General features: G+C 58.7%; 73 protein-coding genes (1 of these 73 only partly in view). 41 read left to right on the top strand and 32 right to left on the bottom strand.

The window, feature by feature from the left end; translation table 11 throughout:
- Nucleotides 1-137: 137 nt before the first annotated feature.
- Both ACK3SC_RS18505 and ACK3SC_RS18500 read left to right on the top strand, forming a co-directional pair.
- Nucleotides 138-758: a hypothetical protein gene (locus tag ACK3SC_RS18505; protein ID WP_416841731.1), complete on the top strand. Its 621-nt coding sequence runs from the start codon at nt 138-140 to the stop codon at nt 756-758.
- Between the two features lie 72 nt (nt 759-830).
- On the top strand, nt 831-1,499 hold the full coding sequence (locus ACK3SC_RS18500) for a hypothetical protein (protein WP_416841723.1): 669 nt from the start codon (nt 831-833) through the stop codon (nt 1,497-1,499).
- A gap of 233 nt (nt 1,500-1,732) precedes the next feature.
- On the opposite strand, the gene ACK3SC_RS18495 is transcribed toward ACK3SC_RS18500, so the two are convergent.
- The 5 genes from ACK3SC_RS18495 to rdfA all read right to left on the bottom strand — a co-directional run bounded on the left by ACK3SC_RS18495 (nt 1,733) and on the right by rdfA (nt 8,012).
- Nucleotides 1,733-3,334 carry a transposase gene (locus ACK3SC_RS18495; RefSeq protein WP_411966127.1) on the bottom strand — a complete coding sequence of 534 codons (1,602 nt, stop codon included), beginning with the start codon at nt 3,332-3,334 and terminating at the stop codon, nt 1,733-1,735.
- Nucleotides 3,335-3,450: 116 nt separating this feature from the next.
- Entirely contained in the window at nt 3,451-4,332 is an 882-nt protein-coding gene (locus ACK3SC_RS18490; protein ID WP_411966128.1) for a hypothetical protein, read from the bottom strand.
- A 423-nt stretch (nt 4,333-4,755) separates the two neighbouring features.
- Nucleotides 4,756-5,433 (bottom strand): hypothetical protein, encoded by a 678-nt coding sequence (locus tag ACK3SC_RS18485; protein WP_411968731.1) that lies wholly within the window; start codon nt 5,431-5,433, stop codon nt 4,756-4,758.
- Nucleotides 5,430-6,200 carry a hypothetical protein gene (locus tag ACK3SC_RS18480; RefSeq protein WP_411966130.1) on the bottom strand — a complete coding sequence of 257 codons (771 nt, stop codon included), beginning with the start codon at nt 6,198-6,200 and terminating at the stop codon, nt 5,430-5,432. The genes ACK3SC_RS18485 and ACK3SC_RS18480 overlap by 4 nt, the downstream gene beginning before the upstream one ends.
- A gap of 1,218 nt (nt 6,201-7,418) precedes the next feature.
- The gene (gene rdfA, locus ACK3SC_RS18475) at nt 7,419-8,012 is read right to left on the bottom strand and encodes a rod-determining factor RdfA (protein WP_416841722.1); all 594 of its coding nucleotides are present in this window, start codon (nt 8,010-8,012) and stop codon (nt 7,419-7,421) included.
- 102 nt (nt 8,013-8,114) lie between these two features.
- Between rdfA and ACK3SC_RS18470 the strand changes: the two genes are divergently transcribed.
- Complete coding sequence (locus ACK3SC_RS18470; RefSeq protein ID WP_416841721.1) at nt 8,115-10,031, top strand: archaea-specific SMC-related protein; 1,917 nt, start codon at nt 8,115-8,117, stop codon at nt 10,029-10,031.
- Between the two features lie 409 nt (nt 10,032-10,440).
- On the opposite strand, the gene ACK3SC_RS18465 is transcribed toward ACK3SC_RS18470, so the two are convergent.
- Nucleotides 10,441-11,256: an IclR family transcriptional regulator gene (locus tag ACK3SC_RS18465; protein ID WP_416841720.1), complete on the bottom strand. Its 816-nt coding sequence runs from the start codon at nt 11,254-11,256 to the stop codon at nt 10,441-10,443.
- 413 nt (nt 11,257-11,669) lie between these two features.
- Complete coding sequence (locus ACK3SC_RS18460) at nt 11,670-12,917, bottom strand: Zn-dependent hydrolase (protein ID WP_416841719.1); 1,248 nt, start codon at nt 12,915-12,917, stop codon at nt 11,670-11,672.
- Nucleotides 12,918-13,144: 227 nt separating this feature from the next.
- Here ACK3SC_RS18460 and ACK3SC_RS18455 point away from each other — a divergent pair, with 227 nt between their 5' ends.
- Genes ACK3SC_RS18455 through ACK3SC_RS18440 form a run of 4 tightly spaced genes read left to right on the top strand, consistent with a single transcriptional unit; the run spans nt 13,145 to nt 18,881 of the window.
- Nucleotides 13,145-14,833: an ABC transporter substrate-binding protein gene (locus tag ACK3SC_RS18455; protein ID WP_416841718.1), complete on the top strand. Its 1,689-nt coding sequence runs from the start codon at nt 13,145-13,147 to the stop codon at nt 14,831-14,833.
- A 39-nt stretch (nt 14,834-14,872) separates the two neighbouring features.
- Entirely contained in the window at nt 14,873-15,832 is a 960-nt protein-coding gene (locus ACK3SC_RS18450; protein ID WP_416841717.1) for an ABC transporter permease, read from the top strand.
- Nucleotides 15,832-16,731: an ABC transporter permease gene (locus ACK3SC_RS18445; RefSeq protein WP_416841716.1), complete on the top strand. Its 900-nt coding sequence runs from the start codon at nt 15,832-15,834 to the stop codon at nt 16,729-16,731. The genes ACK3SC_RS18450 and ACK3SC_RS18445 overlap by 1 nt, the downstream gene beginning before the upstream one ends.
- On the top strand, nt 16,728-18,881 hold the full coding sequence (locus ACK3SC_RS18440; protein WP_416841715.1) for a dipeptide ABC transporter ATP-binding protein: 2,154 nt from the start codon (nt 16,728-16,730) through the stop codon (nt 18,879-18,881). The genes ACK3SC_RS18445 and ACK3SC_RS18440 overlap by 4 nt, the downstream gene beginning before the upstream one ends.
- 45 nt (nt 18,882-18,926) lie before the next feature.
- On the opposite strand, the gene ACK3SC_RS18435 is transcribed toward ACK3SC_RS18440, so the two are convergent.
- The 5 genes from ACK3SC_RS18435 to ACK3SC_RS18415 form a co-directional block, all read right to left on the bottom strand.
- On the bottom strand, nt 18,927-19,616 hold the full coding sequence (locus tag ACK3SC_RS18435) for a DUF1028 domain-containing protein (RefSeq protein WP_416841714.1): 690 nt from the start codon (nt 19,614-19,616) through the stop codon (nt 18,927-18,929).
- A gap of 354 nt (nt 19,617-19,970) precedes the next feature.
- Nucleotides 19,971-20,570, bottom strand: coding sequence for a SprT-like domain-containing protein (locus ACK3SC_RS18430; RefSeq protein ID WP_416841713.1), 600 nt, complete (start codon nt 20,568-20,570; stop codon nt 19,971-19,973).
- A gap of 78 nt (nt 20,571-20,648) precedes the next feature.
- Nucleotides 20,649-21,980, bottom strand: a complete 1,332-nt coding sequence (locus ACK3SC_RS18425) for a phosphoglucosamine mutase (RefSeq protein WP_416841712.1) — start codon at nt 21,978-21,980, stop codon at nt 20,649-20,651.
- Between the two features lie 29 nt (nt 21,981-22,009).
- Entirely contained in the window at nt 22,010-23,776 is a 1,767-nt protein-coding gene (locus tag ACK3SC_RS18420; protein WP_416841711.1) for an ArnT family glycosyltransferase, read from the bottom strand.
- Entirely contained in the window at nt 23,773-25,122 is a 1,350-nt protein-coding gene (locus ACK3SC_RS18415) for an arylsulfotransferase family protein (protein ID WP_416841710.1), read from the bottom strand. The genes ACK3SC_RS18420 and ACK3SC_RS18415 overlap by 4 nt, the downstream gene beginning before the upstream one ends.
- A gap of 141 nt (nt 25,123-25,263) precedes the next feature.
- Here ACK3SC_RS18415 and ACK3SC_RS18410 point away from each other — a divergent pair, with 141 nt between their 5' ends.
- The 6 genes from ACK3SC_RS18410 (at nt 25,264) to ACK3SC_RS18385 (ending at nt 34,527) form a co-directional block, all read left to right on the top strand.
- Nucleotides 25,264-26,700, top strand: coding sequence for a hypothetical protein (locus ACK3SC_RS18410; protein WP_416841709.1), 1,437 nt, complete (start codon nt 25,264-25,266; stop codon nt 26,698-26,700).
- 73 nt (nt 26,701-26,773) lie between these two features.
- Entirely contained in the window at nt 26,774-28,633 is a 1,860-nt protein-coding gene (locus ACK3SC_RS18405) for an ABC transporter substrate-binding protein (RefSeq protein WP_416841708.1), read from the top strand.
- Complete coding sequence (locus ACK3SC_RS18400) at nt 28,630-29,442, top strand: phosphatase PAP2 family protein (RefSeq protein WP_416841707.1); 813 nt, start codon at nt 28,630-28,632, stop codon at nt 29,440-29,442. Before ACK3SC_RS18405 ends, ACK3SC_RS18400 begins: the two co-directional genes overlap by 4 nt.
- Nucleotides 29,443-29,492: 50 nt before the next feature.
- Nucleotides 29,493-30,161, top strand: a complete 669-nt coding sequence (locus tag ACK3SC_RS18395) for a helix-turn-helix domain-containing protein (RefSeq protein ID WP_416841706.1) — start codon at nt 29,493-29,495, stop codon at nt 30,159-30,161.
- A 611-nt stretch (nt 30,162-30,772) separates the two neighbouring features.
- The gene (locus ACK3SC_RS18390; RefSeq protein ID WP_416841705.1) at nt 30,773-31,099 is read left to right on the top strand and encodes a helix-turn-helix transcriptional regulator; all 327 of its coding nucleotides are present in this window, start codon (nt 30,773-30,775) and stop codon (nt 31,097-31,099) included.
- A 203-nt stretch (nt 31,100-31,302) separates the two neighbouring features.
- Nucleotides 31,303-34,527, top strand: a complete 3,225-nt coding sequence (locus tag ACK3SC_RS18385) for a PAS domain S-box protein (RefSeq protein ID WP_416841704.1) — start codon at nt 31,303-31,305, stop codon at nt 34,525-34,527.
- A 124-nt stretch (nt 34,528-34,651) separates the two neighbouring features.
- On the opposite strand, the gene ACK3SC_RS18380 is transcribed toward ACK3SC_RS18385, so the two are convergent.
- Together ACK3SC_RS18380 and ACK3SC_RS18375 are read right to left on the bottom strand one after the other, a co-directional pair.
- Nucleotides 34,652-34,813, bottom strand: a complete 162-nt coding sequence (locus ACK3SC_RS18380) for a hypothetical protein (protein WP_416841703.1) — start codon at nt 34,811-34,813, stop codon at nt 34,652-34,654.
- 272 nt (nt 34,814-35,085) lie between these two features.
- The gene (locus ACK3SC_RS18375; protein ID WP_416841702.1) at nt 35,086-35,697 is read right to left on the bottom strand and encodes a hypothetical protein; all 612 of its coding nucleotides are present in this window, start codon (nt 35,695-35,697) and stop codon (nt 35,086-35,088) included.
- A 256-nt stretch (nt 35,698-35,953) separates the two neighbouring features.
- On the opposite strand from ACK3SC_RS18375, the gene ACK3SC_RS18370 reads away from it, so the two are divergent.
- The 5 genes from ACK3SC_RS18370 (at nt 35,954) to ACK3SC_RS18350 (ending at nt 40,570) form a co-directional block, all read left to right on the top strand.
- Nucleotides 35,954-37,096, top strand: coding sequence for a DegT/DnrJ/EryC1/StrS family aminotransferase (locus tag ACK3SC_RS18370; RefSeq protein WP_416841701.1), 1,143 nt, complete (start codon nt 35,954-35,956; stop codon nt 37,094-37,096).
- The gene (locus ACK3SC_RS18365; RefSeq protein ID WP_416841700.1) at nt 37,089-38,084 is read left to right on the top strand and encodes a Gfo/Idh/MocA family oxidoreductase; all 996 of its coding nucleotides are present in this window, start codon (nt 37,089-37,091) and stop codon (nt 38,082-38,084) included. The genes ACK3SC_RS18370 and ACK3SC_RS18365 overlap by 8 nt, the downstream gene beginning before the upstream one ends.
- A gap of 254 nt (nt 38,085-38,338) precedes the next feature.
- Nucleotides 38,339-38,944: a hypothetical protein gene (locus ACK3SC_RS18360; RefSeq protein ID WP_416841699.1), complete on the top strand. Its 606-nt coding sequence runs from the start codon at nt 38,339-38,341 to the stop codon at nt 38,942-38,944.
- A 187-nt stretch (nt 38,945-39,131) separates the two neighbouring features.
- The gene (locus ACK3SC_RS18355) at nt 39,132-39,260 is read left to right on the top strand and encodes a hypothetical protein (RefSeq protein WP_416841698.1); all 129 of its coding nucleotides are present in this window, start codon (nt 39,132-39,134) and stop codon (nt 39,258-39,260) included.
- 53 nt (nt 39,261-39,313) lie between these two features.
- A complete protein-coding gene (locus ACK3SC_RS18350) occupies nt 39,314-40,570 on the top strand; it encodes a MarR family transcriptional regulator (protein WP_416841697.1) in 1,257 nt (418 codons plus the stop codon).
- A 4-nt stretch (nt 40,571-40,574) separates the two neighbouring features.
- Here ACK3SC_RS18350 and ACK3SC_RS18345 read toward each other — a convergent pair whose 3' ends face one another.
- On the bottom strand, nt 40,575-41,489 hold the full coding sequence (locus ACK3SC_RS18345; RefSeq protein ID WP_416841696.1) for a glycosyltransferase family 2 protein: 915 nt from the start codon (nt 41,487-41,489) through the stop codon (nt 40,575-40,577).
- 115 nt (nt 41,490-41,604) lie between these two features.
- Between ACK3SC_RS18345 and ACK3SC_RS18340 the strand changes: the two genes are divergently transcribed.
- A complete protein-coding gene (locus ACK3SC_RS18340) occupies nt 41,605-42,573 on the top strand; it encodes an AAA family ATPase (RefSeq protein WP_416841695.1) in 969 nt (322 codons plus the stop codon).
- Here the strand turns inward: ACK3SC_RS18340 and ACK3SC_RS18335 are convergent.
- Genes ACK3SC_RS18335 through ACK3SC_RS18320 form a run of 4 tightly spaced genes read right to left on the bottom strand, consistent with a single transcriptional unit; the run spans nt 42,551 to nt 45,871 of the window.
- Nucleotides 42,551-43,234 carry a hypothetical protein gene (locus tag ACK3SC_RS18335; RefSeq protein WP_416841694.1) on the bottom strand — a complete coding sequence of 228 codons (684 nt, stop codon included), beginning with the start codon at nt 43,232-43,234 and terminating at the stop codon, nt 42,551-42,553. The two genes, ACK3SC_RS18340 and ACK3SC_RS18335, sit on opposite strands and share 23 nt — an antisense overlap.
- The gene (locus ACK3SC_RS18330) at nt 43,231-44,490 is read right to left on the bottom strand and encodes a DUF58 domain-containing protein (protein ID WP_416841693.1); all 1,260 of its coding nucleotides are present in this window, start codon (nt 44,488-44,490) and stop codon (nt 43,231-43,233) included. The genes ACK3SC_RS18335 and ACK3SC_RS18330 overlap by 4 nt, the downstream gene beginning before the upstream one ends.
- Complete coding sequence (locus tag ACK3SC_RS18325; RefSeq protein WP_416841692.1) at nt 44,490-45,071, bottom strand: hypothetical protein; 582 nt, start codon at nt 45,069-45,071, stop codon at nt 44,490-44,492. The genes ACK3SC_RS18330 and ACK3SC_RS18325 overlap by 1 nt, the downstream gene beginning before the upstream one ends.
- Nucleotides 45,068-45,871: a DUF4129 domain-containing protein gene (locus ACK3SC_RS18320; RefSeq protein ID WP_416841691.1), complete on the bottom strand. Its 804-nt coding sequence runs from the start codon at nt 45,869-45,871 to the stop codon at nt 45,068-45,070. The genes ACK3SC_RS18325 and ACK3SC_RS18320 overlap by 4 nt, the downstream gene beginning before the upstream one ends.
- 116 nt (nt 45,872-45,987) lie before the next feature.
- Between ACK3SC_RS18320 and ACK3SC_RS18315 the strand changes: the two genes are divergently transcribed.
- Nucleotides 45,988-46,980 carry a hypothetical protein gene (locus tag ACK3SC_RS18315; RefSeq protein WP_416841690.1) on the top strand — a complete coding sequence of 331 codons (993 nt, stop codon included), beginning with the start codon at nt 45,988-45,990 and terminating at the stop codon, nt 46,978-46,980.
- 130 nt (nt 46,981-47,110) lie between these two features.
- A complete protein-coding gene (locus ACK3SC_RS18310; protein WP_416841689.1) occupies nt 47,111-49,552 on the top strand; it encodes a polysaccharide biosynthesis C-terminal domain-containing protein in 2,442 nt (813 codons plus the stop codon).
- A 70-nt stretch (nt 49,553-49,622) separates the two neighbouring features.
- Here ACK3SC_RS18310 and ACK3SC_RS18305 read toward each other — a convergent pair whose 3' ends face one another.
- The 3 genes from ACK3SC_RS18305 to ACK3SC_RS18295 all read right to left on the bottom strand — a co-directional run bounded on the left by ACK3SC_RS18305 (nt 49,623) and on the right by ACK3SC_RS18295 (nt 53,678).
- Entirely contained in the window at nt 49,623-50,843 is a 1,221-nt protein-coding gene (locus ACK3SC_RS18305; RefSeq protein ID WP_416841688.1) for a glycosyltransferase, read from the bottom strand.
- 62 nt (nt 50,844-50,905) lie between these two features.
- Complete coding sequence (locus ACK3SC_RS18300; protein WP_416841687.1) at nt 50,906-52,549, bottom strand: right-handed parallel beta-helix repeat-containing protein; 1,644 nt, start codon at nt 52,547-52,549, stop codon at nt 50,906-50,908.
- 103 nt (nt 52,550-52,652) lie between these two features.
- A complete protein-coding gene (locus ACK3SC_RS18295; RefSeq protein ID WP_416841686.1) occupies nt 52,653-53,678 on the bottom strand; it encodes a glycosyltransferase family 2 protein in 1,026 nt (341 codons plus the stop codon).
- 163 nt (nt 53,679-53,841) lie between these two features.
- Between ACK3SC_RS18295 and ACK3SC_RS18290 the strand changes: the two genes are divergently transcribed.
- Nucleotides 53,842-54,510 (top strand): helix-turn-helix domain-containing protein, encoded by a 669-nt coding sequence (locus ACK3SC_RS18290; RefSeq protein ID WP_416841685.1) that lies wholly within the window; start codon nt 53,842-53,844, stop codon nt 54,508-54,510.
- A gap of 10 nt (nt 54,511-54,520) precedes the next feature.
- On the opposite strand, the gene ACK3SC_RS18285 is transcribed toward ACK3SC_RS18290, so the two are convergent.
- From ACK3SC_RS18285 to ACK3SC_RS18275, 3 genes are all read right to left on the bottom strand, one after another.
- The gene (locus tag ACK3SC_RS18285) at nt 54,521-56,035 is read right to left on the bottom strand and encodes a hypothetical protein (RefSeq protein WP_416841684.1); all 1,515 of its coding nucleotides are present in this window, start codon (nt 56,033-56,035) and stop codon (nt 54,521-54,523) included.
- 154 nt (nt 56,036-56,189) lie between these two features.
- Nucleotides 56,190-56,759 (bottom strand): metal-dependent hydrolase, encoded by a 570-nt coding sequence (locus ACK3SC_RS18280; protein ID WP_416841683.1) that lies wholly within the window; start codon nt 56,757-56,759, stop codon nt 56,190-56,192.
- On the bottom strand, nt 56,759-57,832 hold the full coding sequence (locus ACK3SC_RS18275; protein ID WP_416841682.1) for a DUF1616 domain-containing protein: 1,074 nt from the start codon (nt 57,830-57,832) through the stop codon (nt 56,759-56,761). The genes ACK3SC_RS18280 and ACK3SC_RS18275 overlap by 1 nt, the downstream gene beginning before the upstream one ends.
- A gap of 303 nt (nt 57,833-58,135) precedes the next feature.
- On the opposite strand from ACK3SC_RS18275, the gene ACK3SC_RS18270 reads away from it, so the two are divergent.
- The 7 genes from ACK3SC_RS18270 (at nt 58,136) to ACK3SC_RS18240 (ending at nt 65,941) form a co-directional block, all read left to right on the top strand.
- Nucleotides 58,136-58,264, top strand: a complete 129-nt coding sequence (locus tag ACK3SC_RS18270) for a hypothetical protein (RefSeq protein WP_416841681.1) — start codon at nt 58,136-58,138, stop codon at nt 58,262-58,264.
- Complete coding sequence (locus tag ACK3SC_RS18265; RefSeq protein ID WP_416841680.1) at nt 58,261-58,842, top strand: acyltransferase; 582 nt, start codon at nt 58,261-58,263, stop codon at nt 58,840-58,842. Before ACK3SC_RS18270 ends, ACK3SC_RS18265 begins: the two co-directional genes overlap by 4 nt.
- Nucleotides 58,839-60,227: a nucleotide sugar dehydrogenase gene (locus ACK3SC_RS18260; protein WP_416841679.1), complete on the top strand. Its 1,389-nt coding sequence runs from the start codon at nt 58,839-58,841 to the stop codon at nt 60,225-60,227. Before ACK3SC_RS18265 ends, ACK3SC_RS18260 begins: the two co-directional genes overlap by 4 nt.
- Complete coding sequence (locus ACK3SC_RS18255; RefSeq protein ID WP_416841678.1) at nt 60,220-61,506, top strand: nucleotide sugar dehydrogenase; 1,287 nt, start codon at nt 60,220-60,222, stop codon at nt 61,504-61,506. Before ACK3SC_RS18260 ends, ACK3SC_RS18255 begins: the two co-directional genes overlap by 8 nt.
- Before the next feature lie 10 nt (nt 61,507-61,516).
- Nucleotides 61,517-62,545 carry a DUF354 domain-containing protein gene (locus ACK3SC_RS18250; RefSeq protein ID WP_416841677.1) on the top strand — a complete coding sequence of 343 codons (1,029 nt, stop codon included), beginning with the start codon at nt 61,517-61,519 and terminating at the stop codon, nt 62,543-62,545.
- A gap of 273 nt (nt 62,546-62,818) precedes the next feature.
- Entirely contained in the window at nt 62,819-63,931 is a 1,113-nt protein-coding gene (locus tag ACK3SC_RS18245) for an ATP-grasp domain-containing protein (RefSeq protein WP_416841676.1), read from the top strand.
- 42 nt (nt 63,932-63,973) lie between these two features.
- Complete coding sequence (locus ACK3SC_RS18240; protein WP_416841675.1) at nt 63,974-65,941, top strand: hypothetical protein; 1,968 nt, start codon at nt 63,974-63,976, stop codon at nt 65,939-65,941.
- Between the two features lie 62 nt (nt 65,942-66,003).
- Here ACK3SC_RS18240 and ACK3SC_RS18235 read toward each other — a convergent pair whose 3' ends face one another.
- Nucleotides 66,004-66,933, bottom strand: a complete 930-nt coding sequence (locus tag ACK3SC_RS18235) for a DsbA family protein (protein ID WP_416841674.1) — start codon at nt 66,931-66,933, stop codon at nt 66,004-66,006.
- A 343-nt stretch (nt 66,934-67,276) separates the two neighbouring features.
- On the opposite strand from ACK3SC_RS18235, the gene glmS reads away from it, so the two are divergent.
- Nucleotides 67,277-69,085, top strand: a complete 1,809-nt coding sequence (glmS, locus tag ACK3SC_RS18230; protein ID WP_416841673.1) for a glutamine--fructose-6-phosphate transaminase (isomerizing) — start codon at nt 67,277-67,279, stop codon at nt 69,083-69,085.
- A 28-nt stretch (nt 69,086-69,113) separates the two neighbouring features.
- Complete coding sequence (locus tag ACK3SC_RS18225) at nt 69,114-70,823, top strand: asparagine synthase-related protein (RefSeq protein ID WP_416841672.1); 1,710 nt, start codon at nt 69,114-69,116, stop codon at nt 70,821-70,823.
- Nucleotides 70,824-71,032: 209 nt separating this feature from the next.
- On the opposite strand, the gene glmU is transcribed toward ACK3SC_RS18225, so the two are convergent.
- From glmU to glmM, 3 genes are all read right to left on the bottom strand, one after another.
- A complete protein-coding gene (gene glmU / locus ACK3SC_RS18220; RefSeq protein WP_416841671.1) occupies nt 71,033-72,214 on the bottom strand; it encodes a bifunctional sugar-1-phosphate nucleotidylyltransferase/acetyltransferase in 1,182 nt (393 codons plus the stop codon).
- 103 nt (nt 72,215-72,317) lie between these two features.
- The gene (locus tag ACK3SC_RS18215) at nt 72,318-73,685 is read right to left on the bottom strand and encodes a succinylglutamate desuccinylase/aspartoacylase family protein (protein WP_416841670.1); all 1,368 of its coding nucleotides are present in this window, start codon (nt 73,683-73,685) and stop codon (nt 72,318-72,320) included.
- Nucleotides 73,686-73,884: 199 nt separating this feature from the next.
- Nucleotides 73,885-75,210 carry a phosphoglucosamine mutase gene (gene glmM / locus ACK3SC_RS18210; RefSeq protein WP_416841669.1) on the bottom strand — a complete coding sequence of 442 codons (1,326 nt, stop codon included), beginning with the start codon at nt 75,208-75,210 and terminating at the stop codon, nt 73,885-73,887.
- Between the two features lie 321 nt (nt 75,211-75,531).
- Here glmM and ACK3SC_RS18205 point away from each other — a divergent pair, with 321 nt between their 5' ends.
- From ACK3SC_RS18205 to ACK3SC_RS18185, 5 genes are all read left to right on the top strand, one after another.
- The gene (locus tag ACK3SC_RS18205; RefSeq protein WP_416841668.1) at nt 75,532-75,819 is read left to right on the top strand and encodes a helix-turn-helix transcriptional regulator; all 288 of its coding nucleotides are present in this window, start codon (nt 75,532-75,534) and stop codon (nt 75,817-75,819) included.
- Nucleotides 75,820-75,933: 114 nt separating this feature from the next.
- Nucleotides 75,934-76,977: a rhodanese-like domain-containing protein gene (locus ACK3SC_RS18200; RefSeq protein ID WP_416841667.1), complete on the top strand. Its 1,044-nt coding sequence runs from the start codon at nt 75,934-75,936 to the stop codon at nt 76,975-76,977.
- An 85-nt stretch (nt 76,978-77,062) separates the two neighbouring features.
- The gene (locus ACK3SC_RS18195) at nt 77,063-77,875 is read left to right on the top strand and encodes an enoyl-CoA hydratase/isomerase family protein (RefSeq protein ID WP_416841666.1); all 813 of its coding nucleotides are present in this window, start codon (nt 77,063-77,065) and stop codon (nt 77,873-77,875) included.
- 360 nt (nt 77,876-78,235) lie between these two features.
- On the top strand, nt 78,236-78,475 hold the full coding sequence (locus tag ACK3SC_RS18190) for a hypothetical protein (protein ID WP_416841665.1): 240 nt from the start codon (nt 78,236-78,238) through the stop codon (nt 78,473-78,475).
- Nucleotides 78,476-79,022: 547 nt separating this feature from the next.
- Complete coding sequence (locus tag ACK3SC_RS18185) at nt 79,023-80,363, top strand: hemolysin family protein (protein ID WP_416841664.1); 1,341 nt, start codon at nt 79,023-79,025, stop codon at nt 80,361-80,363.
- 160 nt (nt 80,364-80,523) lie between these two features.
- Here the strand turns inward: ACK3SC_RS18185 and ACK3SC_RS18180 are convergent, their stop codons facing one another.
- Entirely contained in the window at nt 80,524-81,039 is a 516-nt protein-coding gene (locus tag ACK3SC_RS18180) for a hypothetical protein (RefSeq protein ID WP_416841663.1), read from the bottom strand.
- Between the two features lie 566 nt (nt 81,040-81,605).
- Here ACK3SC_RS18180 and ACK3SC_RS18175 point away from each other — a divergent pair.
- Nucleotides 81,606-83,477: an SLC13 family permease gene (locus tag ACK3SC_RS18175; RefSeq protein WP_416841662.1), complete on the top strand. Its 1,872-nt coding sequence runs from the start codon at nt 81,606-81,608 to the stop codon at nt 83,475-83,477.
- A gap of 100 nt (nt 83,478-83,577) precedes the next feature.
- Here the strand turns inward: ACK3SC_RS18175 and ACK3SC_RS18170 are convergent, their stop codons facing one another.
- Nucleotides 83,578-83,757 carry a hypothetical protein gene (locus tag ACK3SC_RS18170; protein ID WP_416841661.1) on the bottom strand — a complete coding sequence of 60 codons (180 nt, stop codon included), beginning with the start codon at nt 83,755-83,757 and terminating at the stop codon, nt 83,578-83,580.
- 388 nt (nt 83,758-84,145) lie between these two features.
- On the opposite strand from ACK3SC_RS18170, the gene ACK3SC_RS18165 reads away from it, so the two are divergent.
- From ACK3SC_RS18165 to ACK3SC_RS18155, 3 genes are all read left to right on the top strand, one after another.
- On the top strand, nt 84,146-84,574 hold the full coding sequence (locus tag ACK3SC_RS18165) for a hypothetical protein (protein ID WP_416841660.1): 429 nt from the start codon (nt 84,146-84,148) through the stop codon (nt 84,572-84,574).
- A gap of 782 nt (nt 84,575-85,356) precedes the next feature.
- A complete protein-coding gene (locus ACK3SC_RS18160) occupies nt 85,357-85,668 on the top strand; it encodes an ArsR family transcriptional regulator (protein ID WP_416841659.1) in 312 nt (103 codons plus the stop codon).
- A 210-nt stretch (nt 85,669-85,878) separates the two neighbouring features.
- Nucleotides 85,879-86,817, top strand: a complete 939-nt coding sequence (locus tag ACK3SC_RS18155) for a DUF1616 domain-containing protein (RefSeq protein ID WP_416841658.1) — start codon at nt 85,879-85,881, stop codon at nt 86,815-86,817.
- A gap of 354 nt (nt 86,818-87,171) precedes the next feature.
- Here ACK3SC_RS18155 and ACK3SC_RS18150 read toward each other — a convergent pair whose 3' ends face one another.
- Complete coding sequence (locus ACK3SC_RS18150; protein WP_416841657.1) at nt 87,172-88,191, bottom strand: lipid II:glycine glycyltransferase FemX; 1,020 nt, start codon at nt 88,189-88,191, stop codon at nt 87,172-87,174.
- A gap of 305 nt (nt 88,192-88,496) precedes the next feature.
- Here ACK3SC_RS18150 and ACK3SC_RS18145 point away from each other — a divergent pair, with 305 nt between their 5' ends.
- Nucleotides 88,497-88,675, top strand: the start of a protein-coding gene (locus ACK3SC_RS18145; protein WP_416841656.1) for a hypothetical protein. Its footprint extends 1,627 nt past the window's final position; the window shows 179 of its 1,806 coding nt (coding positions 1-179); the start codon lies at nt 88,497-88,499; its stop codon lies beyond the right edge, outside the window.

Here is an 88,675-nt window from a genome sequence, read left to right as displayed (position 1 = left end):
TGGCCCACCTGTTTCTCGTCATCGTCGGCGACGTGTCCGTAACCACGTGTATTATCAACTCTCGTTCGGTCTGTCAGGACACGCGACTGTGTGGAATTCGAGAATCGATAGCGAATCCCGCACCGGAGGACCACGACGTGACACGTGACATCGACGACTCGGTCGCTGACGATTCGGGCCTCCCGACGGACGGCGGCCTCGGGTGGCTCCCCGAACGAATCACGCTCCCGAGTGACGAGTGGGTCATCTACCCACCCGGGGAACCGCGTCCCGCAAACTTCGCGCTTCGCTTCGAAAAGACAGTTCCGTCAGTCCTCGTCGGGACTGAATCCGGCGACTCACCAGGTGTCCACGTTCTTCCGCACCCTGGCGGACTCTCACTTTCTGCTCGCTTCGGTGGCATCGTCGATGAGTCGGTCCGGGAGTTGGCGACTCCAGAGACGGTCGAAGAGACACAGCGTGTGGCGTCGTGGGTCCAAGAGTGGGTCGATCGTATCGACGAACGAGCGGAACGTGCTCGTATCTGTTCGGCGTGTGTCCCCGTGCCGAACGCAGGAAGTCGGGTGGCCGACGCACTCTACGACCATTTCGGGAGCGCCGACGCTGTCGCGGCCGTCGTTGTCGAGCGAGACACGAACGCACTCCGTGCTGTCGCCGGCGTCGCCGAACAAACGACGGAACAACTTCTCGTCCACTACGGCACCGATACCGAGTGGGAGTACTACCGGCGACGACACAACGGGGAGACGACACCGTGACCGTCCGAGCGTGAGTCAAACGACGATTTGACTCTTGCGCAGGGTTATTCTCTCAGCCGCGTATGTATTGGTATGTCACTGACACGTCGGACACTCGTTCGCTCTACTGCCCTCCTCTCTGTCGGCCTCGTCGCCGGGTGCCTCGGGGATGGCGGTTCTGACAACGGTGGGTCTGACACTGACGACACGCCAGACCTTCCGGACACGACTGATGGAAGCGACCCCGCTGGCGGGACGCGCCCGACTGGGACTGGCGGGCCGGGTATCGTGCTCTCGAGCGTCGACTCCGCCCCGGACCTCCCAATCGAACCGACCGTCGAAGTGAGCGAAGACGTCGCGACGGACGACCACCCACCACAACTCAGAATCACGCTGACCAACACGAGTGACGAGACGGTCGAAGTCGGTGAAGGACGTGCGATCTTCTTCCAGTACGTCTCGGACGACTCACGCGAACTCATCTTCCTCCCCGCGGGTGAGATGTACCCGGCTGACCCCGGATGCTGGCGACTCGACGAACCGATTGCCGTCACCGAAGAGTACCGAATCGAGTCGTTCGACCCCGGTGAATCACGGTCGAAACTGGTCGACCTCTACGGGGCGGCCAAAGAGGACGGCGAAGAGAGCTGTCTCCCAGTCGGGGAGTTCCGCTTCGAATCGACGTTCACCGTCGGGTCGCTCTCCGGGGGCGACGAAGAACGGACGGATGCTCGCTGGGGCTTCTCGCTCTCGTTAGAGTAACGGGACAGAAGCGATTGATTTCGCTGACACTGATTTTCTGACGGAACACAGTTTCGGAGGATGGGAATTTTTGCGCGGGTTTGTCGAGGAATTCGACCATATTACGAGATAAATCGACTCAAAAACTCGGGCACAGGGGGTAGTTCTCTTTGATTGTCAGAGATTAGTCGAACTATTTCACCAATAGATAGCGTCACCACTCACAAAAGGCGAACCGGATGGTGTCCACCCAACTAGTCAGGTGGAAGCAGCGCCGAAGAGACCAACTCGACGCACTCTCCAGCAGTAATGACTGGTGCGTAGTCCATCTCACCATCAGCACTAGCCTTTAGCAGGAAATCAGTGAGCCGCCAGATATTGTACAAGAGAACTGCGAACACGAAGTAGAACAGCCGAATGCGGTAATCCTTCGAGGAAGTCTTCGCTAAGAAATCATGCTTGATGCTCTTGTACTCGTTTTCAATCTGCCAGCGACTACTGTAACGCCGACAGAACACTTCTGCCTCTTTTGGTGTAACACGAGCATTCGTTGCGAAGACAGTTGTTCCATCAGTCTTCGTCGAGGGAACGTACAAGAACTCCATCGCGTGCGAACCCTGTTCAACATGAACTGACGCTGATTCAACGGCGACCTCCCGACCGTCCTGCTCCATCTGCTCAATCGCCTCCCGCTCTGAGCTGGAGATCCGCTTGGGAATCAGGTAGCCCACGTTAAGATTCGAGAGCGTCTGAAACACTCTCATCGAGTCGAATTCGCGGTCGCACAGCACCATCTCGATAGGAACGTGTTCCTTTGCTTGACGAACTAATCGCCGGACCACACGATGAATTCGATTCGGCGGGTTATCGTCCCACGCTGAACTCTCTCGAACCGGTTCGACAGCTAAGACGAGTGGGACGTTCTGCCCAACAATCGAGAGGGTAGCAAACTTGAACGCTCTCCCCTCACCGTCTTTCGTCCCGCTGACCATTGACATTCCTTCCACATCACCGAAGTAGGGTACTGTGGTAATGTCGAGCGCCACGGTCACTGGCCGCCGAAACGAGACTTCAGATTCGATTACTGAGAGGAGACGGTCAGTAGCGATATTGAACCCATTGAGGAGTGGTTCACCATCGAATTGTTTGACCGCTCGAAGGTGCGTATCACCGTGCGGCCCGTATTCTTTCCCACGTCGGTACTGAAAGCGTGCTGCGCCTTGGGCAGTTCCGCAGCCAACCATGCCCATGAACGTCTGTAACTCGAAGAATCGAGAATCGTCATAGGACGAGTTCTCTGCCCGACCAGAGTCGAACGGATTGAAGCAATGCTCACGAGCAAGGCGAGTCGTACGGAAGATCTCTTTATCATCGAACGTGACTCTCTGTTCTTCTCCATTACCAGACTCCCCTGAGCCACGTTCTTCGAAATCGAGGACTTCGTGCTTAGGACGTACTTCAGCAACAGATGGACCGAAATCGTGGATATTTTTGACGAGTAGATGTGCGCCTCGTTCGACAAACTCACGAGTGGCTGTGTCGAAGCGATTACGCCACGTTCTCGACAAGACCGACACATCAGGAATACGGTCGAGACCACACGCTGAGGCGAGTTCATGGTAGCCGGAGAGTTTCCGATAGCTGTTTCCAGTGATTTCGCGGTAGAAGAAGAGCTTGAGTATTCCCTGAAATGGGTACGATGCCGGATGCCACTCAGGATAGCCGTCTTCAAGCGTCTCAAGCCGAATTTCAAGTTCTTCGAACGCTTCAAGTAGTGACTTGCCGAGCCGGAGATGTTCCCGAAGGTCGAGGCCAACAAGAAAAGCATCGGTCATTCGAGCAGCACGGGTTTCCATACGACCGATATTTTCAACACTCCTCATCAATACCTCGACAAGCGATAGTTCAAGCAGTTATCTAGACAGTGCCACACATCTGTTTATTTAATGCGATTGCCAATTCCAAGATTTTTTCAGACCGAGTCGATTTTCTGCTCGAAGAGGCGGTCACCAGATTCGTTACAAGAGATAACAATAACGTCGTGCGACGAGCAGCACGACTCGACTGTTTCTTCAGTCATAGTCACTGACTCGTCCTCACCTGGACATTTCTCGATGAATAACCGGATCCCATTTAAAACCTGACCCTTATGCATTGGAGACATATCCCCCCATGTGTTAGACCACTTGTATAAGACACGAGCAGCCCCAACATCAGCAAGGAGTGCTCTTTGTGAAGGCCATCGTCCGATCCTCTGCGTGTCTGAAACTATTGTCCAAGCATTTCGATATTCTTTAATGTTAAATTCCTCGACACTTGTCTTAATGTCAAGTATGGATATAACATCAGTTGCGTCCAATTCACTATCCGATAGCTGATCTATTTCGCGATTCCAAGCTTCTTTGAATTCGTCGTCAAGACAGAGGTCCTCCACATCTTCACATGGTTTAATAATCCCTTCAGCTAGGAGATACTGGTCTGGTTCTATTACCTCGGCCGTATCCTTGGCCTCATTAACGGATTTAGAAGGTTCATTGGTCTTAGCACCATCTCTGAGATTTTTCTCATCAATCCCATTCCGAGTCTCCAGTTCTGGTTCCTTACCGAACCAACGTAAGATTTCACGAGGGAGGTAACGTTTAGTCAATGCAGGAGTACCAGGGACAAGGTAACCACGAAAATAGATAAGACCAAGCGACACAGCAAAGGATATATATCCAGCAATATGAGACCAGTGGGCTATCCCCATGGTGAAGAGTCCAGCTAAGAAGAGGTTGAGTATTGTACAAGGCCCACAACGATTTTTTCCCGTATACTCGGGTTCATAAAACATATCAATTAGATTTATCTTCATATGCCCATCATGACATCAGAATAATATATATCTTCTGAAATCGTTTTTATCTAACATATTCGATGACTGCATACGTTTGGTCGCGAATTAAATGATTAGTCAGAAATCTGGTCGAAGTCAACCGCTGAGGCGAGTTCATGATGCTCGGGGAGTTTCTGATAGCTGTCTCCAGTGACTTCGCGATAAAAGAAGGTTTGAGCATTCCGTGAAATGGATAAGATGCTGGATGCCACTTAGAGTATCAGCCTTCAAGCGTATTGACTCGAATTTCGGGTTCTTTGAATGCATCAATTAGTTACTTTCCGAACCGGAGACGTTCTCGGAGGACGAGACCAGAAGGAAAAGCATTATTCATTCGATCGGTACAGAGTAGCATGAAATTCCTAAGAAATAGATTGGAACTAACTATTCAAATTGCATCAATTAATAACAATCGGGGCAACTACTACGTGAGAAATTTGAATCTATGAAACATCTGACCGCAGACCTTGTGCATGAGGTACATTCTTTCAAAATTTCGTCAGGGTTGGCACAATTGTCATAACATCCACTTGTACCAGCAGCAGGACTGTACATGACTGTGGAGTTGCAACTGCTTTTTACTCCAGAATCGTCATGATAGGCGCAATATGCATGCAATGTTTCGTGAGCTGCGACACCTTCAATCTTCACTTGATCAAAGGAGCTCCCCATCTGATTTTCCCAGTCCCAAAAACAATCTGTAAGTGCACTTCTATTATTGTGGTCGGCACCACCAATTATCGCATTCCCGTATGTTCCCGGATCACCACCATAGTAATCAATAAAATGAACAACATCAAAGTTTGAGTACCATGATTTGTTCTTCGCCCATTCATGACACTTATCTCTTCGCGTTCCTAACGTGCAATTGTCACAAAGTTCACTTTGTGGTACTGTATAATTTACTTCATCAGGTAAAATTCCAATACTTAAGCTATAATCTCCATTTGAATTATCAATATCTGAATCCCATACATCGAGGATGAAGTCTTTTATATCTTGTAGTTGAGTTTGTTGATCATGTCCGGATATATTTACGTTCCAGAAATTATACGTTCCAACAAGAGCCATATTGGTCATTGTCCCACCACCTGTTCGTATACGTCAAGATATCCATTATTTTTCACGGATACTTTGGGTGAGACTTGATAAAGTTCTGGAGATTGGGACGACTCCTCTTCGTTGACTGTGATGGTCCGTTCTGGGAGAGTAATCTCTAGTTCCTTTGATGGTGAAAGTACTTCTGTTCCTCCTTTTGAAGTTACTTTAATATCTCCGTCACCGATTATAGATATTCTGATGGCAGGAGTAGAAACTTGATCATTAAGCGGAATGTAGTAAGATACCCCCCGGTCATATTCCTGTTTGGAAGTAATTGAGTTTGGTCCTGCCCCATCTGAGACAGTTGCTGGGAGTGCCTGAAAACCATCCCCGATTACAATTCCCTCATTTTGTTTGAAAGTCTCTTTCCTTTTCTCGATATCTTTCTTCCTCCCCATGGAATACAAGACCATTTGAGCGTTGCTTTCATCAATTCTGTATAATGGAACACCACACGAAAGAGACCGTGGACGCTCGGGTACACCCGTGTATCTTCTCTTAGTCTCGATGAATAAGACATCATTTAGCCAATTTTCCGGCTCAGCTGCTTCACTCGCCTCTGAAAGCATTAGAGAACCTACCCCCATGGCACCAGTCATTTGGAGTACTTTTCTCCGATTCACGTTGACACGATCTTCATTCTCAGTTGAATTCATACCCAATTTGAGTGTCAACCTAACAACTAATAAAAATGTTGGCAGAACACACAATATTTCTTCCCTACCATAATATTTAGTAATTAACATACATCAACTGCTGGCTCTATTCCTTCTTTTAAAAGTGTGAATTCTATATCCCCATAGCAATCATTCACCCGGAACGGAACAGTTGAACGATCACCATTAGGTAATGTTAGAGAAACCTCCACTTCCAAATTCGACTCCGTATTATTTTTAGTGAATCCCGCAATCACTGATCGCCGCGTAGAACCCTCTAACTGGTGTACTTTTCTATAGTATACACGGTCCTGGTTTTGTACTGTCAGTAGTGATTCTATCTTTCCAATATTATTAGATATCACTATTTTGTGCGGGTAAGAATCAGACCCGTTAGCCTGAACCAGATTTGATTCTACTTCTTCAATATCCCAATTTTTTGATCTAGACCCTGTGTATCCGACGCAACCTCCTAATGCAAAAATGGACGTGAAGAGCGATTTGCATACTATCCTCCGGCGACAATTTAAACGATCATCAGTCATGTTTGCATATGTGATATACTGAATATTTAACTTATCCCATATTTTCAGAATTTGAGTTATTTGTTTCTTAATTATGCTCTAGTTTGGTTTGTCTGTAATTTACCTCGTACTTTTCGAGTCCATAACGTTGAAGACGCCCAGAATGGTTAGCTAATTGATGCAGCCTGAAAAAGTCGACAGACTAATCGTATTTCAGTAGTGATGTGTTTGAATAGAAGTCACGCATCAAATCCATCCTCCGAGGTTGTGGACGGAACTGCCCCTCTAATTTTGTATAGCGACATATGATTCATTGCTGATTTGCTCGACAGTGGGTTCAGTTTACTAATTGCACTTGTGTATGAGCCACTCCTGTATAAGCGAAAGTCTTAATGATTTGTTAGAATGTCAGAAGATGGTGTAATCAGCTTGTTTAAACCCACCCACACACCGAGCGAGTGGGTTACTCCCCGGTGAGAAGACCTGGACCAGCAGCGAAACCTGACTCTGTCACTGACCAACGAAGCTGTGCGTATCGCAAGTCGATAAATCAAATATAACACAATACTATCCTACAGTACGAGCAAATAGCACCTAATCACGGCCGGTGGCAGATCACTACACAAATTCCACAATTTTTAAAATTTGTAGCCTCTTCCTCGTAAAGATGGGTTATCTATGCTCAATACCTACAAAGTGTCCAGTTTATGTCTCTCCAGAGTGAGGCTAACATTCTCGCTCCCCACCGTCACGCCCACATCTGTATTGCACGAATTATTGTATACTACTTGCAATCGCACCCGCCACGTTCGACCAGTTCATCGAATCCGTACTGGCTTCCACAGTCCGCACACAGCACCTGGACGTCGACGAGGACATCCGGCGAGCCGATGACGAAATCGTCCCTGTTTTGGACGGAATCCAGCGCACTCTCTGCCACCGCTGCCAGTCGACCACGCAGCCGCTGGACCCGTTCTGTCGGGTCGCTGCGCTTGCGTTCTTTCGAGGCACCACGATAGGACGTGAGATAGGTGTGGACCGCCTGATGCGAGACGAAATCGCGTTGGAGGCCATCGACGTCGATACCGGCCCGTTCGAGTCGTCCACGTGCCCGGGTTCGCTCGGCACCCGTCGCGTCGTTGTTGGCCAGCGCTTCGTAGAACGTCTTGATTTCGCCGTCGAGTAAGTCGAGACCGGCATCTGTTGCCGCCGCTGTGAGCAGTTCGTGGTTGAACACGTCTGCGAGCGTCCGGAGGCTTTCTGCATCTTCGTCGGCAGTCCAGCGTTGCTCTAACTCCTCTCCGAGTCCGTTCAACCCGTACGACTCGATGAGGCGCCCAACCTTCGAATTCGTCGGGTTTGGTCTATTTTCAGGCATGTATGTGAGCCACGAGAACGAGAACCATAACGGTTTCCATTACAACGGTACGAGTGTAATCAAATACAAACAATTATCTGAACCCACTCACTGGTAGCAACCATGACCGTCACTAGTCGCGCCGCAAACGTCTCTGTTGAGGCGCGAAACATCGGAGGAATCGAACACACCAACGTCGAATTCGAACCCGGAATCACGGTTCTCGTCGGCCGAAACGCGACCAACCGGACGTCGTTCTTACAGGCGTTGATGACTGCCCTCGGCAGCGACCGAGCGTCGTTGAAGGCTGACGCCGACGAGGGTGAGGTAACGCTCTCCGTCGGCGACGAGACGTTCACTCGCGTCCTTCGTCGCAAGGGTTCGAGCACCGTCGCGAGCGGCGACCCCTACCTTTCGGACCCGGAACTCGCCGACCTCTTCGCATTCTTGCTGGAGTCGAACGAAGCACGCCGGGCCGTCGAACGTGGTGACGACTTGCGGGAGCTCATCATGCGCCCCGTCGATACGACGGCCATCGAAGCCCAGATTACGCAGTTGGAAGCCGAACGCAGACAGATCGACTCCCAGTTGAAGGAGGAAGACGCACTCGAACGGTCGATTGGAAACCTCGAACAGCGTGAGGCAGAACTGGACAACAAAATCGACGAGGCCCGCGAACGTCTCGAAGCACTCGAAGCCGAAATCGAGTCGGCAGAACGCACCGACAACGGCGAAAACGAGGCGCTCGACCGACTCAACGAGCTTCGTTCGACGCTCGAAAACGTCCGGTTCCGTCTCGAAACCGAGCGACAGAGCCTCGAAGCACTCCGCGACGACGAAGCAGATATCCGAGAGTCGCTCGACGAACTGCCGGACGAGACTGCTGACTCTCCGTCGGAACTCGAATCGAAGCTCTCTGACCGCCGAGAGCGCGTCCGCGAACTCGAGTCCCAGATGAACGAGATTCAGAACATCGTCCGCGTCAACGAGTCGATGCTCGCTGGCGAAAACAGAGACGTGACGGACGCACTTCGCGGTGACGACGACGGGAGCGTCACCGACCAACTGCTCGGTGACGACGACGTCGTCTGTTGGACGTGCGGGTCAGAAGTCTCGCCTGAGACGATCGAGGCGACCGTCAAACACCTCGAAGAGTACCGTGCGTCGCTCGCTGCCGAGCGCCGGGAGGCCCGAAACGAAATCGACGAACTGTCGTCGCGACTCGACACCATCGAAGAGCGACGAACTCGTCGCCGTGAGCTCTCGTCGCGGTTAGAACAGACCGTCGCTGAACGAGAGGAAACGCTCGACCGAATCGAAGACCTCGAAGCGCGACAGGAGGAACTCCGAGAGGAGATTACGACCGTCGAAGCTGAAGCCGAGGATGTTGACGACGAGACGGACGAGCTGGTCGAACTTCACTCGGAGGCGAACCGTGCGGAACTCGAACGCGAACGGCTCGAAGACGAGCGAGAACGGGTTCGTGACAAACTCGACGAAGCGCGTACGAAAAAGGAGGGTCTCGCACAGTACAAGCAGCGACGAGAAGAGATCGGTGAGGAGATTCAAGAGCTTCGCGGGCGCATCGACCGAATAGAGGCCGATGCAGTCGAGAAGTTCAACGACCACATGGAACGCGTCCTCGACATCCTCCAGTACGAAAACATCGAACGCGTCTGGATCGAGCGCATCCGCCGAGAGACGAGCGGACGCGGCACGTCGAACGACCAGAGCGAATTCAACCTCCACATCGTCCGACAGACCGAGACTGGGTCTGTCTACGAGGACACCGTCGACCACCTCTCAGAGAGTGAGCGGGAAGTCATCGGCCTCGTGTTCGGCCTCGCAGGGTATCTCGTCCACGACGTCGCTGAGCAACTTCCGTTCATGCTTCTCGACTCGCTGGAGGCGATCGACTCCGAACGAATCGCTGCACTCGTCGAGTACGTCCACGAACACGCCGAGTACGTAATCGTCGCACTGCTCCCCGAAGACGCCGCCGCGCTCGACGAACAGCACGCGAGAATCACCGAGATCTAACTGCACGGACTGCAGACCGTCTCGGCATTTCGTTCTGATATAGACAATATCTCCGCGAAAGTTGCTGCATCGTACCACAATTGGTAGTGGAACTTCCACTCTCCCCTATTCTCTGCAAATTGCTGAACCAGACACACGTAGATGTGCAAATCTATCGGTCTATTTCGTCTTCCACTGAACCGCGTTCGATAGACTCTCAGTTTCAACTCGTGGCAGAATTGATGCGGCTGCAGCTCTGAAACGATGGATTTCAGCGCTTTCGATTCACTTGATGTCTGGTGAGTGGATAGTTCGCAGCTTGTGAACTAGAACTGTGGGGGACGTGTGTGGTGAACTATTGTTACAAACATACCCGTGTAATGAGGATGTGGTTTGCTAGACGTCGGGAACTTAGCTAAACGTCGGGAACTTAGCTAAACGTCGGGAACTTATCGTCCGATTCTTCCATATTGACGTTCACCTCGATGACGTTCGCGGTGTTGATGACGCTCTCGATGAGGGTCTGGTGGTACTCCGGTTGCTTCATCCGCCGGACGGGTCCAGAGACACTGATAGAACCGAGAACGCGCCCATGGCGGTTTGTCACCGGGGCCCCGATCGCCTGCAATCCTTTGATTTCCTCTTCGTCGTTGAGCGAATAGCCACGTTCACGAACGGCCTCGAGCTCGTCGAAGAGTTCCTCACGGTCCGTGATGGTCGCTTCCGTCTTCGCCGGGAGGCCGTACTGGTCGACGATCCAGTTCACACGCTCTCGTGGGAGGTGTGCGAGAATCGCCTTCCCCGTGGCAGAAAAGTGGAGATAATCCGCCCGCTGAAGTTTGTTCACCTGGTAGTCGCTCCCCACTGCCGTCTCGCCACTTACTTTGTAGAGGTTGATACCGAGGCCGTGTTGCTCCGTCGCCAGATGAGCATATTCGCCAGTCTTCTCCGCGAGTTCTTCTATCTCTGGCTTGCCGATGCGGTAGAGAATGTGCTGGTATCGGACGTACTCTCCCACGAGGAGAAACTGCAGCGAGAGTTGGTACGTGTCGCCGTCTTTCACGACGAACTTCTCTTCTCGAAGCGTGCTCAGGTAGTTGTACGCGACGCTCTTCGAGAGGTCGAGGTGGTCTGCGACCGCTGTTAGTCTCGCGCCGTCTAACTCCTCGAGTGCCCGAACGACGTCGAACGCACGAGACACCGTCTTCAGGGTCCGCGGCGAACCGCCCGTGTGTTCGTTTGCCATGGTCGGTATCCTTTCTCCGATAGTATAGTTGTTTGTATTTCACAAACTTGGGGTGTCTCTCATCCGTTTGAATCCGACCGAACTGGCTGATTACCGTACATTTCACGGAGTCAGTTATTCTCAATCGTATAGAAGAGCGTCTCAATCGCAGAAAAATGGACTATAAAAAATTAGTTCACATTCAGCAAACTCTGACTCGTTGGAACGCTCGCGAACTGGATGCGTCCACTCGACGGGCCGTTGTCTCACGACGTCTCAGGCCAGTAAAAACGGGGTGTTGCATAGGGGTGTCGCACAACAGCGTTGCACAGAAGCGTCGTATAGCAGCGTCGCATAGCGACGTTGCACAGCAGCATCACAGAAGTATCACACAGCAGCGTCGGACAGTGTCGGTGGCGGTCGTATTGACGGCGTTATTCGGTTGCGAGTCGGGCGAGCGCACCAGCCAGAACTTGTGTTGCATCGGCGCAGTCTTCCCAGTCAGTCCACTCTCGGGGGTTGTGCGAGATTCCGTCTCGCGACGGGGCAAAGAGGAGTGCGGCGTCCGTGACTTCCGCGACGTGCATCGTGTCGTGTCCGGCCCCGGAGTGAAGGTCGAGCGTCTCCAGGCCCATCTCGCTCCCTGCTTCGTGAAGTGCACTGCGACATCGCTCACTCATCTCGATTGGCTGGCGGTCCCACGGGTGTTCGAGCGTCGTCTCAACGGGCCGTTCGTCTTCGAGACGAGCCAGACTCTCACGGGCTTCGTCGATGATGTACTCGATAGACCCGTAGTCCACGTCTCGAACGTCGACGGTCAGCGTCGTCTTCCCAGCGATGACGTTCGGAGCGTTCGGTGACACGTCGAGTTTCCCGACCGTCCCGACTGCCGTCTCTGAGACGTGATTCCGTTCGTTCGTTGCTCGTTCGATATCGAGGATGAACTCACTGGTGGCAGCGAGCGCGTCGGACCGGTCGTCCATCAGGGTCGACCCAGCGTGGTCTGCTTCGCCGGTAATTTCGACAGCACACCGAGACAGACCGACGATGGACGTGACGACACCGGCGGGAACATTCGCGTCTTCGAGTCGTTCCGACTGCTCGATGTGCAGTTCGACCCACGAATCCCACGCTGCCGCGTCGATTCGGCCTTCTCCGCGATAGCCGATATCAGCGAGCGCGTCACCGAGTGGAATCCCATCTGTATCTTCGATAGCCAACGCTTCTTCGGTGTCCATCACCTCTGTGGCGACTGCCGACCCAATGAGCCCGCCGCCGAACCGCTGGCCTTCCTCTTCGGTGAAGTTGACGACTTCGACCGGTCGGACAGGTTCGACGCCGGCATCCTGCATCGCCCGAATACTCTCGAGGCCGGCGTACACACCGAGTGGTCCGTCGAAGATGCCGCCTTCTGGAACAGAGTCGAGGTGGCTCCCAGTCGCGACCGGTGCCGCGTCCGGGTCTGCGCTCTCGGGTACCCATCGACCAGCGATGTTCCCGACTTCGTCGATGTGGATAGAGAGGCCCGCATCTCGAAGGCGCTCACAGAAGAACTCTCTCGCCCGGCGGTCCGCCGCACTTCCAGTCAGGACCGTTCGCCCACGGCCCTCGTCCGTGGGGACGGCACCGAACTCCGCGTTCGACTCGATGTCACTGCGGAGTCGCTGCTGATTGACTCGCATAGTGGCCGAGTCGTAACTACCCCTATTTACATATTTTGGAACTGGAAATATGCGCGACATCACTCGACGGTGTGTTCTGCACGAACGGTGTGTTCTGCACGAATTTGCTGGAGGCACACGAGCGTCGAGTTACGTGCAACTTCTCTGAACAATTTTGGTTGAATGAACGTCAGTTACATCTGTTCGACCAAAATTTTTATCACACATTAGTGAATTTGGACCTCTATATGCAAGAGAATGACAAGGGGACCGACTCTCCTGAGAGCAGCGGCGATGGTTCGCTCCGTGGCCGTTTCGACCGTCGGACGTTCCTCGGCGCAGCGGCGACGACTGGTGCCGTAGCACTCGCTGGCTGTACGGGTGGCGGCGACGATGGCGGCGATTCCGGTGGCGACTCTGGTGGGTCGGGTGGCGACTCCGGCGGGGACTCCGGCGGCGACGACACTGAGACGACCGAAGCAAGTGGCGGCAAGCAAGGTGGCACGCTCCAGTGGGGCGGTGCAGTTCCCGTGCAGGGCCTCGACCCCCACATCGACACCTCGGCAGCGTCGAAGCGTGTCCTCGAGAACATCTACGAAGAAGTCGTCGCACTGCAGGACGACTACTCTATCAAGCCACACCTCGCGAAGTCGTTCGAGCAGTCCGACGACAACACGCTCCTGACGTTCGAACTCCGTGAGGGCGTGATGTTCCACAACGGCAAGGAGATGACCGCAGAAGACGTGCTCGCGAGTTACGAGCGCGTTCAGAACGGTGACTTCCTCGCCACTGGCTTCTTCGAGTTCGTCGAAGAACTCCGCGCTCCCGACGACTACACCTTCGAGATTCAACTCACTGAACCGTTCGCTCCCTTCCTCGCGAAGATGGCGACGGCAGAACTCTCGGTCATGCCGGCGGAGAACGCCGCGAAGGACATGGTCGAGACGCCCATCGGGACTGGCCCGTACAAGTTCGAAAACCGCGAAATCGAGACGTCGTTCACGATGGTCCGCAACGAGGACTACTGGGGCGCGTCCGACGAAGACGGCCCGTTCATCGACACGATTGTCAAGAGCGAGATTCCGGACCCGAGCGTCCGTCTCCAGTCGTTCCTCGCCGGCGAGTACGACTTCATCAACGGCATCGCACCGAAGGACGTCTCTCGCGTCGAACAGGCACCGGACGTGCGCTTCGAAAAGCAGTTCCCCAAGTCGCTGGTCTACCTCGGAATGAACTGCGACGTGGCGCCGTTCGACAACAAGGACGCCCGCCTCGCACTCGACTTCGCCATCGACAAGGAGAAAGTTGCAGAAGCGGCCCTCTACGGCACCGGCCAGACGACGGCGTCCCCGGCCGCACCCGGAAGCCCGTGGGTCAACTCTGATATCGATCCGCGTCCGCGTGACCTCGAAAAGGCCCAGGAACACCTCGACGCCGCCGGCATGTCCGACGGCTACAGTGCGACGTTCAAGATTCCGCAGTCGTACCCGACGCAGGTGCAGGCCGCAGAAGTCATCGCCGCCGACGCCGCCGAAGTGGGAATTGACCTCGAAATCCAGCAGATCACGTGGAGTACGTGGCTCTCGGACGTCTACTCGAAGCGTGACTTCCAGGCGACCACGAGTTCCTACCTCGCACTGTGGTACCCTGACGTGTCGTTCTACAAGTTCCTGCACCCCGACGGCGCATTCTTCTTCACCAACTGGGTGAACGAAGACTACAACGCACTGGTCGAAGAAGCACGCACCATCTACGACGAGAACGAGCGCGCCGACCTCTACCACCAGGCGACGCAGATTCTCCACGACGAACGTGCTGGCCACCTCTTCCTCTGGTGGCAACCGAGCCTGTACGGTGCAGCATCGCAGTACAAGGGCGACATCGGTGCGCCCGACGGGTCGACGCTCCAGTTCAACGACAACTGGCTCGACCGCTAACCCCGACTCCACCCACGATTTCATACAAGAATTCACACAATGTCGATGTACAACTACGTCTTTCGGCGCGTTGGCTTCATGGCGGTGACGCTGTTCTTCGTCACGCTCATCGCCTTCGCCGTCACCAACATCCTCCCCGGTGACGTGGCCCTCCTCATTCTGGGCCCCAACGCGACCGAACAGTCGCTCGAAGCGCTCCAATCCCAACTGGGACTCAACCGCCCGCTGTACGTCCAGTACATCGATTGGGTGGTTGGACTTATTCAGGGAGATATGGGCGAATCACTCCGGTTCAATGAACCAGTCGCAGCACTCATCGCAGAGCGTCTGCCACGTTCGCTGATGCTCGCGTTCGCCGCGACGATTATCGCCGTTATCCTCTCGGTGCCGCTCGGCGTCTACGCCGCGATCAACCAGAACGAGGCACCCGACGTGACGGCGTCGATGTTCGCGTTCATCGGTATCTCGATGCCCATCTTCCTCTGGGGCCTGGTGTTCATCCTGGTGTTCGCTGTCTGGCTCAATCTCTTCCCGACCGGTGGGTACGTCTCACCGAGCGAGGACCTCGTCGGTTCTCTCACACGACTCGTCTTGCCGGCGGGCGCGATGGGCTTCGCACTCACCGCTTACATCATGCGAATGACCCGGTCGTCGATGCTCGAAGTGCTGAGCGAGGAGTACATCAACCTCGCACGTGCGAAAGGCATGAGCCAGCGCGTCATCGTTCTCCGGCACGCACTCAAAAACGCAATCATCCCCGTCATCACGGTCATCGCGTTCCAGTTCAGTTACGCGTTCGGCGGGGTCGTCGTACTCGAAGAAGTGTTCTTCTGGCCCGGCATCGGCCGGTTGACGCTCACCGCGATTCAGAGCCGTGACATCCCCCTCATTCAGGGGTGTATCGTCGTGGTTGCACTCATCTACATGTTCTCGAACTTCGCCGCAGACCTGCTGTACGCGTACTTTGACCCACGTATCCGCTACGGAGGTGACGACTGATGGCAACCGAACAGGAGACCGACGAGCGCAAACCCCTCATCTCGCAGTCGCAACGCGAACGGTTCGCTCGCTTCGTCCGGAAGTTCCGGAGTAATACGAAGGCCATGCTCGGGTTCAGCATCGTGGTGATGCTCATCTTGGTGGCCATCTTCGCACCGCTCATCGCACCGTACTCCATCGAAGAGACGAACATCGAAGACCGGTCGCAGGCCCCGTCTGTCGAACACCCGTTCGGCACCGACGACCTGGGCCGTGACATCTTCAGTCGCGTCGTCATGGGCAGTCGAATCTCCCTCCGTGTCGGATTCGGCGCTATCACCGCGGCACTCGCCGTCGGGTCAGTGATTGGCGTCGTCGCTGGATACACCGGGGGGTTGACCGACGAGATACTCATGCGCGTGATGGACGCTGCGATGGCGTTCCCACCAGTGCTTCTCGCACTGACGCTCCTCGTCGTCCTCGGTCCGGAGTTGACGAACGTCATCATCGCGCTGGCGTTCGTCTATACGCCGTACATCGCCCGGGTGTCCCGGAGTGCGGCGCTCGCAGAGCGGAACGAGGCGTACGTCGAGGCTGCCATCGCACGCGGCGAGAACGATTCTCGCATCATCTTCAGCGAGGTGTTCCCGAACTGTACGGCTCCCATGCTCGTTCAGGGGTCGCTCAACATCTCGTTCGCCATCCTCGCAGAGGCGAGTCTGTCGTTCCTCGGACTCGGCGCACAGCCACCGACGCCCTCGTGGGGGCTGATGATCAACACCGGGCGCGGGTTCATGGAGACTGCGCCGTGGATGTTGCTGTTCCCCGCCCTGGCTATCGGTATCGCCGTCATCGGATTCAACATGCTCGGTGACGGCCTTCGCGACGTACTCGACCCGAAGGTGGAGGCGATAGAATGAGTTCACACGCAACGGCGACCGACCGTGAGGCCGACGATGGGCCGCTCCTCGACGTGCGCGGTCTCAAAACCGAGTTCCGCACCGAAGAGGGCCCAATCGTCGCCTCCAACGAGGTGTCGTTCTCGCTCGACCGCGGCGAGACGATGGGTCTCGTCGGTGAGTCGGGCGCGGGCAAGTCCGTCACCGCTCGGTCTATCATGCGCCTCATCGATTCGCCGGGCAGGATAACCGGTGGACAGGTGGTCTTCGACGGCGAGGACCTGCTCCAGAAATCGGATGCCGAGATGCGCGACATCCGTGGCAACCGTATCGCGATGATTCCGCAGGACCCGATGTCGTCGCTCAACCCGGTGATGACCGTCGGTGAGCAGATCATCGAGACGATTCGACGACACCAGGACGTTTCGAAGAGCGAGGCACGCGAACTCGCGATCGCGTCGATGGACGAAGTCGGGATTCCGGACGCCGCAGAGCGCATCGACGACTACCCACACGAGTTCTCCGGCGGGATGCGCCAGCGCGTCCTCGTCGCGATCGGCTTTTCGTGTGAGCCAGACCTCATCATCGCGGACGAACCCACCACCGCGCTCGACGTGACGACGCAGGCGAAGATTCTCGACCTGCTCAACGAGATGCAAGAGCGCGAGGGGACGGCCGTGTTGATGATTACGCACAACCTCGGCGTCGTCGCCCAGACGTGTGACCACGTCGGTGTGATGTACGCTGGGAACCTCGTCGAGACCGCCGAACTCGGTGACCTGTTCGCCCGCCCGAGGCACCCCTACACGCGGGCGCTTATCGACTCCATTCCGGAAGTCGATACGGACTACGACGAACTGCCGACGCTCGACGGCGCGATGCCCGACCTTGGGGACCTCCCGAGTGGGTGTAACTTCGCACCTCGGTGTCCGAACGCGACCGAAGCGTGCCGCAGCGGCGGCGACCCGGCACTCGACAGCGTCGGCGACTCGTCGACGCGAGCGGCGTGTATCCACGCCGAGGACCTGGACCTCTCAGAGAGTACGGCCCCAGAAGCCGGTGGCGGCAGGGCGGACATCGACCGCAGCGGCGACCCGCTGTTCGAAGTCCGCAACCTGAAGAAGTACTTCAGTGCGGGTGAGGGAGTCTTCGGAAACGTCCACCTCTCGTTCGAGAACGGTGGCCTCCCGACCATCGAACGTCGGTACGTCAAAGCCGTCGACGACGTCAGTTTCGACGTCTATCCCGGCGAGACTGTCGGTCTCGTGGGTGAGTCTGGATGTGGTAAGTCCACTGTCGCCCGCACTGCGCTTCGCCTTCTCGAACCGACCGAAGGCGAGGTGTACTTCGAGGGACAGCCGCTCCACGAACTCGGTTCGACCGACGTTCGGAGTCTGCGTCGCGAGATGCAGATGATATTCCAGGACCCACAGAGTTCGCTCAACCCACGGAAGACGGTCGGTCAAATCGTCGGCCGCGCGATGGAGAAACACGATATCGCGACGGGCGAAGAAAAGCGAGAACGCGTCGGCGACCTGCTCGAACGCGTCGGGCTCTCGCGGAAGGCAGCAAGCAAGTATCCGCACGAGTTCTCCGGCGGGCAGCAACAGCGTGTCGCCATCGCACACGCCCTCGCAGTCGAACCGAAACTCATCGTCTGCGACGAACCCGTCTCGGCGCTCGACGTGAGTGTCCAGGCGCAGATTCTCAACCTGCTCAACGAGATACAGAACGACGAGGACATCTCCTACCTCTTTATCTCACACAACATCGGTGTCGTGCGGCACATCTGTGACCGTGTCGCGGTGATGTACCTCGGGAAGATTGCGGAGTTCGGGGACATCGACGACGTGTTCTCGCCACCGTTCCACCCCTACACCGAGAGCCTCCTCTCGGCGGTTCCGCACGCGAACCCGAACCGCGAAACCGACCGCATCCTCCTCGAAGGGAGCGTTCCGAGTCCCATCAATCCGCCGTCTGGGTGTCCGTTCCAGACTCGCTGCCCGAAGAAGATTGGCGACGTCTGTGAGCAGGACCTTCCGGAACTCGAAGCGATGGACGAGTCGGGACACGCCATCTCGTGTCACCTGTCGGAAGCAGAGATGAGCGAACGCGAGTCGTTCATCACACCGTCGAAACGGGCCGAAACCAGTAGCGTGGACTCGGACTGAACGCGCTTCACACATCCGTTTTCGCTCGTTTCAGACCCTCGCTGGTCAGTACTTGACGCCGAAGTCCAGAATCTCGTCTGGATAGGTTTCGAAGAGGTCGTCGGTCTCCGACCGAATCTTTTCCTTTGCACGTCGGGCTTCGGTGAGCAAAGAGCGCAGGTCACCGACCGGGTCGTCCGAGAGGTCGACACGGAGGTTGTGGTAGAACTCCGGGTCGGGTGCGTGGACGAGAATCGCCGCGCTCATCTCGCCTCTGTCGTCGCCGCCGGCGGCCTCACCCGCTTCGAGCGCGGAGACGAGTCGTTCTGCCATGTCGCCCTCGGCTGATTCGTAGGCGTCGGCCGTCGCTTCGACCACGTCGCTCCCGGGGAGCATGTTCCCCGCAACGGTGTAGTCGTCGCCAACGCGGTGGCCGGCCCACTCGACGCACTCGTCGCCGGTAAACGTGAACTCACTGTCCCGACCGACGCCGTGGACTTGCCGATAGGCGGCGTACTCGTCGGCCGCCAACAGGTCGTCGAACGCATCGTCGAGAGACTCGCCCGCGTCGGCGCGCGAGACGGCGTCGCGTCCGTGTTCTGTCTTCGTATACGACTGTGTGACCGCCGCTGCATTGGCACTCACGTACGGACAGGTTGCGCCGACGGCGACGGTTCCCGTGGTCACTGCCGCACCGTAGGTGTTCGTGGTCGGGTCGCGGGCTGCAATCGAGAATGTTCCTGGTGCGTGTCGCATGGATGTGATACTCTTTCACACTGTCGTCCCGACTGGATAAATATACGTCTCATTCGAGTGCGGTCGACTTCAAAATTATTGGGATGTTGATTATATTACAATCGACAGACTGCCCGTGTGTGGTATTTAGGTCTGTGACAATCTTATAACTTAATTGAATATGAAATCGACGTGACTCGTCGTTGGAACGTTCGGTGTCTCTCCCTCGACGATACTGCCGCAAAAATTGTAAAATTTCCACACATTGTGAGTTTGGAGCCAGTCTTTTGGTCCCAGTCTATCACTGTGAGTTCTCTACGCCCACTCCACCTCGCTCACTCCGCTTGCTCACACCACCCCGTTCACTCCACTTGCTCACTCCACTTCGCTCTGCTTGCACGCGAGAGCTGCATCGCAACACGACGAGCGGTACGCCGCCGACTGTCTGACGAGTTTACACGTACGATATCGGTAGGCAACCTCGTCACCGCAGTCGGTACAGGAGAGGACGTACTTCGGGTCGGTGAAGCGAGGGACGTGGATGGGTGCGTCGACTGCGTTCGCTCGGCGTTTGAACTCGGTGCCGTGGTCGGTGGTGCCGAACGCCTGGAACTGTTCGACGTGGACGAGTTCGTGGCGGAGCGTCCCGGCCCACGCTTCTCGACCGAACGAGTCGAAGGCTCGCCACGAGAGCGACATCGTACAACGCGGCACGTCGTCCGAAGTCCCCTCGCCCGTCGCTCGTTCGGACCACTCTCTCGGCTCACCGATGGCTGCATCCTCGAGTTGTGGTGTCTTCACCGCCGCCGCTCGCCGTTTCGAACGAGTGGAGACCTCCCACTCGACACGGGCTAACTCCACGTCGAACCCGTACTCTGAGACGGCACGAACGCAATACGCACGCGACCACCGTATCAACTCGTCGTGGGTCTCGACGGCGTCGTACTCCGGGGACCCGCTGTCGTCGTCTGCCACAGTTCGACCTGTGGTTCGGGAGAGACGGTCATGTGTGTTTTGCTCACGGCGATTCGGAGACGGACCACGCCAGGCTCATCACGGGGCGACCGTGGCCCGCTCTTTGGTGACGAGTTCGTGGACGCGCTCGAACAGCCGTTTTGCACTGCGATTCGACGTTCCTTCGACGGTCACGCGGAGTGCGTGTTCCGTGCGACTCGGTCGGACCACGAACCACGCGCCGTCCAGTTCGACGAAGACGCCATCTTCGGTCTGCACCTCGTCGAACCGTTCGCGCGCTTCGGACGTGATTCGCGACATCTCACGGGCCGTGTTTTCGACCGGATAGGAGTCGAAGTACAGTGGATACGCCTCTACCGCCTGGACCTGTGTGGAGAGCCGTGGCCCGTCGTCGACGATGTGTGCGAGGTGAATGGCCGACAGCGCCGCGTCTGGACACGGTGATTCGTCGGGCCAGTGGTGAACACCGCTCGGTTCGCCACCGAAGACGACGCTGGTCGTCGCCACCGACGTCGTTCCGGAGGCGTGGTCCATCTCGGTTCGGACAGTCGACCCACCCGCTCGTTCGACGACTTCCTCGATTCGTCGACTCGATTCGAGCGGGACCGCGACCTGTGCGTCTCCGTCGGCGTCTTCGACTGCGTTACGCGCGAAGAGCGCTAACAGTGTATCGCCGCCGATGACCGTGCCAGTCTCGTCCACGGCGACGAGGCGGTCGGCGTCGGCATCGTGTGCGACGCCGAAGTCTGCCTCCGAGGTTGCGACGGTCCGACACAACGATGTGCAGACGTCGTCGCCCGTCGAGACTCGCTGACGGGGGAACGTATCGTCCGTCTCGGTGAGGCGGTGGACCTCACACCCGAGTCGTTCGAGGGCGACTGCGACGGTGTCGGTGTCGTGGCCACCGACGTCGACGACGACGTGTGTGTCGGAGACCGACGACCGACCTTCGCAGAGCCATTCGATGTAGTATGCTGTGGCGAGGTCCCACCGGAGCGAGTCACCGACGTCGTCCCACGAGGCGAGTTCGACAGCCGGGCCGTTGACGTTGCGGACGAGACGACGCTGGCGCTCCCACGAGAGTCGCGACCCGTCGCTGTCGAACAGCTTGAATCCAGTGTCGTCCGTCGGGTCGGCGGCAGACGTCGCCACGATACCCACGTCGGCGTCCAGTCGTCGGAGGGCGTTCGAGACGGTCGGACTCGTGACGGCACCGAGTCGATGGACCGTACTCCCACACTCGCGGACCCCCATCGCGACGGCGTCGGCGAGAAGGCGGGCGTTGTCTTTCGGGTCGTGGCCTAACACGACCTGATCGTGTGTGTTGGCGAGGGCGCGACCGGTCTTCAACGCGAGTTCTGCTGTCACGTGTGTGCCGTAGGGACCACGGATGCGGGAGGGTGCGAACATACCATCGCGGTCACCCGCCGAGGGGTTTACTATCGGTCCGATAATCTGCCGCGCCGAATCTTAGACACATCCAAAGCGGTCGTTTCTCTGGCAGGAAATGCTGCCGACGTGACACGGTACACGACGACACCCTCGTTCTGGTAGATTCGCACGTACCCCGGACTCTCTTCCAGCGACGCGTGGAGCTGTGCGGTTCCATTTTCCGCTTCGACTCCCCGGATTGTGTAGTTCCCTTTTGGGACGTAGAGGTAGTCGGGCGTGGCTCCGACAGACGCCATCGACTTCGAGACACAACTGGCGTTCTCACAGCTACTCCCGTTCTTGAACGCGGACAACTGGTCGTAGTACTGTTCTGGACTCTCCCATTCGGCACCCCACGGCCCGACGAGGATAGAACGGTTGGTGTAGTACGGGAACCACTCAGCGGCGTCCGAGAGCACGACGAACGTCGCATTGGGACCGGTGTTCGCTTCGGCCCACTGCATGGCCTCCCTGTCGTCGTCGTCCATGAACGGCGGCAGACTCGGACTGCCGTGGTGTGCCGCCCCGAGCGCACTCCCGGCGTAGAACCCGCCGATGGCCGTCCCGAGGACGATGACGACAGTCGCGACGACTGCCATCGACTGCCTGGCGTCGAGTTTTCCACTCAGTTCGTCGGACACGCGCGGGATGACGACGCCGAACAACACCGTCGCAATCATCATGGCACCGGGGACGAACTGGAACCGTTCTTTCCCGAGCGTGTACGCGAGAACGACCAACCATACCGGCAGGAAGTACTGTTTTCGAGCGACGAGGACGCCGGCAGCGACGAAGCTCGCGACGAAGAATATCGTGACGATAGTGGGGTCGAACGGGTAGACGAACTGGTCGAGGAGTCGGCCGACACCGCCCGCGAGACCGCTGTGACTCCCCGCTGCTCTCGTGAACACCTGCCACCCGTGCCGGGAGGCGACTTTCCACCACCACGGTGCAGACATGACGACTCCACTGATGGCGACCAGTGCCCCACTGAGGAGGCCGCGAACCGACCGGTCGAACGCCGCGTACAACACGAGCCAACTGACACCGAAGAAGACGGTGTACACCGGGTGTGACAGAATCGTGAGCGCGAAACAGACGGCCCCGAAACTAGTCCAGCGCCAGTGCCTGTCCACGAACAGTCGCGTTCCAGCGTAGACGCCACAGAGCGCGAGGAAGAACGCCGACGCGCGGACGATTCCCCCAGCAGAGAGATGCCACTGGAGGACTGGTGGGGTAATGGCGAAGATGAGGGTTGCGACCCCTGCCTGTCGCCGTGTCCGGAGCAAGCGCGAGGCGATTCCGTAGTACGGCACGAGATAGAGGACGGTCACGAGCGCCGGCAGATATCGACTGACGGCCATCCCGGAGATGCCGAGATCGGTGAGAACTGCGACGACGACGAACTGAAGCGGCGGGTACGCCAGCGGAATTCCGTCTGTGTAGTAGGGGACTGTCGCCGGCAGCGCGTAGTCGTGGGCTCGAATCTGCGTTGCGATTTCGAGATAGAGACCGGCCCCGTATGCGGGGTACTGATGCGTCAACAGGTAAACCGTAGAGACGACGACGCCGGCGACGAGGGCGAAGACGAACCAGATGTGGCTGTCGCGACCCAGGTCGGGGACGCCACTCGGTGCGCCCTCCGGCCGGCCTGATTCGACCGGGTCGAGTCCGACGCGGTCCGTGTCGTTGCTCGTCACCCAGGCGGGAGTGCCAACTGTCTCGTTTCGGGCGGTTGAACTCCGAGTGTCCGCGTTCGTCGGTTTCTTCTTCATCGTCGTCTTCGAATCGTGAACGGGTTACTCATCGAGATACTGTACGGGAGCCATCGAAGTTCGAGAACGCCCCACACGAGTGCAACGAGTGCACCGAGGCACGCCGCGGCGAGTGTCGAGATACCCATCCACTGCGGGAGGACGTAGTAGACGGCGTTGACCACCGACCCGGGGAGTATCGACGACGTGGACCCACCGTCGGACTCGACTCCCGCGCTAGCTGTCCGGTTTTCGAGTTGGAGTTCGTGTGCGGGTGGTCCACCACTGCTCTCGTCTCCGGTTCCCAGTCGTTCTGCTTCGTACGGGAACGCGATGGGGACGCTCCAGACGACGTCGCCCGTCTCGTCGAGTTCGAAGACGCGATTGCCGTTCGAGTCGGTGACGAGCGTGTGTCCGTTCGGCAGGCGGTCTGCGTCACGGGGCCACTGGAGGTTGTCGTCCTGCCAGACCCACGACCGGGTCCACGTCTCGTCGCTTCGGCGGTACTCGACGAGTCTGTTGTTCTCGGAGTCCGCCACGAGGACGGCGTCGTCACCGTCGTCGTTCGTGATGTAATCCGGGTTGTGTTGTTCGTAGATGATGTCGTGTGAGCCGTCTCCGAGCGTCCGGGATTCGACGAGTCCGGTCTCTCTGTCGAGATAGACCACCCGGTCGTGATTCCGGAGACTGACCTGAATGAGACCGTTCGAGAGGACCTCCACGTCGTTGAGGTGGGTCCAGTCTTCGGGGTATGGCCCGCCGGACTCAGCCGGGTCGAACGCCGATTGTGCGTCCCACGACCACGTCACGATTTCTGTGGTCGTGTTGACCACGAAGACGCGGTCGGACGCGATGTCGGCGACGACGTACGTATCGTTGCTCATCCTATCGGCGTCGTGCCACCGAGTCGAGTGTTTTCCCGGCGTCACGCGGCTGTAGACCTGTTCGACAGCGCCCGTCGTGAGATTCACTCGCTCGATGCCGTTTTCGGTACAGACTGAGTCACCACCACACGCGTCCGGCGTGAGGTGGTCGGCGTAGAGGTACTCGACAGTCGCGTTCGTCCCCTCGACAGGGTCGACGTCCCAGTATCGCGTGTGTGAGTCGTTGTAGTAAATGACCGCTCCATCCGCGTCGAACGCGACGAGTTCGGCGTTCGCCCGGGGACCATCGGATTCTTTTCCTAACCACGTATTCGAGTCGGTTGCGATGACTGTCGTCCCGTTCGAAGCGGGTACTTGCGCGCCGCCCGCAGCAGCGTCGGTGACTGTGGGCGTCGAACGAGTGGCGTATGCACCACCGACGACACCCGCGCAGACGAGAAGCACGACTGCCGCCGTGACTCGAACGTGTGTTCGCTCGACCATTTCGTCTCAACTCGGTGGGCTTCCCGTCTAACTATCCGGATGCTAAATATCCACAGCACCCATCGCGTAAACTGAACTCGGTAGAGAGCCCACCTTAACAACGGAATAATTAGGGTCGTAGACCCGCTGAAGTACTGTACGATGCAATTCCGCGGTGGGCGGTTCGGGAGGATTTTCGCCGTCGTTATCGTCGCCTTCGTGGTGTTGGTAGCCGCCCAGTCAGCTGGTCTCGTCTCGTTCTCGGGCCACCTGTTAGACGGGGACGTGATAGAACCAGACGGAGTAGAAGAAGCCAGAGACGTTCACCTCGTCCCAGTCGGTGATGGACAAGACCGACTGTGGCCGTTCACCAGCAGGGCGCGGTCGTTCGACACGTTGACGCTTCCTATCAACGTCGTCGTCGAGGGGAACCCTGCACGGGTCCGGTCGCTGCTCCTCTACTCGTACGACGCGAAGTGGGACGAGACGAACGAGTCGTGGCAGTTCTCTCCGGGGGAGCAGGTTCCCGAAGACGGTGTGAACAGGCCGTGGGGGTCGGCGACGGGTGCCGACCGATACACGTACGTCGACACCGGTGAATCCGGCGGAACCTGGATCGACGAGTCGATGCAACTTCACGACGGGACCTACTTCGGCAGTCGAATTCACCTCCGGTTGTACGGTGGTGGCGGACCGGAAGACTCGTGGACCGCGATTCAGGCCCACCGCGACTACTGGGACTGGTTCCGCCTTCGGCACACCGTGACGAGTCTCGACGAACCGCAACACGCCGTCGAACGCGACCTGATGAAGCAACCGACAGTCGTCGAGATCAAACGAGAGCGGTTCGGCAATGGCAACATCATCGACTCCGACGGCTGGGTGTCTGTCGTCAAACTCGCGCCGAGACAACTCGTCTCCGATACGCCGCTCGAATCCCAGCAGTCCGTTGCCGAACAACCCGTTTCAGGACCCACCCCTGCGAGCGTCGAACGCCCGCGGTCTGAATCTCATCTTCGGTCGGGGACGGTGACGGTTGGGCCTGCTCTCTCGACGTTCGTCTTCGTCTTCGTCGGTGTCGGGGGCGTCTTCGCGGCCATCTTCAACCGGGAAAGGGTGGGTGCTGCTATCGAACGGTTGCGGTGGTCTCGACTGGCAGACCCGAGATACCAGCGGACGTTCGTCCTCCTCCTCACACTCGTCGCAATCCCGATTCTCGTCAGGTCGGCGAGTCTCTTCCTCGAAGGGACGATCCCGAACCACCCGAAGGTCATCGCGGGAGTTCTCTATCCGATCTTCGCACTTGCTCCACCGCTCGCTGCGCTTCGAATTCCTCGGGACCTCTCTGCAGAACTGTGGTTCGCCGTTGCGTTCCTCGGCTACGGAATCGGGTTGGTTGCCGACTTCGAACTCATCGGCGTCGGTGTCATCCCGATAGATATCGTCCTCCACAGATTCTTCGTCCTCGTCTCACTCGGACTGCTTGCCGTCGTGGGAATGCGTCGGTCGTCTTCGCGAAAGAGCCACACACTTATGCTTCCAGCGGCAGTAAGTCTGTGGATTAGCCTCCTGTTGTGGCCACTCTTTCTCGGTATCTGACCGGTTTAGGCAGCGTGTAATAACGTCCATCGTCCGTTGAGAGACAGATAGATACCTCGCCCTCCATTCGACGATGTCATCTCCACGACTCCATAGACGGTCGCTTCTAGCGCTGGCCGCTGCCGGCCTGACGAGCGGGTGCATCAGGCAGTTCGAGTCCGCCGTCTCGCGTGACGAAACGCGGCAGCTCTCACTGAAAATCAAGACGGTCCCTGCCGATGCAGACGCGGCGGCGACGAAACTCGCGCGATATCTCTCGACGCGCCTCCAGCAGGTCGGTATCGACGCGACTGTCGTTCCGATGAGTCGCGAGGAACTCCTCCGGTCGGTCCTTTTGAACCACGACTTCGACATGTACGTCTACAGATACCCGCTCCAGCAGGACCCAGACTTTCTCCGACCGCTCTTTCACTCTCGGTTTTCTCCCGACACAGGGTGGAAAAATCCGTTCGGATACGGCGACCTCTCGGTCGATTCACTGCTCGAACGACAGCGGACGGAGACCGGGCCCGTACGAGCGGCGACCCTCGAAGACGTTCAACGGCGACTCGTCGAAAACCAACCACTCACACCAATCTGCGTTCCGACCACGTTCAGAGCGACCCGCCCAGAGCGGGTCGAGTGGCCGTCTGAACCGCCGATTCACAGTGTTCCCGCGTATCTCGCTGCCACCCTTGCCGACCCCGAGTCCGTGCCGTCGACTCCTGCCGAGACGGCGTCGGACGCCGTCCAGAACCAGTCGACACTGACGACGACTGAACGGACGACGGCAACGTCGCCGTCGGAGACGGGTCTCAGGATAACGACGACGGACGCCCGCCCGACGGAGAACCTGAACCCGTTGTCTGCGCCGTTTCGTTCCGATGGAACGGTCATCAGGCTCATTTACGATTCACTCGGACGGGAACTCGACGGGCAGTTTCGCCCGTGGATGGCGGAGTCCTGGTCGTGGCTCGACAGCGACTCCTCGACGCTCGCCGTTCGACTTCGTGACGACCTGACGTGGCACGACGGCCGCGACGTGACCGCTTCAGACGTCGAGTTCACGTTCGAGTTCCTCGACGACACGTCGCTCGGGTCGTTCGACCAACCCGTCCCGTCGCCTCGGTACCGTGGCCGGGCCTCGCTGGTCGAGGAGGTCAGTGTTCGGTCGGCCCGCGAGGTGTACATCCGATTCGACGACGTGGCCGAAACAGTCGCGGAACGCTCGTTGACGGTTCCGATACTTCCGAAACACGTGTGGGAAGCGTACGCCCGCAAGACGAGTATGCCCGTGCCGAACGGTGGACCGGTCACCGAAGCTCTCGTCCGAAACAATCTACGCCCGGTCGGAAGTGGCCCCCTTCGCGTTACTGGGACCTCCCTTCGAGAGTCTGTTTCGATGGAACCGTTCGAATCTCACTTCCTCTCGAGCGACTCCGTCGAGGAACCACTCGAACCGTTCGAGGGTGGATTCTCGTTCGATTCGCTCGAATTCACGGTGGTCCCATCGGACGGTGCAGCAGTCGAACTCCTCAGAGGAGGGACCGTCGACGCGACGGCAAATCCGTTGTCACCCGATGCAGCGGACGTCGCCCGGTCAACGAGTTCCCTCGACGTGTTGGAGAACCAGTCGCGGTGGTGTTACCACGTGGGCTACAACCTCCGTCGAGCCCCGTTGACGAACCCCCGATTCAGACGGGCGGTTGCCCGACTCGTCGACCGCCAGTTCCTCACTTCGTATCTCTTCGATGGCGACGCGACAGACGTCGTCTCGATACTCGGGACGACGGAGTTCGCCCCGCAGGGTGACTCGTGGAAAACGACCGTCGACAGTCTCGAATTCGCCGGCACTCGTGGCACAGGCACACTCGACATCGACCGGGCGCGCTCGATGTTCGAGAACGCAGGATACACGTATTCGTCCGAATCAGAACTTCTGGTGCAAGAATGAACGTCTCTCCACTCGTCTCTGTGCTGGTTCAGGTGCTCGGTGGGGCAGCCATCGGACTCGTCGTCGCCACAGTCGGCGTCGTTGGTCCGACACGGTTGCGGGCGGGGTTCGGAACGCTCCGTGACCGTCTCCGTGAGTCGTCACCGTACCTGGGGTTGCTCGTCTTCGTCCTCCTCGTAAACAAAGTCGCTCGCGACATCGGACCCGATGTCTCGTGGGCACTCGGATGGAACGTGACCGGTCTCATCTACGCGCTGGAAGGCGACTTCGTCCACCACGTCCAGTCACTTCGAACACCGGAGCTCACCGCAGTCCTTTCGACGGTGTACCTCTCTGGTTACGTCTTCTTGCTCACGTTCCCGTTCGTGGCCTACCTCTTTTCGGACGACAGACACCCGTTCGAACTCACCGCAGTTGCGTACGCGGTGAACTACGCTATCGGTCTCACGTGCTATCTCCTGTTTATCTCGTACGGGCCGCGAAACCTCCTGCCCGGGCAAGTCGAATCACTGCTCTACAGTACGTACCCGCAGACTCAGATTCTCACCGGTGAAGTGAACCTGAACACCAACGTCTTTCCGTCGCTTCACACCTCGTTGTCGGTGACAGCGGCCATCGTCGCCATCTCGACGTATCGGACGTATCCCGTGTGGGCGTTCGTCGCCCCAATTATTGCGGCCACTGTCGCCTTCGCCACGATGTACCTCGGGATCCACTGGGCGTCCGATGTCGTCTTCGGCGTCCTTCTCGGTGTCGTGAGCGTCGCGCTCGGTGAGTGGGTCATCGAGCGCCGAACCACGCACGCCTAAATCGGGCTTACTCGCCCGATAATAACGTCCATAGACCGATATGGGACAGTGTGAGCACCATCGCGACACTCCGCGTTCCCACAACGGAATTCGTCCTCGACGAGACACTCTCGGGTCGTTCGAGTATCGAAGCACGACCGCTTCGGTCGGTGCAGTTCGATGGCGCGAGTCTGTCACCAGCGATGTGGATTCGGGGAGACGATTCTCTCGCAATCGACGCGCTCCTCGAAGACGACCCGAGCGTCGCCAACCCCTCGCGTCTCCTTTCGACGGACGACGGCGGTGTCTATCGGACCGGGTTGAACCCCACGACCGACGTAACGATGAGACTCTTCGCAGACACTCGGCTGAATGTCGTCGGCGCACACGGCCAAGGGAGCGAATGGGTATTTCGAGTTCTCACCGACGACCGGAGTTCGCTCGGGTCAGTGGTCGAACAGTGGCAACGGACCGATCTTCAGCACACTGTCGAACGTCTCGAACACACCGAAGATCTCTCGAACCCAGACCGGTTCGGACTCACCGTCCCACAGTACCAGACACTCGTGACTGCGTTTCGAGAAGGATACTACGACATTCCTCGGGAAGCCAATTTAACTGCGATAGCAAACATATTAGGTATCTCCCATCAGGCGGTGTCACAACGCCTGCGTCGGGGCCACGAGCGGTTGATTCAGCGTGCCCTCGTGGAACGCCCTCCACGAGGGTTCCCGTTCTGACCACTTGCATATGCAACCACAAAGACGAGGCGTCTCACACTCGGAGAACAATCCGGAATGGACGCCTAAACTCGGCGACTGACTCGAAAACACCTGCCCACTCGCCACGTCGTGGTCCGATATGACACCACTGGACACATCGTCTGGCTGACCGCGCATCTGTCATCATGTGACTCGCCACTGACCCGGACCCTTCGTCGGCGTTCGAGACAGCTCGCTCCAAACGGCGGCCATTCTCCCCGCCCCTGCCCCACTACGGGAACTGAGGTAATCGCGTGTCTCTTGTTCCATTTATAAGGCAGTCGCGCTGCAGACCATCTACCGAACCAGACCAATACCAAATATCATTGGTAGAAGACACAACACAATGGGAGCCTGATATTAGTTCCATGCCGGACCGAAGTACAGACGACAGTGATCCTTCTTTCCACTCGACTGAGTGGTCAGAAGCCGACGGTGAGTCGAGCTCATCTGTTCGGTCCACACTGTCGTCTCCGTCTTTCTCTAACCTCTGGAGGTCATTCTGTGGCATCGTCTTCTCGCTTTGGACCGCGGTCGGACCCACTGCGGTACAGGCCACAGACACTGTCGCGTCTCCCACAGTCGAGTCGATGAACCCACAGACCAGTCGCAGGAACTCGTCTCTCTTGCGAGATGGAGGGACGCTCGAACCCGACGGCAAACCGGTGGACTCGGCGAGTCGCTCTGACCACCCGCTTCTCGGCGTCGAACCAGAACTGCTCAACCCCGAGCGTCGAATCCTTCAACTCTTGCTCGTCGAAGGTGGGGTACTCGCGCAGTCGGAGATCGTCGAACGAAGCCGCTGGTCAGACTCGACGATTAGTCGAACACTCTGTCGGTTGGAGGCACAGGAACGAGTGGTTCGTCGCCAAGACGGCGGTGGCAAACTCGTCATCCTCCCGCAATCCGATACGTAACTGCGTCCCACAAATCGATACGTAACTGTGACCATTTCACGAATCGGTGTCGTCGCGTTGTTCGGCTTCGACCGAGTGTGTCTGGACGGCCACAAACTAATTAGGCATCTTCACGAGACGATTACACCCCGAATCGAACTGTCTTCGGTGAGGCAGTACACGACACACGAGAAGACACCGATATTGAATTGGGACCTGAAACGATGACAGCTGAGAACCCCGCTCTCCAAGAATCGAGAGAAGAGGCGCTTGGGAGGATGACTGATGCGGTCTTCGCCCTCGACGAAGACTGGCGAGTCACGTATCTGAACGACCACGCGGAAGAATTGCTCGGCGCAGAGTCGTCGGAACTCCTTGGAGAGGCGCTCTGGGACGCGTTTCCGGAAGCCCGCGGGACGACATTTTACCGCGAGTATCGGCGGGCAGTCTCAGAGCAGCACCCCGTCTCTTTCGAGGAGTATTACGACCCGCTGGATGCGTGGTTTTCCGTTCGGGCATTCCCCTCCGAAACCGGACTCACCGTCTACTTTCGCGATGTCACCGAGGAACACGAACGCCGTGTCGAACTCGAACGTGGACAGAAACGTCTCGCTGTCCGTGACCGACTCGACGAGGTACTCACCGACGTCGTGAAGCTCGGAACGACCGTCGCTTCTCTCTCCGAGTTCGAATCCAGCCTCGTCGACCGTCTCCATCGAGTCGATGGTGTCCACGCCGTCAGAATGGACCGCGTCGACGTTAGCGCCGATTCGACTGAACTGGTACACAGCGCTGGCCCACTCGAGTTCGATGCGTCCGCTCCAAATGGACTGGTCGATGCCGTTGAAACTCGGGAGGTTACGCACGTCACGATTTCGGAGACGCCAGTCGAACGGTTCGACTCCGTCTCACGTGCACTCGTGTTCGTCCCTCTCGTCACTGCCGATGAATCTCGTGGTGGACTCACGCTCGCTGTCGGCAGCGTCTTCGATGAACAGGTCGCCCAGTCGGCGTTCGAGCACCTCTCGGATACCGTCGAATTCGTCGTCGAAACTCTCTGCAGTCGTGAAAAGTGGCGGTCCGTCGCTGAGGCGTTCGAACAGATAGACGCCGGCGCGTACGTCGTCGATGCCGATGGAACCATCGTCTGGGCGAACGAATCGTTCGCCGAATACGTCGGTATCGACTCCCTCGAAATCGTCGACAGCGACCACGAACTGTTCGTCGAGCGGAGGCTCGACCCGATATTCGACGGCCGTTGTGACATCACGTCGTATCTCGTCGACTCCGAGATAGCCACCGACCACTCGGAGTCGAGCGACACAGTCGCCCGAATCTCCGCAGGGTACGACCGAGATGAACGAGTCCTCGAACACGACGCACGGCCGCTTCAAGCAGGCCGGTTCGCCGGTGGAACCGTCCACGTCTTCACCGACATCACCGACCAGCAATCGGCAAAAAAGTCGTTAGCGGAGACCGAGTGGGTCCGTTCGTCACTCCTCGATACCTTTCCGGGGATGGCGTATCGATGTCGAAACACCAAGCAGTGGGAGATGGAGTACGTCGCCGGTCGGATAGAATCGCTCACCGGATACACCGCTGACGAGGTTCGAACGTCCATCTCGTGGGGCGAGACGATAGTCGACCCACGGGACAGGGACACAGTCTGGACCGAAATCCAGTCCCAACTCGAAGACGGAGACTCTTTCGAACTGTCTTACCGGATTGTCTGCCGTGACGGAACGACGCGGTGGGTCTGGGAACGTGGGCGACGAGTCGAGACGTCCGACGGAGAACGCCTCGCTGGATTCATACTGGATGTGACAGAGAAGCGTGAGGTAAAAGACCAACTGCGATTAGAAGAAGGGCGATTCCAGTCGCTCGTCGAACACGTCTCGGAGTATGCCATCTTCACGGTGAATCGAGACGGGTGTATCGAGAGTTGGAACGACGGTGCGAAGTGTATCACCGGATTCAGCGTAGACGAAGCGATCGGGATGCGTCTGTCGGCGCTCGTTCCCGACGACCAGGACGACCGGTACCTCTCAGCGTCGAACATGACCGAAGCGGTGATGCGCGGAGAATCGCACGCCGAGGGATGGATACAGACGAACGACGGCGAGTCGTTCTGGGCACGCGTGGTCCTTCGTGCGATTACAGGCGACGACGACGAGGTGCGTGGGTTCGTCGCAGTCGTCCGGGACATGACCGAACAACGACAACGCAGGCGCGAACTCGAACATCAGCGTGACGAACTCGTGACGTTGAATCGAATCAACGCCGTCATTCGCGATATCGACCGCGCACTCGTCCAGGCTCGAAGCCGACAGGAGATTTGTGAGGCCATCTGCGAACGTCTCACCGACGACGACCGGTACGAACTGGCGTGGATCGGCGAGAGCGACCCATCGAGAAACGTCGTCAGACCGATCGAATGGGACGGCACGGAAGGTGAGTACGTCGAGAACCTCGACGTGTCGATAGAAGGTGACCGGGGAGGCGGTCCAGTTGGCCAATCACTGCGAACTGACTCTGTCGCAGTCACCCAGCGAATCAGTGACGACCCAGAGTTCGAACCGTGGCGAGAGCGGGCACTCGAACATGGACTCCACTCGTCTGCGTCCGTCCCAATCGAGTATGGGGGCATCCCTTACGGGACACTCTGTGTCTACAGTCGTGATGCAGAAGCGTTCGACGAACGCGAGACGCAACTCCTCGCCGAACTCGGTGAGATGGTCGGCTACGCGTTCAACGCAGTCGACCGAAAACAGGCGCTCGTCGCAGACTCGATGACCGAGATAACGTTCGAACTATCCGATGGTCTGGAAGGAATCACTGGCCTCACAAGTGTGACTGACGGGCGAATCACCCTCACCAGTACAGTCCGAACCAACGACGAGACGTTCCTCCAGTACCTCCGAACCGAAGGGGTAGACCCCAGCGAGGTCGAAGCGGTTCTCGAAACCAACGAACTCGTTCGGTCGGTCGAAGTACTCTGGAGTGACGGAACGAACGGGTCGCTGTCTGTCACTTCGGACTCGTCACCGTTCACACAGGCGGTCAGTGTGTATGGCGGCCGTCTCGGCGAAGTCGTCGCCGAAGACGGTGTCGTCACCGCAAACGTTCGGTTCCCGAAAGGTGCCAACATCCACGCAGTCACTGACCAACTTCGGTCCGAGTATCCGGGAATAGAAGTGAAAGCTAAGCGAGAAATCCGGCCAGAAAACGAAGCACAGCGACTCGCTGAACTGGTCGCAGACGAGTTGACCGACCGGCAGGCGGAGGTGCTGAAGACAGCGTATCACTCCGGATACTACGAGTGGCCGCGCGATACGAACGGGACGGAACTTTCGGACCGTCTGGACCTATCGGCAGCGACGTTATCCCAGCATCTGCGCGCAGCACACGATACAGTCGTGGGAAGCGTCGTCGAACACCGGCTTCAGTGACGTCAGTCGTCCCCTTCACGGGAGTGCGAACGAGGTGCTCACGAGTCGTCGGACGGGAGACGCTGTCTGAGGAACCGTCCCCGATGCACTCGGGTACAGTGTCCGGTTCCCCGTGCCGGATTGCTCACAGCGCGAGGGTGACCGTGCCACAGAGCATGAACAGGAAGACGAACCGATGTGCCCACTCCATCGACAGGTCGATTCGGGGGGTGTGTCCCAGTCGCGACGTGGCGACTGCGAGTCCGACGAACGCGGCACTCACTGGAGCGAAGTGTCCTGTAAACATCGGTTACACCCCGTGTTCGTGGACTGCCTGTTCCGTGTCGATGCAATCGTTCGAGTCGACGTCACTCATGAACGTTCGTTGGTGTCGTACCCATTTGCTTATTCAGACTGTAAGTATCCCGGGAAAATCGAAGTAAGAGGCACCAAGCGGCAGCCTTGGGTGTCGTTCACGAGGTGAGTCCTCGGCGGACGGGTCGTCATTACAAACCCGTTAAGAAACGTGAAATAGTGTCGCTTCCGACGCCCCACCGGTCGCTCAGCTGTCCGCCGACCTTACCGGCGGTCGAGTGCTCGGTAACCGAAGAAGAGAACGACGACGACGGCAGGGACGAGCGCAGCGGACGTGTCGAACGGGGCAACGTTCGAACCGGCGAGTGCCACGCCGGCGACACCGAAGAGTAATATTCCAAGTTCGGCCACTCGCTGCGCTGGGACCTCACGCTTGTCCGTACTCTTCGTCGCCGTGTCGGACGTGCGGACAGTCGTCGGACCTGAGTGGGAATCTTCGGCGCTGTCTCCCGTCGCTCTGGCATCGCTCGACACCAGGGCGTCGGCGGCGTCGACGGAAAATACACGTCCCGTCTCGCGGTCGAAAACGATTCTATTCGTGGCTTCGAGTTGTGGGAGGTCGAAGTCGAAGAGGATGCTGTGAATCTCTTCGTCGGTGGGAACCATCCCGTCTGTCTCGAATTCGAACCACTCGGCGAGGGCGACAGTGAGTTCACCAACTGTGTACGGTGTCTGTGGTCGTGCGTCGACCAGAGAGACAATTTTGTCTCGCCGCTGTGCTTCAGAGGCCCCGCCAAAACCGGGTCTATCGTCGAGTACTGGGCCCGTTTCGCTGTCGGAATCGTCCGAACCTGCCGGTGCCCATGATGGCGCCATTGACAGTTCGACCTATGGAATCTATAAAAATAAAACCTCGTGGTGGTTCTCCGGGGATGATACGGCAGATTTTGCCCTGTCAACGTCTAAATCCGCTTATCTGGCCTATAATAATGCGGTGATAGTGTTTGTCCTCGAACAGCGGTCGCAAAGCCGCACGATGAGTCATGAGCGGAACACACCGAACCCACGATAGAGACAAACGTTCGACCCACTGCGCTGGGGCCGAACCGACCGAAGAAGAGGAGCTACACCGATGAGTGAGGACATCAACATCGCCGCACCGATACTCGGTGACGAAGAGCTCTCGGGCATCGAATCCGTCGTCGAATCGGGCATGATCGCCGACGGTCCAGAAGTCCGCGAGTTCGAATCGGCGTTCGCGGAGTACTGTGACGCCGAGTACGGCGTTGCGACGTCGAACGGGACGACGGCCCTCCATACGGCACTCGAATCCGTCGGTGTCGGCCCCGGTGATTTAGTCCTCACCACACCGTTTTCGTTCGTCGCGACGGCGAACGCGATTCGGTTCGCCGGTGCCAAACCGGTGTTCGCAGACATCGACCCGGAGACGTTCAATCTCGACCCGGCACACGTAGAGGCGACGCTCGAATCGCTCGAAGACGACGTTCGTGCGATGGTCGTCGTCCACCTCTATGGCTTACCAGCACCGATGGACCGATTGCGTGAAATCGCAGACGAGTACGACATCGCGCTCGTCGAAGACGCCGCGCAGGCCCACGGTGCGACGTTCTTCGACTCGCCAGTCGGGTCGCTCGGGGACGCCGCGTGTTTCTCGTTCTACCCGACGAAGAACATGACGACCGGCGAAGGTGGAATCGTCCTCACCGACGACGAGGACGTCGCTGCGAACGCGGCGAGTTTCATCAACCACGGCCGGGAGTCCGACGGCTACCGGCACGTCTCACTCGGTCACAACTTCCGGATGACGAGTATTGCCGCGGCGATGGGGCGCGCCCAACTCGACCGGTTGCCCGGATTCGTCGAACGCCGTCGAGAGAACGCCGAACGTCTCGACGAACTGCTCGCGGACACGAACGCGGTCACACCGACAGTGCCTGACGGCTACGGCCACTCGTATCACCAGTACACCATTCGCGTCGGCAATCGGGATTCGGTTGCCGAACAGCTCGACGAACACGGCATCGGAAGCGGCGTCTACTATCCACGATGTATCCACGAACAACCTGCCTACGACGTACTCGACGTGAGCGCACCCGTCTCCGAACTCGTCTCCGAACAGGTTCTGTCGATTCCGGTCCATCCGGCACTCGACGACGAGGAGGTCGAACGGGTCGGCACCGTTCTCCGAGACGAGGTGGACATCGAACCACCGAATCGGCCTGTGGAACCGTCGATGGGGGTGTCTGATGACTGACGACGCGATGAAGGCGGGCGTCATCGGCGTCGGGAGCATGGGCCAGAATCACGTCCGTGTGTACGACGAACTCTCAGAGACCGACCTCGTCGGTGTCTTCGACGTCGAAGCCGAACGAGCAGCAGACGTGGCCGAGGAGTACGGAACGACTGCTCGCTCGCTGGAGGACCTGTTCGACGTGGCGGATATCGTCTCCATCGCCGTCCCGACGCAGTTCCACTACGAGAACGCCAAGCGCGCACTGCAGTCGGACGTCCACGTCCTCGTCGAGAAGCCGTTTGTCGCCGACCCCAAGAATGGCCGAGAACTCATCGAACTGGCTGACGACCGGGGTCTCACGCTACAGGTCGGCCACATCGAACGGTTCAACCCCGCGGTCCAGACGCTGCGCACCCTCATCGACGACCTGAACATCTACGCAGTTTCGACCGAACGCGTCGGCCCCCCAATCGACCGCGCAATCGACGATTCGGTCGTGATGGACCTGATGATTCACGACTTGGACATCGTCCTCGATATCGTCGACGGTGACGTCGACTCGTACAACGCAGTGGGCACCCCCGACTGTCGCTACGCCACTGCCAACCTCAGCTTCGATTCGGGCGTAACGGCGTCGTTGACGACGAGCCGGGTCACACAAGAGAAAGTTCGTGGACTCACCATCTCGGCCGAAGACTGCCGGGTCAAGGTCGATTACATCGACCAACGTATCGAGATCCACCGGTCGTCGGTCCCGACACATATCGACGACGAGTCGCTGGTCCGCCACCGCCACGAGAACTTCGTCGAGACACTCACTGTCGGTGAGGTCGAACCCCTGAAGAGTGAACTCGAGTCGTTCGCACACGCTGCGAAGACCGGCACCGAACCCGTCGTCGATGGTGAACAGGGGTTACGCGTCCTGAAGCTGACGAAATCGCTCGATGAGGCGGCACAATCCGACGCCGACATCGACCATCGGGTACAGGTCGACGCCCCCTCACGGTAGTCTTCCGCTCTTCTGGTCGCCCTTCGCGGCTGCAACAATTCGGATTTCGCCGGTTATCGTCGCTTCAACGTCTGACGATTGTTAGATATCCAACAAAGCCAAGGTCTGGCGATTATGGTGCTCGAAACAATCTGAAACAGTGTTGAAAATCACGAAATTTGGCTTAGTGAGGGGGGTAAACCGATTGCAACATTCGGAAAATCCGGAACGAACTCAGCGATTTATTTGGGGTCGAAATAACGCTTCGAGCGAAGATGACTGCCCAAGTAAACAGCCCAAACGATTCGCTGATCGACCAGCAGACGGACGCGGACGAGCAGCCGGACGAACTCGGAAAAGACGAGATATACCATCTCCTTCAGAACGAGCGTCGGCGTAAGGTTCTCGAGTACCTGCGTGGTTGCGAAGGCCCCGTTCAGATGCGAGACATCGCCGAACAGGTCGCCGCGTGGGAACACGATACGACTGTGCAGGCGCTGATGTCCGACCAGCGCCAACGAGTGTACATCGCACTGTATCAGGCACACCTCCCGAAACTGGACGAAGAAGGCGTCATCGACTACAACCAGAGTCGTGGAATCGTCGAGAAGAAACCGCGTGCAGAGAGACTCATCGCTCACCTCGAACAGCCGGACGACGACAGCTCAAACGACGCCAAAGCGGACGACTCCGAGCGCCCGTGGGGAACGTACTATCTCGGCGTCTCCGGGATGAGCGGTCTTCTCATCGGTGCATCGGGACTCGGTCTCCCCGTCGTGGGTTCGGTCCCCCACTTGTTCGTGGCGCTCACTATCATGAGCGTCTACACGGGACTCACGTTCTGGCAGGTTCTCGACGATTTCGACGTGGACGAAGAGTGACGACGCCCGCACGCTAGTTGTCAACTGGAAGTGCAGTTTGCAGAAACGCAGCATCTCCTGAAGACCGACGATAGCGGTTCTTCGGCACCGATTCCGAGATGTCACTACATTCGTAGTCTACCCTCCGTATGCCGTGACATTCATATCGATGAAGGAAAATAATGTATATGACAAACTGTTCGCTCAAATGAATAAAGACGCCCTCCCTGCACTCAACCACGGCCAGTGTGCGTACCCATTCCGTAACACCGGTAACGACGTTGCCCTCCACAGCGCTCCAAATAGATACACGCCGATGACGGAACAGACACCGTAACGATGCTTCAGAGTCGACTCTCCATATTGACGGTTGTTCTCCTCCTCGTCACGATGGGGTTCTCTACACCGGTTGCTGGTGCGACTTCGGCAGAAGGAGAAGCGTTCGTTGAAGCGGAGTTCACGAACACCGTCTCTGTCGAACGGTCGGACGGTTCGGTATACCTCTGGGAATCTGAACCGAATACGATCGAAGTGACGTTCAACGCGACGAACGAATCTAACATCTACAAGCTCTGCGTGAACAACGAACAGGGTGAGAGGGTCGACTGTAAAGACGCGACCGCCGCCCCCGGTAACAAGACGGTGACGTTCGAGTTCGAGAACCTCACCGCGTTCGAGGGGTCCAGCAACGCGACGGTGATCCTCTGGAACAACTACCCCGGCCAGTCCGCGAAGATGGGAAGCGACAGCGTCAACATCACGACGATTTCTAAAACTGGCGACATCGACGGTGACAAGCTCGAGAACGCCAACGAACTGCGGAACAATACGTCGATGTTCCTCATGGACACCGACAGCGACAGCCTCGAAGACGGTGCCGAGGTGAAAAACTATGGCACCTCTCCGACCGCTGCCGACACCGACCACGACAACGTGGCGGATGCCGCAGAGCTGTCGAACTCGCTGTCACCGGTCGATCCGGACACAGATGGCGACGGTATCCCCGACGGTGTCGAGATGAAGTTGGACCTGGCGCCGAAGGACCCGACGGCAGACACGGACGGCGACGGGTTGACGGACGCGTACGAGTGGGAACACGGCAGTAGTCCCATCGTCGCCGACACCGACGGTGACGGGTTGAACGACAAGCTGGAGACGAAACTGGGAACGGATCCAGACGACTCGAGTGAGATGCCGATGCTTATGGCCGCGGGTGGAACGCTCTTCGGCGTCGCCATCGTCGGGGGACGATGGTTCATCAACACCAGGGAGTACGAGCTCGACGATACGGTACTGGCCTGGTTCTCACTCTCCAAACCCGCAGCCGACGCGGGAGAAGGAGACGACGACGGACGTACCGCCGAGACAGACCGTCTCACCGAATTCGACCGAGACGAATTACTGAGTTCGTCGCAGCCGACGTTGACCGACGAGGACAAAGTAATCCAACTGCTCCGCGAGGACGACGGGTGGGTCTATCAGAGTGACATCGTCGAGAACACCAACTGGTCGAAGTCGAAGGTGAGCAGACTGCTCTCCCGGATGGCCGACGAGGGGAAGATCGAGAAAATCAGTGTCGGACGGCAGAACGTCGTCGCCGAAGATGGCTCGATGCCCGAGGGGTTCGGCTCTCCATTCGACGAGTAGTCGCTTACGCGTCGAGACGGTTCTGGACGCCTTTGAGTACGTTGAACGCGAGCCCCGGGAGTTGAGACAGCCCAGGTGTCGAACCGGCGCGGAGGAACGTTACTCCAGTATCGAACCGGCCTTCCTGCAGGTACAGTGCTCCCAGCGCAGAGAGGTGGACACCGGTCACGTTGTATCCTCGCGTCTCCAGTTCGACGACGTCGTCGGAGAACACCCGCAAGAAGTGTGCGTTCGCCCGTCGTACTGCGTCGGCGCTTGGCCCCCCCGAGGGATAGCGAAGTAAGAGCGGTTCGTCCACGTACGCGAGTTTCCCTTGCTTGAGAACCCGAATGAGGAACTCGGTGTCCTGATAGCGTTCGAACGACTCGTCGAAGCCATCGATTCGGTCGACGACGTCTGACTCGACGACGAGCGTCGAACCGGCGCTGGTGTGGAGATTCTCCATGAGTATCTCCGTGACGAGTTTTTCACCGCCTTCAGCCCCTTCTCTCGACTGATGCCCGCCGACGTACGATTTGACGCGCTCCCACAGGAGGTTCGACGCGTCGTCGTCGACGATGGTCGTCCCGCAGTAGGCGGCGACCCACTCGTCTGAGCGCCGTTCGATGGTCTCGACCTGCTGTTCCAGTTTCGTCGATGCCCACTCGTCGTCGGAGTCGAGGAGGGCGATGTACTCGCCAGACGACTCCTCGATTCCGGTGTTCCGTGCGGCACTGCCCCCCTGGTTCGTCTCGTGACAGAGATAGGTGACTCGCGGGTCGTCGTACGAGGTGACGACTGCCTCCGTGTCGTCGGTGGAAGCGTCGTCGACGACGATTACTTCGACGTCTGACAGCGTCTGGCCGAGGGCGCTGTCGATTGCACGTGGCAGGACGTCCGCTCGATTGTACGTGGGAATGATGACGCTAACTGTCGGCATCGAGTATCGACTGCCACTCGTCTCCGTGAACCCTTTATTATCGATTTGGTAACGAGACTGGCTGTCACGTGCTTATCCGTCGGATAATAATAGCCGAGTGGGCAGACGAGGGCGTATGGACATCGACGAATTACACAGGCAGAGTACCCGCGTTCTCGACGAAATATCCCGCTCCGTCGTCGTCGACCGGAGCGTTCTCAGACGAGTTCTCACAGGCGTTCTCTCGCAGGGTCACGTCCTCCTCGAAGACGTTCCCGGAACCGGGAAGACACTGACTGCGCAGAGTTTTGCGACTGCACTCGGTCTCTCGTTCAGTCGCATCCAGTTCACTCCCGACCTCTTGCCTGCCGACGTTACCGGGACGTACGTCTTCGACGAACGTGACCGAACCTTCGAGTTCAGCGAGGGGCCACTGTTCGCGAACGTCGTCCTCGCGGACGAAATCAACCGTGCGTCGCCGAAGACGCAGGCGGCCCTCCTCGAAGCGATGGCCGAAGGGCAGGTGACCGTCGACGGCGAGACGCACGCACTTCCGGACCCGTTCTTCGTCATCGCCACGCAGAATCCGGTCGAACGGGGCGAAGGGACCTTCCCGCTTCCGGAAGCGCAGAAAGACCGGTTCCTCATCAAAGACAGCCTCGGGTATCCCGACGAAGAAGGAGAGTTAGAACTCCTCGACAGGCGTGACGCACGTGACGAACCGACGCCAACGGTCTCGAGCGTCCTCTCGAGGGACCTGGTCCGAGAGATGCAACGAGTCCCTGAGACGGTTCGGGTGAACGACGAGATAAAACAGTACATCGTCGACATCGTCCGCCAGACTCGCACCGACGAACGCGTCTCGGTCGGCGTCTCTCCCCGTGGGTGCCAGCGACTGTTCGAAGTGGTCCGGGCCACCGCCGCAGTGCAGGGGCGGAGTTTCGTCATCCCTGACGACGTGAAAGCAGTCGCCCACGCGACGGTGGCACATCGCATCGTCCCGACCGCCGAGGCGACCGTGAACAATGTTGAACGAAAACAGATCGTCGACGAAGTACTCGCAGAGGTTTCGGTTCCGACGGTCAGTCGTGGAGCGCGAGCGTAAGGAACACCAGGGCGACCAGGAGAAACACGACCGAGTGAAGTGGAAGCCCCGGCGTTCCGAGGTCACGGACGACCAGACCGGACACGACGGCGATACCGCCGACGACCGCGGTCACACCGAGGTGGGCAGACTCGACTGGCCACGTCTTCGACTCACGCCCGAGTTGCTCACCGACGTTTATCGAGTTCTCCGCAGCGTCCCACGAGAGTACCAGCGCCGCACACGACAGGAGCAATGGAATCGTTCCTGCGTCCTGAAAGAGCCCGCCGCCGACGATACAGAGGAGGATTGCTGCGTTCCCGAGTTTCACCAAGAGACGCGACCCTGTGCCGCGAAGGGGGAGTGTCCCGAGACCGAGACACCCGAGTCCAACGATTCCGAGACCCACCTCGACCATCCCGGGGACTCTCGTGACACTCGTCGCGGCAAGCCCGACGCCAGCGATGGAGACGATACCGCCGATTCCGAGCGCCGCAGTTCCGAACAGTCGGTTGGTCTCTCGGAAGCGGTGTGCACCCTCCCGGGTCACTGCGATACCGACCACCATGACGAACATCCCGACCGTCGCAGCGGGTTCGATGAGCGACACCGCGACGCTCGCGGCGAGTAACGAGACGAGCGCGCTGAGTCGGACCGGCCGACGAGTGACTGCTTCGCTCACGCGTTGACCCTCCGTTGGGCCTCGATTGCGAGCGCCAGGGAGCCGTCGAGCGACCATTCGATGACCGGGATTCCGACCTGTCGAAGCGCGTGCAGTCGATTCTGTCGTTCGACGGTGGCTAACCGTTCTCCCGGTGTCTCCTCGGCGGTGACGTCGGGCGAGACGACGGTCACGGAATGTCCGTGCGTGTCGAATCGACGTGCAATCTCGACGGCGTCGTCGTCACAGACCGGTGAGACGAAGACGACCTGCGTCTGTGCGCCGAGTCGTTCGAGATACCGCGTTACCTGTGTCTCGACTGCAGACTCCTCACCGGTCGGCCTCGAAGCAAACGCTGGGTGTGTCGTCAGGCACTCTCGAACCCTGATTCGGTGTTCGCGCCCGGCGTCAGGGGCGACGAAACACGAATCGGCCGACAGGGCAGCGAGTCCGACGTGGTTTCGCCCCCGGAGGAACGACGCCGTCAGTTGTGTCGCTGCCGAGACACCGGCGTCGACTGCGTGCGTTCCCGTCGGGGGACTTCGGTAGGCTACTGCCCGCGTGTCGACGAGGACGAGGATGGAGACTGCCTGTTCCTCGCGAAACTCGACCGTGGTGAGGTCGCCAGTCGATGCGTATCTGTTCCAGTCGATTTGGCTCACTGGGTCGCCACGTCGATACGCTCTGGTCTGTTGGAATTCGATTCCAGTTCCGATGCCGTTGGCGGTGACGTTGCCGACGGTGTCGAGTGTCTGGGGTCGAACTGGGCCGTTCGAGATGTCGGTCGTACAGTCCAGTTCCGTGTCGTCGTCGGACTGGAGTTCGAGTTCGACCTCGCGGTCACCGCTCGGGTCTCTGACGACTGCTGTTGCGGGTTCGAAGGTATGGTGTCCGTGTTTGGCTTCGACGGTGTACGTGAAGGTCTCTGAGTCTCCGGGCCGAAGAACCATCCCCTGTCGTGCAGGACCGTCTGTGACGGCGAGTGCCGGGGGGACGCCGTCGACGAGACGACAATCGAACAGCGATTCGGACCCTTCGTTCGTGACCGAGACTGTCACGTCAACCTCGTCGCCGTCGGCGGGGGTCGTGGTCGAGAGTCGTCGTTCGAGTGCGAGCGACGGTTCCGAGAGCGGGACGGAACGATGGTAGGTGGCGAAGACGATACCGACAGTCGAGACCAAGAGGAGTTCTTGTCGTTTCGCCAGAAGCCCCCCTGCTGCGACGACGAGTGAGACGGCCACGATACCACGCCAGCGGTTGGTCTGGTTTGGTTCCATTATCGGCTCTCTCCGTGTTCGATTGCGTGAATCGCGTCGGCTGTACGATGTGCCCGATACTCGGCCGGAGTCTGTCGTCGCGGGAGTGCTGCAACGGCGGTGTTCAGGGTTGACTGCTGTGGCCTTCCAAGGAACGCGGCGGCCGTTTCGTCGTCGGTCCACGCGCCACGTCTGACGAGTCGCTGCGCCTGACTTCGGCCACAGTCTTCGGTGCGCATCAGCACCTCGACGGCAGCCGTTCGCAGTCGATTCTTGATCGTCGTCCGCGTTCGTTCACCGACGATTGGTGTTCGAAATCGCCACCCCTGAATCGTCTCGTCGAACGACTGCCCGGCCGGTGGGGTGTCGATTGGCGTCTCTGTATCTGGCGTCTCCGTCTGGTCGAGTTGACTCTCCCGCCCCGAGACGAGGACCGGGACGGCGGCGACGAGGGCGAGTACCGAAAGTCCTGTCACGAGGATGTAGTCGCCGCCCGAACCTGAGAACGCGTCGGTGATGCCGGTTCCGACGCCCTGAACCAGTGTTCCGACGACGAGACAGCCCAGTCCTGCGACCCCAAGGAGTATCTGTCGGGCGTTCACGAGTCCCCACCTCTGTCGAGACGGCGTACTCTGTCGAGGTACTGTCGGGCCCGTTGGCGTCGGTCTTCGGTGACCGGTGCACCGCCGTAGGTGACCTCCTCGAAGAGTTCTGTGAGCGACCAGACTGTGTTGGCGTCTGCACCGTTCCGCCGGGCGAGCGCTGCTCGTTCTCGTGGTGTGAGTGGCCCCTCGCCGTCGAGCTTCAGTCGCTGGACCATCTCGTACCACGCCTCAGCGACTTCGTTCTGCGGCGTCGCCGGTGGACGGCTGTCGTCCGAATCGTACTCGTCGGCCGTCGAACTCCTGAGACGGCCGAAAACCGGACTGACTCGTGTGGCAATCTCGTCTCTGTAACGAACTGAAACCGCGAGTGCGACGAGTGCGACGAGTGCGACGAGGTACGTGACGAGTGTCGATAGGAACGCCAGGAGCGCGTCGAGTAACTGCTCTAGCGTGTTCTTGGGGTCTTCCGATCCCGACCCAGACGACTGTTCGGTCTTGGACGAACTCGACGAGGAGCTGTCGTCTCCGTCGCCGTTACTCTTCGAACTCGGTTCTACCTCGTCGGAACTGCCTTGGTTCGTCTCTTCAGGGGTCGCCTGTGGGTCGTCGGTCATCGATTGATACTCTCGTTTGATATCGCTGGCCTGTCCTTTGTCGATGGGAAGTGAGGCGTAGTCGAGGTCGATCGCCTCGCTCGGTGACGAGTCGACTGCAGATTCGAGCGACCCTGCGGCCGACCCGACGACGAAGAGACACACGAGTGCCAGCGCGAGCGTCAGGGCTCTATCCTTGTTCATCGAACCGACCTCCTCGGATGCGTACGTGACACTTTAGTGGCACTCTCGTGTTCATCTACCCTTATTATCCGGCCGGTAAATCTGAACTAACTACTCGATAATAACGGAGGGGCAGTGTGTTGTCCAGAGCGACAGAGATGGAACTACCATCGAGAACACTGAAACGAGCGAGTATCGCACTTCTCGTCGCCCTCCTGATGACGACGGCCGGTTGTTCGTCGTTCACTGGCGGCGACACGAGTACACCGACAGAGGCGGTCACGACAGAGACGACCGCGCAGACGACACAGACGACAGAGACGACCACACAGACGACGACACAACAGGAGACCACGACGGAAGAAGACTCCAACAGTTCCGGGAACAACTCCACGTCGAACGAGACTGGGGCGTCGAGTATCGACGCCGCGTACACCGGGGAGATGGCCGTGATGGTCGCTGGTGACCGCATCGACATCGCCGAGAAACTCGACGAAGAAGACGCAGTGGCCGTGACCGACACCGACACGTGGTACACCAACGAGAGCACGACGCTCGCGGAGGCACTCGCAGATACCGGTGTCGAGGCGTCCGAGTCGACGCTGTCGTACGACGGCGAAACCTACGACGAGTCCACTGACGGCACGAAAATCATTTACCGTGTCGACAGTCACGAAGTCGACCCCGACGAGTACACACTCGAATCTGACGACCAGATTTGGGTCATGGTCATCACCGACGATTCGAACGTCACGACGCCGGGCGAGTACATCCCACCGGAGCAACTGCACGTCCACGGGACGATCGACTTCACCGTCGACGGTGAGCAGCTCGACTTCAGTCGTGACAAATACCAGCAAGCAGGGCACAACGACCACTTCCACTTCGAAGGCGGACACGCGAATCCTTGGCACGCTCACTCCGCGCACGTCACGCTCGCGTACGCCATGTCTACTCTCGACGGCATCAACATGACCGACGACTCCGTCACGTACAACGGAACGACGTATCCGTACGACGGCGAGAACGGAACGGTCACGGTCACCGTGAACGGCGACCCCGTCGAGCCGACCGAGTACTACCTGAAAGACGGTGACTCGGTCAGCATCGAGATCGAGTCCTCGAACTGACTCTCCCTCCCTGCGTATTTATGTACACGAACCACCGGACAGCAACGAGCCCACATCTATACTGCCGGACACACCGGCGTCGAGGAGCGACGAGTACACACGTCGAGCGTCCCACGAGGGGGCTGTCACGATGAAGCGGAACATGGTGACGGCGTTCCTCTCCATCTTCGGCGGGCGAATCTTCATCGTGCTGTCCTCGGTGGTCTTGACCCCGATTCTCATCACGACGCTCGGATTCGAACTGTACGGGCGCTACAGTACACTCACTGCCGTATTCGGCATCTCGACGATATTGATGAGTTCCGGTATCAACAGTGGTGCCCGGAAGTTCCTCGCCGAAGACCGGTCGATACAGAACTGGAAGGCCAACGTCTTCGGCTACTACTTCCGACTCGGGACCATCCTCGCGGTGTTGACCGCGATCGCGTTCGCCGCCGCTGCCAGATTCGGTCTGGTCACCCGGTTCCTCGGCCAGGAGTACGTCATCGGATTCTATGGGTTGGCCGGGCTTACCATCGCAACGCAGTTCCGTGAGTACTCTCGCCGGTCCCTGATGGGCCTCAAGCAAGAACATCTCTCGGAACCGCTCCGCGTGTTCAACAAAGTGGGGTCGAGACTCGCACTCATCGGCATCGCCTATCTCGGATTCGAGATTGGCGGTCTGTTGGTCGGCCTCATCGTCGTCAACAGCCTCGTTGCCCTCCTGGCACTGTGGTGGCTTCGTCAAAACATCTCGCTCCGAGGGATTTTCAGTACGACACCCCAGGAGTTCCCGACGTGGGAACTGTTCAGTTTCAACCACCTCTCGGTGGTCTACATGCTGTTTCTCACGTCGATGTACCACGTCGACGTGCTGATGCTCGCGTCGTTCGTCACGGAGACGCAGGTCGGGTATTACAAGTCCGCGCTGGTCATCAGCCAGTTCCTCTGGGTCATCCCTCGGTCCATCCAGTCGATGCTCGTCCAGTCAGTCTCGGACCTGTGGGCAGACGGTCGCATCGACCAAATCAACGAGATTGCGTCGCGAGTCACCCGGTACGGGATGCTCGTCGTCGTCCTGCTCTCGCTTGGATTGGGAGCGCTCGCGAAAGATTTCGTCCCGTTGTACCTCGGTGACGGAGCGATGCCGGTCGTCACACCGTTGCTCATCCTCCTTCCCGGGACCATCGGGTTCGCAGTCGTCAGGCCGATTCTCGCCATCAGTCACGCGAAGGCGGATATGAAACCACTCATCGCGGCGACCGGTGCGGCGGCGGCGCTGAACATCGCGTTGAACGCGGTACTCATCCCTCAGTACGGAATTCTCGGGGCGGCCATCGCGACGACCACCGGGTACTCGTCGCTCCCCCTCTTCAACCTCTTCAGTGCGCGCTACCTCGGATACAAACCGTTCGCGGACGCGCGCCTCGGCCGCGTGGTTGCGACGGGATTCATCGCGGGTGTCCCGATATTCATCCTCTCGATGACGCTCGAGAACAGTCTCGTCGCGTTGGCAGTCGTCCCCCCGATTGGCTTCCTCGTCTACGTGACAGTGGCGTTCATCGTGGGTGCCGTCGACGTCGACGAAGCACTGGACGTGTTAGAGTCACTTCCCAATCCCATCGGGCGACGTGCGACCGACATTCGGATGCGACGCGGTGGTCTCGGTGGGTCGGGTGGGCCGTCGTGGGGTAACGAGTCGTGGGCCGAGCGCCACAAAGGCTCCCTCCAGCACATCCTCCTCGCGTTGGGGGTTGTCCTCTCCGTCTCGGGAGTTGCACTCGCCGTTGGAGTTCCGGGCGTCGACGTCGGTCCGTCCATCGACGGTGATTCGCCGGTTCCAGAGGTGAACACCACTGCCCCCGTCACGGACACACCGATGCCGACGACGGATTCTCCGACGCCAACGTCGTCACCCACCTCGACGAGCGAGACGCAGACCACGGATTCGCCGTCGAACACGACGACCAGTTCGGCGAATTCGACCACGACACCGGGGACAAACACGACCTCGACGACTGAATCGGGTGGCGACGACGACACGCCGACTGAGACGACAACATCGACGCCGACTGAGACGACGACGGCGACATCGACGACCGAATCTCCGACGGATACGACCACGACCACTACGTCGACTCCGACGGATACGACCACGACGACGGACACGACGACCACGTCCACGACGACGGACACTACAACTACGTCTACGACAACGACGACGGACACTACAACTACGTCCACGACAACGACAACGGACACCACGACCACGTCTACAACAACGACGACGGACACCACGACCACGTCGTCAACGACGACGACTGAGAACACGACGACGACTGAGGATACCACGACGGACACGACGACAACAGAGAACACGACGACCACCACGTCGTCGACGAATACGACTGACACCACCACGACGACTGACACCACCACGAGTACGAACGACTCGTCGACACTGCTGATGGCTCGCCCAATGACGGCGACTGACTGGCTTTTCTCACAGTGGTCACCGACCGGTGGGTCGATGTGGTTCCAGTCGATTCTGTTCGTCGGCGTCGTTGCACTCGCTGTGCGTACTGCGAACTAACTCACGACCCGACTCGTTTTCGAAAAGCAGATTACACCTATCCGAGTCGTCGCGAGACCGACACGGTGGCTTACTGTCTCGCGCTCTCAGTCTCTCGTTCGTGTTCGTCGAGAACTTCGACGTAGCAGTCGGCAATCTCTTCGCAGACGTTCTCCCACGTCAGTTCGTTGGCGTACGCTTCGATGGCGTCGGCGTCCCATTCACGGTGCAGGGCGTCGAGGATGGCGTCGGCGAGTTCGTCGTGTGACTCGGGGCCTTCCACGAGGAGGCCGTAGTCGTCGCTCGTGACGACTTCTTCACTGCCACCGTTCTCGGTGGCGACCACCGGTGTCCCGCAGGCCATCGCCTCCAGTTGCACGACGCCGAAACTCTCGCTGTAACTCGGGAGGACGAACAGGTCGGCGGCGTTCATCCAGTCGTTCAGCGTCTCCGAGTCGACGTAGCCAAGGAGGTCGGTCTGGTGGTCGATGTCGAGTTCCTCGGCGAGTGATTCGAGTTCGTCGCGCATACCTCCCTGCCCGCCGATGACGAGCCGAGCGTCGGGTTCACCGTCGTGGACTGTCGTCATCGCGCGCATCAAGTGTTGGAAGCCTTTTCGTGGCTTCAACGTCCCGAGCGCGAACACAACGGGTCTTTCGGCGTCGATACCGAGTCGGTCCCGGGCCGCTGCGGTCGGGATTCGTTCGAACGTGTCGGTGTCGTACCCGTTGGGGATGTGGACGACGTCGTCGTTGTACGCTTCGAGTTTCGAGCGGTCGCGTCGGTTGACGCGGATGAGACGGTCGGCCGACGACCACGCTTCGTGCAGTCGCTCGTTGTCGGATTGGAGTTGGGTTTCGAACCAGTTTCGGTTCGCGTGGACGGTGAGCACGTAGGGGATGTCGAGTTCGTCTTTCAGTCGTGCACCGACGTATCCCGACGTCCACGACATGTGACAGTGAATCAGGTCGAACGAGACAGGGTGGGACTCCAGTTGTTGCTTTACCTTCCGGACGTGCTGTTGTCCGAGCAGATGCTCTCGCTGGATGTCGAGGGGAAGATAGAGAAGTGGTGTCTCGATGACGTGGACGTTCTCTGGAACGTCCGTTTGTGCGATTTTCGCGTCTTTTCCGAACCCTTCGCCACCGTCTATCGGGAGTCGCGAGGCGACGTCCGCGAACCAGTTGTACCTGACACAGACAGTGATGGAGTCGAAGTACTCCGCGAGGACGTCTACCTGCGACTTGACGAAGTGTTTGTATCCATGTGAAACGACGAGGAGGTCTTTGTCGGCCAGTCGGTCGTGGTCCATACGTTACCTCACAGTGCTCACTCCCGGCCCAAGATTATCGGGTGGGTAAGGGTGCCGTCGTCTCAGGCGGGTGGCATCTCGGTGTTGTCGACGACGAACCCTTCGGCCCCGTTGTCGATGTACCCACCGTAGAGCGTGGAGTCCATGACGACGACGTCGGTTCCGTCGGCGTACAGTTTGAGTGCCTGGCGACCGCTGTACGACCTCGCAGTGATTTCGTCGAACCGAGTCCGACTCCCCGAGTTGATGAAGGGGTGGTGAGTGGAGGTGTACGTACCACCGACGAACAGGTTGTCGTCTCCGATAACCTCGACACAGCGACGGAATTCGCCGCCGGGTTGATCGATTGTCAGATTTTCGAAGCGGCAGTTGGCGCGTTCGATGCGAATCGCTTCACGCTGGGCATATCCCGGCGCTGGCCCCGTGATCGTGACGTTTTTGACGAGAACAGTCGCGTCTTCGGGACTGTTCCGACCCTGGAGGTAGATGCCGAAGTTCGACCCGTAGATGTCGATCGTCGTGTCGAGTATCTCTACTCGCCCGGCGTCGTCCGTCACCTGGATGCCACGGCCACATCCGCCGTCGTCGTTGAGGACGATAGTACACCCCTGAATCGTCGCCGTTTCGACGTTGTCGAGGACCCGGATGGCGTTCTCCGCCGGGCCGGTCACCTCGACAGTCGTATTTTCGACGCGGAGGTTCGCACCGTCGTCGAGTCGAATCCCGCGTTGGCTGATTCCGGGCACTAACTCGTCGATGACGACCCTTGCACCGGAGATACTGCTTCCGTATCCCTTGAGGCGAAGCGAAGAGACGGTGCTGTTCTTGTAGAGCCCGCCTTCGACGTGGACGACGCCTTTCGCACCCGAGACGTAGAGACCGTTGTCGGGGAAGCGTCCGAGTTCGCAGTCGACGATACGGATGGTTCCTGCGCTGTTCGGGTCGATGAGCATCCCAGTCGGGCCGAGGGTGATGTCTCCGATGGTGTCTTCGGTGTAGGCCCCACCATCGGGCGCTTTAAATCGTTCGACGAGACCGGTTCCGTTTGCTGCGGTCACGCTGAAGAGCGCTGGGCCGAGTGTTCCGGTATCGTGCTCGCCATCGACCGTGATATCACGCACTTCGAGTCCGTCGGTGACGTAGGCCTCGATAGCGCGAATCCCTGTCTGTGGGGTGGTAAAATCGAACGTGAACCCCTCGAAGAGGAGGTCACGCCCCGGCGAGTAGATGACGCCGAGTCGGAAGAACCGTGCTGGGCCGTTGAACTCGCCAGCAGTGACGGAGTTGCGTTCGATTGCGTCGATTCGGCCGTGGGAGATGGTCGCTTCCGGGCCGTAGAACCCGAGATTCGTGAATCCGGTCTTCCTGAGTTGACGGTTCATCAGATAGCGCCCTGCCGGGAAGACGAGGAGGGTGTCGTCCCCGACGAGCTTCGTGAGTACGTCGTCGATTGGGGTCACTCCGTTCGGGTCTGCACCCGCCTCCACGACGTTCACGATGTTGGGGAACCGGTCGACGTAGGCCTGCGGGATATCAACTGGCATCGCTCCTGCCTTCGCGTTGTCGACGCTGGACAGCAGGATTCCACCGGCAGTGAGAGTTCCGATGGTACCGAGTAAGTACGAACGTCTGCTGACCCGTGGGGCAATCGATTCACGGGTCTGTGTGCTGTCGTCAGTGTTCGGTCGTGGACTTCGTTGTGTCATGAAGAAGGAGACGCACCACACTGACCAACGTGACTCTCTTCACATGTCCACCTATTATATACTCCGTGTGTGGGCCCCCCACATGCCACCCGAAGCGCGCTGGTTATTCGCCAGGGACCTGCGTGTCGTACGTATCGTCGTCGACCTGAATCTCGAGTGCTTCGTTGTCGTCGTGGTCGAAGACGGTCCCGAGGAGGAGGAAGGTGAGTCCGAAGAGGAGACCGATAGCCCAGCTTCCAAGTCCGGATGGACCGTCGCTGTCTCTCGTGAGACCTGTTGCGACGAGGCCCAAGACGGCGATACCCGAGACAGTCGTCCCGAGGAGGTAGAATGCTGCTAACGGGTGGAAGTCACGGAGCATGTACTTGTTTTTGACGCGCCAGAAGTAGTTCTGAAGCAACATCCCGGAGACGCGTGGGATGTACTCACCGTAGTCGATGTGACTCTTCCAGTCGTCGTCGTAGAGATACTCGGCAGAACACGCGACGTCCGCAACTCGGAGATTTTCGGTGTTGAGCTTGACGAGGAGGTCGTTACAGTAGCCGTAGTACTCGTACATATTCTCGATGTCGGCTTCTTTCAACGCCTCGTACGAGATGGCTGTGTAGCCGTTCTGTGGGTCCATCGTCTTCCAGTACCCACTCGAAACCTTCGTCAGATACGAGAGAATCGAGTTGCCGACGAGTCGGAAACTCGGCATGGCCGCCAGATCCTCGCGCTTCATGAACCGATTCCCTTTCGAATAGTCGGCGTCACCCTCTGCAATCGGGTCGAGATACTTCGCGAGTTCATTCGGGTCCATCTGGCCGTCGCCACCGAGAACGGCCGTGATGTCGACTTCGTCTTCGAGTGCCCGGAGGTATCCCGTCTTGAGAGCGCCGCCGACTCCCTTATTCGTCTCGTGCTGTATCGGGACGACGACCTCGTCGTAATCCGGCGAGTCGGGAGCGTGTGCAGCGTTGAACGATTCGGCGTGCGAAACGATTTCGTCCCACGTTCCGTCGGTTGACCCGTCGTCGATGACGTACGCCACGTCGACGAACGAAGGCAGTGTGTCGATGACCTCACCGACGTATCCCTCTTCGTTGTACGCTGGTACGACGACGGCGATTGAGTTGTCTTTGTACATTGTAGCGTGAGCGGTACCGCTGAGTGCGCACCTCAGGGTCGTTATTATGGGTATCGTAGTGGAGTGCTCCGAATTTCGGACTGGGACTTTGGCCATTCGAAACGATTGTACTGCAACCTTACCATCTACATAATAACCCATTCGGGGGACACGAATACAGTCGATGACCGTGGGACGTGGAACAGCGTCACGACCGATTTATCTGGAGATTCGCTTCGAGGACCCACAGTTAGTACTCTCGTCTTTCACCGCGACTCATTCGGCCCCTGTAGAACTGGAGTTCCAACCGACCGAAGGACTTGGGTGGGACTGTGCGTTCGTCGTTGTCGAGGGAAGCAATCCCGAGGCGCTGTTGGACGCGCTCAAGTCTGATCCGACGGTCACGGACGCGGCGTACCTCGGGTCGATTGGTGACGACAACCGGTACAGGGTTCACTTCGAGAGCGGGGTTCCGCTCGTTCCACCCTCGACGACCGAGATGGGTGTGCGTGTCATCTCCGTTCAGCACGAAGACGGTGCGTGGAACGTTCAGATGCACCTCCCTGCCCACTCGACGCTCCATCGGGTACAGTCACACTACCACGACCACGACATCACGTTTCGTGTGAAGCGACTCCACGTCGCCCGAGATACCGACGTCGGCGCGGAGACGATGCTCCTTCCGGGTCACCGTGAGGTACTGCTGGTCGCCTATCGGAACGGATACTTCAACGTTCCGCGGAAAATCTCTCAGGGAGAACTCGCGAAGAGACTGGGCATCTCGAAGTCGGGGGTTTCACAACGGATTCGCCGGGCTGTCGGACGACTCGTCAAGGCGACACTGTCTCCGTAATGGGGTTCGATTAGAGGAACCAGTTCCCGTCGTAGAAGACGTTCACGTCACCGGATTCCCAGACGCCGTTGTAGATTGCAGAGTCGGTGAGTTCGACGTCGTCCGACCCGTCGAGTATCTTCATTCCTTCGTACCCCTCTTTCGACTGCGAGGTGATGCCGTGGAACCGGGTTCCGTCGGCATCGTTGACGATTGGAATGTGTGTCGCGTCGTGGTCACTCCACAGGAACGTACATCCGTCACCGATTACCTTGATTCCACGGCGATAGCTCCCACCCGTCTGCTCGATGTCGAACCGGTCGAACGTACAGTTACCCCGCTCGGCCCGGACGGCGTGGCGGCCGTGTGACCCGTCGCCACTCCCGCTGACACTCGACTTCAGCACGTACACAGGGTCGGCGTCCGCACTGCTCGACCCCTCGATGTAGAGCGCTTGACCGGGGGTATTGAACTCGATATCGGTGCCGATGATGTCGACTTTCCCCGCGCCAGATGAGACTGACACCGCTCTGGTCGGAACGTCGCCGTTGACGACGATCCGGGAGTTCTGAATTCGCGCCCATTCGACTTCGTTTTGGACGCTGATTGCACGGCCGTTTGGTTTCTCCAGTCGAATCTCGGTGTTCTCTATCCAGTTGTATTTCCCGCCATCCAGTCGAATCGCACGCTGATTGACGTCGTCATCACGACTGTCGTCGATGATGACTGTCGCGTCGTGAATCGAACTGTAGTCTCCCGAGAGTCGAATATTCGAGATGTTACTGTTCTTGAAGAGCCCGCCTTCGACGACGACCCGACCCCCATCTGTGGAACAGTAGAGACCGTTGTCGGGCCACGGTCCGACCTCGCAGTTGCGAACCCAGAGTTTCCCATCGTGGAACGGTGAGACGATGATTCCCGTCGGCCCCACCGAGATATCACCCGGTGTGTTCTCGGAGAACTCCCCACCGTCGGGGACCCGAACGTTCTCTATCGCGCCGATTCCTGAGGAGTCAGTGATGTCGAAGAGGAACGGGCCGTACTTTCCGCTGTCGTGTCGGCCGACGACTCCGAGGTCCTGAACGAGGAGGTCGTCTCTCACCTGTGCTTGAATCACGCGAAGTCCCGTGTTGTCCTCCGTGAAGTCGAAGTCGAGTCCCTCGACTCTGAGGTCTTCGCCCGGTTGGTCGGCGGTCCCCAGTTTGAACAACCACTTTCCGTCGTAATCCGCGGCAGGGACGATTGTCGCGTCGTCGGCGCTCAGTTCGAACCCATGGAAATCGACGTGCCGAAAGACGTCGTCCATCAGATACTCGCCCGGTGGGAAATACAGCGTCGTCCCGTCATCTATCGGAATATCGTCCAATACTGGATTGATAGAATCGTTGCCAGTCGGGTCTGCCCCCGCTTCGGTTACGTCGTACCAGTCCCGGTCTGCCGATGCTGCCCCCGCGACGGAAAGCGTCGCGAGCGTTCCTCCCACTCCCTTCAGTACTTGCCGACGTGATACCATCCTGTTGTCTCCGTCAACGCTCGTTTCGCGCATTGGGAGAGAGTCCCCGTTTCTGTCTAATGAGCTTTTTTGGAGATTTTCGTATTATTGATTTGAAAATACACAACCGTTAATCGAATAAATTATCGTTTCAGAAAAATAGTATGAATGTTCGAAGTTTTCAGTTGACACGTTCGTCGTCGGGAACTCAACGGTCAGCGCCGACGACGCGGCGTGCCCATCGGATTCCCGGTGTCCCGTCGAGTGCCCACAGTACCGTCACTGACGAGAGGACTGCGACGTATCCCACGACGAGGACGACGTTCTCGGGGTTCGAAATCTTGACGACGAACTCACCGAGATACTTCGTGGTCCGTTCGACGAACCCCAGGTTGGTTTCGTACGGGTCGTAGGTGACCAGTGGCCAGAGGAGTCGCCCGGGAGTGGGGCCGTTGGCACGGAGTGCGAGAGCGTCACCGACGAGATGTGACGCGTAGGCGACGAAGAGCGCACTCCCGAGTCGCGCTCTGTCGCGTGTCCACGCAAGGCCCGCGACGAGTGTCACTATCGGTGCGCCGACGAGCAAGGAATGTGCCGGACCGTACCCTGTCGCGGTGAGGCCGAGCGTCCACGAGAGAGTCTTGTCGAGTAGGTCCGGTGCCTGGGTCGCCAGCACGACCGTCAGCGCTTCTCCGTCACCGATCGGACGATGCCAGACGAGACGATTCAGCACCGAGTACCAGACGTAGCCGAAGAGCAAGTGCTCCCACGGCAGCATCAGGTGCCAGGCCCTCCAGACGATATCTGTACTGATTGTGTACCATCTCCGCCGACGGAGACGACTAACTGGACCGTTCTGTACGCGTTCGAGCGGTCGGGGTCGTCGGGAACCGCGCCTTTGTAGACGTGGAAGACGAGTCTGAGTGAGTCTCCCGACATCGTCGGCGTCACGTCGCGCTGAATGTACGCCGTCTCGTTGTCTTCGACGGTCTGTTCGGTCCGCCAGAGTTCGCGTTCCTCGACGACTGTCGACCCGTTTGCTGTCCTGTCCAACCGCTGGAGCTCGGTGACGACCGTGTAGGACGCCGTCTCGTGTTCGTGGTTCTCGACTGCCAGCGTCACCGGTGTCGGCTCACCCTGTGTGAGTTGTTGCGGATATCCGCTGGCTTCGTACCCGGACCCGTTTTCGGTCACGAGATAGACTTCGGTGAAATCCGACTCCGGTGAGTGGGTCTCTACCATCGCGAAGCCGACACTGCTGAGGAACGCGACGACGCTCACCACCAGGAGGAGGTTGACGAGAACCGACACCGAGGCCCCCTGAGAGTCGCGGGAGAGAGGCGAGTTGAGCGTCCCCGCGGCAGTTGCCGCGCTCCCGAAGATGACCGCGAGCGGTGGGAATCCTTCGCGTGCCTCTCCCGGGAGCAACGCGCGTCGAACGACGGCGATACCAGTCAAGACCATGGTCACCCCGAACGCACCGAGGCCGACGACTTCCGCAGCGAAGCCCATTCCGAGGAAGTTCGTCACCAGTCCGATGGCACCGGTAATCGCGAGGCTCGCCGTGGCTGCGAGAATTATCCTGACGGAGTAGAAGAGCCCTGCTGTGTGTGGTGTCGGACTCGTCACTGTCTGTTCTCTTCCCATCCTGTCTGACTCGACGTCTGACCGTCGCTCCGGGAAGATTGCTGCTAACAGTGCGTACCCGGGGTACAGGACGATAAGCGGGACGACGAGCAGACTACGAACGACAGACCCGGGAACGTCGAGGAGAATCACCGCGAGCGCGGCGACTGCCCCTACGACGACCAGGAGTAAGTCGAGTGTCCAGTGGCGATGAGACGCGTTCATCGCTCGCGGGTTGAAGGTCCGTGCTCAAAAACACGCACGACCGTTTACACTCGAAAATGGGCGAAAATCGGTATTACGGGCCGGGTAAGGTGCGTTTCTGAATCCCGGTACGACCGGTTCAGCGGTCGATATTTCGATATCTCCACGAATTCTGTGGCCAGTCTCTCTCGCCGCCCGACCTATAGACTCCCAAATCGACCACGGTCGAACGGCGTCGTTGGCTTATCTGGCCGATAATAATGGCCGTCTCGTGTGACCTGTTTTTCGAATCGTGGACCGCGATGGTCCGCGGAGTGAGCAACCATGCGCACCAAGACCAAACTCGCCGCGATACTCGTCGCACTGTTCGTACTCGTCACGAAGCTTCGCTCGGGCGGAAAAACGCCGTCTTCGGACGAGAACGAGACGTCTTCCCAGCCGACGTCAGCATGAATAACTACGTTACAGGGACACGGTGTGAGATCGACGACGACGTTACTATCGGCTACCCCGCTGGTGACGACCCTCGACAGACGGTCATCGGTGACGACGCCAGAATCCGCTCGGGAACTGTCATCTACAGCGACGTGGACATCGGTGATTCGTTCGTCACCGGCCACGACGCGCTCGTTCGAGAGGCAACCCGAATCGGTGACGACGTCGTCGTCGGGACCAAGACCGTCGTCGACGGAACGTCGGTCATCGGCTCCAACGTGAGTCTCCAGAGTCGCGTCTACGTCCCCACGAACACGCACATCGGAGACAACGTCTTCGTCGGCCCCGGTGCCGTCTTGACGAACGACCCGTATCCGGTCCGACAGGACGTCGAGATGGCCGGTCCAACCCTCGAAGACGGCGCGTCAGTCGGTGGGAACGCCACAATCCTCCCCGACGTGACCGTTGGCGAGGATGCATTCGTCGCCGCCGGTGCCATCGTCACCGAAGACGTCCCGCCCAAGACGCTCGCTGTCGGAACGCCTGCCGAACATCGCCCCCTTCCACCGAAACTTCAGGCAGAGAACTCGCTATGAACTCCCAAGCACCCCGCTCGAACCTCTACGGTTCGACACAGTCAGATGCAGAACAGATTGCCGCACTCACAAGCGGCGAGATCCGGGTCGGTGTCTACGGACTCGGCAAGATGGGCCTTCCCCTCGCTGCCGTCTACGCCGAGACCACCGGCAACGTGACCGGTGCAGACATCGACACGGGTGTCGTCCGTGAAATCAACGCTGGACGAAGCCACATCGTCGGTGAACCCGGCCTCGACGAACTCGTCGAAACACTCGTCGAGGACGGCGCACTCGTTGCGAATACCGAACCCCGCGAAGTCGCCGCCGAAGCGGGTATCCACGTGGTCATCGTCCCGACGCTCGTCGACGAAGACGGTCGCCCGGACCTCTCGGTCATCGAAGCGGTGACGGAGGACATCGGACGGGGGCTCGACGAAGGTGACCTCGTCATCTTCGAGTCGACGCTGCCGCCCCGTTCCTGTCGCGACGTCCTCTTGCCGAAACTCGAAGCGGAGAGCGGTCTCTCACTCGGGGAGTTCGGACTCGCGTTCTGCCCCGAACGAACCTCGTCGGGACGCGCGCTCGAAGACATTCGCGGTGCCTATCCGAAAGTCGTCGGCGGTGCCGACGCAGAGAGTACGCGTGCCGCCGCGCTCGTCTACGACCAGATATCCTCGAACGAGGTTATCACTGTCTCCGACACGACGACTGCAGAGGCCGTGAAAGTGTTCGAGGGCGTCTACCGCGACGTCAACATCGCCCTCGCGAACGAACTCGCCACCCACGCCGACGAGTTCGAAATCGACGTGACCGAAGCAATCGACGTGGCCAACACCCAGCCGTTCTGTGAGATACACACACCGGGTGCTGGCGTCGGCGGTCACTGCATCCCGTACTACCCACAGTTCCTCATCGAGGAGTTCGAGTCAGATTCTCCGCTGATGCAGACCGCTCGGGCCGTGAACGACGGGATGCCGCACGTCACCGCCCAGTCTGCACTCGACGAACTTGCGGCACAGGGTGTCGACCCCGATGACGCCACCATCCTCGTCCTCGGACTGACCTACCGTGCGGGTGTCAAAGAGATTCGGAAGACACCGGCCCTCCCCGTCATCGAGCATCTGGACGAGGCGGGTGTCGACGTGTTCGCGACCGACCCCATACTCGACGACACAAGTGTCTTCGAGGAGGCGGGTGCGACCATCGTCCGTGGCGTGACTGGCGACGACCTCTCTGTCGATGCCGTCGTCCTCGTGACTGCGCACGAATCGTTCGAACACATCGACATCTCCGAACTCGGTGTCGACGCTCGCCCGGTCGTCTTCGTCGACGGTCGGCAAGCTGCGACGGAGTATCGTGACGACGAGAACGTCATCTACGAGGGAATCGGACTCCATGACTGAGACAGTCTGTGTCGTCGGTCTGGGCTACGTCGGCCTGCCGTTGGCTATCGAGTTCGACAGCGCCGGGAAGTCGGTCATCGGCTACGACGTCGACCCGGACAAGGTGGCCGCGCTCTCGAACGGAACCGACCCGACCGGTGACGTGACTGACGAGGGTGTCTCGGCGTCCGACGTGTTGTTCACGACGGACCCGATGTACATCGAAGACGCCGACTTCGTCATCGTGACGGTTCCGACGCCGGTCGACAGTATGGAGAATCCAGACCTCCAGTTCGTCGAGTCGGCGGCCGAGACGATCGGCGAGCACGTCTCACCGGGAACGACTGTCGTCCTCGAATCGACGGTCTACCCCGGTGCGACGGAGTCCATCCTCGTGCCCGCTCTGGAAGCTGCGTCCGGATTCGCCGTCGGCGACGACATCTTCGTGGGCTACTCGCCCGAACGCGCGTCGCCCGGTGACACCGGACGCGGCGTCCGCGACGTGGTCAAAGTCGTCGGTGCGAACACCGACGAGGTTCGAGAGCGACTCGCAGACCTCTACGGAAGCATCGTCGACGCAGGAATTCACCGCGCCCCAGACATCGAGACGGCGGAGGCGTCGAAAGTCATCGAGAACGTCCAGCGCGACATGAACATCGCGCTGGTCAACGAACTGGCCATCGCGTGCGACCACATGGGTCTGACGACGAAGGACGTTCTCGAAGCGGCGGGGACGAAGTGGAACTTCCACGACGGGTACGCGCCGGGATTCGTCGGTGGACACTGCATCCCCGTCGACCCATTCTATCTCACCTACCGCTCGAAACGTGAGGGCTTCTCTCCGAAACTCGTGCTTCAGGCCCGCGAAATCAACGAATACGTCCCCGTTCACGCCGCGCGAAAGACGGTCAAGACCATCAACGAATCGGGACGTGTCCTCCAGGACACGCGCTTGCTGGTCCTCGGACTGGCGTACAAACCCGGTGTCGGTGACATCCGGAGTTCGGAAGTCGGAACGATGATAGAGAAACTCGAAGAGTTCGATATCGACTGCGTTGGGTACGACCCCCACGCAGACCCCGAGGACTCACGGGAGGTGTTCGACATCGACGTCGTCGAGGAGGCCGACTTTACGGACTACGACGGTGTCGTCGTCGCCACGGCCCACGAGGAGTTCGCTTCGTACGACCTCTCCGAGATGTCTTCAGCACTCGGTTCCGACCCGGTTCTGGTCGACGTGGCGGACGTGTTCGACACGCACGAGGCAACTGAACACGGGTTCCAGTACGCGCAGTTGTGAGACCGTGACCATGGACATCCTCATCACGATTCAACACCCCGCACACGTCCACTTCTTCAAACACGCGATCGACGAGTTCGAAGACCGTGGCCACGAGGTTCACGTGCGCGCCCTCGACAAGGACGTCGCACTGTCGCTGCTCGATACCTACGACATCGAGTACGAAGTCGTCGGGTCTCGTGGTGGGTCACTCGCCAGTGTCGCGGTGTCCACGCTCGCAATCGAGTACCGTCTCTACCGCGAGGCGAGAGAGATCGACCCCGACGTCGTCACCGCAATCGGTGGCTTCGAAGCCGCCCACGTCGCCCAACTCGTCGGCGCGAAGTGTGTCGTCTTCACCGACACGGAACACGCCACGCTGTCGAACGCGCTGACGTTTCCGTTCGCCGACGAGGTTGCGACGCCCGATTGCTATCGAGACGACGCAGGACCCGACCAGTTCAGATACCCGAGTTACCACGAACTCGCGTATCTTCACCCCGACCGCTTCGACCCGGACCCGTCTGCTCTCGACGGCTTACCGGTCGATGCCGACGACACCTACGCCGTCCTTCGGTTGGTCAGCTGGGGTGCCGCCCACGATGTCGGTGACGAAGGGTTGGACGATTTAGCCGAGTTGGTCGAGCGTCTGGAAGACGCCGGTGCGACGGTTCTCGTGTCGGCCGAAGACGACGCACTGCCACCGAGTCTCGACGGGTACGGTATCGAACTCGACCCGCACCTCATCCACCACGTTCTCGCGTTCGCCGACCTCTTCGTCGGCGAGAGCGGGACGATGGCCTCCGAGAGCGCCGTCCTCGGGACACCGTCTGTGTACGTTCACAGCGCCACCCCCGGGTTGATGCGTGACCTCGCTTCGTTCGACCTCCTGTTCGGTTTTCACGGTGACCAACGGAACGAACGCGCCGCGAATCGAGCAGTCGACATCCTCCAGTCGGCGGACGACGACTGGGCCGAACGTCGCCAGTCGCTGCTCGAACACAAAACTGACGCGACGGACGTTATCGTCCGGCGGGTCATCGCCGCGGCCGACCCCTAGGCGCTTTCTGTCTCTCAGTCGGAGGCCACAGACAGACTCTGTCGTGGTCGCCGTGTGTCAGTGTCGTGTTGAATAGCGCGGTATCGCTTCGTTCGATACTGTTCTGTCTCTCTCACTGTGTACACGCATGCTGGTTTCTCAGTCTCCGGCACACCATCCTGTTCACGTCTCTCTCGATTTCAGAACATCTGCCTCACTATTGTGCCGAATTTCGGCGTCTCAACCCGTTTATCTGCTTTATAATAAGGTCCCTGTGGACCACGTACTCTCTCGATGACACTGCTGGAGACGGTTCGACCTTCAAACCGCGACGGGGACGTAACCGTGATGGTGACTGGTGTCGGTACCCCCGGTGCTTCCTGTATCATCCGGTCCCTCCGACAGACCGATGCGTTCGACGCTCGCATCGTCGGTGTCGACGATGACCCGAATGCACACGGGTTTAGCCTCGTCGACGCTGCAGATTCCGTTCCCCCAAGTGACAGCGACCGTTTCATCCACGAGGTGAAAGCGGTTGCCCGACGCGAGGGTGTCGACGTGATTTTCCCCCTCCTGACTGAGGAAATTCAGTCGCTCTCGGTAGCGAAACAGTCCTTCGAGGACGACGGCATTCGAGTGATGGTTTCGAATCCGCGTGCGTTGTCGCTTACGACCGACAACGGGCGACTCTACGACGAACTCGTCAAACAGGGACATCCCGTCACTCCGGAGTTCTACGTGGCATCGACCCGAGACGAGTTCGTAGAGGCGGTTCGGGCACTCGGCTATCCCGAATCTCGGGTCTGTTTCAAACGACCGGTCGGTTCCGAGATGCGCGGGCTCCGCGTCCTCGACCCGGAATTCGACCGCTTTTCGGCACTGATGGAGCGAAAACCCGGTAACACGACCACACTCGAAGACGTCCTTCCCGTACTGGAAGAGACGACCGAGTTTCCGGACCTCCTCGTCATGGAGTACCTTCCCGGAGAAGAGTACAGTGTGGACGCACTCGCTCGGGAGGACGGCGACCCAATCCTCGTCTCCCGGTCTTTCACAGACACGCACGACGGTCGTTCGTCCACGAGCATGGTAGAGAAAGAACCGGCACTCATCAAATCCGCTCGTGAACTCTGTGAGATATTCGACCTGGAGTACAACCTCAACTTCCAGTTCAAGTACGGGTCAGACTGGACACCGAAACTCATCGAGGTGAACCCGCACGTCTCCCGTTCGGTCGCTGCGTGTGTCGGTGCTGGGGCGAATATGCCTGCACTCGGCGTCCAGTACGCACTCGGCCGTGACCTCCCCGACGTGGACATCGAATGGGGTGTCCACATGACGCGATGCTGGCAAGAAGTGCTCTACACTCCGGGTAAGGAACCCACGAGCTTCTCACGATGTTGCTGAGTCGCCAGTGAACCACCGCAGTGACTACACAACTTTCGACATATGAATCCGATAGCATCCGTTTACGGTCGCTTCCGACGAATAGAGCTCGACGTACTCACCGCAATCGTCGGTCTGATACTCGCGATTGGACTGTTACCGCTTCGACTGTTGTCGTCGCAGATCTTCATCGTGACGCTCCCCCCGATTCTCGGGGTTGGCTGTCTGCTGTATCTCGCGGCGGCGCGCGGAACGGGAACGACAGACGGTCTCCCGTCGTTGTCACCGACATCGACCAGACTCCTGTCTGTCGGTGTCTTCTTCGGGCTCGCTGCGATGGTCGTCTCCGCGGCGGTCCAGGGCGAACGGTCCCTCCTCTTCATGGATATCGGCGGTGTCGTCGGTGTCCTCCTCCTCGGCCAGATACTCCTCTCTCCGAACAGTGAGTTACGGCCCGGAGTGTTCCTTACACAGGTCGTGGTTTACTCGTTCGTGGTGCGATTCGCCGCGCTCTACACGACGCCGGGATACATCGGAATCGACGTCTGGTCACACACAACCTTCGTCCAGCAGATACTGGACGCGAACTCGTTGTCGGCTATCAACGACATCAAGTACTACGCCTCGCCGCTGTTCCATCTCCTCACGGCGGCGTCGACGAATCTGCTGAACCTGTCGCTTCGAAACGGACTGTATCTCTCGCTCGGTGTCGTGATGCCGCTGGTGCCGTTGTTCGTCTATGGGACGGCGCGACTGCTCGTTCCGCTTCGCTGGTCGCTCGTCGCAGCGACGCTCTACGCGATGGGTGACCAGGTCATCCGATGGGGACTCCACCTCATCCCGACCAGTATGGGGCTTTTGTTCTTCCTCGCGTGTCTGTACAGTCTCGTCCGAATCACCCACGCGAGCGAACGGTGGCGCGACTTCGGCTTGCTCGTCCTGTTCAGCACGGCGGTCATCCTCACCCACCAGGTGTCGTCGTTCATCATGCTGGTGTTACTCTTCTCGGGATTCGTCGCGCAGGTCCTCCTCCACTTCGATTTCTTCACCGAGGAACCGGACCCGCTGTCGTTCAGTGGCGGCGGGTCGAATCCGGTGAACCTCGCTGGACTCGTGGCGTTCAACGTCGGCCTCATCGTGTTCACGTGGTCGCTGACGCCGTACAAGGGCGACACGTTCCTCGAGACGGTACTCAACTACCTCTACATCAACCTGTTCAACGCCGGGTTCCTGAGCGGTGTCAGCGGGAGCGGCGGTTCCGCCGGTGCGTCCGGGGCGACGGGTTCCGCTGGACAGACGCTCCTCTCACAGCTGTCCACGTACGTCACTGAAGCGGGGTTCCTCCTGCTCATCTTCGCTGGCATCATCGGCTGTTTGACCGTCCTCAAACGGTCGCGCGCGACGCAGACGACGTACACCTTCGTCGGTGCCATCCTCGTGATGCTGTTCATCGTCCTCGGCCTCCCACTGTTCGGCATCGAGAGCTTCGTCCCCGGTCGCTGGATAGGATTCCTCTACGCGCTCCTCGCTCTCGTCGGTGTCATCGGGTTCCGTAACCTGTCGAACAGGACTACGTTCAAAGTCGTCGGCGTCGTCTTGCTCCTGTTCACGCTTGTCTATCCGAACGTCATGATAATGTCGAACGACGGTGCGATGGACAGTCCGGTGTTCTCGGACCAACACGAGCGACTCTCGTACACCGAACAGGAACTCGCCGCCGTCGAGACGTTCGGGGCCGCCCGCCCCGCCGGTGAAGGCGGCGAACTCTACACCGACCTTCCGTACGGGACGGTGTGGGAACGGACTGATGCCTATCCGGCCGAACCGTTACCCGCGGAAGACGGGCGGACGGTGCCCCAGGGCATCAACGCGTATCGGGCGTACCAGTCCGAAAGCGCGTCGTACTTCGAGAACAGTCAGACGCAGACGGTCAGTAATCTCGACCCGTCGAAGACTGAGGTCTGTCCACCGACGACCAACTACGTCTACTCGAACGGCCAGGTGACTATCTGTACGCTTCCGGGTGTCTGACTGACGCTACTCTCGCGGCTGCTTTTTCATCGAGTACGAAGAACAGCGAAACCGACGGTCGATTAGTCGTCAGACCGTGTATTCTCGTCAGACCGTCCGTTTTCGTCTGACTGACCGGGACCGGTCGCGTCGTTGGAACCGGTCTCCAACTCGTCACCTGAGGTCGACTCGCCGGTTGCTGCCCGTTCGAACTGCCGCCGGGTCGCTTCGGGTTGGACTGTCGGCGCAGTCACCTCGCCATCGAAGACGACGCGCGGAACGGTGGTGATTCGCATCTCGGTCGCCGCCTCAGCGGACTGACGAACGCTCTGCGCGTAGCTCCGTGAACGGAGCGCCTGTTGGACCTGTTCGACTCCCTCGACGTCCGCCCGCTCTGCGAACCGAGTGAGGTTCTCGGCCGTCGCCCACTCGAATCGCTCTTGCGGTTGGTTGGCGAAGACGTGGGCGAAGTACGTCCAGAAGGCATCCGGGTCGATGTCCCAGACTGCGAGTCCCGCTTCTGCTGCCCTCGGTGCGTCCGCCCCGAGATACGGGTCTCCGTTCATGTACGCGACGTTCCGGTACTCGATGGACACGTCTCCTGTCACGACGAAGTCGTCGACCAGTCTACCGAGTTGCTGTCTGACGAACGCCTGTGTGTACGGGCACTTCCAGTTCCCGAAGATGGTGAGCGTCGTGTCTGCAGTCCCGAGCGTCGGGTACCGCGGATCCGGCGACGCGTCCGGGACCGGTTGGGACGGAAGGTCGAACTTCGGTTCCGATATCGTTTTCGGGCGATTTTCGACGGACTCCTGTGTCTCCGATTCGGTCGTCGTCGCGTTCGACGCCGTCGTTGTCGTCGTCTGTGTTTCGGGGGCGTCGGTTCGCGTCGCCGTTTGCTCTGCCCCTGAGTTCGCCTGCTCGACGACGCTCGCGCAACCGCTGAGTGCTGAGACGATACTGACTCCTGAGAGCGCAAGCAGTTGTCGTCTGCTCACTGGTCGATCAACCATACGAAACATCCGGAGTGTGAGGGCCATTATTATCGGCCATGTAAGCACCCCGATAGCTGGCTCTCACTTCCGAATCCGTGCATCCTTCGGGGTGGGAACGTGTGGTCGGCCAATCCGATTTTCGAGGTACCTAACGGGGATGTAACTTCGTCTGGGCGCAGCCTCGTTCCTTAGCGCGTCTATAGTAATGGGCCTTTCATCGAATGGGTTTTGCAGGGACAGTCTCCGGAACTCGGTCCCCAGTAAACCATGACACGCATTCGACACTCGACGCAAGCGAACCCGAACGTATCGCACGCGACGGATACCAGTTCACCCTCCCCTCGCGCAGAGGTGTTCTGATATGTGCGGCATCATCGCGCATATCGGTGAGGACAGCGCCCTTAGCCCCCTCATCACTGGACTGGAGAAGCTCGAATATCGCGGGTACGACTCCGCTGGCGTCGCCGTGAAGAACGGGTCGGGTCTCGACGTGTGGAAGTGTTCCGGACGGGTGTCCGACCTCAAGAACTCTATCGACGACGTCGAGACCAAAGCGAACCTCGGTATCGGACACACGCGATGGAGTACGCATGGTCCGCCGACCGACACGAACGCCCACCCCCACACCGACGTGTCAGAACGTGTTGCAGTCGTCCACAACGGTATCGTCGAAAACTACGAGCGGATAAAGGAGATACTGATCGGCGAGGGGTACGAGTTCACGAGCGACACCGACACGGAAGTCATCCCGAACCTCGTCTCGTACTACCTCGATCGAGGGAACGAACCGGTCGCCGCCTTCCAGCACACTATCGAAGACCTCGAAGGGAGTTACGCCATCGCGGCCGTCATCGATGGGAACGACTCCATCTACGCCGCTCGGCAGGGCTCGCCGCTCGTCCTCGGCGTCGGTGACGACGAGTACTACCTCGCGAGCGACGTGCCGGCGTTCCTCGACCATACGGACGAAGTCGTCTACCTCGAAGACGGTGACATGGTCGAAGTCATGACCGACGGTGTCACCATCGTCGACGAGAACGACCAGCTCGTCCAGCGAGAGATCGAACAGGTCGACTGGCAACCTGACGAGACGGGCAAGGGCCAGTACGACCACTTCATGATCAAGGAGATTCACACCCAACCGACGTCGCTCCAGAAGACTATCGAGGGGCGTCTCGACCCCGACGAAGGGACGACAGACCTCGACGTCGATATGGACCTCTCGGACATCGACTCGGTCCACCTCGTCGGCTGTGGAACCTCGTACCACGCGGCCCTGTTCGGTGCGAGTCTGTTGAACCGGTGTGACGTCTCGGCGCGTGCGATTCGTGCCAGTGAGTACGACCTCAACACTGGAACGCCGTCGGAGAACGCCCTCTTCATCGCGGTCACCCAGAGCGGTGAGACGGCCGACACACTCGGCGCGCTTCGTCGGGCAAACGATGCTGGTGTCGACACCATCGCTGTGACGAACGTCGTCCAATCGACTGCTGCACGTGAAGCAGACGAACCACTGTACATCCGTGCTGGACCCGAAATCGGTGTCGCGGCGACGAAGACGTTCTCGTCACAGGCCGTGATGCTCACGTTGCTCGGACAGCACATCTCCAGTGTCAACGCGGACGCGTCTCGCGTGGACAACCTCGACCAACTCGTCTCGGACTTACAGGAGCTCCCCGACGCCGTCGAACAGACGCTCCAGACCAGCGACGCCGCACGACTGGCCAAGAAGTACCTCGACAACGATTCGTACTTCTTCATCGGCCGCGGCCTCGGGTGTTCGGTCGCGAAGGAGGGCGCACTCAAGTTCAAAGAGATTACGTACGAACACGCCGAGGGGTTCGCCTCTGGCGAACTCAAGCACGGACCGCTCGCGCTCGTCACCGAGGAGACGCCGGTGTTCGCAATCTGCGCTGACGACTGCGAGAAGACGGTGACGAACGCCAAGGAAGCACAGACGCGAGGTGCGCCCATCGTCGCCGTCTCACCGCCGAGTCACGCGATTGCAGACACGGCCGACGAACATCTCTACGTCCCCGAGATGCATCCTGTCTGTTCGAATCTCCTCGCGAACGTCCAGTTACAGTTGTTGTCGTACCACTGTGCGACCGAGTTGGACCGCGCAATCGACAAACCGCGTAACCTCGCGAAGAGCGTGACTGTCGAATGAAAACGAGACTCATCTGTACCTTCGAACAATGAACAAAGAACTGTTTGGTGTCATCGAAGACGACGGCGCGTTCGACGCGTTGGCCTCCCGGTCGAGCTTCGACTGGGTGGCCGACACCGAGCGTTCGACGGTCGCAATCCGCGACCCAGCACTCGGGTTCTCGGGCCGGTCGGATACCTACCGCGACGAACGCGGACACTGTATCCTCTGGGGAGAGATTCTCGCACCGGATTCCGTCTCGAAATCCCCCGCCGAATACACACTCGACCGATACGAGGAAGTCGGGAACGAAGCGTTCTCCGAACTCAACGGTTCGTATCTCGCCTTCGTCGAATTCGACGGTGAGGCCATCGTCGCGACCGACCCCGCTCGAACGTGGCAGTGTTTCTACGCAGACCTGCCCGAAGGGCGCGTCTTCGGGACGAATCCGAAGCGCGTCGTCTCCGCCGTCCCAGACACGGAAGTCGACACGCGTGGGTTGCTCGAATACGTTCACATGGGTGTGGTCGTTGACGACCGGACGGTGTTTAACCGAGTCAAGACGGTTCCCTTCGACGGCTACATCACGGCCGACGACACCGGGACACTCTCCAGATTCGTCTACGACCACGCCGACCCCGACGAGTTCGACTACGTCGACGAACTCGCAGACCGTCTCGAACGCGCCATCGCCCGTCGGACGATCTACCCCGGGAAACACGGACTCCTCTTGAGTGGTGGATACGACTCTCGCGCAATCGTCGCTCAACACCCCGGAATAGACGTGTGTTTCACACTCGGGACGACGGACCACCCCGAGGTGGAAACCGCGCGGAATATCGCAACACAGTACGGTGCCGACCACCAGACGCTCGTCCCCGGTGACGACTACCTCAACGTCGAAGCGGACGTCATCGAGTACTCGATGGGGACACGTGAGTCGGTTCACGTCCACCACGCTGGGTGCGACGACGACATGAACGTCGACACGATATTCCACGGACTGTTCTTCGATACATTCTTCCGTGGGCACTTTCTGCCGCGGAACGTCGTCGACATCTTCGGGAACAAGTTTCCGCTTCAGGGGCTCGACCCGGACCCGAACCCACCAGAGGTGCTGTCGTCGAAGTTCGGGTACCACCCGGCGTGCGACCACGTGTTCCCCGAGTGCTACGACCAGTTCGATACGAGCATGGATTTCATCGACGACGTGGTCTCCGAGCAACTCGACAAGTGGTCGGACCGCTACGACAACGTCTACGACAGCATCGCGCTGTTCGGTATTCAGAACCAACCGACGCTCCCGTTCCACTTCGAGTTGTCCGACAACTACATCGAATCGTTCGTCGCGGCAGACGCCGAACTCATCGACTGGCACCTGAAGACACCGCCAGAGAAGCGGAACACGACGGTGATGAAGCAGGCGCTGCGGCAACTCAATCCCGACATCTTCCGGCACCGGCCTCCCGACCGACCGCACCACACGTTCCGGAGGAACCAGATCGAGAAATATCTGCGGCGCAAACTCCCCATCGTCGAACCGTTCAGTCAGCCGTGGCCCGACATGGAGGCACAGTACGCGGAGAGCGAACTCGACCACAAGCTCTTCCCCGGATATCCGAGTATCCACGACCTTCCGGTCAGGGTCAAACTCCGAATCAACGACATCACGACGTGGATGAACACAACCGTCGACGACAACCTTCTCACGCCGAACGACGTGTTGTGCCCACCGGCACGCCTCCTCACCGACCTCTAATCTGCTGGCTGATTTCGGGCGTCGCGACCGTGTCGTGATTCGGTTCTGGTGTTTTCACACTGCGTTTCGCGTAGCGTCTCGTCTCCAGTTCGGCGTTTCGAAAATATCAGCGTGTCCGACGACTCGGTTGGTATCCAATCGTATTCGTCCGTCAGTCACTCGTTCGAAGGTTGCTCAAAAGCCGATATCTCAGGTTTGGAAACCGACGCTCAGCGGTCTTTCGTCACTGTCTCTCCGGGGACGGTCCGTGCGTTCTCGGACAGTTTCACCCCTGCGTTGAGAGCGGTGTTGATACCCGTCTTCACGTCGTCGCCGACGACGACACCGAACTTCCGGCGACCGGTCGAGACACGCTCTCCTTTCACCGTCACGGTGACGTCGTCACCGTCGTGTCGGAGGTTGGCGACGTTGGTCCCTGCACCGAAGTTGACGTTTCGGCCGACGACGCTGTCACCGATGTACGAGAGGTGACCGACGCTCGTGTTCGCGAGCAGGACGCTGTTTTTCACCTCGACTGCGTGCCCGACATCGACGTCTCGACCGACGAACGTTCGGCCACGGATGTAGGCGTTCGGCCCGATAGACGCACCCGACGCGATGTACGCAGGCCCTTCGACGACGCTCCCACCACGAACCGTCGCACCCTCCTCGACGACGACGTCGCCTTGGATCGTCGCGTTCTCGCTCACGTCGCCGTCGATACGGCGGTCGAACGCACCGAGTTTCCACTCGTTGGCTTCGAGGAGCTCCCACGGGCGACCGACGTCCATCCAGCGGTCGAGCGTGACCGGCGAGACGTTGAACTCGGAGATGACTTTGTCGAGAACGTCCGTGAGTTCGCGTTCGCCACGTTCGCTCAGTGGAACGTCGAGCATGTCGCGCGCCGCTTCGGGGAGGACGTACGCACCGGCGTTCACGAGGTCGTTTTGTGGTGCGTCGGGCTTCTCCGTAATCTCAGACACCGCACCGTCTTCGACGTTCAGCACGCCGTAGTTCGACGGGTTCGGGACGCGAACCGAGGCGATGCTCGGAGCCACGTCGAACAATCGAGAGATTCCCTCGGGGTCGTAGAGGTTGTCGCCGTAGAGCACCGCGAACGGTCCATCGATATGGTCTTTCGAGGCACGGACGGCGTCGGCAGTGCCCTGTTGTTCGTCCTGGACGACGTATGAGACGGGCGTGTCGCGGTAGGACGTACCGAAGTAGCCTCGGACCTGCTGTTCGCCGTATCCGACGACGAACACGAGTTCGTCGACACCGGCGTCGACCGCTGCTTCAGCCGTGTGTGCTGCGATTGGCTTCCCGGCGACGGGGAGCATCGGCTTGGGGACGCCGTTCGACAGCGGTTGCATTCGCGTGCCTTTCCCTGCTGCGAGTACGATAGCCTGCATAGCCTCGACTACTCGAACGACGGGCGTTATTATACGCAAAGTAAGCGGGTGCCGAAAACGGAACAACGAGATGGGAGAGTTTAGGACTGCCGTAGGTGGGTTCTCACCCGAGCAGGAGGTGGTGCTGCCAGAGCAAGTCGCGCACGGCCGCGAGTTCCCACGTCACCGTGTCTTCTAAGTGCGTGTCTTTTCGAGTCGTCTCGACGATGTATCCGGGGAGCCGGAGGTCACCGTACACTTTGTGGACGAGGAGCGGTCTCGACCCACCGAGAGAGTTGCCGACGTCGAAGTCGTAGTACGACGGATACTCCGAGAGGCCGATGTACTGCTCGTTGACGAGCGAGCACGCGATTACAGCGTTCTCCGGGGTCGCGTAGGTGGGGAAGATTGCCTGTCCGACCTTTCCGTCGTACTTGTAGATGCCGCTCGAACTGTGCAGGTCGACGACCACGTCCGGGTCGTGTGAGACGAGCTCGTCCCAGATTGCGCGTGCGAGTTGACTGGTCGGTTCCTCTCCGGTTGGGAAGTCCCGGTTCAGGTCACCGTCTCCGGTGTGGCGCGCGCCTGCCTCGATGGCAGGCAGGTTCGCGTACGGAAGCACGACGAGTTTACCGCCGGTCGGTCGGAGCGTCGTCAGGTGTTTCGCCGTGGTGTATCCTTCGGGTTCTTCACCGTGCATCCCGCCGACGACGAACGCAGTGGGTCCAGGCTCTCCCGAGTCGATGACGTACACAGGGGTTTCGTACTTCGTCCCCGGGAGCAGCGAGTGCGTCCGAACCTGTCCGGTGTTGACTCTGTCGACGCGAGTCTGGGTCCACCCGAGGATGTCGGAGTAGTTTCCGTGCTTGTGGTCACGGAGGAGTCGGACTCGTGGCACGTCCTGGATGCCGTATCGGACTGCCTCTTCGGTCGCAGACCGAACGAGTGCGTCGTACCGGTCGGCGTAGGCGCGGTTGGCGATTTTCGTGATGTTCCGAACGCCGGCGAGGTCCATGTACGCCTCGAGTCGAGAGTGGGTGTACGTCTTCGTCGTGAAGTTCCAGAACATGAACTCGAAGAACGTCCAGAAGTTCTCCGGTTCGATTTCCCACACGCCGTGGGCGGCGCGAGCAGCACGCGCTTCGCCCTCGTCGTCGCCGACGAGGTAGTCGTCGAGAGCGTCGGGTCGGTACGAGAGGAACCGCAGTTCGACGTTGAGTTGGCCGGTGAGGACGTACTCGCGGACGATATCTTCGAGGTTGTGCTGGACGAAGTACTGCGACTCGGCCGAGAGGAAGTTGACGTAGACGACGAGGGTGGGGTTGGAATCGTCCGTTCCCATCGTCGGGTAGAGGCGGTCGCGGAGGTAGGGTGCAGTCCCGACTACACCGGGGCTAAACCCTGCGGTGGCGGTTTGCACGCCGACCGTACCGAGCAGCGCGAGTCCACCTGTGGCAGTCAGGAAATTTCGACGAGTGAGTTGAGGTATCATCGATGTACAGGACGCACCAACCTGGCGAGTAATTCTGTCTTCATATGGGCAGTCTTCAAATACTGTTGTCAATAGTCAACATCCGTCATGGGTCGTCCCGCAGATAGGGGAATTTCTGCCAATGTCTGCAAAAAGTCGATGTGCGTCAGAAATAGCCGAGGTGTCGAGGTAGCCTTCTACTGGTCCGAGAGGTGCCTCGTCATGCAGTCACTGTGGTCGTGACTTCCTCGACGAGTGCCATCGCCTCGTCGAACAACTGGTCGACGTCCGATTCGGTACGCGCCTCTGCGGTGACGCGAACGAGTGGTTGCGTCCCACTGGCCCGGACGAGGAACCATCCGTCGTCGGTTGCGATACGGACTCCATCGCGGTGGTCGATGTCGTCGTACTCGTCGCGGACTCGTTTCTCGACCTGCTCGAGGACACGCGTCTTGTCGTCCGTCTCGACGTTCTCCCGACGAAGTGGATAGGTGTCGATTTCGTCGACGAGGTCGGATAACGGCCCACGGCTCGTGACGAGTTCGACCAGCTTACACGCTGCGAGCGGTCCGTCGGGACAGGGTGTCTCGTCGCCCCATATCCACGCACCCGAGGGTTCACCGCCGAAGACGACGCCCGCTTCGGCACATTTCTCTGCGACGAAGACGTCGCCGACACGAGTTCGAACGACGTCGGCGCCGACGGTCGCGACAGCATCGTCGACGGCGAGACTCGTGTTCACCGGCACCGCAATCCGATCTCCCGTTGACGCAGCGTCGCGTCCGAACAACGCGAGGAGGATGTCTCCATCGACGAAGTTCCCGTCACCGTCGACTGCCATCATCCGATCGGCGTCACCGTCGTGGGCGATTCCGAGGTCCGCGTCCGTTTGCGCAACGTACGTCTGAAGCCCCCGGCACGTCTCTTCTGTCGGTTCGGATGGCCGACCGGGGAACCGTCCGTCTCGTTGGCCGTTGAGCGTCGTGACCGTACACCCGAGGTCGGTGAGGACTTCCGCCGTGACTTCCCCTGTCCCGTTCCCGACGTCTACCACGACAGTGCAGGAGTCTGGCAGGTCGACAGATGCCCGAAGCGCGGACCGATGTCGGTCGTCGACGTCCCGGTGCCGCTCACCCCCGACAGCGTCCCACGATGCGAGTTCGTAGTCGTCTTCTCGAACGCGGCGGGCGATTGCTTCGCGTCTATCCGCCCCGAACGCTCGTCCCGACTCAGTCCACAGTTTCACGCCGTTGTCGGTCGGTGGGTTGTGAGAGGCGGTCACCACGGCGCTCGCGTCGGCGTCGAACCACTCCGAAGCGCGTGCGATGGTCGGTGTCGGATGCTCTCCGACACGGATGACGTCGGCACCACACTCCTGAAGCCCCGCCGTGAGCGCGTGTTCTAACATCGTACCACTCTCTCGTGCATCGTACCCGACGACGACACGGTCGTATCCTTCGCTGCCGAGTGCGCGTCCAATCGAGAGTGCGAGACTCGCAGTTACGTCGCTTCCGACTGTCCCGCGAATACCACTGGTTCCGAACATAGTCCAGCCCAGGAACTCCCGGACCCTTACTATGCGATTGGTAACGGAAGGAAAAGTGGTGTCCCAGTCACAGTCGTGACCAGGACCTGGGTTTTTCCAGCGACCCCAGAGTTCAGGCCGTCACGTTGGGTGGTGTGGGTCGTGACGCCCCACGTAAGCAATTCGTGTGTCTCACCATTATTATCGGGTGTCTAGTGGCGTGGGCGGTGTGGTTGTGGGTTTGATAAGTTGGAAATTGTAACTGTTCCATCGAGCATAGGGTCTCTTTTAGCGGTACAACAGTCTCGGTGGTTGATGTGGTATGAGCGTGTGGTCACCCCCATGAAAGTCCACGAATTGACTGCGATTCAACGCGACTTGCTCTTCGTCGTCAGTGGAATGCGTAACCCGTCGGGCAAAGCAATCAAATCAGAACTGGAAGATTCGCAAGGCCGCGCATTGCTCGCGGGGCGAGTCTACACGAATCTGAACGAACTCGTCGAGAAAGACTTGATCGCCAAGGGGAGTAAAACCGGACGGACAAACGAGTATTCACTCACGGAAGACGGGCGTGACGCCGTCCGGAGACGTCGACGGTGGGAGCGGCGGTACACGAAACAATCCGCCTGACATCGTCTGTCACTCAGTCGCTGACTATCCTGTAGTGGCAAAATCGGCGCAAATCGGGGTGAGAGTCCCTTACTTTGTATATAATAAACACCGACTGAACACAATGCGCAGTCGATGACAGAACGACAGTCAAGCCGCAGACGATTCCTCCAGTTGACCGGCGCAGCCACGATTGCAGGACTCGCTGGCTGTTCGAGTGGTTCGTCCTCTGAGACGACGACCACGACCACCGAGAACACGACGACAGCCACGACGACGACCACCACCGAGACGACGACAGTGGCACCGGAGAACCGGATGAAAGGCCCCCGCGAGGGCGACGACTTGCCGGAAGACCCCAAGCCCTCTGATGGCTACCCGCCCGAGTTCGATACCGTTCCCGAAGAACGGGACATCGACCCGAGTTCCTACGACACCCTGACGCGCGAGGTTCACGACGTGACCGTCGATGTTCCGCTCGTCCCTATCGAGGACGCGTACTACTGGTACGCGCGTGGGGAGGCACGCTTCGTCGACGCGCGGAGTGAGACCGGGTACGAGGTGTCGCACATCTTCGGGTCGGTTCTCAGTCCCGCACCCGACGGTCGCGTGCTCGACGCCACCGACGACTGGAGCAAAAATAACAGTGGCAAGATCGTGACGTACTGTCACTGCCCGCACCACCTGTCGTCCCTTCGAGCGGCGTCGCTTCTCGCGAACGGATTCGACGAAGTGTACGCCATCGACGAAGGGTTCCAGGCGTGGCTCGACCGGAACTACCCGCTCGCAGGTTCCGACACGAGTCGTGACTACACGGTTCGAACTATCGAAGGCAAGACGAGTCGGTCCGACGCCGGCGAAACCGCGTGGGCGTTCCACCCACCGACCGACCAGGTCGAAGCGACGGAAATCCAGTCCGACGGGTCCTACACGCTCGAACTCAAGTTCGTTCAGGTCGACGCACAGAGTACGATTCAAATCGAGACGCCGAGTTACGCTATCAAAGCACCGCTCGGTAACCTAACGAGTGGCACCGTCACCGCTGACACGGGGACGCCCGCGTCGGAGACGCAGACGACGAACTCGACGAGTACGAACAATACGTCGACGTACAACAGTACGAACGCTTCGACCAACTCCACCACGGACGACTCGTATTCGTGGGCGTGGGACGTCTAACCGGTCGAGTCGCAGTACCTGACTCCTTCTCTTGCGGGCTGGCCCACGGTGACATTTAACAGCCACGTAAGCGAACCGTGGACACATGACGTCCAACAGTGGCGACACGCCCGAGTGGACGACCATCGAAACCACCCGTGACGGGTACGTTGGCCGGATTACACTCAGTCGACCGGAGGCGATGAACACGTTTAGTACCGAACTCGCGACCGAACTCGACGACGCACTGCGCGCGTTCGACGAGGCGGTAAACGTGCGGGCAATCGTGGTGGATGGCGCAGGCAAAGCGTTCTCGGCCGGCATCGACCTGTCGGAATACGCCACCTACGAGACGAAAGACGAGTACGAAGCGTGGGTTGCGGTGATGGAAGAACCGTTTCGAACACTCACGAAGATGCGCACACCGGTTATCGCCGCCGTGCACGGTCACGCCGCAGCGAATGGTATCGGCCTCGTCGCTGCCTGTGACCTTGCGGTTGCCGCCGAGGGGACCCGATTCGGCGCGACAGCTCCCAAAGTCGGGTTGTTCTGTATGGGGCCTGCTGTGCCACTGATGTCGTCGCTCACGCGGAAACGGTGTCTCGAACTGCTTCTGACGGGCGAATTGATAGACTCGGAGACTGCCCTCGACTGGGGACTCGTCAACCGTGTCGTCCCCCCGGATGACTATCGCAGCGAAGCGGTCGAACTCGCTTCGACCATCGCGTCGAAGAGTCCTGTCGCCGTTCAACTGGGAAAAGAGGCGTTCTACCAGATGGCAGAACTGGAGTACGACGAAGCGCTGGACTACTCGAACGAACGGTTTGCCGAACTCTGTACGACCGCCGACGCCCACGAGGGAATCGACGCGTTCCTCGGGGGTGAACCACTGGGCGCGAACGAGTGGCCGGGTGAGTGACTTTCTTCGATGTCCTCGTCGCGGGCAGTCGTGGGAGTAACCCGGTTGCTGCACCACCATACCTCGACAAACCACGAATTTTCGGTCGCATTCCGAAACGTATGATTTAGATTAACATGCCATCTGTGTCGTTGTCATACACAGATGAGGAGGATTAGCAAACACGTGGCAAAAATGGCTCTGGAATCAATATACTCCATGTCGGTATACAAACTTTCTCATGGGGTTCGTATGAACGACTGTTGCGGCCACCGCACCGAGTCTCAATTCCCGCAAGGCTAAGCTCGCCGCTGACGGCAAACGAGGCGAGCACTATCAAGGGAAAGCCCCGCTTATCCCACTGGCGAACCAACAACGAGCATGTCCCAGTATGAGGCTTCATTCGAGATCGACTCGAAAACAGATTCGGACGCGGCTCGACGAATGCTGGAAAAGGTATACGATACGATACGAGAAGAATCCCGGAGTGTCCGAGAGGGAACAGACGATGCCGATGAACTCCTGCGAGCGTTCCAAAGGCTTCGAGACGCAGCGAAGCATCGGACGCCGGGGCGACTGACCATCACCTACGAACAATACGACGACGAGTTCTCCGACTGATGTTGCGGATTCCCTGTTGGATGTCGAGACGGTTACGTCTGTCAACCGGTGTGTACGCGTGTGTCACCGCTGGGACGAACACAGTCCATCTTGTCCGCTGGCTTCGATAGGCGTTCACTGTCTTCATTCGACCCTGTCTTTGACACACCCCGACTGGTCCCTACTGGTCTCAGTTGGCTCAGTATCTCGGATACAAACTGCGCCATCCTCTCCTGGTGAGACCCGCCCGCACGATGTCGGCAATCTTGGCTCGAACGGTGGACTGAAGATACGTTTTGAGATGTCAGATGACTCATTCGATGACAACTGCTCCGGCGATGATTCCAGCGTCTCGTCGAGAAGGGCTAGACTGGGCGGGGGCTTGAAAAGGCAGAATACGACATGAAATTCCTCACATGAGAATTTCAGAGGCAGGCTACGCTGGTCAAGAACGGGTGATACGCGATCGACATCGACATCGCGGTCACCGCGATTCGTGGACAATCTGACTGCAGAATACCAGTTCGATATCCACCCCCTACAAGTGTCCACGTGTCCGTAATCGACTATGGTTGATCTAATTTCTCTCGGCGGACTGCTTCTCGCCTTCTTCCTCGTCATCATGAACGGAGTCTTCGTTGCTGCGGAGTTCGCCTTCGTCAAAGTCCGACCGACTCAAGTGACGTCACTCGTCGAACGAGGCAAACCGGGGGCGGCGCTCGTGCAAGACGTCGTTCAGAACCTCGACGACTATCTGGCTGTCAGCCAACTCGGAATCACGCTCTCCTCGCTCGGCCTCGGCTGGATCGGTGAACCGGCTGTCGCAGCGCTCATCGAACCGGTCCTCGGTCAGTTTTTCCCTGCGGAAACGGTCCATCTCGTTGCATTCGTCCTCGGGTTCGGGTTCATCACGTTCCTCCACGTGGTGTTCGGAGAACTCGCGCCGAAGACGTTCGCCATTCAGGAGGCCACACGTATCGCGCTCCTCGTGGCCCCACTCATGAAGTTCTTCTACTACGTGTTCGTGCCCGGTATCATCGTCTTCAACGGGACGGCCAACTACTTCACCCGTCTCGCTGGGGTCTCTCCGGCGTCCGAGAGCGAAGAAACCCACACCGAAGCGGAGATTCGGATGATTCTCACCCGCTCGGAGGAGTCGGGACACATCGACCTCGACGAAGTCGAGATGATCGAGAGCGTCTTCGAACTCGGCGATACGATCGCCCGCGAGGTCATGGTTCCGCGTCCAGACGTGGAAACCGTCACTGCCTCGATGCCGCTCTCGGAACTCCGGTCAGTTGTCGCCACCGGGAGCTACACGCGCTACCTCGTACTCGACGAGGACGGGAATCAACCGCTTGGATTCGTCCACGCCAAGGACATTCTGCGAGCGAGCGAAGCCGAGATGGACCAAGACGGCACGGTCACAGCGCGTGAGCTCGCGCGTCCAGTCCTCACGGTGCCGGAAACGCGCCGGATCGACGCGATTCTCGCCGACTTTCAGACGCGTGGGGAAGGCCAGATGGCCGTCGTCGTCGACGAGTGGGGCGTCTTCGAGGGCATCGTGACTATCGAGGATATCCTCGAAGAGATCGTGGGCGATATCCAGGACGAATTCGATACAGGTGCTCAAGAGCCGTCGATCGAGAAGAGAACCGACGGAGCGTACGTCGTCGACGGAGGAGTCACCATTCAGGACGTGAACGACCGGCTCGGCTCTCGATTCGAGAGCGACGATGTCGAGACGATTGGTGGATTGGTCTTCAGTCGCCTCGGCAGAGTTCCTGAAGTGGGCGATCAGATCGATTCGGACGGCTACGTGCTTCAGGTCGAGGCTGTCGATGATACTCGAATCGAACGACTCGTGATTCAAGAGACGCAGGTTCGACAGGAGTCGGACGAAGAGTAGCGTTTGAGTTCCAGTTCGGGACAGAAACGAAACGGCCGCAACACGGGAGTGAGGTCACCGGAGATTAGTCCGTTCGTTCGGAGAACGGTCTCCACTGGACGGGTCTGTACCACTCCGATTACGAACCGCCTCTGGAGGCCCTCCTGATAGCCGCGACTGACTACTCTCTCCGTTGAATGACGGTTATAAGTTGGGACTTCGGGAGCCGTTCGTCTGAGAGATACGGGGCGTGGTCCCGTTTCTCGAATTTTCGGTGCTCTTCCTGTAGCTTGTCGTTCAACTGCTTTCGACGGTCGCTGTCGACTGCAAAGTTCTCGACTCCGTTTTCGAGCGATTCTATCTTGTGTGCAATCTGCATGAGACGGTCACTCGGTGACGAGTCCTCGAAGAGAACTGCGTCCTCGGTCTCACGGGAGATGTATCCGACAAATGTGGTGGCAAGGCTTCCCCGCAGGTCGTCCGTTTTCTCTTCGACTAGCCACTTCGGAAGCTGGATGAACACGTCGTCTTCGTCCAGGAGGCCCAACAGTTGCCACAGCCGACGCGTGCTCTGTTCGTTGAGGTAGCCCCGCTCTTGGGCCGCCTCAAGTGTCACATCGCGGTCTCTGAGCGTCTTTGCGTGCCACTCGCGAGCGAAGGAGTCGTAGTCAGTGTACGTTCTGAGAGCGTCAACCACTACCGAGACGATAGACGAGCAAGTCAAAGAGTGGTTCTATTACTGGTCTCTATGAACTGTTCTGGTCCCGAAGGCCACCTATCGACGAGAACTGCTGACGCGGTACCGATTGATGCAGCCCGTAGCGGGGTGGAGTGTTCGAACAAGGAGGTAGTTCTACGACACCGTCTCCAATCGGACCGACTGAGGGTTTACTCCTCAGATTGTATCGAAATGAGGGACGCTGCTCCGCACTCCGGGCACTGTTCGTGCTGGGTGTGAAATCGTGCTTCGCACGCTTCACACTGGTAGTTTGGATGCTCCGTAGCGGTTTCGGTTGCCGTCTGCTTGAGCTGTTCGACCTTCCTTCCGGCGCGTCTGAAAAATTCCATCCTCTCTGTTAGCATGTGAGCGACAAGCGGATAAGCGTTCGTAGGGTGACCGGTTTCTGAGCGAACAGCCCGCTTCTACAGAGGAACGAGGAGAGTGCCTCAGGTCTTCACCCAGGGCAGTGCATGGAGTGTCTCTCTAATCGACTCACTCGTGTGCATGCCAGCCCTTATCTCGCGTCAGTATCATTAATTGGTGTGGTCTTCTCTACCGTTTCGTTGGCTGTCCAAGGTCTCGGCACCCAGTCTGTAACGGCCGAGATGCTCGTCGTTTTTGCAATTATTCTGCTCGCACTCGTGTTGTTCGCTACCGAGTGGTTTCCCATCGACGTCACCGCGATTCTGGTGATGGTGCTATTGATCGTACTCCAACCGTGGACGCAGATATCAGCTCGGGAGGGAATTTCGGGATTTGCGAACCCGGCCACGATAACTGTCCTCGCCATGCTCATCCTGAGTACCGGAATCAACCGAACCGGCATCGTCCAGCTGCTCGGTCGGAAGATGGCCGCGTTCGCGGGGGCCAACCGAAACAAGCAACTCGCGGCGACGATCGGCATCACCGGCCCCATCTCGGGACTCATCAATAACACGCCGGTCGTCGCGATTCTGGTCCCGGTGATTAACGACCTCGCACACAACGGGAAGACCTCACCGTCGAAATTGCTGATGCCGTTGTCGTTCGCCTCGATGCTCGGCGGCACGTTGACGCTCATCGGAACGTCGACGAACATCCTCGCGAGCGATATCGCAGCTCAACTCGGAGCGGAATCTCCCGAGCTGGGTCTGCACGCGTTTGGGATGTTCGAATTCACCAAACTCGGTCTCATCGTTTTCGCGGTCGGGTCCATCTATCTGATGACGGTCGGGGTTCGACTGCTCCCCGAACGGATTCCCGCTGACGAGGACCTCGTCGAGGAGTACGCCCTCCAGGAGTACCTCGCAGACGTCGTTGTGCCAGCGAACTCGTCGTTGATCGGAAAGACGGTCGAGGAGGCGCTGGGAGACGACGACCTCGACATCGACGTGTTACAGCTAATCCGATACGGTGAGCGCTTTTCTGATCCGCTTGCCCGCAAAGAGATTCGTGAGAAGGACACACTCCGGCTCAGGACGAACCGGGAGACGCTCGAACGCATCATGGATGCGGAAGGCCTCACACTGTCGGGCGGACCTCGGACTGAAGATGACCTGCATCCTGATGAGGAAGAACCGGTCCTCGTCGAAGTCGTCATTCCGTCGGGGTCGTTCCTCGTCGGCGAAACCTTGGCGAGTTCGACGTTCCGACAGCGATACGACGCGAACGTCCTCGCTTTCAGAACCCGCGGTGATGTCGTCCGGGACCGGTTCGAGAGCATCCGTATTCGGACCGGTGACACGCTCCTCGTGCAGGCACCACCCGATAGTCTCACTCGCCTCGTCGAGAACCAGGACTTCATCGTCGCTCACGAGTTCGACGAGGTGAACTACCGGAGCGACAAGATTCCGTTCGCGGTCGGAATCATCGCCGGCGTCATCGCACTCCCGGCACTGAACATCCTGCCGATTGTCGTCTCTGCGTTAGCAGGCGTCGTGGCGATGGTCTTCACCGGCGTCCTGAAACCGACCGAACTCTACTCGTCTGTCGAGTGGAACGTGATATTCCTCCTCGCGGGCGTCATCCCGCTCGGTATTGCCCTACAGCAGACAGGAGCGGCAGCGCTGCTGGGCAATGTGGTCGCCTCGACTGCCGTATTCTTGCCAGCGATCGGTGTCCTCTGGGTGTTCTACGTCGCGACTGGCCTGTTGACGAGCGTCATCAGTAACAATGCGAGCGTCGTGTTGATGATCCCTGTCGCGGCCAGCGCAGCTCAGTCGATCGGTGCGAACGCGTTCGCGTTCGTCCTTGCCGTGACGTTCGCCGCCTCGACGGCGTTCATGACGCCGGTCGGCTACCAGACGAACCTCTTCGTCTACGGCCCTGGCGGGTACCGGTTCTCGGACTTCATCCGCGTTGGCGCGCCGTTACAGTTCCTCCTGTCGGTGGTCACTGTCGTCGGAATCGCGTTCTTCTGGGGTGTCCGTGTGTGAGCTGTGTTCTCTCTCGCTCCCGGCTGGCCCAGCGGACACCGAGCAACGTTGGGTATTCGCAGAGCTGTCGGAGCGTCACAGCAGGAACCAGTGACTTACTTCACTCTTCCATGAAGTGTGGGTCCGTCATTTTCACCGAATAGACGCGTTCTCTCGGGATGTACGTGTACTCATCGTCGCCGTGATGAATCTGCCAGTGGGCTTCTCGGTAGTTCAGCTTCTCATCGTCGATTTCTTCCGAGACGGGTTCGTCCACGCCTTGATAGACAATTATCGCCATGAAGAACAGTAGGTGGGGCGTGTCGATAACTTGGCAGGGTAATCACCACACAGACAGCGTCCGCTGACCGTCGATACGTATCTAGCATCGTGGCTGTCTGGTTTCTCGTGAGGATTTCTCCCCACTGGTATCACTGCTCGAAGGCACCATGGCATCACTAATAGCAAAGTAGCGTCTGAACCCACTCTGTACGTCTGTCGTGACTGAGGTGACGTATCGAAACCTCGAACATAATAATAGATGGCAGCGGTGTGGGGGACAGTTGGTGCATCGTAGCGTTTCGCACGACTGAGAGGCCATCTTTCCCCATACCCTTTCCAAGAGCCCGTCTCACGGGTCTACAGCACCCGTCAGAACGTTGATTGACTTGGCTGACCTCATAGAGACTATGGCAGAGTTCCCAGACGAGCGACAACTCGTACTACGTGCGCGGTCCCAGTTGGATGAATGGACGAGAGATGCCCGGAGGGAGGCATACGCTGAACTGTTCGAGGGCGACCACCCAATTCTTACCGAAGCGGAACTCCGCCTGCTCGACGCGCTCGATTCCGAGTTGGAACGAGAGGGTGGCGATGGTGTCTGGGGAACTGACCAGTACGGAATCCATACGGCTGGATCCTCCAGTTCGGACACCTCCCTCGGTGTGGTCTGTGTCTATCACCCACAGATAACCAAGGACTCTGTCCTTCGCGGACGGGACGAACTTGACGACGAGACTGAAGAGCGACTCAATGCAGCGCTCTGGAAATATAGCGAACGGGTTGCGACCCTCATCGAAGCAAAACTCAACGAGTTCATCCGACAAACACAGCGGTAAGCTCCGGTTAGGCACACTTTCGGATTGTCGTACGCGTCAATTTCATTCGGCGAGGGAATCCCATCGTCGACACCCTCCCCATCCTAACGGACGAGAATATCCGCGTCTTCGTGCGCGGGCGATTGTCAATGGAGTACGTGAATATAATCGATGGTATCCGAACTACACCCCCCACCGGCTCCGGGGACATTGCGTCAGAAGACAGATGGCAGTCCTGGTTGAGTCATTCCCAGAACCTCCACTGAAAAGACGCGCATCAAACTATCCTCCAAAACTTTCGAGCGACCTCATCACTCTTCAGTTCCAGACAGTTCAAAAAACGCGTGCTTAGGCCATTTTCGGACAACTGACGTTCTCTGTTGCGATGAGATTAATTGGTGTCATGCAGTACCATGGCAGCCATGACGAGACCGTTCGAACCGTCTTGCTCCCTGTTTGTGATGGTACATTGCCGTACGAGTGATGTGGTGTCTGTTACATTGATATGATACTCGTTACTACAGTTGTGTTCCTGAGATGAAGCAATTCAAAACTCCATTACAATCACGTTCTGCGACTAGATTCAACCTGTACACCGTACACTGATTGCCTACAAACTGGTCGTGTAAATGTGAATATAAAATCGCAACTCTTTATATAATTCAGAATGTGCAGTTTTAATATTATATTGGCTTGCATGGTGCTGATTTTACACTGACGTATACGAATCTGTGACGTTCAGGAAAATCTGAATAAATTGCCACCGAAGTATTTATGTAATTATCTGGCTGTTAATCTGATTAATGGCTAGCACACAAGAGGAGCAATCTGATACGAACGACAGTATCGATTGGGACATGGTCAGCTACGCAATCAGTTCCCAGTACAGGCTCACTGTATTGGAGCGGCTCGCGGAAGGGCCAGCGACGCCGACTCGCATTGCAGCCGATACCGACCGCCACGTAGCAAACATCTCACGCTCGATTCAACGCCTCCGGAAGCGAGGGCAGGTCGAACTCCTCGTGCCCGAAGACCGGAAAAAAGGACGCGTGTACGGCCTCACAGAGGAGGGCCAGCAGTCGTGGCAGGTTATCCAATCGCAGGATTTAGTCTGAAACCTTCCGATAACTGCAAAAGTTTGGGCTCTCACGACCTGTCGAATTTTCTACCCGGTACTCGGTTATGATGTTTCTAACCGAGGGGCCGGATGGCGTCAGCCAGTCAACAACAAAGAGTATACTCTAGTATGTTTACGCATGGTAGAAATACCGATAGTGAAAGACAATGGGGTTATTCGGACCCTTGGAGAAATACAAGCCGATGTCTTGGCAGGGTTCGTCATCCTTCTCGGCGCTTCGATGTCGGTGTTGTACGTCGACTCGGTACTCGTCCGTGCGCTGTTCGGCATTCCGTTGCTCATCTTCCTCCCTGGGTATGCGCTCCTCCTCGTACTGTTTCCACATAAGTACACAGACACTCGGGTATCTCGCTCATCTGCACTGACCGTCAACCGAAACGGGCCTGGAGTGACGTTCGTAGAACGGGTTGTTCTCGCGTTCGGTATCAGCCTCGCGCTGATCCCGCTCCTCGGCATTTTCATCCTCAGTGTCTTCTCGCAACCGAGCACCATCACCATCGTCGGTATCTTCGCAGCGGTCATCGGTGCTGGTCTCTTTATTGGTGAATACCGCAGGCAACGACTCACGAAGACCGAACAGTACACCATCCCATTCAGATCCTGGTACACTTCCTTCGCCGAATCGGTCTCCAATCAGAACGATTCGAACCGAGTGCTAACCGTCGCTCTCGCTTTCGTGGTCGTCCTCTCGGTTGTCGGCCTCGGGTTCGCGCTTACCGTCCCGAACTACGGTGAGTCGTACTCGAGTCTCTCGTTAGTCACCCAACAGTCGGATGGCGAGTTCGTCGCCGCTGGCTATCCCGAGACGTTGTCGTCAGGCGAAACAACTGAGATCTACGCGAGCGTGACCAACTACGAACGAGAACAAACACGATACACGCTCGTCGTCCAGTTACAACGTGTCGAAACCTCGTCCGGCTCTGTCTCAGTCGTCGAATACGAAGAATTAGCGAGAGTCTCTCAGGACGTTGCTCCCGGCGAGTCGTGGACTGTCAGCCCCGAACTCACCCCCGAAATGACAGGTTCTGAACTCCGTCTCGTCTACCTCCTGTACAAAGGCGACGCACCTGCCGACGCCGGGACGGACAGCGCGTACCGCTCGACGTACATCTGGGTCAACAACTAACGGGTCCACAGTTGCGTCGCTGGTTCCCACGACAACTATCGGTCTTCTTCCACTGACGACGGATTCCCCGTGATTTCTACAATGTACCTCACTGAAACTGGCCCACCGATAGGTGGTCGTCAACGTTCCTGTCGAGCGAGACGGTCGGAAATTCGGACACACGTGTTGACCAGAGCCCCGTGGAGGAATCAGAGATACTGATAGGAACCAGAGGTACCGATGGAAACCAGAAACACGGACAGGAACCAGAAACGCAGATAGGAAAGAAACACGGACAGGAAAAACGCGCGACAGTGCAGAAGTGAGCCGATTACCAGAAACAATCGAGTCGGCCACCCGAAACGTACGTCGGTGTTACGCCCGCTGACGAATGGACTTGTAGATGTGTGCGAGTTTCCCCATCCCAGCATCGCTTCGTTCGAGACTGTAGAATGGGACGAGATTCGGGTTAAACTTCGATTTGTATCGGTTGATTCGTCGGTTGTCTGCGCCGACGAGGTCGTACGTCGTTCGCCCACGTTCGATACCATCGTGCATCAACTGCCAGTCGAGGAGGTCGTTGACCGAGACGTCCACGTCGATGTCGGTTCGAACACCGCCTTGCCACCGTGAGACAGTTCCTTTGTAGTCGGTGGCGAGAATCCCACCGATGAAGTCGCCGTCGATACGGAGCACGTACGGGCGAATCTGTCCTTCCGGAAGGTTCGTATAGAGGTCTTTGACGAATTCGGCGGAGGTACGGAACGAGATTCCCTGATTTTCGTACCGGTCTGTAACCTGCTCGATAATGAGTTCTATCTCCCGAAGCCCACCTTCTTCGATGGTGAACGAGTCTTCCGGTGCGTTACGGATGTTCGCTCGTGCGTCGCTACTGAAACTCATCAAGACCTCGTCTTCGCCGGGAGTGAGGTCGACGTGGTAGGTGTACGAAGGCGAGATGGTAAAGTCGTTCCAGGTAAACGCCCGGAGGTCATCGTGCGTCTCGTCCAGTCGGATGTGGGTGTACTGTGGCCGAATCTCGTTTTGAATCCACTCGAAACATTTGTCGATAAACTCGTGGTGACGACTCTCGCGCTTGCGCTGTTTCATGTTGTCCATATTAAGAAAGAGTGGGCCGAGGTATGCGACGCGGAGTTCGGGGGGCGGCGAGAAGACCGTCTGTATGGGACCTTTCGTGATTTTGAACACCGGGAAGAGGCCGACCACCTCTTGGCCTTTGAATCCGATAAGTGGATACAACTCTGCGTTGGAGTGTTTCGCTTGCACCTCCAGCGCAGCATACTGATGGAACAAGTTTCCCTGTGGCGACTGCTCGACGTAGTCGTCCCACTTGTCGATGTCTTCCTCGGTGGCGTACCTAATCTCGATGCTCATTGTTCGTAGCCTAAAAGTCCTCACCCTGACCGCTTTGTTATAATCTTCTTATCCGTCAGGGAGTGTGCTGTGGCCCAGTTAGCCCCTCTTTGTCTGTTCGTTTTGCCCCGAAAAATTGCGATGAAGAGACACATTCCCCCCTCCAGTGTTTGTCGATTGTACTTCGTCTGTTACGGTGGCTCTGTGAGCTGGTTTTCTCACCTCGTGCCTCCGTAGGCTAGGGTTCGATACCCGTCTTTGCGTCTTCCCCGAGACGGGTTGGTGACCAATAACAATACTGCTCGATACCGTCTGAACGTGCAGAAATGGTCTCTCGAGCCGGAACCAGAAGTCAGTTGGGCTTACTCGTGGGGTTCTCTGCGCTGCTCATCGCAATTGGGGTGGCGTACACGAATCCTGCAACGTCCTACGAACTGTCTTTGTATTCAAGTACACCAGTGGTCTTCTGGGCATTCATCGGGGTCGCAGTCACCTGTTCTCTCTT

Source organism: Haloferax sp. DFSO52, from assembly GCF_048158745.1.
In the GTDB taxonomy this organism is placed as follows: Archaea; Halobacteriota; Halobacteria; order Halobacteriales; family Haloferacaceae; genus Haloferax.
The sequence above is the reverse complement of the archived record's forward strand: the minus strand, read 5'-3'. Positions and strand labels throughout refer to the sequence as shown.

Excerpts from the sequence above, each read along its gene's own strand:
- ACK3SC_RS18485 (WP_411968731.1), bottom strand. The coding sequence starts at position 5,433 with ATGACCAATATGGCTCTTGTTGGAACGTATAATTTCTGGAACGTAAAT.
- ACK3SC_RS18370 (WP_416841701.1), top strand. The coding sequence starts at position 35,954 with ATGAGTGAGGACATCAACATCGCCGCACCGATACTCGGTGACGAAGAG.
- ACK3SC_RS18265 (WP_416841680.1), top strand. The coding sequence starts at position 58,261 with ATGAATAACTACGTTACAGGGACACGGTGTGAGATCGACGACGACGTT.
- ACK3SC_RS18240 (WP_416841675.1), top strand. The coding sequence starts at position 63,974 with ATGAATCCGATAGCATCCGTTTACGGTCGCTTCCGACGAATAGAGCTC.
- ACK3SC_RS18400 (WP_416841707.1), top strand. The coding sequence starts at position 28,630 with ATGAACGTCTCTCCACTCGTCTCTGTGCTGGTTCAGGTGCTCGGTGGG.
- ACK3SC_RS18390 (WP_416841705.1), top strand. The coding sequence starts at position 30,773 with ATGAACCCACAGACCAGTCGCAGGAACTCGTCTCTCTTGCGAGATGGA.
- ACK3SC_RS18470 (WP_416841721.1), top strand. The coding sequence starts at position 8,115 with ATGACCGTCACTAGTCGCGCCGCAAACGTCTCTGTTGAGGCGCGAAAC.
- ACK3SC_RS18300 (WP_416841687.1), bottom strand. The coding sequence starts at position 52,549 with ATGACACAACGAAGTCCACGACCGAACACTGACGACAGCACACAGACC.
- ACK3SC_RS18245 (WP_416841676.1), top strand. The coding sequence starts at position 62,819 with ATGACACTGCTGGAGACGGTTCGACCTTCAAACCGCGACGGGGACGTA.
- ACK3SC_RS18320 (WP_416841691.1), bottom strand. The coding sequence starts at position 45,871 with ATGAACAAGGATAGAGCCCTGACGCTCGCGCTGGCACTCGTGTGTCTC.
- ACK3SC_RS18340 (WP_416841695.1), top strand. The coding sequence starts at position 41,605 with ATGGACATCGACGAATTACACAGGCAGAGTACCCGCGTTCTCGACGAA.
- ACK3SC_RS18405 (WP_416841708.1), top strand. The coding sequence starts at position 26,774 with ATGTCATCTCCACGACTCCATAGACGGTCGCTTCTAGCGCTGGCCGCT.
- ACK3SC_RS18250 (WP_416841677.1), top strand. The coding sequence starts at position 61,517 with ATGGACATCCTCATCACGATTCAACACCCCGCACACGTCCACTTCTTC.
- rdfA (WP_416841722.1), bottom strand. The coding sequence starts at position 8,012 with ATGCCTGAAAATAGACCAAACCCGACGAATTCGAAGGTTGGGCGCCTC.
- ACK3SC_RS18450 (WP_416841717.1), top strand. The coding sequence starts at position 14,873 with ATGTCGATGTACAACTACGTCTTTCGGCGCGTTGGCTTCATGGCGGTG.
- ACK3SC_RS18350 (WP_416841697.1), top strand. The coding sequence starts at position 39,314 with ATGGGGTTCTCTACACCGGTTGCTGGTGCGACTTCGGCAGAAGGAGAA.
- ACK3SC_RS18345 (WP_416841696.1), bottom strand. The coding sequence starts at position 41,489 with ATGCCGACAGTTAGCGTCATCATTCCCACGTACAATCGAGCGGACGTC.
- ACK3SC_RS18385 (WP_416841704.1), top strand. The coding sequence starts at position 31,303 with ATGACAGCTGAGAACCCCGCTCTCCAAGAATCGAGAGAAGAGGCGCTT.
- ACK3SC_RS18365 (WP_416841700.1), top strand. The coding sequence starts at position 37,089 with ATGACTGACGACGCGATGAAGGCGGGCGTCATCGGCGTCGGGAGCATG.
- ACK3SC_RS18455 (WP_416841718.1), top strand. The coding sequence starts at position 13,145 with ATGCAAGAGAATGACAAGGGGACCGACTCTCCTGAGAGCAGCGGCGAT.
- ACK3SC_RS18310 (WP_416841689.1), top strand. The coding sequence starts at position 47,111 with ATGAAGCGGAACATGGTGACGGCGTTCCTCTCCATCTTCGGCGGGCGA.
- ACK3SC_RS18355 (WP_416841698.1), top strand. The coding sequence starts at position 39,132 with ATGAATAAAGACGCCCTCCCTGCACTCAACCACGGCCAGTGTGCGTAC.
- ACK3SC_RS18500 (WP_416841723.1), top strand. The coding sequence starts at position 831 with ATGTCACTGACACGTCGGACACTCGTTCGCTCTACTGCCCTCCTCTCT.
- ACK3SC_RS18275 (WP_416841682.1), bottom strand. The coding sequence starts at position 57,832 with ATGAACGCGTCTCATCGCCACTGGACACTCGACTTACTCCTGGTCGTC.
- ACK3SC_RS18290 (WP_416841685.1), top strand. The coding sequence starts at position 53,842 with ATGACCGTGGGACGTGGAACAGCGTCACGACCGATTTATCTGGAGATT.
- ACK3SC_RS18305 (WP_416841688.1), bottom strand. The coding sequence starts at position 50,843 with ATGGACCACGACCGACTGGCCGACAAAGACCTCCTCGTCGTTTCACAT.
- ACK3SC_RS18185 (WP_416841664.1), top strand. The coding sequence starts at position 79,023 with ATGGTTGATCTAATTTCTCTCGGCGGACTGCTTCTCGCCTTCTTCCTC.
- ACK3SC_RS18420 (WP_416841711.1), bottom strand. The coding sequence starts at position 23,776 with ATGAAGAAGAAACCGACGAACGCGGACACTCGGAGTTCAACCGCCCGA.
- ACK3SC_RS18445 (WP_416841716.1), top strand. The coding sequence starts at position 15,832 with ATGGCAACCGAACAGGAGACCGACGAGCGCAAACCCCTCATCTCGCAG.
- ACK3SC_RS18215 (WP_416841670.1), bottom strand. The coding sequence starts at position 73,685 with ATGATACCTCAACTCACTCGTCGAAATTTCCTGACTGCCACAGGTGGA.
- ACK3SC_RS18330 (WP_416841693.1), bottom strand. The coding sequence starts at position 44,490 with ATGGAACCAAACCAGACCAACCGCTGGCGTGGTATCGTGGCCGTCTCA.
- ACK3SC_RS18435 (WP_416841714.1), bottom strand. The coding sequence starts at position 19,616 with ATGCGACACGCACCAGGAACATTCTCGATTGCAGCCCGCGACCCGACC.
- ACK3SC_RS18360 (WP_416841699.1), top strand. The coding sequence starts at position 38,339 with ATGACTGCCCAAGTAAACAGCCCAAACGATTCGCTGATCGACCAGCAG.
- ACK3SC_RS18160 (WP_416841659.1), top strand. The coding sequence starts at position 85,357 with ATGGCTAGCACACAAGAGGAGCAATCTGATACGAACGACAGTATCGAT.
- ACK3SC_RS18150 (WP_416841657.1), bottom strand. The coding sequence starts at position 88,191 with ATGAGCATCGAGATTAGGTACGCCACCGAGGAAGACATCGACAAGTGG.
- ACK3SC_RS18460 (WP_416841719.1), bottom strand. The coding sequence starts at position 12,917 with ATGCGAGTCAATCAGCAGCGACTCCGCAGTGACATCGAGTCGAACGCG.
- glmS (WP_416841673.1), top strand. The coding sequence starts at position 67,277 with ATGTGCGGCATCATCGCGCATATCGGTGAGGACAGCGCCCTTAGCCCC.
- ACK3SC_RS18410 (WP_416841709.1), top strand. The coding sequence starts at position 25,264 with ATGCAATTCCGCGGTGGGCGGTTCGGGAGGATTTTCGCCGTCGTTATC.
- ACK3SC_RS18190 (WP_416841665.1), top strand. The coding sequence starts at position 78,236 with ATGTCCCAGTATGAGGCTTCATTCGAGATCGACTCGAAAACAGATTCG.
- ACK3SC_RS18205 (WP_416841668.1), top strand. The coding sequence starts at position 75,532 with ATGAAAGTCCACGAATTGACTGCGATTCAACGCGACTTGCTCTTCGTC.
- glmU (WP_416841671.1), bottom strand. The coding sequence starts at position 72,214 with ATGCAGGCTATCGTACTCGCAGCAGGGAAAGGCACGCGAATGCAACCG.
- ACK3SC_RS18480 (WP_411966130.1), bottom strand. The coding sequence starts at position 6,200 with ATGTTAATTACTAAATATTATGGTAGGGAAGAAATATTGTGTGTTCTG.
- ACK3SC_RS18375 (WP_416841702.1), bottom strand. The coding sequence starts at position 35,697 with ATGGCGCCATCATGGGCACCGGCAGGTTCGGACGATTCCGACAGCGAA.
- ACK3SC_RS18195 (WP_416841666.1), top strand. The coding sequence starts at position 77,063 with ATGACGTCCAACAGTGGCGACACGCCCGAGTGGACGACCATCGAAACC.
- ACK3SC_RS18495 (WP_411966127.1), bottom strand. The coding sequence starts at position 3,334 with ATGGAAACCCGTGCTGCTCGAATGACCGATGCTTTTCTTGTTGGCCTC.
- glmM (WP_416841669.1), bottom strand. The coding sequence starts at position 75,210 with ATGTTCGGAACCAGTGGTATTCGCGGGACAGTCGGAAGCGACGTAACT.
- ACK3SC_RS18285 (WP_416841684.1), bottom strand. The coding sequence starts at position 56,035 with ATGCGCGAAACGAGCGTTGACGGAGACAACAGGATGGTATCACGTCGG.
- ACK3SC_RS18235 (WP_416841674.1), bottom strand. The coding sequence starts at position 66,933 with ATGGTTGATCGACCAGTGAGCAGACGACAACTGCTTGCGCTCTCAGGA.
- ACK3SC_RS18260 (WP_416841679.1), top strand. The coding sequence starts at position 58,839 with ATGAACTCCCAAGCACCCCGCTCGAACCTCTACGGTTCGACACAGTCA.
- ACK3SC_RS18270 (WP_416841681.1), top strand. The coding sequence starts at position 58,136 with ATGCGCACCAAGACCAAACTCGCCGCGATACTCGTCGCACTGTTCGTA.
- ACK3SC_RS18280 (WP_416841683.1), bottom strand. The coding sequence starts at position 56,759 with ATGCTGCCGTGGGAGCACTTGCTCTTCGGCTACGTCTGGTACTCGGTG.
- ACK3SC_RS18200 (WP_416841667.1), top strand. The coding sequence starts at position 75,934 with ATGACAGAACGACAGTCAAGCCGCAGACGATTCCTCCAGTTGACCGGC.
- ACK3SC_RS18380 (WP_416841703.1), bottom strand. The coding sequence starts at position 34,813 with ATGTTTACAGGACACTTCGCTCCAGTGAGTGCCGCGTTCGTCGGACTC.
- ACK3SC_RS18170 (WP_416841661.1), bottom strand. The coding sequence starts at position 83,757 with ATGGCGATAATTGTCTATCAAGGCGTGGACGAACCCGTCTCGGAAGAA.
- ACK3SC_RS18165 (WP_416841660.1), top strand. The coding sequence starts at position 84,146 with ATGGCAGAGTTCCCAGACGAGCGACAACTCGTACTACGTGCGCGGTCC.
- ACK3SC_RS18425 (WP_416841712.1), bottom strand. The coding sequence starts at position 21,980 with ATGTTCGCACCCTCCCGCATCCGTGGTCCCTACGGCACACACGTGACA.
- ACK3SC_RS18295 (WP_416841686.1), bottom strand. The coding sequence starts at position 53,678 with ATGTACAAAGACAACTCAATCGCCGTCGTCGTACCAGCGTACAACGAA.
- ACK3SC_RS18465 (WP_416841720.1), bottom strand. The coding sequence starts at position 11,256 with ATGGCAAACGAACACACGGGCGGTTCGCCGCGGACCCTGAAGACGGTG.
- ACK3SC_RS18490 (WP_411966128.1), bottom strand. The coding sequence starts at position 4,332 with ATGAAGATAAATCTAATTGATATGTTTTATGAACCCGAGTATACGGGA.
- ACK3SC_RS18415 (WP_416841710.1), bottom strand. The coding sequence starts at position 25,122 with ATGGTCGAGCGAACACACGTTCGAGTCACGGCGGCAGTCGTGCTTCTC.
- ACK3SC_RS18255 (WP_416841678.1), top strand. The coding sequence starts at position 60,220 with ATGACTGAGACAGTCTGTGTCGTCGGTCTGGGCTACGTCGGCCTGCCG.
- ACK3SC_RS18440 (WP_416841715.1), top strand. The coding sequence starts at position 16,728 with ATGAGTTCACACGCAACGGCGACCGACCGTGAGGCCGACGATGGGCCG.
- ACK3SC_RS18225 (WP_416841672.1), top strand. The coding sequence starts at position 69,114 with ATGAACAAAGAACTGTTTGGTGTCATCGAAGACGACGGCGCGTTCGAC.